Below are 111,291 nucleotides of genomic sequence, written 5' to 3'. Positions count from 1 at the left end.
CACGCTGACGCCGACGCCGTGCAGGCCGCCGGAGAAGGTGTAGTTGTTGTTGCTGAACTTGCCGCCCGCATGCAGGCGGGTGAGGATCAGCTCGACGCCCGGAATCTTCTCCTCCGGATGGATGTCCACCGGCATGCCGCGGCCGTCATCGCTGACCTCCACGCTGCCGTCCTTGTACAGGGTGATCTCGATCGAACGGGCGTGGCCGGCGAGGGCCTCGTCCACCGAGTTGTCGATCACTTCCTGCGCCAGGTGGTTCGGGCGCGCGGTGTCGGTATACATGCCGGGACGGCGCTTGACCGGGTCAAGGCCGGACAGGACTTCAATATCGGCGGCGTTATAGCGGGCGTTCATCTATCTTCTAAAGCGCGGAGCGACGCGCAAGTGTGCGGTCTGTGCGGCGAATTTGCACGCCTGCGGTTCAGCCTCGGCGGCGGGGAGGGGGTAAAATGGCAGCTGCTGGAATCTGAACGCCGGCGACCCCCATCGGGTCGAAACGTCCAAGCCATACCGCGAGGAGGACCTCATGAAGAAGTTGCTGACCATTGCGATCCTGGCCGCTGCCGCCGTTGCAGTGCCGCTGGTTCTGGCGCAGAACGCCGGCCAGCCGGCGCCGCAGCAGGGTGCCCAGGCCGACAAGGCGCAGGCCGAGGCGGACGCCAAGGCCAAGCGCCGTGCCCAGGCCAATGCCGAAATGAAGGCGCAGGGCCAGCCGGCCCCGCAGCAGGAAGAGGAAGAAGAGGCAAGGAAGAAGAAGTAACGCTTCCGCCCTCTGAAGCCCTTGCCACAAGGGATTCGCCCCCCGACGCCCCGCCCAGCGGGGCGTTTCTTTTGGCCGATGACCGCAACTGCCCCTTGGGTTGGCGGCCATCAATCTGTAAACTACGGCTTTCCGGGAGTAAGTGCGTGTCCACCCTTTGCGAATGGGCTGGCACGGCCAAGCGTGGCCGCCAGCAATGCGGGTCGCAGGTGACGGTCGATGTGACCGGCACGGCCACCCCGACCTCGTACGGTGGTCCCCGTCCGGCGCCTGCCGCCGCACGGCCCCGCATCTCCCTCGCTGCCCCAGCGAACCGGAAAACCCCCTTCAAGCCCCATGCCCGCCCACCGGGTGCGCGTGGTGCTGCCGTTTTCCATTTCCAGACAGGATGCTTGCAGCCATGACTCCCTTGATTTTCGTAACCGGCGGCGTGGTGTCCTCGCTCGGCAAAGGCATTGCCGCCGCGTCACTGGCCGCTATTCTCGAAGCCCGTGGCCTGAAGGTCACGATGATGAAGCTCGACCCGTACATCAACGTCGACCCGGGCACCATGAGCCCGTTCCAGCACGGTGAGGTCTACGTCACCGACGACGGCGCCGAGACCGACCTCGACCTGGGCCACTACGAGCGCTTCGTGCGCACCCGCCTGAGCCGCAAGAACTCGGTCACCACCGGTCGCATCTACGAGAACGTGATCCGCAAGGAGCGCCGCGGCGACTACCTGGGCGCGACCGTGCAGGTCATTCCGCACATCACCGACGAAATCCGCCGCTGCATCGACGAAGCCACCGAGGGATACGACGTGGCGCTGGTCGAGATCGGCGGAACGGTGGGTGACATCGAGTCGCTGCCGTTCCTGGAGGCGATCCGCCAGGTACGCACCGAGCGCGGCCCGGAAAAGGCGCTGTTCATGCACCTTACCCTGGTGCCGTACATCGGCGCGGCCGGTGAGCTGAAGACCAAGCCGACCCAGCATTCGGTGAAGGAACTGCGCTCGATCGGCATCCAGCCCGACGTGCTGCTGTGCCGCTCGGAGCAGGCCGTGCCGGATTCGGAGCGCCGCAAGATCGCCCAGTTCACCAACGTCTCCGAGCGCGCCGTCATCAGCGTGCCGGACGTGGACGTGCTGTACCGCATCCCGTCGGGCCTGCACGCGCAGGGCCTGGACGAGATCGTGGTCAACCAGCTGAAGCTGGCCGACAAGGCCGGCCCGGTCGACCTGTCGATGTGGGAGGACGCGGTGGACGCGACCCTGCATCCGCTGGACGAAGTGACCATTGCCGTGGTCGGCAAGTACGTCGACCACCAGGATGCCTACAAGTCGGTGGGCGAGGCGCTCAAGCACGGCGGCCTGCGCCAGCGCACCAAGGTCAACCTGAAGTGGCTGGAAGCACAGGACCTGGAAGGCACCGACATGGCCGCGCTGGCCGATGTCGACGGCATCCTGGTGCCGGGCGGCTTCGGTGACCGTGGTTTCGAAGGCAAGGTGCTGACCTCGAAGTTCGCCCGCGAGCAGCAGGTGCCGTACTTCGGCATCTGCTACGGCATGCAGGCGGCGGTGGTCGATTACGCACGCAACGTGGTCGGCCTGGAAGGCGCCAACAGCACGGAGAACGACCGCCAGTCGCCGAACCCGGTGATCGGTCTGATCACCGAATGGCGCACCGCCAGCGGCGATGTCGAGAAGCGCGACGACAAGAGCGACCTCGGCGGCACCATGCGCCTGGGCCTGCAGGAACAGCGTCTGAAGCCGGGCACGCTGGCCCGCGAGCTGTACGGCAAGGACGTGGTTGCCGAGCGTCATCGCCACCGCTACGAGTTCAACAACCGCTACCGTACCCAGCTGGAAGACGCTGGCCTGGTGATCGCCGGCAAGTCGATGGACGACACCCTGGTGGAAGTGGTGGAACTGCCGCGTGATGCGCACCCGTGGTTCCTGGCCTGCCAGGCGCATCCGGAATTCCTGTCCACGCCGCGTGACGGCCACCCGCTGTTCATCGGTTTCATCCGTGCCGCGCGTGAGCGCAAGGCGGGCGGCAAGCTGCTTTCCGAAGTGCGCGCATGATGTCGGTAAGGGCTTTGCGTGAGTCGTGACCCCTGGCAGGCGCTGGAAAACCAGCGTCGACGCCGGCACTGGAGCCAGTGGCCCTGGGGTGTGATTGCGCTGGGCCTGGCGGTGCTGTTCACCGTGGGCATGTTCGGTCTGGTGCTGATCGGCGCCGCGTCCGTGCGGCCCCCGGGTGATGGGGGCAGCGCTTTCAACCTGCGGGCCTGCTTCATTGCGCTGCTGGCCGGGGAGTTGGTGACGGCGGTGGGGTGTATCGCTGCCGCCGGACTGGCCTGGCGCCTGAACCGTGGCAAGGTGGCTGCCGGTCTGGCGATCATCCTGCTTTCGCTGTGGCTCGGCGCCCTGTTCTACGGGGTGCTCTGATGAATGCGACTCTGGCAACGCGTGATCGGCCCTGGGGCCTGATCGCGCTGGCGCTGGCTGCTGTTTCCTGGGCCGGGCTGACGGCAGCCGTGCTGGCCTTCGCCGCCAGTTTCGGCTCGCCCGGTGATGGCAACCATGGCATGCAGGCCATGCAGTATTGGATTCTGGCTGCCCTGGCCATGCTGGTGCTGTCCTTCGTTGGCAGCCTGGTGGCGATGGTGATGGCCTGGCGTCGCCACCGCGGCGGCGTGTTGGCCGCCATCGCCGGTGGCCTGCTGGTGCTGATGCTGTCGTTGATCCTGATGGTGATCGGGGCCAGTCTGGCCTGACGGCGCGCGCGCCATTTGGCAAGTGGCGGGCAGCCGGGGATAATCACGCGGCATTCGTTTTGTCGCCCCCTCTCCATACAGGTAACCGGCCCGACCATGAGTACGATCCGCAGCATCCACGCCCGTGAAATCCTCGACAGCCGTGGCAACCCCACGCTGGAAGCCGAAGTCATCCTGGAGGACGGTTCGTTCGGTCGCGCCGCGGTTCCCTCCGGCGCCTCGACCGGCACCAAGGAAGCGGTCGAGCTGCGTGACGGCGACAAGACCCGTTACCTGGGCAAGGGCGTGCGCAAGGCCGTCGACAACGTCAACACCACCATCGCCGCCGCGCTGAAGGGCTTCGAGGCCACCGACCAGGCCGGCCTCGACCGTCGCCTGATCGACCTGGACGGCACCGAGAACAAGGGCCGCCTGGGCGCCAACGCGCTGCTGGGTGTTTCGATGGCCGCTGCGCACGCCGCCGCTGCTTCGAACAAACAGGCGCTGTGGCAGTACTTGGCCGCCAAGACCGGCGTGACCCCGTCGCTGCCGGTGCCGATGATGAACATCATCAACGGTGGCGCGCACGCCGACAACAACGTCGACTTCCAGGAGTTCATGGTGCTGCCGGTCGGCTTCACCTCGTTCTCCGAAGCGCTGCGTGCCGGCACCGAGATCTTCCATTCGCTGAAGTCGGTGCTGAAGGGCCACGGCCTGAGCACCGCCGTGGGCGACGAAGGCGGCTTCGCACCGGACTTCCGCAGCAACGTTGAAGCGCTGGACACCATCCTCGAAGCGATCGGCAAGGCTGGCTACACCGCCGGTGAAGACGTGCTGCTGGGCCTGGACGTGGCCTCCAGCGAGTTCTTCGAGAACGGCAAGTACAACCTGGTCGGCGAGAACAAGCGCCTGACCTCCGAGCAGTTCGTCGACTTCCTGGCCGACTGGGCCGCGCAGTACCCGATCATCACGATCGAAGACGGCCTGGCCGAGAACGACTGGGCCGGCTGGAAGCTGCTGACCGACCGCATCGGCAAGAAGGTGCAGCTGGTGGGCGACGATCTGTTCGTCACCAACCCGAAGATCTTCCAGGAAGGCATCGACTCGGGCACCGCCAACGCGATCCTGATCAAGGTCAACCAGATCGGTACCCTCAGCGAAACCCTCGAAGCGATCGCCATGGCCGACCGTGCCGGCTATGCCGCCGTGGTCTCGCACCGTTCGGGCGAAACCGAAGACACCACCATCGCCGACATCGCGGTGGCCACCACCGCCACCCAGATCAAGACCGGCTCGCTGTGCCGCAGCGATCGCGTGGCCAAGTACAACCAGCTGCTGCGCATCGAGGAAGCCCTCGGCGCCGGCGCGCGTTACGCCGGTCGTGACGCGTTCGTTTCGCTGAAGCGCTGAGCCGATGCGCGACTGGCGCTGGATGCTGCTGGTGCTGGCCCTGCTGCTGGGCTGGCTGCAGTATCGTTTCTGGTTCGGCCCGGGCAATTCGGGCGAAGTGATGATGCTCGAAGCCCAGGTTGCCAACCAGGAGCGCGACAATGAGGGCCTGCAGCAGCGCAACGATGCGCTGGCTGCGGAAGTGAAGGACCTCAAGGAAGGCCAGTCCGCCATCGAGGAGCGCGCACGCAGTGAGCTGGGCATGATCAGGCCCGGCGAGAAGTTCTACCGCGTGGTTGAGGATGCGCCGGTCCCTCCGGCGCAGCCCGCTGCGGGCGTCAGTGCCCAGGCCGGCGAACATCCGGCGGACGTGCCATGAGCGCGGCGATCTGGGTGGTGGTTCCGGCTGCTGGTCGCGGCGCGCGGTTTGGTGCGCCGTTGCCCAAACAGTACCTGCAGGCGGGTGGACAGATCCTGCTTGCCCACACCCTGGACGCGCTGCTCGCGCATCCGGCCGTGGCCGGGGCGATGGTGGTGATCGGCCAGGACGACGCCGACTGGCCGGGCTGGAATGAATGGGCCGGCAAGCCTGTGTTGACCTGCACCGGCGGCGCGACCCGTGCCGCCTCGGTGCTGGCCGGGTTGCAGGCGCTGCCGGACTCGGTGCGCGCCGATGAGTTCGTGCTGGTCCACGATGCGGCACGGCCGAACCTGTCGCCGGCCGATCTGGGTCGTCTGCTCGAAGTAGGGCGTGCCGATCCGGTCGGCGCGATCCTGGCTGTACCGGTGCGCGACACGCTCAAGCGGGCGGGCGATGACGGTGGCATCGATGCCACCGAGCCGCGTGAACGCCTGTGGCGTGCACTGACGCCGCAGCTGTTCCGCCGCCACCAGCTCAGTCGCGCGCTGGCCGAGGCGGCTGCCGCCGGCGTCGAAGTGACCGACGAGGCGATGGCGATGGAGCGCCAGGGCCAGCGCCCGCTGCTGGTGGAAGGCAGCGAGGACAACTTCAAGGTCACCACCCCGGCCGATCTGGACCGGTTTGAATTCGTACTTTCCCGCCGCGCCAGCTGATTGCCCGCGCGGCCCTGCTGCAAGGGTTGCATCCATGAGCACCGCACCGTTCCCGCCCGTCCGCATCGGCCAGGGTTATGACGTCCATGCCTTCGGTGAAGGCGACCACATCATGCTTGGCGGGGTGAACGTTCCGCACAGCTGCGGCGTGCTCGCACACAGCGACGGCGACGTGATCCTGCATGCGCTGTGTGATGCGATGCTTGGCGCGCTGGCGCTGGGCGACATCGGCCAGCATTTCCCGCCGAGCGACGACCGCTGGAAGGGCGCCGACAGCAGCGACTTCGTGCGTCACTGCGACAGCCTGCTGCGCGAGCGCGGCTGGCGTGTCGGCAATACCGACATCACCGTGATCTGCGAGCGTCCCAAGGTCGGTCCGCATGCTCTGGCCATGCGCGAGCGCATCGGCGGTCTGCTGCAGCTGCCGCTGGATGCGGTCAGCGTCAAGGCCACCACCTCGGAGAAGCTGGGTTTCACCGGCCGTGGGGAAGGCATCGCCGCGCAGGCAGTGGTGCTGCTGGTGGCGGCATGATCCCGGTACCGCTCGCGTTCGGTACGCCGTTGCTGACGGCACGCATCCGCACTACGCCCGACGATTTCCAGGTGGACGAACTGCCGGCCTTCGAGGCCAGCGGCGAAGGCGAACACCTGCTGTTGCACATCCGCAAGCGCGGTGCCAACACCGTGCACGTGGCCAAGCTGTTGGCCAAGTGGGCCGGCCTGCCGGAGATGGCGGTCAGCTACGCCGGCATGAAAGACCGCCACGCAGTCACCACCCAGCGTTTCAGCGTGCACCTGCCCAAGCGCGTCGCGCCGGATCTGGCCGAACTCGCCAGTGACGAGATCGAGGTGATCGAGTCCAGCTGGCACAACCGCAAGCTGCAGCGCGGCGCATTGGCCGGCAACCGTTTCAAGCTGGTGCTGCGCGAGGTGCGGGGCGATGCCGCTGCGATCAGTGAGCGCCTGCAGCAGATTGCCGAGCGTGGCCTGCCGAACTGGTTCGGTGAGCAGCGCTTCGGCCGCGACGGCGGCAACGTACCGGCGGCACTGGCGATGTTCGGTGGCCGCCGCATGCGCAAGGATCAGCGTTCGCTGCTGTTGTCGGCGGCGCGCTCGGCGCTGTTCAACCGCGTGCTGGCCGCGCGCGTGGAGCAGGGCAACTGGGATCAGCCGCTGGACGGGGAGGTGTGGATGCTTGACGGCAGTCGCAGCGTGTTCGGCCCCGAGCCGTATACCGATGTACTGGCCGAGCGCCTGGCACGGTTCGACATCCATCCCAGCGCGCCGCTGTGGGGCGAGGGCGAGCTGCGCAGCACCGATGCTGCGCGCGAACTGGAGCTGGCCGCACTGGATGACGAAGAGTCCAAGGCACTGCGTGCCGGGCTGGAAGATGCGCGCCTGAAGCAGGAGCGCCGCGCGTTGCGCCTGCGTCCGGCGCTGCTGCAGCACCAGTGGCTGGCCGACGACGTGCTGGAGCTGTCATTCGCACTGCCGCCGGGTTGCTACGCCACCGCCGTACTGCACGAGCTCGGCCCGGTCGAAGACGCCTCACAGGCCTGACAGAAAAAGGGGACGGGGGGAATTAAGCCGTTTGTGGCACAAGCGACTTGATTCCCTCCGTCCCCTTTTCTCAACGCCGTGCCAGCAGCACCAGCACCGCGCCGGTGCCGCCTTGCCCGGTCGGCGCTGAATGGAACGCCAGCACGTCGTTGCGCAGCCGCAGCAGGCGGTCGACCAGGTTCTTCAGCACCGGCGCGCCACCATCGGACTGCAAACCCTTGCCGTGGATGATGCGCACGCAGCCGTACTCATGTGCATGCGCTTCCTGCAGGAACTGGCGCAACAGAACCTCCGCCTGCGCGGCGGTGGCGCCATGCAGGTCCAGTTCGTCCTGCACCGAGTACTGGCCACGTTTGAGGCGCTGGAACAGGCGGGGCGGCAGAGTGTCGCGGCGATAGCTGGCCACGTCGCCCGCCTCCAGCGGCGAACTGTCGCGCAGCAGCCGCGCGAACTCGCCGGCCGCTTCGGCCTCATCACGTTCGGCCATGCGCGCGCGCGGCTTCGGCCGGGGCGCCGCCGGTGCCGGCTCGGCATCCTTGCGCAGCGGCGTCACTGCGCCGATGGCCGCACGGAACAGGGCGGCCGGGTCTTCGTCTTCAGGGGGCGACATGCGCACAGGGTAAACCGCCGGCGCGGGTCTGCCTATGACGGTTCGATGTCGGTCGTGACCGCCGGCAGGGTAGGACCGGCGGCTCGCATGCGGCACAATAGACGATGCCCTTGCAGGGTCGACGGCTTCCGCAGGAAGCACGACGGTCCCGCCCACACTGCACGGTGATGGAATCGAATTCTTGGAAAATCAAGCGGTTAAATCGAAGATGCGAATCCTGGTCAGTAATGACGATGGTGTCGACGCCGCAGGCATCCGGATGCTTGCCTCGGTGCTGCGCGAGACCGGCCATGAAGTGACGGTGGTCGCACCCGACCGTGATCGCTCCGGCGCCAGCAATTCACTGACCCTGGACCTGCCGATCCGCCTCAAGCGCATCGACCACTACACCGTCTCGGTGGCCGGCACGCCGACCGACTGCGTGCACCTGGCGCTGACCGGCCTGCTTGAATTCGAGCCTGATATTGTCGTGTCCGGCATCAACAACGCCGCCAACCTCGGCGATGACGTGATCTATTCCGGCACCGTTTCGGCGGCGATGGAAGGCCGCTTCCTCGGCCTGCCGGCGGTGGCGGTCTCGCTGGTCAGCCGCAATCACGACCCGAAGCATTTCGAGACCGCCGCGCGTGCCGCGGTGGAGATCGTCGCCCGGCTCAAGGCCGACCCGTTGCCCGCTGACACCATCCTCAACGTCAACGTGCCGGACCTGCCTTGGAATGAGGTCAAGGGCTTCGAAGTCACCCGCCTGGGCAACCGCCATCGCGCCGAAGGCTGCATCGCGCAGAAGGATCCGCGTGGCAACGAGGTGTACTGGATCGGCCCGGCCGGGCGCGAGCAGGACTCCGGCCCCGGTACCGATTTCCACGCCGTGCGCACCGGGCACATCTCGATCACACCAATCCAGGTCGACCTGACCCGCTACCAGGCACTGGAGAAGGTGGCCAGCTGGGTCGGCGGCCTCAGCGCCGCGCTGGACCCGCAGGCATGAGCCCACGCCTGCGCCTGCAGCCGGAAGCTGTCGGTATCGGCATGACCTCGCAGCGCGTGCGTGACCGCCTGGTCGATCGTCTGCGCGAGGCCGGCATCGTCGACGAAGCCACCTTGAATGCGATCCGGGTGGTGCCGCGGCATCTGTTCATCGATGAAGCGCTGGCCTCGCGGGCCTATGAAGACACCGCGCTGCCGATCGGTCACGGCCAGACCATTTCGCAGCCCTGGGTGGTGGCGCGGATGACCGAGGCCGTGCTGCAGGTGGCGCCGAAGCGCGTGCTGGAAGTCGGCACCGGCTCCGGCTACCAGGCGGCCATCCTCGGCGCGCTGGGGCTGGAGGTCTATACGGTCGAGCGCATCGGCGACCTGCTGCGACAGGCGCGCAAGCGCTTCCGCGCGCTGGGCATGAACATCCGCACCAAGCATGACGATGGCCGCGTTGGCTGGGCCGAGCACGGTCCGTTCGATGCCATCGTGGTCACCGCGGCGGCACCGGCGCTGGTCGATGCACTGGTGGAACAGCTGGCCGGAGGCGGGCGCCTGGTGGCCCCGGTCGGCGGGCCGGGCGGGCAGTCGCTGGTGCAGCTGGACCGCAGCGCTGACGGCAGCATCGAACAACGTGTGCTGGCGCCGGTCACTTTCGTGCCGCTGCTGTCTGGCATGCTGGACTAATCCACGGAGCGGGGTTGCATGAAGATTTTCGGGCCGCTGTACGAGCGGGCGATGAAGTGGGCGGCGCACGAGCGCGCACCGACCTACCTGACGGTATTGAGCTTCTTCGAGGCGATCATCTTTCCGGTGATGCCGGAGGTGATGCTGGCACCGATGTGCGTGGCCCAGCCGAAGCGTGGCTGGTGGTTCGCCACCCTCAGCCTGGCCGGGTCGATGGTCGGCGCGGTAGTCGGCTATGCGCTGGGCCACTTCGCCTTCGAGGCGATCAAGCCGCTGTTCGAGGCGCTGGGCATGCTGCCGGCGATCGAGCAGGGCATCACCACCGTGCAGGCGAAGATGGCCGAGTCGCCGTGGGCGGTGTTCACCTTCCTGGTGCTGGGCGGTTTCATGCCCATCCCGATGAAGGTCTTCACGTGGGCATCGGGTATCGTCGGCGTACCCATGCCGCAGTACCTGTTGAGCATGCTGATCGGTCGTGGCAAGCGCGTGTACGTGCTGGCCGCGGTCATCCGTATCGGCGGTGCGCGTGCCGAAGCGGCGCTGCGCCGCTGGATTGAACCGCTGGGCTGGATCGCCACCGCGTTGGTGGTGGTGCTGATTGCCTGGCTTGTATGGAGGTCGAAGTTCGCATGAGTCCTGATCGTCTGAGCAAGGGAGTGCGCATCGGCGCGCTGGCTGTGCTGGTTTCCACCCTGGCTGCCTGCGGCACCGCCACCGTGGTCCGACCGGGTGGCGGCAGCAGCAGTGGTGGCGTGACCACGCCGAAGACCTCGGTGCCCAAGCCGGGGCAGACCGTGGTCGTGCGTAAAGGCGACACCATCTATGCACTGGCCCGCATCCACGACATCACGCCGGCCGACCTGATTGCCTGGAACAGCCTGGACAATCCCTCGACCATCCATCCCGGACAGGTGATCCGCCTGTATCCGCCGGGTGCCAGCGGTGGCCGCGCGCCCACGACCGTGGTGACTGCGCCGCGTCCGGGCGGCAGTGCCGGCAGCACTGCGCCGGTCACCGCACCGGCGGGGCCGGTGAAGAGCAACATCGCCTGGCGCTGGCCAGCCGATGGTGCGATCGTTGGCCGCTATGTCGCCGGTGATGCGACCAAGCAGGGCGTGGACATTGCCGGCACCAGCGGCCAGGCGGTGAAGGCCACCGCCAACGGCGTGGTGGTGTATTCCGGCGCCGGACTGGTCGGTTACGGCGAGCTGATCATCATCAAGCACAGCGACCAGTGGCTGTCGGCCTATGGCCACAACCGCAAGCGCCTGGTGAACGAAGGCCAGAGCGTGAAGGCCGGTGAGCAGATTGCCGAGATGGGCCGTACCGGTGCAAACCGCGACATGGTCCACTTCGAGATCCGTTACAACGGCAAGCCGGTTGACCCGCAGCAGTATCTGCCGGCGCGCTGACGCGGGCAGATACGGGTAGCGCCGGGCCATGCCCGGCGTTCCTGACCTGTAGAGTCGAGCCACGCTCGACTCAGGTATCGCAGAGATGCGGACATCTGCGATCTGGCGTGTCGCAGAATGATCTTCACGGCGAATGGAATGCACGGCATTCTTGGGCGGACCCTGCCGACCCGGTGTCCCATGTCCCGCCTTGCCTCCGCTCTCGTGCTGCTCATCGTCGCCCCGCTGGCAACCGCAGCCAGCAATCCCCATGACGTCGCCACCCGCTTCTACGCGGCCCTGCAGAACAGCGGGCCGGATCAAGCGCTGATCGCGCCGCTGCTGGGCGATGCCCTGCGCGCTGCCATCGATGCGCAGCGCGGCTATGAACAGGCCTGCACCGCACTGGCTGCGCCCGACGAAAAGCCGCACATGCTGGACCAGAGCCCCTATCTCATGGCACCGGATCGGCCGGAAACGGTAAAGGTGGGGCTGCCCGCGACGAGCGGCGATGCCGCCTGGATGCCTGTCGAGATGGCGATAGGCGACTATCGCTGGACCGACCGGGTCCTGCTGCAGAGGCAGGGCCAGGACTGGAAGGTCATGGATATCCGCTGGGGCCAGGGCGGCAGCCTGATCGGGCGGCTGAAGGACTTCTCGGCTTTTCGTTGTACCACCACGCACGGGTAGCGCCGGGCCACGCCCGGCGGCGCAACCTCAGCCTTCCAGAATGAAGGCGGCCGCGACCTTGCGGCCTTCGCCGGCGAGAATGTTGAACGTGCGTGCGGCGGCGGGGTTGTTCATCACTTCCAGGCCGATGCCGCGGGACAGGCAGGCCGCCATCACTGCAGCCGGCGGAAACACCTGGCGATCACCGGTGCCGAGCACGATCAACGCCGGGTTCAGCGCCAGGATCGGTTCCAGGTCGACCAGTTGCAGCTCGGCCGAACGCACCACCGGCCAGTGCTCGACCAGCTGGTCAGGGGTCAGGAAGAAACTGCTGGCCAGCACCTGTTCGTTGACCCGCGCCGAACGGCCGTCGGCGGCGCGCAGGCTGTAGGCGTAATCAGGCGGCTCGTGGTTCAGCTGCATGGCGGTAGGGCGATCAGCCGCGCGGCAGCACGATCTGGCGCTGTTCCTTGCTCGGGCGGTACAGCACGGCGACGTGGCCGATGCGCTGCACCAGCGCGCTCTCGGTGGCGTCGACGATCTCGCCGATCATCACATCACGCGCTTCGCGGTCCTCGGCAGCGACCTTCACCTTCACCAGTTCGTGGCGCTCCAGCACTTCGTTCAGCTCAGCGAGGAAGGCCGGGGTCACGCCCTTGCCGCCGGTCTGCAGCAGGGCCTTCAGGTCGTGGGCTTGGCCGCGCAGGAAACGGGTCTGGGAGGCGGTCAGGGCGATGGACATGCAGGAAAAGACGGTTGAATGGGGCGATCAGGGTATCATGAGGACCCCATCCGCCCCTATTTTCAATGGCTACCCGCAGCAAAAGCAGCCAGCGCTGGCTCAAGGAACACTTCTCCGACCCCTTCGTGAAGAAGGCGCAGGCCGAAGGTATGCGCTCGCGCGCCGCCTACAAGCTCGAAGAGCTGCTCGAACGTGACCGGTTGCTGAAGCCGCACATGGTGGTGGTCGACCTCGGCGCGGCCCCTGGCGGATGGTCTCAGCAGGTGCGGAGACAGATTGGCGATACCGGCCGCGTGCTGGCCCTGGACATCCTGGACATGCCGCCGCTGGCCGGCGTGGAGTTCCTTCACGGTGACTTCAGGGAAGAAGCCGTCCTATCGCAGTTTGAAGCCATGCTCGGGGATCAGCCGGTAGACCTTGTGCTGTCGGACATGGCCCCCAATAAGAGTGGTGTGGGCGCGGTCGACCAGCCGCGGATGATGCACCTGGCGGAGCTGGCCCTGGATTTTGCCGACAACCACCTCAAGACCGGTGGGGCATTCCTGATCAAGCTGTTCCAGGGCGAAGGCTTTGACGACTACGTGCGCGACATGCGCCGCCGGTACGACAAGGTTTCCATCCGCAAGCCGGAAGCGTCGCGCAAGCGCTCTCCCGAGGTGTATGCCTTGGGTCAGGGAAAACGCGCCCACATGAAGTAAGCTCGCAACGTTCGCAAGTTCGACCCCAACGCAACGCCAGCACTAAGAGGAACACCGGAGCCAATGAGGATGAACGACTTGACCAAGAACCTCCTGCTATGGGTGGTCGTCGCCGTCGTGCTGATGGTGGTCTTCCAGAGCTTCTCGCCCAAGACCTCCGGGGCTGGGGCGCAGGGCGCGTCGTATTCGCAGTTCCTGGACCAGGTGGACAGCGGCAACGTGCAGAAGGTCGCCTTCGGCGGCGACATGCGCGGCGGCACCAGCCAGCTGACCTACACCACCCGCGGTGGGCAGTCGTCCACCATCACCGCGCCGTTCGATCGTGACCTGATCAACGTGCTGCGCACCAAGAACGTGGAAATCGTGCAGGAGGAGCCGTCCAGCGGCATTTCCCTCGGCGCGATCCTGATGAATTTCCTGCCGGTCATCCTGATCATCGGCTTCTGGCTGTTCATCATGCGCCAGATGCAGGGCGGTGGCGGCGGTGCCAAGGGTGCGATGTCCTTCGGCAAGTCGCGCGCCAAGCTGCAGGGCGAAGACCAGATCAAGGTGACCTTCGCCGACGTCGCCGGCTGCGACGAGGCCAAGGAAGAAGTGGGCGAACTGGTCGACTTCCTGCGTGACCCGTCCAAGTTCACCAAGCTGGGCGGCAAGATCCCGCGCGGCGTGCTGATGGTCGGCCCGCCGGGTACCGGCAAGACGCTGCTGGCCAAGGCCATCGCCGGCGAAGCCAAGGTGCCGTTCTTCTCGATCTCCGGTTCGGACTTCGTGGAAATGTTCGTCGGCGTCGGCGCCAGCCGCGTGCGCGACATGTTCGAGCAGGCCAAGAAGCACGCCCCGTGCATCATTTTCATCGACGAAATCGATGCCGTCGGTCGCCACCGTGGTGCCGGCCTGGGCGGCGGTCATGACGAGCGCGAGCAGACCCTGAACCAGCTGCTGGTCGAAATGGACGGTTTCGAGGGTGGCGAAGGCGTGATCGTGATCGCCGCGACCAACCGTCCGGACGTGCTGGACCCGGCGCTGCTGCGTCCGGGCCGCTTCGACCGCCAGGTCGTGGTCGGCCTGCCGGACGTGAAGGGCCGCGAGCACATCCTGAAGGTGCACATGCGCAAGCTGCCGCTGGCCGACGACGTCGAACCGATGGTGATCGCGCGCGGTACCCCGGGCTTCTCTGGTGCCGATCTGGCCAACCTCTGCAACGAGGCGGCCCTGTTCGCCGCGCGCGGCAACGAGAAGGAAGTCCGCATGGACCACTTCGACCGTGCCCGCGACAAGATCCTGATGGGTGCCGAGCGCCGCTCGATGGCCATGAGCGAGGACGAGAAGACGCTGACCGCGTACCACGAGGCCGGCCACGCCATCGTCGGCCGCCTGGTGCCCGAGCACGACCCGGTCTACAAGGTCACCATCATTCCGCGCGGCCGTGCGCTGGGTGTGACCATGTACCTGCCGGAGGGCGACAAGTATTCGATGAACCGCGTGGCGATCCAGTCGCAGCTGTGCTCGCTGTACGGCGGCCGTGTCGCTGAAGAACTGATCTTCGGTGAGGACAAGGTCACCACCGGTGCCTCCAACGACATCGAGCGCGCCACCAAGATGGCCCGCAACATGGTCACCAAGTGGGGCCTGTCCGAGCAGCTCGGCCCGATCGCCTATGGCGAAGAGGACGACGAGGTGTTCCTGGGCCGCTCGGTCACCCAGCACAAGAGCGTGTCCAACGACACCGCGCGCCGCATCGACGAGGAAGTACGCAACATCCTCGACAAGGCCTACGCCCGCACCACGCAGCTGCTGACCGACAACATCGACAAGCTGCACGCGATGTCGCAGCTGCTGCTGCAGTACGAGACCATCGACGCGCCGCAGATCGACGCCATCATGGAAGGCCGCGACCCGCCGCCGCCGGCCGGCTGGAACAAGTCGAACAAGGACGGTGGCAACGACAAGGGCGGCGACGCCCGTCCGCTGCCGCCGATCGCAGGCCCGGCCGAGTCGCACTGACGGCCGGCTGCAGGTGACACCAGACGAGGCCGGGGCAACCCGGCTTCGTCGTTTCCGGGCCCCCGGCCCCTCCCGATGTACCGATCTGACGCTGGAGTCTGCATGTCCGCCCCGAAGCCCGAACCCATTTCCCACACTGTCGAAATGATCATCGCCACGGTGGTCGGTGTGGGCGTAGGCCTGGGCGCCGACAACCTGCTGCTGGGCTGTGTGGTGGGCATCGCGGTCGGCATCGTGCTGAGCATCGCCAAGACCCTGTACGTGGACCGCAAGCGCCGCCGCCGTTGAGCGGGGCAGCAGGGCTGCGCCCTGCACCCGTGGTAGTGCCGGCCGCTGGCCGGCAACCTCAGCAGCAACAGCAACAGCAACAGCTACATTCCGTGGGATGGCGGGGCGGTGTCGGAGTGCGGGGACGCCGCAAGTACGTCCGTGTAGGCTTGGCAGCCGCATCCATGCGGCTGACACCCCGCACTCCGACACCACCCCACCTCTGACAGATTCCGGTCGCTGTTGGTAGGTGTCGACCTTGGTCGACACGGCAGATCCTCGCCATGCGTGGATGCATTTCGATTCCAATTCGAAATATTCGATTCCGATGGAGATTCATCCACGCATGGCGTGGATCTACGACAGATCGCGGAGATCTGTCGAAGGCGGGGTGGGTCCGGTTGCGGGGGCGTGAGCGCCATGGATGGCGCGACCGAGCCTACATGGACGTATTTACGGCGCCCCCCGCAACCGGACCCACCGCGCCATCCCACAGGAAACCCGCTGTTGCTGTTGCTCCGGCCTCTACGGGTGCAGGGCGCCGCCCTGCCGAACTAAACTACCCGCCGTTGTCCCAGCAGGATCACCCATGTTCGATACCTCGCCCCAGCTCGATTGCGCCGGCCGCATCCTGCGCCTGGACCGTGCCCGGGTCATGGGCATCGTCAACGTCACCCCGGACTCGTTCTCCGATGGCGGCGCGCACGACACCACCGAGGCCGCGGTCGCCCACGGCCTGAAGCTGGTCGAGGAGGGCGCCGACCTGCTCGACATCGGCGGCGAATCGACCCGTCCGGGCGCTGCGCCGGTATCAGTCGAGGAGGAGCTGCGTCGGGTGATCCCGGTGATCGAGCAGTTGGCCGCGCGCAGCGCCGTGCCGATCAGCATCGACACCTTCAAGCCGGAGGTGATGCGCGCAGCGGTGGCCGCCGGCGCCGGCATGATCAATGACATTTTCGGCCTGCGCCAGGAAGGCGCACTGGAAGCGGCTGCCGACGCCGGCGTGCCGGTGGTGCTGATGCACATGCAGGGCGAGCCGGGGCATATGCAGGCCGACCCCCACTACGACGATGTGGTTGCCGAGGTGCATGGCTTCCTGGTGCAGCGCCTGTTCGCTGCCGAGATGGCTGGCATCGCCAGGAAGAACCTGCTGATCGATCCCGGTTTCGGTTTCGGCAAGACCACCGCCCACAACCTGACCCTGCTGGCGCGCTCGGAGCGCTTCCTGGAGCTGGGCGTTCCGATGCTGGCCGGGCTGTCGCGCAAGCGCAGCCTCGGCGAACTGACCGGCCGCGACACGCCCTCCGAACGCGTGGCTGCCTCGGTGGCGGCGCATCTGATCGCGGTCCAAAGGGGTGCCCGTATCGTGCGCGTGCACGATGTGGCCGCCACCGTCGATGCGTTGAAGATCTGGCAGGCCGTCGATGCGGTGCCGACGCCGCGCGCCGACGCCACGCCGGCGATCCGCTGGCCGGACGAAGACTGATGGGCGCCGACCGGCGGCCACTGGCGATCGCCGTGATGGGGCCGACCGCCAGCGGCAAGACCGCCACCGCGATCGCGCTGGCCCGGCAGCTGGATGGCGAAATCGTCAGTGTCGATTCGGCGCTGGTCTACCGCCATCTGGATATCGGCTCAGCCAAGCCTGATGCGGCCGAGCGTGCACAGGCGCCGCACCATCTGCTGGACCTGCGTGATCCGTGGCAGACCTATTCGGCGGCCGAATTCGCGGCCGATGCCGGCCGCGTGGTGGCCGATATCGTGGCGCGCGGCAGGACGCCGATCCTGGCCGGCGGCACCGGCCTGTATTTCCGGGCCCTGCTGCAGGGCCTGTCGCCGATGCCGGAGGCCGATCCGGAGCTGCGTGCGGTGCTGGCCGCCGAGGCCGCCGAACGGGGCTGGGCGGCATTGCATGCCGAGCTGGCCGGGGTCGATCCGGCTGCCGCCGCGCGTATCCACGCCACCGACCCGCAGCGCATCCAGCGGGCGCTGGAGGTCTACCGCCTCACCGGCACGCCGATCAGTGAATGGCAGCGCCGCCCGGGCGTGGCGCCGTTGCCGGTGCGCACCCTGAAGCTGATCCTGGCGCCGCGTGAGCGTGCGGTGCTGCACCAGCGCATCGAGGCCCGCTTCGACGCCATGCTGGAGCAGGGCTTTCTCGACGAGGTCCGCGCGTTGCGCGCGATGCCGCAAATGGCCGCGGTGGAGGCGCCCTTGGACCTGCCTGCGGTGCGCGCGGTCGGCTATCGCCAGGCCTGGGAGCATCTGGACGGGGAGGGCGACCTGGCCCGCTTCCGGGACAAGGCGATCTTCGCCACCCGCCAGCTGGCCAAGCGCCAGCTGACCTGGCTCCGCGGCGAGCTTGATGGACGCTGGTTCGACCCCCACATCGACCAGGAGCGACTGGCCGAGGCGGTGTCGACCTTCGTCGCACGCTGAACCCCCGCCAGCCGTGTAACATCATCGGTCGGCGGGCGGCTCGGGGGCCGTGGCAAACCGTCGGCAACCCAATAAGAACAATAATCAGGAGTGTGCAATGTCCAAGGGGCAATCGCTGCAGGATCCTTTCTTGAACGCACTGCGGCGCGAGCGCGTGCCGGTTTCGGTGTACCTGGTCAACGGCATCAAGCTGCAGGGCACGATCGAGTCTTTCGACCAGTTCGTGGTCCTGCTTCGCAATACGGTGAGCCAGATGGTCTACAAGCACGCCATTTCCACGGTGGTGCCTGCACGCAACGTGAAGGTGGGCCCGGGTGGCGGCTATGTGCAGTCCAGTGAAGGTGGTCAGGCAGGTGATGAAGCAGACGAGTAAGACCGGAGCGGTGAATGTTTGACCGCTCGAAAAAGGGCGAACACGCCCTGTTGATCCAGCCGCATTTCGGCAAGCTGGAAGACGATGTGCTGGAAGAGTTCGGTGATCTGGCCCGCTCGGCCGGGGCCAGCATCGCCGCGACGATCACCGCGCGCCTGGACCGTCCCAACCCATCGACCCTGATCGGCAGCGGCAAGCTGGACGAGATCAAGGCGGCGGCCGATGCCAGCGGGGCCGACCTGATCCTGGTCAACCATGCGTTGAGCCCGGGCCAGGAGCGCAACCTGGAACGGTTCCTGGAACGCCGGGTGATCGACCGTACCGGCCTGATCCTGGACATCTTCGCCCAGCGTGCGCACAGCCACGAGGGCAAGCTGCAGGTCGAACTGGCCCAGCTGCGCCATCTGGCAACCCGGCTGGTGCGTGGCTGGACCCACCTGGAGCGCCAGCGCGGCGGCTCGATCGGCCTGCGTGGCCCCGGTGAAACCCAGCTGGAAACCGACCGCCGCCTGCTGCAGAAGCGCGTCGAGCAGCTGCAGAAGCGGCTTGAGAAGGTCGAGGTGCAGCGCACCCAGATGCGCCGTGCCCGCGTGCGCAGCGAACTGCCGCGTGTGGCCCTGGTGGGCTATACCAATGCCGGCAAGTCGACGCTGTTCAACGCCATGACCGGCGCTGAGGCCTACGCCGCCGATCAGTTGTTCGCCACGCTGGACCCGACCGTGCGCCGTATCGCGGTGCCGGGTGGCAACGTGGTGCTGGCCGATACCGTGGGCTTCGTCCGCGACCTGCCGCACGATCTGGTCGCCGCGTTCCGCTCGACCCTGTCCGAGGCGCGCGAGGCCGATTTCCTGCTGCACGTGGTCGATGCCGCCGACCCGCATCGCGAGGAACGCATCGCGCAGGTGGACGAGGTGCTGACTGCGGTTGGCGCCGGCGATCTGCCGCAGCTGCTGGTGTTCAACAAGATCGACCGTATCGACGGCGCCGATGTCCGCCACGACGGTCAGGACGGCGTGCCCGACGAATCGCGGCGTGAACGGGTGTGGATTTCCGCACGCGACGGGCAGGGCCTGGAGCTGTTGCAGGCGGTGCTGGGCAAGCGCCTGGGCCTGCAGCACGTCACCGGCGAGCTGCGCCTGCCGCCGGATGCCGGACGCCTGCGCGCGCGCCTGCACCAGCTGGAAGTGATCCGCAGCGAGCAGGCCGACGAGGAAGGCTGGCTGCTGCAGGTCGACCTGCCGATCGCCGAGGCCGAGAAGCTGGCCGCCAGCGCCGACGGTGCACCGATCCGCGCCCTGCTGCCGGAGAAACTGCCGGAGTGGTGAGGTAGCGCCGGGCCATGCCCGGCGACTGCCAATGCAGCGGCGCGCGACATCAACCGGTCATCTGCGGTACAACGTGCAGGTTCTTCACCCGACCGTCATGCCGATGTCCATCCCCACCGACGCCGATCTCAACGCCCAGTCCGCCGCACTTGGGCAGCGCCTGCAGCAGGCCTCGCTGCAGCTGGTGACCGCCGAAAGCTGTAGTGGCGGCTGGATCGCCAAATGCATGACCGATGTCGCCGGCTCCTCGGCGTTCTTCGACTGCGGCATGGTGGTCTACAGCTACGAGGCCAAGCAGCGCCTGCTTGGAGTGCGCGCGCAGACCCTGGAGCAGTTCGGTGCGGTCAGCCGTGAGACCGTGCTGGAGATGGTGTCCGGCGCCCTGGTCAACTCCGGTGCCGGCATCGCGGTGGCGGTCACAGGCATCGCCGGCCCCGGCGGTGGCAGCCCGGACAAGCCGGTCGGCAGTGTCTGGATCGGCTGGAAGCGCCGTGGCGGCTATGCCCGCGCCGAGTTGTTCCAGTTCGATGGCGACCGCGAAGCCATCCGCCGGCAAACCGTTGCGGCGGCGTTGCGCGGCATCGACGCCCAGCTGTGACATGCTGCTCCGGTAATCGTCCGGAGCACGCATGATGTGGGAAACGCTGGGCACGGTCCGTGACCTGGGCCGACTGCAGGAAATCGCGGTCGTCCTGATCCGCTACGGCTTCGGCGACGTGGTGCGGCGCATCGGCCTGGCCACCACGCTGGAGCGGGCAGGGCGCCTGCTGCACTGGAACGAGGACCGCCAGGAACTGCTGCGGATGACCGCGCCGGTGCGGGTGCGCAGCGCGATGCAGGATCTGGGCCCCACCTTCGTCAAGCTTGGCCAGGTGCTGGCCACGCGCGTGGACCTGCTGCCGCCGGAGTGGATCGCCGAGTTGTCCGAGCTGCAGAACGCAGTTCCGGCGCTGCCGTATGCCGAGATCCGTGCGCAGCTGGAGGCCGACCTCGGCGCTGCGCCGGCCGAGGTGTTCGCCTTTCTTGATGAAACGCCGATGGCCGCCGCCTCGCTGGCACAGGCCCATCGTGCGCGCCTGCACGACGGCAGTGAAGTGGTCCTGAAGGTGCGCCGCCCGGGCATCCGTGACGTGGTCGAAGCCGACCTGCGCCTGCTGGCGCGGCTGGCCGAGATCGTTGAAGCCCGCCTGCCGGACCTGCGCCGCTACCGCCCGGCCGAGGTCGTGCAGCAGTTCACCGTTTCCCTGCGCCGCGAACTGGATTTCGCTGCCGAATGCCGCAATGCCGAGCGCATCGCGCGCAATTTCAACGGCCGTGACGACATCCTGATCCCAGGCGTGCACTGGCAGTGGACCTGCGAGAGCCTGAACGTGCAGGACTTCGTCGACGGCATTCCCGGCCGTGATCTGGCTGGCGTCGATGCGGCGGGGCTGGACCGCCGCGAACTGGCCCGGCGCGGCGCCGACATCGTGTTGAAGATGGTGCTCGAGGACGGCAGCTTCCACGCCGATCCGCACCCTGGCAACATCATCTACCTGCGTGACGGCCGCATCGGCGTGATCGATTTCGGCATGGTCGGCGCGTTGTCCGAGGTGCGCCGTTTCCAGGTGGCGCAGTTGCTGCACGGCCTGGTCGAACAGGACCCGCAGGGGGTGGCCGACGTGCTGCTGGACTGGGCCGGTGGCGTGGAGGTGGACGAGAACCGGCTGCAGCACGACATCAGCCAGTTCGTCGACCAGTACCGCGGCGTGCCGCTGAAGGACTTGCGCATCGGCCTGATGCTGGGCGACATCACCCAGCTGCTGCGCAGCTACAGCCTGACCCTGCCGGCCGATCTGGCCTTGATGATCAAGGCCTTCCTGACCCTGGAAGGCATGGGCCGGCAGCTTGATCCGGATTTCGACATGGCCAGCGCTGCGCGCCCGTTCCTTGAACGCGTGGTGTTGCAACGCTACGCACCCAGGGCGCTGCTCAAGCGCGGCCGGCGCAGCCTGCTGGGCCTGGTCGATTTTGCCGGTGAACTGCCGCGCGACCTGCGCAAACTGGTACAGGCAGCGCGTCGTGGCCGGCTGCAGCTGAAAGTGGAAACCAGCGCGCTGCAGGGCTTCGGCGAGCAGGTCAACCGCGCCGCGAACCGGCTGGTGATGGGCATCGTCACGGCCGCGCTGATCATCGGCTCGTCGATCGTGATGCACAGCGTCGGCGGTGTTTCCAGCCGCTGGCTGCTGGCGCTGGGGGTGTGCGGCTTCATCGGCGCCGGCTTCTGCGGCGTGTGGATCCTGTTTTCGATCTGGAGAAGCGGCAAGCACACGTAGTGTGCTTGCCGCAGCGGTTCCCGTAGAGCCGACCGCTGGTCGGCTGCTCTTGCTTATGCCTTCGCCAATCGCCCGTTCACCCGCCTGCCGAGCATGGCTCGGCACGACAGATCACTCCATCGGCTGTCTGTCGCCCCCGGCACTTGCAGTCCCGGATATTAGTAGTAATACTACTAACCATGGACCTGACCGACACCCAGCAGGCGATCCTGCAGTTGATCGCCGAGCGTATCGAGAGCGAAGGCGCACCGCCGTCGCAGACTGAAATCGCACGTGCGTTCGGCTTCAAGGGCGTGCGCGCGGCCCAGTACCACCTGGAAGCCCTTGAGCAGGCCGGTGCGATCCGTCGCATTCCGGGCCAGGCCCGCGGCATCCGTCTGGTGCAGGCCCCCGCGGTCGAGAAGCTGGCCGAGCCGGGGCTGCCCGACAGCGTCCTGCGCCTGCCGGTACTGGGTCGGGTCGCGGCGGGTCTGCCGATCGGCGCAGACATCGGCTCGGACGATTTCGTGGTACTGGACCGGGTGTTCTTCTCGCCGGCACCGGATTACCTGCTGAAGGTGCAGGGCGATTCGATGATCGACGAAGGCATCTTCGACGGTGACCTGATCGGCGTGCACCGCACCCGCGATGCCCATTCCGGGCAGATCGTCGTGGCGCGCATCGATGACGAGATCACGGTCAAGCTGCTGAAGATCGCCAAGGACCGTATCCGCCTGCTGCCGCGCAATCCCGATTACAAGCCGATCGAGGTGCTGCCGGACCAGGACTTCGCTATCGAAGGTCTCTATTGCGGCCTGCTGCGGCCCAACCGTTGACTTCTCTCACAGTGCATTACCCCGCGGTCTTTTGTGGCGATTCTCTGGTTCCACTGAGGTTGGTACGGATGTCCGATAATTCTTTTCAGAGCGCCGGGCAGAATCTCAGCCTGTGCGATACGTCCGACTTAAAGTGAGCCCATGGCAAAGAAGACCCCCAAAGACAGCACCTCCAACGATTCCACCTCTGCAAGGACCCCTCCGATGGACGAGAACAAGAAGCGCGCCCTCGCTGCAGCTCTGGGCCAGATCGAGAAGCAGTTCGGCAAGGGCTCGGTGATGCGCATGGGCGACCGCGTGGTCGAGCCCGTTGAAGCCATCCCGACCGGCTCGCTGATGCTTGACATCGCACTGGGCATTGGCGGCCTGCCGAAGGGCCGTGTCGTTGAGATCTACGGGCCGGAATCCTCGGGCAAGACCACGCTCACCCTGCAGGCCATCGCCGAATGCCAGAAGATGGGCGGCACTGCAGCGTTCATCGACGCCGAGCACGCGCTGGATCCGATCTACGCCGGCAAGCTGGGCGTGAACGTGGACGATCTGCTGCTGTCGCAGCCGGATACCGGTGAGCAGGCGCTGGAAATCGCCGACATGCTGGTCCGTTCGGGCTCGGTGGACATCCTGGTGATCGACTCGGTCGCCGCGCTGACTCCGAAGGCCGAAATCGAAGGCGAGATGGGCGACCAGCTGCCGGGCCTGCAGGCCCGCCTGATGAGCCAGGCGCTGCGCAAGCTGACCGGCAACATCAAGCGCTCCAACACCCTGGTGATCTTCATCAACCAGCTGCGCATGAAGATCGGCGTGATGATGCCGGGTCAGAGCCCGGAAACCACCACCGGCGGCAACGCGCTGAAGTTCTACGCCTCGGTCCGCCTGGACATCCGCCGCATCGGCGCGATCAAGAAGGGCGACGAGATCATCGGCAACCAGACCAAGATCAAGGTCGTCAAGAACAAGCTGGCGCCGCCGTTCAAGCAGGTCATCACCGAGATCCTGTACGGCGAGGGCATCAGCCGCGAAGGCGAACTGATCGACATGGGCGTGGAGGCCAAGCTGGTCGAGAAGGCCGGCGCCTGGTACAGCTACGGTGAAGAGCGTATTGGCCAGGGCAAGGACAACGCCCGCGGCTACCTGCGCGACAACCCGACCGTCGCCGCCAAGCTCGAAGCCGAGCTGCGCGAGAAGTTCCAGCCGGCCGAAGCGGCCCGCGAGGAAGGCGACGACGACGGCGACGACGAGTAAGGCTTGCTGTGGGGCAGGGTGGCGCCGTCAGTGACGTTGCCCTGTCCCGCAGGTTCGAATCGCCCAGGGATGGGCAGGGCGCCACGGACGGCGCCACCCTTGGAGTACCGATGTCCGACGCCGAAGACATTCCAACTGGCCGCAAGCGCCGGCCACGCGAGCAGACTCCCGTACAACGGGCACTGGGCCTGCTGGTCCGCCGTGAGCACTCGCGCAAGGAACTCACCCGCAAGTTGACTGCGCGGGGTATCGAAGACGAAGCCGCACAGGCCGCTGTCGCCAAGCTGACCGAGGCCGGCTGGCAGGATGACACCCGCTTTGCCGAGAACCTGGTGCGGATGCGCGCCAACACCGGCTATGGCCCGATCCATGTCCGCGCCGAACTGGGTACCCACGGCCTGGACAGCGCGGCAATCGCCGCCGCGATGGACAGCTACGAGGGCGATTGGCAGGAAAACGCCCGTGATCTGGTCCGCCGCCGCTTCGGTGAGGCCGGCCCGCAGGACCTGACGCAGCGGCGCAAGGCCGCCGATCTACTGGCCCGGCGGGGTTTCGACGGCGACAGCATCCGCCGGGCGACCCGCTACGACCCGGATGACTGAGACTGGCGGCGCCGGGCCTGATACCCTTTAGGTTTTCGGCGGTCCCTCGCGACCCTGGCCAATGCGGCCGGTGGTCCGGGTCCGCCGGCCCGCAGACTGCCAGCCCCCAATGAACGAATCCGCCAAATTCACGACTTCCCAGATCCGCAGCGATTTCCTTGAATTCTTCAAGGGCAAAGGCCACACCATCGTGCCGTCGGCGCCGCTGGTGCCGGGTAATGATCCGACCCTGCTGTTCACCAACTCCGGCATGGTGCAGTTCAAGGACGTGTTCCTTGGCGCGGAGAAGCGCAGCTACGTGCGTGCGGCCGACGTCCAGCGCTGCCTGCGCGCGGGCGGCAAGCACAACGATCTTGACCAGGTCGGTTACACCGCACGCCACCACACCTTCTTCGAAATGCTGGGCAACTGGTCCTTCGGCGACTACTTCAAGAAGGACGCGATCGCCTGGGCTTGGGAGCTGCTGACCCAGGTCTGGAAACTGCCGGCCGAGCGCCTGCTGGTCACCGTGTACCAGACCGATGACGAAGCCTACGCGCTGTGGCGCGACATGGTCGGCATTCCGGAAGCGCGCATCGTACGCATCGGCGACAACAAGGGCGCGCCGTTCGCTTCGGACAACTTCTGGCAGATGGCCGACACCGGCCCGTGCGGCCCGTGCACCGAGATCTTCTACGACCACGGCGACCACATCGCCGGTGGCCCGCCGGGCTCCCCGGATGAGGACGGTGACCGCTTCATCGAGATCTGGAACCTGGTGTTCATGCAGTTCGACCGCCAGCCCGACGGTACCCTGGTGCCGCTGCCGGCGCCGTGCGTGGATACCGGCATGGGCCTGGAGCGCCTGGCGGCGATCCTGCAGCACGTGCATACCAACTACGAGATTGACCTGTTCCAGGCGCTGATCCGCAAGGCCTCCGAGCTGACCGGCACCGCCGACCTGGAGAACAAGTCGCTGCGGGTGATCGCCGATCACATCCGCGCCTGTTCGTTCCTGATCGTCGACGGCGTGCTGCCGTCCAACGAAGGCCGCGGCTACGTGCTGCGCCGTATCATCCGCCGCGCCCTGCGCCACGGCTGGATGCTGGGCGTTCGCCAGCCGTTCTTCAGCAAGCTGGTGCCGACCCTGGTCGAGGAGATGGGCGAGGCCTACCCGGAACTGCCGGCGGCGGTGGATACCGTCACCCGTGCGCTGCAGGCCGAAGAAGAGCGTTTCGCCGAGACCCTCGATGCTGGCATGAAGATCTTCGAGGATGTCGCGGGCAAGGCCAGCACTGGCGTGATCCCGGGCATTGACGCTTTCCGCCTGTACGACACCTATGGCTTCCCGCTCGACCTGACCCAGGACATCGCCCGTGAGCGTGACCTGACCGTCGACATCGCCGGCTTCGATGCGGCGATGGAGCAGCAGCGCGAGACCGCGCGTGCGGCCGGCAAGTTCGGCGGCGGCGTGACCCTGCCGGCCGAGCTGGTGGCCACCCTCAGCCCGACCGTGTTCCTTGGCTATGACCGTCTGCAGGCCGATGGCCTGACCGTGCTGGCCCTGCTCAAGGACGGTCGTCCGGTGCAGTCGGCCGATGCCGGTGATGCAGTGATCGTGATTACCGACAGGACCCCGTTCTACGCCGAGTCGGGCGGCCAGGTCGGTGATACCGGCGTGCTGACCGGCAACGGCGTCCGCCTGGCGGTGGCCGACACCCAGAAGTTCGCGGGTCAGTTCCATGGCCATGTCGGCACCCTGTCCGACGGTGGCCTGAAGGTCGGCGACGTGCTGGCTGGCCAGGTCGATGGCGAGCGCCGTGGCGCCACCATCCTCAACCACTCGGCCACCCATCTGCTGCACGCGGCCCTGCGCGAAGTGCTGGGCACCCATGTGCAGCAGAAGGGCTCGCTGGTGGCGCCGGACCGCCTGCGCTTCGACTTCTCGCACTTCCAGCCGATCAGCGCCGAAGAACTGGCGGTGATCGAGCGCAAGGTCAACCAGCAGGTGCGTGCCAACAACGCTGCCGAAGTGCACACCATGGCCATGCAGGAGGCCCTGGACTTCGGTGCCATGGCCCTGTTCGGCGAAAAGTATGGTGAGCACGTGCGCGTGCTGAAGATGGGCGACTACTCCACCGAGCTGTGCGGTGGCACCCACGTCAACCGTACCGGCGACATCGGCCTGTTCAAGATCACCTCCGAGGGCGGTGTGTCCGCCGGCGTGCGCCGCATCGAGGCGGTCACCGGCCAGGGCGCCCTGGATTACGTGGACGCTGAAGAAGCCCGACTGGCCGAGGCCGCTGACCTGCTCGGCGGCAGCGCCGCCGACGTGGTCGAGAAGATCCGAGCCCTCGGCCAGCGCCAGAAGCAGCTGGAACGCGAACTGGAAGCCGTGAAGGCCAAGGTTGCCGCCGGCGCCACGGCCGACCTGTCCGGCCAGGCCGTCGAGGTCGCCGGTGTGAAGGTGCTGGCGGCGCGCCTGGAGGGCTTCGACGCCAAGGCCCTGCGCGACGCCGTGGACCGCCTCAAGCAGCAGCTGGGCAACGCGGTGATCGTGCTGGCCGGCGCGCAGGACGGCAAGGCCGCCCTGGTCGCGGGTGTGAACGGCAGCGCAATGGGCAAGGTCAAGGCCGGGGAACTGTTGTCCCATATCGCCGGTCAGATCGGGGGCAAGGGCGGCGGACGCCCGGACCTCGCCCAGGGTGGTGGCGAGGACGGGCCCGCCCTTGCCACTGCGCTGGCTGCAGTCGTCGAATGGGTCAGCCCCCGCCTGTGATGAACCCTGCCGTCCCCCTCCTTGTAGGAGCGGGACGGCTGACGGTACCATTGCGAATCTTTTCCCTTTGTCGTGGTAGCGCTTCTTGACGGAGCGTCAAGCCGGTGGGGGATACCCTTCCACACGGTTCCATGGAGACTTACAAAAATGTTGATCCTGACTCGCCGCGTCGGCGAAACCCTGATGATCGGTGACTCGGTGAGCGTCACCGTGCTTGGCGTCAAGGGTAACCAGGTGCGTATCGGCATCACCGCGCCGAAGGACGTCGCTGTGCATCGCGAAGAGATCTACCAGCGCATCCAGCGCGGTGACGAAGCCGGTGGTACCGGTAGCGAAAATTCTGCCGAATAACGCTTTACCTTCGCACTCGATTAACGTTATGATTCACGCCCCGCTGAGGTGCAACGCACCAGATGCGGAGAACACCCCGGAGTGATGCCCGAGTGGCCGAAGGGGCTCCCCTGCTAAGGGAGTATAGGGTCAAAAGCTCTATCGAGGGTTCGAATCCCTCTCACTCCGCCAGATACAAAGAAGCGCCTGCAGATCCTCGATCTGCAGGCGTTTTTCTTTGCGCGGATGCAGGAACCCGGCGTGCCATCCAGCGGTCATTGATCGCTGGATGGCGGCCGGATCAGGCTCTCCTCAGAGCTTCACCGTCACACCCACCTGGAACCCGCGCCCCGGCAGCGGCGCGATGTACTTCAACGGCGAGTTGTGCGGGCGCGCCTCCTCGTTGAGCAGGTTGCTGCCGTTGACGAACACTTCCATGCCGGCGATGTAGGCGTTGCGCACCGGCAGTTCGCGGCTGACCTGCAGGTCGACCAGGTTGAACGCGTCCAGCGGGATTTCCTCGCTGACGTTGCGGCCGAGGTACTTCTGGGTGTCGTAGTAGGTGTTGGACAGCTGCGCCTTCCAGCCCTGCCGCTGCCATTGCAGGTTGGCGCCGTAGCGGTTGGTCGGCATGTTCGGCAGGTACTGGCCATCGTTGTGGGCGCGCAGTGAATCGGGCCGGTCGGCCTTGTTCTTCACCAGGTCGGCGAAGGCCGAGATATTCAAGCTGCCGTAGCGACCCAGCTCCAGCGCCTGCGAGGCATCGATCTCGAAGCCCTTCACCGTGGTGTCGGTCTGCTTCCAGTACTTCAGCGGCAGGCGGTTGGCCATCTGCGCGCCGGAATGGCCGAGATAGAGGTAGTTCTCGTACTGCATCCGGTAAGCCGTGGCCGACAGCTCGAAACCGCCGAGGTGGAACAGGCCCGTCAGCTCAAGATTCTTCGCGCGCTCCGGTTCGAGATTCTGGTTGCCTTCTTCCTGGGTCATCACCGAGTAGTGCGCGTTGCTGGCGTACAGCTCGTTGATATCCGGTGCGCGCTGCGATGATGAGTAGCGCAGCTTGGCCGCGAACAACGGACCCAGCTCCACGTACGAACCCAAGCTGTAGCTGTTGAGCCGGTAGGAACGGTCCTGCAGTGTCGTGTTGGCGGCATTGCGCGAGGTCTTGAAACGGCTGGGCTGCAGTTCATGGTCGACGCGCTCGTGGCGCACGCCGGCATCGAAGGTGGCCCAGCCGAAATCCAGCGTTTCCTTCAGGAATACCGCGTTGCTGCGGCTGTCGACGTCGGGCAGGTAGCGCAGCGCGCCACTGCCGGTGACGTCGCGTGCCTGGCGGCCCACACCCAGCAGGCCAATGAGCGGCCCGATCCGCTGATGGCTGAGCAGCAGTTCGGCTTGGGTACTCTGGAAGTCGTAGTCGTTGGCCCTGGAAGCACCAAGCCGTTCGCCGGAGGTGTTGTCCAGTCTTGAAACGCGCAGTTCGGCGCGTTCGAAGCCCGGCAGAGGATCGCGCAGCAGCGCCTCCAGTGCGTAGCGCTGCTGCTTGATCACCACGCCCACCGGCAGGCCGTCGGCGTAGTTGGAACCAAACGAGAGATTCTGCATCGAGAAGCCGGGCACGCCGTACTCGCTGTCCTTGGCATCGATGCTGACACCGACGTAGCCACGGTCGAAGAACAGGGTCGATCCGAGCGCCACCTGAGAGTTGCGCGCGTAGCTGTTGCCCAGCCGGTGGTGATAGTTGGGCGTCACGTCATTGTTGATCTGCTTCTGCACGTAGGACGGCGTGCCGGCGACGTAGGCAGGATTGATCGGATTGATATAGGTGCGGCGCTGCCAGACCGAGGTCGGATTGTTGGTGTAGAACGAGAAATCGCCGTCGGCCCAGTCCGGGTTCTCGGTCATGAACTGGTCGATATACGGCTGCGAGGCCTTGTTGTAGATCTGCTGCACACGCGCCTCTTTCTGGCAGCTGTCAGCCAGCGCCGAGTTGACGCCGCCGGTGGCCGGGAACAGGCGGGTGTTGCAGACGCCGGCCTTGCTGTTGCCGGGGATGTCGTAGTGCGAGATGCGTTGGCGCGAGACCTGCAGGTTGGTGGAGAGATTGCGCTGGTTGTTGAAGTTCATGCGGAAGCCCTGCGCATCGGCCGCGTTGAAGCCTTTGCGCAGGACCAGCTCCATCGACTGGTCCTTGTCTTCCATCGTGCGCGAGATCAGGCCGGAGTCGATCTCGACGCTGCCGCCGATCGCGTTGCCGCCATGGCGCACCGTATCGGAGGACTTGTTGACGGTGACGCTGCGCACGAACAGCGGATCGAAGGGGATGTTGATGTCACCACTTATCGCATTCATGCCCAGGATGGACTGGCCGTCCTGCAGGATCTGCACGCGGTTGCCGCTGAGGCTGCGGATGACCGGTGCACCTGCATTGGGCCCGAAGGCGCTGCTCTGCACCCCGGAGACATGTTCGAGCAGGTTGCCCAGGGTACGGTTCTGCGCCTGTGGGTTGTCGACGGTGACCCGGTTGTCGATGCGCGAAGGCTGGGTGGCCTCGACCCGCAGGGTAGGTAGGGTAGGTTCGTCCGCAGCACGGGCGCTGTGGACGGCGAACAGGATGGCTGCAGCAAGCAGGTGGCGACGCATGACACGCTCCGTGAAAATTACGTGAAATGTTATAACGTAACTCTTTGCAGCGACAAGTGACAAAGTGACCGCCGCAAGCCCCCCCGGGTCGGGCGCCCCTGTTCATCTGTACGGCTTGCCTGGCGCCCCGGCAGCGCGCACGATCCGGGGCACTGCGCGGCGCCACGCACGCGCAGGCCCTTCTTCACTCGAACGGAGCATCGTATGAAGCTGTTGTCCGTGCTGTTGCTGTCCGCGCTTTCGCTGCCGGCCGCGTCGCTGCAGGCGGTGGAGGCTGCGCCTTCGCCGCTGTTGGGTCGCTGGTCGCTGGATGTCTCCACCTCGGCGCTGCCCGTCGCGCAGCGCCCGAAGCAGGTGCTGCTGGAGTTCCGGGACGCCGGCGCCGGCCGCTGGAGTTCGCACGTGGATATCGTGCTGCACGACGGCAAGACGATGAAGTCCGATGGCACGCTGGCGCTGGATGGCACGCCGGGGGCCTTGTCCGGCACTTATGGCGCAGACAAGGCGAACCTGAAACTGCCGGCACCGAACACGCTGGTGATGCAGCTGGTGGACCATGGCACGCCGGCCTCCACCCGCATCTATACGGTGGCGGCCGACCACGCGACGATGACCGAGACCAAGGCGTTCTACGGCCACGACGGCACGCCGATCCTGCAGACCAATCTGTTCAAGCGCATGCCGTAGGGCCGTAGCCACCTCGCCTGTGCAGCGCCGATGCGCAGGCGTGATGCGCCGAGTCAGGGCGCCCCAGGATCGGGCTTGCCGACATCGATGCCGTAGCGGTCGATCGCTTCCTGCATGCGCGCGCGTTCGATGCGGCCTTCGTCGGCCAACGCCTTCAGCGCGGCCAGCACGATGAAATGCCGGTCCACTTCGAAGAAGGTACGCAGCGATTCACGTGTATCGGAGCGACCGAAGCCATCGGTACCGAGCGCGATGAAACGGCGATCGTTGATGAAGGGACGGATCTGGTCGCCGACGATCTTCATGTAGTCGGTGGCCACCACTACGGGACCGTCATGGTTCTGCAGGCACCTTTGCACGTAGGGCACGCGAGGGTCTTCAGCCGGATGCAGCAGGTTCCAGCGCTCGGTGGCCAGCCCATCGCGGCGCAGTTCGGTCAGGCTGGTCGCGCTCCACACCTCGCTGGCAATGCCGAAATCCTGCCGTAGCAGCTCGGCCGCCGCTTCCACTTCGCGCAGGATCGCGCCGCTGCCCATCAGCTGCACGCGAGGCTGCGAGGCGGTCCCGGCCGCGGCGGCGTGCAGCAGGTACAGGCCCTTGAGGATGCCGGCCTCGGCGCCCTCGGGCAATGCCGGTTGCGGGTAATTCTCGTTGAGCACGGTGATGTAGTAGTAGATGTCTTCCTGCTCGACATACATCCGGCGCAGGCCGTCGTGGATGATCACCGCCAGCTCGTAGTTGTAGGCCGGGTCGTAGGACACACAGCTGGGAATCACCGAGGACAGTACGTGGCTGTGGCCATCGTCGTGCTGCAGGCCTTCGCCCATCAGCGTGGTGCGACCGGAGGTGGCACCGAGCAGGAAACCGCGGGTGCGCGCATCGGCGGCGGCCCAGGCCAGGTCCCCGACCCGCTGCAGGCCGAACATCGAATAGAAGATGTAGAACGGAATCGTGGCCAGACCGTGGTTGCTGTATGCGGTGCCGGCAGCGATCCACGAACAGATCGCGCCGGATTCGTTGATGCCTTCCTGCAGGATCTGGCCATCCTTGGCTTCCTTGTAGTAGCTCAACTGGCCCGCATCCTGCGGGGTGTAAAGCTGGCCCAGGCAGGAATGGATGCCGATCTGGCGGAACAGGCCTTCCATGCCGAAGGTGCGTGATTCATCGGGCACGATCGGAATCACCCACTTGCCCAGATCCGGGTCCTTCAGCAGGCGGGTGAGGATGTGCACGAAGCCCATGGTGGTGGACTGGCCGCGCTCACCACTGCCCTGCAGCTGGCTGTTGAAGATCGACAGCGGGGGCAGCGGCAGCGGATCGACCTTCATCAGCCGCGCCGGCAGCTGGCCGCCCTGGGTGCGGCGGCGCTCGGCGAAGTAGGTCGCTTCGGCACTGCCGGGTTCGGGCCGCAGGTAGGGCATTTCTTCCAGCTGGTCATCGCTGACCGGCAGGTTGAAACGATCGCGGAAGGCACGTACCGCATCAGCGCTCATCTTCTTCAGCTGATGGTTGATGTTCTGGCCTTCGCCGGCTTCGCCCATGCCGAAGCCCTTGACCGTCTTGGCCAGGATCACGCTCGGCCGGCCGCAGGTATTCACCGCCTGCTGGTAAGCGGCGAACACCTTCTGCGGATCATGGCCGCCGCGTGTGAGCGCCCAGATCTGGTCGTCGCTCATGTGCGCGACCAGCTCCAGCAGTTGCGGGTAGCGGCCGAAGAAGTGCTCGCGCACATAGGCACCGCTCTGCGACTTGAAGGTCTGGTAGTCGCCGTCCACGCATTCCATCATCCGCTGGCGCAGCAGGCCGCTGTGATCGCGTGCCAGAAGTTCGTCCCAGCCACTGCCCCAGATCACCTTGATCACGTTCCAGCCAGCGGCACGGAACGTGCCCTCCAGTTCCTGGATCACCTTGGCATTGCCCCGTACCGGACCATCCAGGCGCTGCAGATTGCAGTTGACCACGAACACCAGGTTGTCCAGCCGCTCGCGACCGGCCAGCGAGATCGCCGCCAGTGATTCGGGCTGGTCCATTTCGCCATCGCCAAGGAAGGCCCAGACCTTGCGGCCCTGGTGCTCTTTCAGGCTACGGTACTCGAGGTAGCGCATGTAGCGCGCCTGGTAAGCGGCGGTCAGCGGGCCAAGGCCCATCGACACGGTGGGAAACTGCCAGAACCCGGGCATCAAGCGCGGGTGTGGGTAGGAGGACAGGCCCTCGCGACCGGCTTCGCGGCGGAAGTTGTCCATCCGTGCCGCATCGATGCGGCCTTCCACGTAGGCGCGGCCATAGATGCCGGGCGCGGAATGGCCCTGGATGTAGACCATGTCGCCGTCGAAGGTGTCGGTACGACCGCGGAAGAAATGGTCGAAGCCCACGTCGTACAGCACCGCCGCCGACTGGTAGGTGGCGATGTGGCCGCCGACATTGGAATGCTTGCCGGCACGCAGCACCATCACCATCGCGTTCCAGCGGATCATCGCGTTCAGGCGGCGCTCGATGGCCAGGTCACCGGGGTAGGCCGGCTGCCGTTCGGGCGGAATGGTATTGGTGTAGGCCGTCCAGGCGCGGGTGTGCAGGTCGCCATGCTGTTGTGCGTCGAGCTCGCTCAGCTGGTCGATCAGGTAGTGGGCGCGTGTCCGCCCACCGGACTGCAGCACCGCCTCCAGCGATTCACGCCACTCGCGCGTTTCCAGCGGATCGGTATCGAAGGGAGTGTGGGTTTGGTTCATGACGGTCTCCAGAGGGCGCCGGTTCTCTGCCTGGGCGACAACACCGGCAGGGCGCACAGCACTGGAGCGGGGTCGCAACGGCGGGGCCGTGACGCGGGAGGTGGCCTGGGTGGCCACCGAGGAGACAAGCGTAGGTGCGTGCCTGGACTGCGGGTAGACGGGTGCGGCTTGGGTCTGCGCCAATCCTGTGTTGCTGCGCTTGTGTAGAGTCGAGCATGGCTCGACGCTACAACGGCCGGGTTGCCTAATCGTGCTCGAAGCGTAGCGGCTCGCTGCCCATCGCCGGGTCGCTGGTTCCCGGGCGTCCATCTTCGGCGCGCCCGGCCAGGCGCAGCTGGCTCTCGCCCGCGCCGATGTTCAGGTCATACCATCCCGCCGTGGGCGCTGCATCCCATGCCAGCGTGGTTTCCGCACGGGCCGGCAATGTCAGCGTCTGCTCGGGCATATGCCCGGTGTAGGCGCCGGCCTGTACGCGCAGCGGCTGCGCAGCGTCCCCCAGGTTGTGCAGGTGCAGGCGCAACTGGCCATCGGCGCGGTCGAGCACTGCCTGTACGGTCGGGCCCTTGGCCGCACCCTGGAAATGCCGGTGGAATCCGTTCGGGCCCAGCAGCCACAGATCGTAGCGACCCTGCGCATCAAGCGGCCAACGCTCCCGCAGCGGGGTGCCCGGCACGAGTGTGTAGCGGCGGGGTATCGCATCAGGACGCAGCCGGTCGTAGACATGCAGCACCGCCGCTGCGCCTTCGCAGGACAAGGACAGTTCCAGGCCTGAGGCGTCGAGCGACGCAATCGATGCCTGTGGCCGGTAGGGTAGTGCCCGCGCCGGCCGCACGCCGCTTTCCTGTTTCGCCGGTTTCAGTCCTTCCGGCAACGCTGGCACGGTACGCCCGGGCAGGGCGGCGGCACGGGCAGCCACCGCGCTCACGTCGGGCAGGCCGCGCACGAACGGGCGGGTGTCGCGCTGGGCGAAGTCGAAGGCGCCGGTCAGATCACCACAGACCGCGCGGCGCCACGGCGAAATGTCCGGGGCAGCCACACCGAAGCGGCGTTCGATCAGTCGTATCACCGAGGTGTGGTCGTACACCTGGGAATCGACCCAGCCACCCCGGCTCCATGGCGAGATCACATACAGCGGCACGCGCGGGCCCAGTCCGTAGGGGCGTCCGCGCAGTTCGGCGGCATCGTATTTTTCGTCGCCCGGTGCCGGGTGGCGGTGGTACTCGCCCTCGGTGCTCACCGACGAGGCACCCGCCCAGCCACCGTCCACCGCTGAGGGCGGGGCCGGTGGTGGCATATGGTCGAAGAAGCCGTCGTTCTCGTCGAACATCAGCAGCAGGGCGGTGCGGCTCCACACCTCCGGATCGGCGGTCAGTGCATCCAGCACACGCGCGGTATAGGCCGCGCCCTGGGCCGGGCTGGACGGGCCAGGATGCTCGCTGCCGGCGGCATCGGCGATGATGAAACTGACCTGCGGCAGGCGCCCGTCGAGCACGTCCTGGCGCAGTTGCGTCAGCCCACGGGTGCTGACCCCGCGCGCGCGCAGCTGTGGGTCATGCCCGGGTGCAGCGCTGTAGGCCCGACGGAACGCCTCGAAGCCGGCCAGCGGGTTGTCGGTGAAGTTGTCGGCCATGTCCTGGTAGATCTGCCAGGACACGCCGGCCTTCTGCAGGCGCTCGACATGGCTCGTCCAGCGGTACGACGCCGGGTGCCCACCGTGTTCGGGGAAGTTGTCATGCGAGTTGGCGATCACCGGGCCACCGGCGCGGGCCTGTGCATCGTTGTGGCCGGTCCACAGGAACACCCGGTTCGGGTTGGTGCCGGCCTGCATCGCGCAGTGGTAGGCGTCGCAGATCGTGAACGCATCGGCCAGCGCGAACTGGAACGGCAGGTCGCTGCGCTGGAAGTAGCCCATCGAGTGGTTCTGCTTGGCCTTCGGCCATTGCCCCATGCGGCCGTGGTCCCAGGCGCGCTGCGCATCGGGCCAGGTATGCGGCGTGCCTTCCACGCGCATGTAGCCGAAGTGCGCGGCGGTATCCAGCGGGAAGGGCGCGATGGCCCGCTTGCCGCTGGCGTCGGGCTGCAGCCACAGGCTGCGCATGCGCCCACCGGCTTCCAGTGCAGCGGCCGGGGCGACGAAACGGTCGCCGAAACCGCGCACCCCCGGCAGCGTGCCGAAGTAGTGGTCGAACGAACGGTTCTCCTGCATGAACACCACAATGTGCTGCAGGTCGTCCAGGCTGCGCGTCTGCGCGGCGGGGGCGATCGCTGCGGCCCGAGCGATGCTGGGCAGCAGCGGGGAAAGGCCGGCGGCAACGCCGGCCTGCAACAACCGGCGTCGGCCGATATCGGTCACGGGCTCACTCACAGGTCCACGCGGAAGGAGATGCCGACGGTGCGCGGAGCGCCGATGAAGGCGTTGTCGCGACCGTCCACCCCTGCAAGATACCGCTTATCGGTGAGGTTGCTCACCACCAGGTTGGCCCCCATGCCCTTCAGGCGCGGCGACAGGCCCTGCAGGTCGAAGCCGATGTTGGCGTTGAACACCGTGGCCGACGGCAGTTTGTTGACGTTGGCGGCGTCGAGGTAGCGCGTGCCCAGATAGCGGCCGGACAGGCCGAAGTTCCAGTTGGCGCCCTGCCAGTCGGCCGACAGCACCAGGGTGTTCTCCGGCTGGCCGATCACCTTGGCACCGTCGACGATGCCCAGCTGGGTATCGCGGGCGGCATTGCCGCTGCCCAGGTACTTGGAGCGGTTGTAGGTGTAGGCCGCGTTGATCCGCCAGCCATTGTCCCAACCATAGCCGAACGCTGCTTCCAGGCCGTTGCTTTCCACGCCGCCGAAGTTCTCGTAGACGCCGTCGGTCTCGCCCAGGTAATCGATACCGCTGACGAAACCGGCCGGCAGGTACACGATGCGGTTGTCGAACTTGATGTTGTACAGCGTGACCGAGGCGGTCAGCGGCCAGCGGCTGATGCGCATGCCCACTTCGATGTTGTCGGCGGTTTCCGGCTCGACGTTGCGGAAGCGCTGCGGGTCGGTTTCGCCAAGCACGCCGGACGGAATCGCGGCGAAGTTCTGCGAGAAGCCGGCGAACAGCTCCATGCCTTCCACGCCGGGTGCCCAGGTGAAGCCGGTGGACAGCAGTGGATCGGACTTGGAATCGGAGGTGACGTGCTCGCTGGCGCCGATCACGCGGCGGCGCGACTGGTCGACGAAGAACTGCTTCACGCCCAGTCGCGCACTGAACGGACCAAAGCGGGCCACGTCCTCGACGTAGTACATCTGCTCGTCGACCTTGTACTTGTCTTCGAACTGCACCCAGTACGGCTGGCGGTCGAAGTCGATGCTCTGGCCGACAGCGAGCAGGCGGTGCCAGTCGCGGCGCGCCGAGCGGTCCAGCTTCTCCGCCCACAGGCCGCCACGGATCGTATTGTCGACCGCGCCGAAGGTCTGTCGCCACTCGACGTCGGCGGTCACGCCCATGCGGTCGTTGTCGTAGTGGGTATGGCGGTAGGACTGCGCGCCCAGCACATTGCCGGCGTAGCAGTTCGGGTCGTACTCGGCAGTGAAGCCCAGCCGCGGCGTGCAGCTGGCCAGGCGCTGTGCGGCGCTGCCGTCGGGATTGACGAAGAAGATCTGGCCGCGGTTGCTGCCGCCGTATACCGTCTTGCCACCGATGTACTCCGCTTCGGGACGGCCCGCGCCATCGTCGCTGACCTGCGCCAGGTACGGCGGCAGCCAGTCGCCCCGGCCCTGCATGCGATGCCCATAGGCGGCCATCGAGGCTTTGAAACCACTGCCGCCGTCAAAGGCTGCGCGCAGGTAGCCGAAGGTATTCTCGCGCAGGGCGCGCGAACCGGAGCGATAGTTCTGGTCCAGGTACGGGATGCCGGTCAGGGTGCCAACCAGGTTGTCGCGCTCCGGGTTGGTGGCAAACCCCTTCGGCGAAACGCTGGTGTATTCCGGCTCGTCGGCATCGTTGTAGGAGAGGTAGCCGGTCAGTGTCCAGCGGTCGAGTTCGGTGATGAACTTGCCGGCGATGTGATCGTTGCTGGCGTGGCCGGTGCCATCGATCCAGTCGTGCACCTTCGACGAAGACGCGCTGACCCATGCGCGGGTATGGCCGCCGAGCAGGCCCGTGTCGTAGCGCACGTAGTACTTGCGCGCATCATTGTCACCGGCGCCGACCACGAAACGCAGGCGGCTGTCCTGCAGTGGATCACTGGTGAGGAAGTTCAGCGTGCCGCCCAGCGCTTCGTTCGAACGCGAGGAGATATCGGCCGTACCCTGGCTGACTTCCACCGTTTCCAGGTCCAGGGTGTCGATGTAGCGGTTGGCCAGCGAGCCACCGCCATAGCCCGAGCCGCCGTTGGGCAGGCCATCGATGGTGGTGCCGATCTGCTGCGTATCGCGGTTGGTGACGAAGCCGCGCATGCTGATCTGGGTGCCCCATACCGACGAACCGGTGGCATCGGCCTCGCTGACCACTACGCCCGGTACTTCATTGAGCGCGTCGTTGACACTGCTCATCACCGTCTGCCGGTTCAGCGTTTCCGCGCGCACCGAGGTCTTGGCGTAGCTGGTGGCCTGGCCGATCACCTGCACCTGGTCCAGGGTGCGGGCATCGCCATTGCGCGCTTCGGCCGTCTCGCCCTGCGGTGCCTCGGCCAGGGCGTCCAGTGCGGGGGCGATCAGCAGGGCAAGCAGCGAGACACGGGGAAAGCGCGCAATCGTTCGCATCGAAACCGGACCTTCAGCAGAGGGAAGCCCCGGAGTGTCGGCAGCGCAAATGACATCGGCATGACGTGAAGATGCAGGAATCGTGTTGTGTGACGGCGGCGACGGCCGGTGGCGTTCTTCAGTACCGCGCGTCCCTGGGTTTCGGATCGCGCGGCCAGTCCTTGTCCTTGTTGGCGAAGTCCGGGCGCGGCTGGTTGATGAAGTAGCTGGCGATGTCCACCGCGTCCTGGTCGGGCATCACTTGCTGGCCCAGCGGCGGATCGCGGGTCACTGCCGGCGGCATGTTGTGCTTGATGAAGCCGGCGGCCTTGTACAGGCGCGCCATGCCAGCACCGATGTTGAAGCTATGGTCGCCCCACAGGGGTGGAAAGGCGACGTCGCCGCTGGCGTCGCGGCGGCCTTCGCCGTTGTCGCCATGGCAGGCCGCGCACTGAACCGCGTACAGCGCCTGGCCACGGATCGGATCCGGGGTCAGCGTGTTGTCGATCGGTCCTTCGCTGGGTGCTGCCACCTTCGCACCGTCTGGCACAGGGCTGCTCAACCACGCCATGTAGTCGAGCATCGCGCGCATCTGCGGCGAATCCTTCGGCAGCGGCTTGCCGTTCATCGAACGCTGCAGGCAGCCGTTGATGCGCTCGGCCAGCCCGATCACCTTGCCCGGACGCGGCATGTAGCGCGGATAGGCACCGCCACCGGTGTTGAAGTAGTGGTTGCCGAAGGGTCGTTTGCCCTCGGCCATGTGGCACGAGTTGCAGTTCAGATCATTGCCGACGTTGTCCGGCAGCAGGCGTGCGGTTTCATTGAGCAGGCGGCGGCCGAGCATCACCGATTCGGCGTTGCCCAGCGCGCTGATTTCCTCGGCGCTGGGCGGCTGGTAGTGCCCGATCACCTTGCCGCGTGCATCGAGGATGTCCAGCGTACTGGCCGCAGCGGCATCCAGATCCGGGTACAGATGGCGATGGGCGAGGGTGCCGGCGATGGCCAACAGCGCGGCGGCGATTGCAGCGCCGAGCAGTCTGCGGGTACGTCTGCGCGAACGCTTCATCGTGCGGCCTCCTGCGGAACGTAGTGCACCGGTTTGTCGTGCACCACCCGGCGCATCCGCGCCACGTCGACCTCGCTTACCGCGCTGGCCTGGTTGCCCCAACTGCTGCGGATGAAGGTCAGGATCTGCGCCAGCTGCGCGTTCGGCAGCTGCTCGAAGCCAGGCATGCTGAAGGCCATGCGGTCGTGTGCGGTGTGCGGCGTACGGCCGCCGATCAGGGTCACTTGCACCAGCGAACTGGGATCATCGGCGAACACGATCGAGTTGCCGGCCAATGCCGGATAGACGCGCGGCATGCCGCGGCCATCGGCACGATGGCAGGCCTGGCAGTGCTCGGCATAGGCCAGCGCACCGGCCACGCGGTAGTCGCCGCTGCGCAGTGCGGCGGTGGTCGTATCGCTGCCGGGCGACCACTGCGTGCTGCGTCCTTCGCGCGCGGGCAGCTGTTTCAGATAACGTGCCATCGCCAGCAGGTCGGCGTCGGACAGAAACTGCGTGCTGTGCTCGACCACATCGGCCATGCCGCCAAAGGCCGCCGAGCGATCGGTGCGACCGGTGCGCAGGAAGTCGACGATCTCGCCTTCGCTCCAGCTGGCCAGCCCAGTCGATTCATTGCGCAGGTTCTTCGCATACCAGCCTTCCAGCACCGAGCCGGACAGGAACTGGCGGCTGCCATCGTCGGCCATCGCCTTTTCCTGGAAGGCCAGGCCGCGCGGTGTGTGGCAGGCACCGCAGTGGGCCAGGCCTTCCACCAGTTCGGCACCGCGCTGCTGGCCGGCGTCCAGCGAGGGATCCGGGCTGAAGCTGCGCGGGCGTGCGAACAGCAGCTGCCACCATGCCAGCGGCCAGCGCATGTTGGCGGGCCAGGGAATCGTGCTGTCGGCGTTGCTCTGTTTCACCGGCTGCACCGAACCCATGAAGTAGGCGTACAGCGCTCTGATCTCGGCATCGCTGGCGATCACGTAGGAGGCATACGGCATCGCCGGGTACAGCGGTTGGCCGTCATGGCGGACGCCGCGGCGCACGGCGCGCTCGAAGTCGGCGTAGTCGTAACCGCCGATGCCGGTTTCGGGATCAGGCGTGATGTTGGTCGAGTAGAGCGTGCCCATCGGCGTCTGCATGCCGAGGCCACCGGCGAATGGCTTGCCGCCCGGTGCGGTATGGCAGGCCGCGCAGTCGGCGGCGCGCGACAGGTACTGGCCCTGCGCGATCAGCGCCGGGTCGTGGATGTCGACGTGCGCCGCCTGCCGTGGCGCGAACCAGTAAGGCGCAGTGCGGGCGATGCCGTAGGCGGCGGCCACGGTGGCGGCCAGGGCAAGGGCGAGCTTGAGCGAGGTGCGCATGGCGGCACTGTGGGCATTCCTGCGCGCACGTTCATTGATCGGGATCATTGCCTGAACGGAGACAGCCTGTGCACCAAGCTGAATCGTTCCTGCGCTGTCATCAAGCCGTCATCCGGCTGCGATAGATGCCCGGTCGTGCGGGACGTTAATGTCCCCGTCTGTCGGATTCGCCCCCATGACGTGATATGAAGCGCTTGCTGCTGTTGCTGCTGGCGTGCGCCGGCCTGTGGCTGGCCGCATGCTCCTCTTCGATCAATGCCTCGTCCACCTCGCTCGCCGATCGGTTGATCGCGCCGGGTGGCGTGTCGACGCTGCTTGATCGCCCGCGCATCGCCGCGGCCATCGCTGAACTGCCCAACCGCCACGGCTTCGCACCGGGCCGCGACGGCGTGCCGATCTTCTGGCGCGTGTTCGATCCGGGCGACTACGGTGCGCGCTATCGCTATCTGCCGCAGCGTCACGAGAACGGCCTGCCGCTGGATACCGGGCTGAGCCTGGCCGTGCCGCAGCCGTTCCGGGCGCAGGCGCCGCGCGGTACCGTGGTGCTGCTGCACGGCTGGATGATGAACGGTGATTCGATGCTGCCGTGGTCGCTGCAGCTGGCCGAATCCGGCTACCGCGTGGTGACTCTGGACCTGCGCAACCATGGCCAGTCTGGCGCTGGCCCGTCCGGTTATGGCACCTATGAATCGGATGACGTGGTCGATGTGATCGGCGAGCTGCGCGCGCGTGGTGAAGTGACGGGTCCGCTGTATCTGTTCGGTGTGTCCTATGGCGCCGCCACGGCGGTGTTCACCGCCGACAAGCTGGGCGACCAGGTGGCCGGCGTGGTGGCGATGGAATCGTTTGCCAATGCCGGCGTGGCCATCCGCACGATGATCCCGCACCTGATGGGCTTGCAGCCGGAAGGATTGAAGGCGCAGGCGGTGGCCTCCTACGCGCGCTGGCGCTACGGCGGCCAGGACATCAACCAGGTGATCGCCGCCGCCAGCCGGCGTATCGACGTCGATCTGGACCGCGTGGACGTGGCGCGCGCGCTGGCCGATACCCGCGCCTGCGTGCTGCTGCTGCACGGGCAGGGCGACCAGCACATCCCGGTCAGCCAGGGCCGCGAGCTGGCGCAGGCCAATCCGCGCGCGCACTACATCGAGATGCGCGGCGAGGACCACATCACCCTGCCGCTGCGGCTGGATCTGCTGGCCGGCGTGGTCGACGACTGGATGGCGCGCGACGAACACCACCCGAAGAGCGCCTGCCCGGCACCACAGCTGCCGGCCCAGGCCGAATGGCTGGCCCACCGCTGAAAAAAAAGGGGACGGAGGGGATTAAGTCGTTTCTGCCGCGTGTGTGCGGGAAACGACTTAATCCCCTCCGTCCCCTTTTTCTGTCAGGGCAGGCGGCGTGCCAGTGAGCGGGCGGACGCAGCCACGCCGAGCAGCAGCGCGGCCACGCACAGGAAGGCGAAGCCGAGGCTGGTGGCATGTGCCAGCGCGCCAATCGCGGCCGGGCCGGCGAGGATGCCGGCGTAGCCCAAGGTGGTAACCGCGGTGATCGCGATGCTCTCTGGCATCACCCGCTGCTGGCCGGCCATCGAGAACAGCGCCGGTACGATATTGGCGCAGCCCAGCCCGACCAGCAGGTAGCCGGTCAGTGCCACCGGGAACGACGGCACCAGCGTGGCCAGGCCAAAACCGGCCGCTGCGGTGATGCCGCCGATGACGATCGTGCGGGTGCGGCCGAGGCGCTCGACGATGCCATCGCCGAACAGACGCATCGCGGTCATCGCCAGGGTAAACACCGCGAAGCCTGCGCCGGCCTGGTCGCGCGGCACCTGCCGTACCTCGGCCAGGAACACCGCGCTCCAGTCCAGCATCGAGCCTTCGCCGAGGAACACCACGAAGGCCAGCACGCCGATGAACAGCACCACGCCATGTGGCAGCGCCAGCAGCGGGCCTTCATGCAGGATCCGTTGCGGGCGCCAGTGTGGCGCCGCGAGCACCGCCACCAGCAGCAGTGCCGTCACCGAGGCCAAGGCGGCCATCCACAGCGGCGTTCCCACTATCAGCAGGCCGGTCATGCAGCCCGCACCGACGAAGCCGCCGATGCTGTAGAACGCATGGAAGCCGGACATCATCGGCCGCCCAGCATCGCGCTCGACCGCCACCGCCTGCATGTTCATCGCGCAGTCCAGTGCGCCCACGCCGGCGCCGAACACGAACAGGGCCGCACCCAGCGCCAGTGGTGACGGTGCCAGTACCAGCAAGGGCAGGGCGCACAGCATCATCGCGCAGGTGATCACCATCACCCGGCGGCATCCCAGCCGACCGGTCAACGCACCCGCCAGCGGCATCGCCAGCAGCGAGCCCAGGCCGAGGCACAGCAGCACCGCGCCAAGGCTGGCATCGGACAGCCCGGCCTTGGCCTTGGCGTAGGGCACCATCGGCGCCCAGGCGGCGGTGGCGAATCCGGGGATGAAGAAGGCGGCGCGGGTGGCGTGCTGCTGGGCGCGGGGGGATGAGGGCGTCATGCGCGGTGGAGATCTCCAGGGAATGCAGTCATGGAAACGTTTTCAATCGAGATCGGCAAGTGCCATGGATGACATCGGACGACGCATACGATTGCATCGCGTCACCAGTGGTTAACGCCACACGGGGACAGTGGGGGCACGGTCGGCACTCCGCCGCCCGCTGCCGGAGACCTGTAAATGAGCACGACACCGACCATCCTCCTCGTCCACGGATTCTGGGGCGGGGCCGCACACTGGGCCAAGGTGATCCTGGAATTGCATCGCAATGGCCATGATCGCGTGCAGGCGGTGGAATTGCCGCTTACCTCGCTGGCCGACGACGCCGGGCGCACCCAGAAAATGATCCGCCAGATTGAAGGGCCGGTGCTGCTGGTCGGCCATTCCTACGGGGGGGCGGTGATCAGCCAGGCCGGCAACGAGGCCAACGTGAAGGGGCTGGTCTATATTGCCGCCTTCGCACCGGATGCCGGCGAGAGCCCCGGTGGCATCACCCAGCAGCATCTGCCGGAAGCGGCGCCGAACCTGGCACCGGACAGTGATGGCTACCTGTGGCTGCGCGCGGACAAGTTCCACGAGAGTTTCTGCCAGGACCTGAGCGAGGACGAAGGCCGGGTCATGGCGGTCACGCAGAAGGCGCCGCTGGCCAGCACCTTCGGCGATGCCGTCAGCGACCCGGCGTGGAAGCACAGGCCGAGCTGGTATCAGCTGTCGCGCCACGACCGCATGATCGCGCCGGAAAACCAGCGGGCCATGGCCGCACGGATGCAGCCGAAGCGGTTGCTGGAACTGGATGCCAGCCATGCGTCGCTGGCGTCGAAGCCGACCGAGGTGACGGCGCTGATCCTGGAAGCCTGCGCCGCCATCGGCGGCTGATGACGGTTCTGCAGAGTGCCGAGCGTGGGCTCGGCTCTGCAACGGCGCCCGCGATGCGTGATGGCATCGCGGGCGTTTCCGTTACAGCGGCAGGTCGAACACCAGCACTTCGGCGTCGTTGCCGTTTTCCAGCGTCAGCTGCGCTTCGTCGCTGATCTGGAGCGCATCACCGGCTTCCAGGGTGATGCCGTTGACCTGCAGCTGGCCGCGCGCCACCTGCACATAGGCGCCGCGACCGGTGCCGAGTGCGTGGTGCAGCTTCTGGCCGCCATCGAGAATGGTGGCGAAGATGCGGGCATCCTGGTGGATGCGCAGCGAACCGTCGGCCCCGTCCGGCGAGGCGATCAGGCGCAGCTGGCCGCGCTTGCTGTCCGGCGTGAAGTGGGTCTCCTCGTAGGACGGCGCGATGTTCTCGGTGTCCGGGAAGATCCAGATCTGCAGGAAGTGCACGGTCTCGTCGGCCGAGTGGTTGAATTCGCTGTGGCTGACGCCGCTGCCGGCGCTCATGCGCTGCACGTCGCCATAGCGCAGCACCGAGCCGGTGCCCATCGAGTCCTTGTGTTCCAGCGCGCCGCCGAGCACGTAGGAGATGATCTCCATGTTGCTGTGGCTGTGCGTGCCGAAGCCTTGGCCGCCGATCACCTTGTCTTCGTTGATCACCCGCAGCGGGCCGAAGCTGACGTAGCGCGGGTCGTAGTAGTTGGCAAACGAGAAGGTATGGCGCGAGGACAGCCAGCCATGCTCGGCCAGGCCACGGGTAGCACTCTTGCGGATCTGCAGCATGATGGAATCTCCTTGTTCGATGGTTTCGATTGGGCGGGGTGGGCCGGTAGCCGCTGTGTTTCCCCGTTGGAGAGAAGTATCCGCTTGCGCCCGGGGTTTGAAAAACGGATAGTTTTGACAGCCATCATCGAAAAAATCGAATGCTCAAGCTCAGCCTCGATGCCCTGCAGATCCTCGATGCCATCGACCGCCGCGGCTCGTTCGCCGGCGCTGGCAAGGCCCTGCACAAGGTGCCCTCGACCATCTCCTACACCGTGGCCAAGCTGGAGGAGGACCTGGGCGTTCAGCTGTTCGATCGGGTCGGCCCACGTGCCGAGCCGACCGAGGCCGGACGCGCGCTGCTGGATGAAGGCCGGCATCTGCTGCGCGCGGCCCGCGAACTGGAGTTGCGCGTGCGCCGGGTGGCATCCGGCTGGGAGACCGAGCTGACCCTGGCGGTGGATTCAGTGTTCCCGACCTGGCTGCTGGGGCCGGACATCGCCGCATTCCGTGAGGCGCAAGCGCCGACCCGGCTGCGGCTGATCGGCGAAGCCCTGTCCGGTACCTGGGAAGCCTTGCTGGATCGGCGCGCGGACCTGCTCGTGGGTGCGCCGGGCGAGGGGCCCAGCGGCGGTGGCTACGTGGTGGAGCCGCTGGGCACGGTGGAGTTTGTGTTCGCGGTCGCGCCGAGCCATCCCCTGGCCGCAGTGGACGGTATGCTCGGGCGCGAGCAGCTGGTCGAGCATTGCGCGATCGCCGTTTCCGATTCGGCGCGCAGGCTGCTGCCGCGCACGGTGGGGCTGTTGATGGGGCAGGAGATGCTGACGGTGCCCGACATGGCCAGCAAATTGAAGTTGCAGTGCGAAGGCGTGGGCTTCGGCTTCCTGCCTGAACCGTGCGCGCGCGCGGCGGTGGCACGTGGCCAGCTGGTGATCCGCGAGGTGGAGGAACACAAGCCGGAAGAAACCTTCTGGCTGGCCTGGCGCACCGGTGAGGACGGTGCTGCATTGCGCTGGTGGCGCGAGCGCCTGCGCAGGCCGGAGCTGCTGTCGCAGTGGTGGCAGGCAATGGCCAGGGGGTAGGTGCACGGCAGGGCAGCGCCCTGCACCCGCTACGATCCAGAGCAACAGCAACACCAACAGCAGAAGCTGGTTTTCCGCGGGATGCCGGGGTGGGTCCGGTTGCGGGAGACGCCGTAAACCCGTCCATGGGGGCTTGGCGGCGGCATCCATGCCGCGGACACTCCCGCAACCGGACCCACCCCGCCTTCGACACATTCCTGCGGCTGTTGGTAGGTGTCGACCTTGGTCGACACGGTAGATCCACGCCATGCGTGGATGCTTTTCGATCTTGATTCGAAGTATTCGATTGCGATGGAGATTCATCCACGCATGGCGTGGATCCATCAGATCGCTGAAATCTGTCAGAGGTGGGGCGGTATGGGCAGGCAGGACCGTTGGCGGCATGGATGCCGCCATCGAGCCCCCATGGATGGGTTTACGGCGTGTCCTGCCTGCCCATGCCGCCCCGCCATCCCTCGGAATGCCAGCTGTTGCTGTTGCTCCGGCCGTGGCCTCTGCAGGTGCAGGGCGCAGCCCGGCCGAAAAACGCACATAAAAAAACAGCAGGCCGAGGCCTGCTGTTTCGGTGTAATGGTGCGCCCGGAGAGATTCGAACTCCCGACCGCCTGGTTCGTAGCCAGGTACTCTATCCAACTGAGCTACGGGCGCCAATTACATAAACTTGTTGTGCTGACTGTGTATGGTGCGCCCGGAGAGATTCGAACTCCCGACCGCCTGGTTCGTAGCCAGGTACTCTATCCAACTGAGCTACGGGCGCGCGGTACACAATCAAATTTTAAAACATTTCCAGCGGCGGATGCTGGAAACCTGTCGAGTGGTGCGCCCGGAGAGATTCGAACTCCCGACCGCCTGGTTCGTAGCCAGGTACTCTATCCAACTGAGCTACGGGCGCCCTGCGACAGGAGCGGAATTATGCGGATGTCGGCGCGCACCGTCAACAGTTTTGTGAAAATTTTCACCCAACTGAATGAAAAAGCTGTCAGCGACCGCCTCCGGGGCCTTCAGCCACGCGAAATGATCGGCGGGCGTGCCCAGTTCCTGTGCAGACAGCACGCGCAGCTGTGCGGCGACATTCGGCAGCTTCGCCAGTAGTATCTGCATCGATCCGGAAGGCGCCAGCCAGTCGTGCTCCATCAGCACCGCCTGTGCGCTGCCGTGCACGCGCGCCATCTGCGCATCCAGATCTTCGTCCATGCCGGCGGCGGCATAGTGATTGTTCAGGCCCACCCGCGCCCAGTCGGCAATCAGCCCGCGCGCCTCGGTGCCACCGAAGCCGAGGCGGCGGCCATTCAGTACGCCCTGGCGCTGCGCGATCCACGGCAGGAAGCGATAGACCAGCGGCAGCAGCCAGCCACGTGGTGGCGGGAAACCGCGCCAGAATGGTGAGCCGCTGGCGGCCAGCCACAGCCGGTTGAAGTGCTGCGGGTTGCGGCCGGCATGCACGCAGGCCAGCTGCCCGCCGAGACTGTGGCCGCCGATGATCCAGGGCAGGGCGCCGGCGGCATCGTCCGCGGCGGCCAGTACCGTCTGGCTGGTGGGTAGATCCTGCTCCAGCACCTCCCGGTAGCCCCAGTCCTGCGTGCGCGACGGCCGCAGCGAACTGCTGCCGTTGCCGCGCCACTCATGCAGATAGACCGCCACGCCCTTTGCGGCCAGCGCCTGTGCCAATGGCAGGTAATGGCGGGCGGCCACGCCCAGTGCCGGCAGCCAAAGCAGGCGTGCGATCGGCTGTGCAGGCACGCAGGCGATCACTTCATAGCGGTGGCCATCGTCGCACTGCACGGCAACGGTGTCTGGTGTCAGCGTCATGGGTGCGGTGCCGCGCCGAAATGGTCGAGCACCAGCACTTCGCTGCGGCCCGGCGCATAGCCCTGCTGCAGGCCGCGCGCCACGTAGTCGATGCCGGCTTCGCAGGCGTTGGCCAGGCTCAGGCCGTTGCACAGCTGCGCGGCGATGGCCGAGGCCAGCGTGCAGCCGGTGCCATGCGCATCCAGTGGCAGGCGGGTGTGGATGAATTCTTCGCTGCTGACGCCGTCGAAGTAGCGATCGATCACCCGGCTGCCTTCCTGCAGGTGGCCACCCTTGAGCAGCACGGCGCCGGCACCGAGGTCGAGCAGGGTAGCGGCGGCCCGTTCGGCGTCATCACCATTGCTGATCGTCCGGCCCACCAGCAGTTCTGCCTCCGGCGTGTTCGGGGTGATCAGTGTGGCCAGCGGAATCAGCCGTTCACGCAGGGCCTGCAATGCGGAGTCTTCCAGCAGGCGCGCGCCGCTGGTGGCAACCATCACCGGATCGAGCACCACGTGCGCCGGGCGATGGCGCTCGAGTACTTCGGCCACCGTGTTGATGACCTCGGCGTTGGCCAGCATGCCGAGCTTCACCGCGTGGATGTCGAAGTCGTCAAAGCACGCCTCCAGCTGTGCGCGCAGGAACTCGATCGGCGGCACATGTACGGCGATGACGCCGCGGGTGTTCTGCGCGGTCAGCGCGGCAATCGCCGACAGGCCATGCACGCGATGCGCGGCGAAGGCCTTCAGGTCGGCCTGGATGCCTGCGCCACCGCCGGAGTCGGAGCCGGCGATGGTGAGGGCGGAGGCGGGAGTGGTCGGGCTCATCCGTCGATTGTGCCGTGGTCCCGCATGCGCGGGTAGAGTCGAGCTTGCTCGACTGCGCGGCGGACGGGCCCGCAGCACGATCCTCAACGGCGCCAGCGCGCCCACTGCTGGTACAGCACGTAGCCCAGCCCGGTCAGGCCGGTCAGCAGGGCAGGCGCGAGCAGGGCGTCGTACTGCCAGCGCACGAACAGCCAGGCGCCGATGACACCGCCGGCGAGGAAGCCGCTGATGATCAGCCCGCTCAGGGTCAGCCGCCGCACCTGCAGCGGCAGTCCGCGCAGCAGGTGGCCCAGACCGATGCCGAGGTCGGTGAACATGCCGCTCAGATGCGTGGTGCGCACCACCGCGCCGCTGAAGGTGGTGGCCATGGCGTTCTGCAGGCCGCAGGCCATGGCGGCAGCCAGTGCGCCCCAGATCTGCTGATGTTCAAACAGGGGGATGGCCACCAGCAGCAGCGCAGATTCCAGCGCCAGTGCAACGCCATAGCGACGCCCCAGTTGCAGGGTGTTGTCCTGGATCAGCAGGCCGCTGAGCATCGCGCCAAGCGAAAACGCGATCAGCAGGCCCCACAGATGGCCGACGGCGCGCCAGTCACCCTGCGCCAGCGCCATGCCCAGCTGGCTGGTGCTGCCGGTCATGTGACTGACGGCCTGATGCTCGAAGCCGAGAAAACCGACCACGTTGACCATGCCGGCCACGCACGACAACGCGACCGCGCCGATCCAGACCCAGGTCGGCAGGCGTATTCCCATGGCGGGCCCTCAGGGCCCGCCGAGGCCGCCGTTGAACTGCAGCTCGCTGAAGGTGCCGGTGGACGGATCGAACACGGCGCCCCAGAACTGCGCGCCGCCATCGCAGACACGGATTGCTTCCCGCGCCGGATTGATGCCGCTGTCGTCGGGCAGGTGGAAGGCGTTGATGTAGATCAGCCGTCTGCCGGTGCTTTCAATGCCGACGTACTGGCGGTCGAAGTCCAGCACCTTCGGCACCTGCGTTTCCAGCGACGACAGCTTCGCCTCCAGCTGGTCGACCTGCTGCCGGCTGGGCGCCCAGTACCCCGACACCCGCCCGGCCTCGCGACCGGGGCTGGGGCGCGAGCAGGTGTCGAGCACCTGCGCGGCGATGATCGGGCGGGTGACCACCCACGACTGGCCGGTACGCTCGGTGGTCGGCACGCTGGCCGGGCCGCGCGTGGTGGTGCAGGCGCCCAGAGCGGCGGCGAGGGTGATCGCCGCCGTGGGCAGCAGCAGGCGGGTGCAGCGGTTCACAACACCTCCGAGGCGTAGTCGGCCAGGCGCGAACGCTCGCCACGGCGCAGGGTGATGTGCGCACTGTGCGGCCAGTTCTTGAAGCGGTCCACCGCGTAGGTCAGGCCCGAGGTGGTCTCGGTCAGGTACGGGGTGTCGATCTGCTCGACATTGCCCAGGCAGACGATCTTGGTGCCGGGGCCGGCACGGGTGATCAGCGTCTTCATCTGCTTGGGGGTGAGGTTCTGCGCCTCGTCCAGGATCAGGTAGCGCGACAGGAACGTGCGGCCGCGCATGAAGTTCATCGAACGGATCTTGATGCGGCTGGCCAGCAGGTCGTTGGTGGCCTGGCGGCCCCAGGTACCACCTTCCTGGTTGTGCGTGAGCACCTCCAGGTTGTCGGTCAGCGCGCCCATCCACGGCGTCATCTTCTCTTCCTCGGTGCCGGGCAGGAAGCCGATGTCCTCGCCGACGCTGACCGTGGCGCGGGTCATGATGATCTCGCGGTAGCGCTGCTGGTCCATCGTCTGCGCCAGGCCGGCGGCCAGTGCCAGCAGGGTCTTGCCGGTGCCGGCGGTGCCGAGCAGGGTGACGAAGTCGATCTCCGGGTCCATCAGCGCGTTGAGCGCGAAGTTCTGCTCGCGGTTGCGCGCGCTGATGCCCCACACGGCGTGGCTGCCGTGGCGGAAGTCATCGACCAGCGACAGCACTACCTTTCCGTCGCCGACCACGCGGCTGACCCGCAGCTCGACTTCGTCTTCGCCGGGCAGGTAGACGTACTGGTTCGGGTACCACTCCTCGCCGTCCAGCGCCTGGATTTCGTAATGGGTGCGGCCCTTGTCGCTCCAGCTGCGCAGGTCGTCGCCGTGGCGCTTCCAGAAGTCTTCCGGCAGCTCGGTGGCGCCGGTGTAGAGCAGGCTGAAATCGTCCAGCGCACGGTCGTTCTCGTAGTCCTCGGACACGATGCCGGCAATGGCGGCCTTGATGCGCAGGTTGATGTCCTTGGAAACGAACACCACCGGCAGGTCCGGCGTTTCCTCCTTCAGGGCCAGGATCGCGCCGAGAATGGCGTTGTCCGGGATGACCTTGCCGAAGCTCTTGCCGGCATCGAAATGGCTGGTCTGGAAGCGCAGCTTGCCCGCGCTCTGCTTGCCGCGCAGCTGCAGGCCATTGGGGCGCTGCAGCGGAATGCCGTCGGCCAGGTTGTCCAGGCCCGAAGCCTGCACCAGCTCGTTGAGGAAGCGGCTCACCTGGCGGGCGTTGCGGCTCGCTTCGGAGGTGCCCTTCTTGCCGTTGTCCAGCTCCTCGATCACCTGCATGGGCAGGTAGACGTCGTGCTCCTCGAATTTGAACAGCGCGGTGGGATCGTGCATCAGCACGTTGGTATCCAGCACGTAGATGCGCTTGCCTCGGGTCATCGTCGGTTCCTGGTTACGGACAGGGAAAAACCATCACGTCCTGCTGCAGGGCAGGGTGATGGCGGACACGGTGGGCAATGGGACTCACTTGGACTGGGAGGCCTTCAGTTCGTCGAGAACGGCATCGGCATGGCCGGCGACCTTGACCTTGCGCCAGGACTGCACGATGCGGCTGTCGGGGGAAATCAGGAAGGTGCTGCGCTCGATGCCACGTACCTGCTTGCCGTACATGTTCTTCATCTTGATCACGTCGAAGGCGGTGCACAGCGCTTCGTCGCCATCGCTGACCAGCGGGAAGCCGAACCCCTGCTTGGCACAGAAATTGTCGTGCGACTTCACCGAGTCGCGCGAGACGCCGAGCACAAGCGCGCCGGCCTTCTTGAACTTCGGCAGCAGCGCGTTGAAGTCAATGCCTTCGGTGGTGCAGCCCGGGGTGCTGTCCTTGGGGTAGAAGTACAGCACCAGCCACTGGCCGGCGTAGTCGCCGAGGGTGGCGTGGGCGCCGCCGGACAGGGCCAGCGGCAGGGAGAGGGTGGTGCTGTCCAGGGTGTCGCCGTTGTTCATGAGGTCCTTCTGTCGAGCCTGGGTTCTTTCTACGACAATTGCATGAAACGCCACGCGCCTGTGAGAGGCGCGCGAAAAAATCAGGAATTCATTCAGAACTTCATCGGGTCCATGATCGCGTCCAGATTCAGGTGGTCGCAGAACTCAAGGAAATCGTCACGCAGCGCGGCAATGTGCATGTTGGCCGGCACGCCGATGGTGACCTGCGCGCTGAACATCTCCGCACCGGTCTGCATGGCGCGGTAGCGCGTGCTCTGCAGGTTCTCGATGGTGATGCCCTGGCGGTCGAAGAAATCGGCCAGCTGGAACAGGATGCCCGGCTTGTCGGCGGCGATCACCTCGACGATGTACGGCAGCAGGTTGGACTGCGCCTGCTTGGCCGCTGTGCGGTACCAGACCAGCTTCAGGCCTTCCTCGCGCTCGAGCCGGGTCAGCATCGCTTCGAGCTTGGCGACCGAGTCCCACGAGCCGGTGGCCAGGGCGGTGACCGAGACATCGCGGCCGACCGTGGCCAGCCGCGCGTCCACCAGATTGCAGCCGCTGTCGGCAATGCGGCGGGTGACGGACAGCAGGGGGGACTCCGGATGCGTCGTATAGGCGTTGATCAGGAGGTGGTTTTCGCTCGGCGCGGGGCGCGGGGTGGTGTCGGTCAAGGCGATTCCGGGTAATGCATGCGTGAGTCTGAATGCCCGCCAGAGGCGGGGATCCACCGGTGTCCAGCATACTTGCCCGTGCTTTCGCGCCGCAAGTAACATTCAGGTCGCCCCCGGCCTTTCGTGGCGGGCGTTTCCCTTCCCAGCCAAGAGCAGCACGTCCTTGTCCCTTTCCGGCCTCATCACCGCGCTGGCGACCCCTTTCCGGGCCGACGGCGCCCTCGATCCCGACGGTTGGCAGCGCCTGCTGCATCTGCAGCTTGAAGGTGGCGTCCATGGCGTTGTCGTTGCCGGCTCGACCGGTGAAGCGGCAACCCTCACCGATGCCGAGTACGACCTGCTGCTGGCCAGCGCGGTCGAGCGCATCGGCGGCCGCATTCCGGTCATGGCCGGCACCGGCCTGTCCGGTACCGCCAAGACCATCGAACAGACCCGTCGCGCCGGCGCGCTCGGGGCCAGCCACGCGCTGGTGGTCACGCCGCCCTACGTGCGCCCCACCCAGGCCGGCCTGATCGCGCATTACCGTGCGGTGGCCGACCAGGGCGGGCTGCCGGTGGTGCTGTACAACGTGCCCGGCCGTACCGGCTGCGACATGCAGCCGGAGACCGTGGCCGAGCTGGCCAGCCATCCCAACATCGTCGGCATCAAGGAAGCGGTGGGCGACACCGGCCGCGTGCAGGCGCTGCTGGCCCTGCGCAGCCCGCAGTTCGCCGTGCTCAGTGGCGATGACGGCACCGCCGCGCGTTCGATCCAGGCCGGTGTCGATGGTTTGATCTCGGTCGGCTCCAACGTGCTGCCGGGCGCCTACCGACGGATGTGCGAGCTGGCCGCGGCCCACGACCACGAAGCCACCGCGTCGTGGGATGCGCGCCTGCAGCCGTTCCATGATTTCTGCGGCGTAGAGCCGAACCCGATCCCGGTCAAGGCGCTGCTGCGCCGCCTCGGCATCGGTCACGATCTGCGACTGCCGCTGCTGCCGCTGTCGGCACCGCACCATGCGGCGGCCGATCATCTTGCCGGCGACATCGCCGCCCTCGAAGCCCTTTCCAGCCACTGACTTCCCGTCTTGGTCTGATCCAGGAGATTCACATGCGTCAATCCGTTTCCACCGTCCGCGTCCTGTCCTATGCCCTGCTTGCCGTGGCCGTCGCCGCCAGCACCACCGGCTGCTTCAAGCGTGGCGTCAAGGGCGACTATGCCTTGGCCCCGGAAATGCGTCCGCTGGAAGTGCCGCCGGACCTGAACCTGCCGGCCACCACCGGTGACAACAAGGTGCCGACCCTGGCATCGGCGACCAAGCCGGCGGCCCCGGCTGCTGCGGCCCCGGCCGTGGGCAACACCGGCTTCACCATTGCCGGTGGCAAGGATGACGCCTTCGCCAAGGTCGGTACCGCGCTGGAAGGCGTGGAAGGCGTGACCATCGCCAGCCGCGCGCAGTTGCTGGGTTCGTACGATGTGGCCTATGAAGGCAGCAACTTCCTGGTCCGCGTGGTCGCCGTCGATGCCGGCGCCTACATCTCCGCGGTCGACCCGCGTGGCCTGCCGGCTACTGCAGAAGCGCCGGTGAAGCTGATCGCCGCGCTGAAGGCGAAGCTGGCGCAGTAAGGCCAGCCGGCTGGGTGTGGATCGCGGTCCGCGCCTGCCTTGGGTAGCGCCGGGCCATGCCCGGCGAGCGTGAAGCGCGGCCCAGGATCCGCCGGGCATGGCCCGGCGCTACCGAAAAAAAGGGCGCCATCGGCGCCCTTTTTCGTTGCCGTTGCCGTTGCTGGCGCCTCAGCGCTCCAGCAGCTTCAGCTTGTCCGGCTTGCCATCCCACTCGCCGGCATCGGCGGGCGGGTCCTTGCGCACAGTCAACACCGGCCACTCGCGAGACAGCTCGGCGTTGAGCGCCACGAAGCCTTCCTGGCCGGCGGGGACATCGTCCTCCGGGAAGATCGCATTGACCGGGCACTCCGGCTCGCACAGGGTGCAGTCGATGCACTCATCCGGATCGATCACCAGGAAGTTCGGGCCTTCGTGGAAGCAATCCACGGGGCACACTTCCACGCAATCGGTGTGTTTGCACTTGATGCAGTTTTCGGTGACGACAAAGGGCATGGGCTGGGGGTGGATCGATTCCTGAACCCGACAATTCTAGAACAGGTTGGGCCCCGGTGTCGGCGCGGGGCGGAAAACGGGCGTCTGGCAGGCTCGGCTGCGCCCCCGTTGGCGACAGGGCGGGGCCTGTGCGACGCTGCGGACGCCCGGTCGCCGCAGGTGGCCGCCTTCCCTTCCCAGCAGGATCGTCCATGTCCCAAGCCCAGCCCGGCACCGCCTCCCAGGGCGGCGAGAACACTGCGTTCATCGTCCTCATCAGCTGTGTGGCCACCCTCGGTGGATTCCTGTTCGGTTTCGATAGTGGTGTCATCAACGGCACGGTCGACGGCCTGCGCCAGGCGTTCAATTCCAGTGAGGCGGCGCTCGGCTTCGAAGTCGCCTCGATGCTGCTGGGCTGTGCGATCGGCGCATTCCTGGCCGGTTGGCTGGGTGACCGGCTGGGCCGCCGTGGCGTGCTGATCGTGTCGGCACTGCTGTTCCTGGTGTCGGCGCTGGGTGCCGGCGCCGCCCATGCCTCCTGGCTGTTCATCGCCGCGCGCGTGCTGGGTGGCTTTGCGGTGGGTGCGGCCAGCGTGATGTCGCCGGCCTACATTGCCGAAGTCGCCTCGGCACGCTATCGGGGACGGCTGGCCACGGTGCAGCAGATGGCCATCATCTGTGGCCTGTTCGCCGCCTTCCTCAGCAACTACCTGCTGGCACGTGCCGCCGGTGCGTCCACCGAGCCGTTGTGGCTGGGCCATGAAGCCTGGCGTTGGATGTTCTGGATGCAGGCGCTGCCCTCGGCACTGTTCCTGCTGTTGCTGCTGGTGATTCCGGAAAGCCCGCGTTTCCTGGTGCTGAAGGGCCGGCAGGCGCAGGCGAGGGCGGTGCTGTCGCGCCTGTATGGCGAGGTAGCAGCGGCGGCCAAGCAGGCCGAGATCGAGGCCAGCCTGGCCCAGGACCAGCACAAGCCACGCTTTGCCGACCTGCGCGACAAGGTCACCGGCAAGCTGCGTCCGATCCTGTGGGTGGGCATCGGCCTGGCGATGTTCCAGCAGCTGGTCGGCATCAACGTGGTGTTCTATTACGGCGCGGTGCTGTGGCAGGCGGTTGGATTCTCCGAAGGCGACGCGCTGCTGATCAACGTGCTGTCCGGCGCACTGAGCATTGGCGCCTGCCTGCTGACGGTGGTGCTGATCGACCGCATCGGCCGCAAGCCGCTGTTGTGGGTCGGCTCGGTCGGCATGTCGGTGGCGCTGGTGCTGATGGTGGTGGCATTTGCCAGCGGCAGCCTGGTGGATGGCCGCCTGCAGTTGTCCGATGGCATGGGGCGGTTGGCGCTGGTGGCGGCCAATGTCTACGTGGTGTTCTTCAACATGTCCTGGGGGCCGGTGATGTGGGTGATGCTGGGCGAGATGTTCCCCAACCAGATCCGCGGCCCGGCGCTGGCGGTGGCCGGCGCGGCGCAGTGGACCTCGAACTTCGCGATCACCGTGACCTTCCCGATGCTGCTGGCCGGCATCGGCCTGGCCGGCGCGTATGGCATCTACGCGGTTGCGGCCATCCTCTCGGTCTTCTTCGTGGTCCGCTACGTGCGCGAGACCAAGGGCAAGGAGCTGGAGCAGATGGAAGGCTGACGGCGCCTGGCTTCGGTTGCATTCCGTCGGCGCCTGCTTGTCCAGAGTGTGAGGGGGCAGGCCGCCCTCTCCAGGACGCGCAAAAGCCCATGGATGGGTTCACGGCGTGTCCTGCCCTGGGTGACCCCACCGGCTCAAGCCGATTGCAGGCAGGCGCCAAAGCAACCAAGCCGATCAATGCCATTGCAAACCCCGGAAAACAGAAAAGCCCGCACAAGGCGGGCTTTTTCGGTTCCTGCTGCGGCGACTGGCGCTCCCTAGGGGACTCGAACCCCTGTTTTAGCCTTGAGAGGGCCACGTCCTAACCACTAGACGAAGGGAGCGTAACTGGTGTCGCTGCCGAGGCAGGAGCGCTAGTATATGCACCTCGATGCCATTGGGCAATCCCGAAACTTCAACCGGAAGCGCCAACATCATTTCCCCTGCGACATCACCGTTCAGCCTGCGCGTCATCCCGCGCGACCAGCACACCATCTCCCGCAAGGAGATCAGCCCGAATGCCCTGCGCGTGCTCTACCGCCTGCGCGATGCCGGCTTCGGTGCCTACCTTGTCGGCGGCGCGGTGCGCGATCTGCTGGTCAATGGCCAACCCAAGGATTTCGACGTGGCCACCGACGCCACGCCCGAACAGGTCAAGCAGCTGTTCCGCAACTGCCGCCTGATCGGCCGACGCTTCCGCCTGGCCCATGTGGTGTTCGGCCGCGAAATCATCGAAGTCGCCACCTTCCGCGCCAACAGCGATGACGGCAGCGGCGACCGCGAGATGGAAAACGGCATGCTGGTGCGCGACAACGTGTACGGCACCATCGAAGACGACGCCGTACGCCGTGACTTCACCTGCAACGCCCTGTATTACGCCATCGAAGACTTCTCGGTGCGTGACTACACCGGCGGTTTCGAAGACGTGCAGGCACGCCTGATGAAGCTGATCGGCGACCCCGAGCAGCGTTACCGCGAAGATCCGGTGCGCATGCTGCGCGCGGTGCGTCTTGCGGCCAAGCTGGGCTTCCAGATCGAAGAGGGCACGGCTGCGCCGATCCCGCATCTGGCTGGCCTGCTCAACGAAGCGGCCCCGGCGCGGCTGTTCGAGGAAGTGCTCAAGCTGTTCCTGTCCGGGCACGGCGTGGCCAGCTTCGAGGGCCTGGAGCGCTATGGCCTGCTCGACGTGCTGTTCCCGGAAAGCGCCAAGGCACTGAAATCGAACCGCACCGGCGCTCTGCGGCGCATGCTGGTGGAAGGCCTGGCCAACACCGATGCGCGCGTGGCCAATGATGAGCCGGTGTCGCCGGCGTTCCTGTTCGCCCTGCTGTTGTGGCCGGCGTTCTGCCGTGCGCAGGCGACCCTGCTCAAGCAGGGCGTGGCACCGGAAGAGGCGCAGCGTCGTGCTGCCGACCGCGTCACCGTGCAGCAGCTGAGCACCATCGCACTGCCACGCCGCTTCTCGCTGCCGATGCAGGAAATCTGGCTGCTGCAGTCGCGCTTCGGCTCGCGCCAGCGCAAGCGCGTGTTCCGCACGCTGACCCATCCGCGTTTCCGTGCCGCGTTCGACTTCCTGGCCCTGCGCCAGGTGGCCTCGGCCGAGCACGAAGCGGATGTCGCGTTCTGGCGCGAGGCACAGGCGCAATCGGGCCATGAGCTGGAGTCGTCGCTCGATGCCATGCACAGCGAAGGCGGCGATGAGGACGGTGGGGCGCCGCGCAAGCGTCGCCGTCGCCGTCGCCGCCCGGGCGGTCCGGCGGGCAGCGCTGCCGAGTAAGCCATGACCCGTGCCTGGATCGGGCTGGGCGCCAATCTTGGCGACGCCGCCCACACCGTCCGCGCGGCCATCGCCGCGCTGGACGAGCTGCCTGAAACGCGGCTGCTGCAGGCGTCACGCCTGTATGCCACCCCGGCCTGGGGCAATGAGGACCAGCCGCCGTTCGTCAACGCCGTGGCGGCGGTGCTCACCGATCTGCCTGCACTCGAGTTGTTGCAGGCCATGCTCGGGCTGGAGCGGCAGTTCGGTCGCGTCCGCGATCCGGCGGTGCATTGGGGGCCGCGAGCGCTGGACCTGGACCTGCTGCTGTACGGCGAGCAGGTATTGGACCTGCCCGATCTGAAGGTGCCGCATCCGTACCTGCACGAGCGTGCTTTCGTGCTGGTGCCGTTGGCCGAAATCGGGCCGGAACTGAAAATTCCTGGCCATGGCCGCGTGCAGGATGCAGTGATGCGGGTCGATGCCTGCGGGATCGCGCCGATAGGGTGATAATGCCCGGGTTATCTCCCCCGGTTATCAACACATGAGCACCCACGCAGACAGCAAGCCCTGGACCGTTCCCGCCCTGGCCGAGGCCAAGCGCAATGGCCAGAAGCTGGTCATGTTGACCGCCTACGACGCCGGCTTCGCCCGCACTTTCGACGCCAATGGCGTTGATCTGATCCTGATCGGCGATTCGCTGGGCATGGTCGTGCAGGGTCATGACTCGACCCTTCCGGTGACCGTGGCCGACATGGTCTACCACACCCGCGCCGTGGCCCGCGTGCTGCAGCGTGCGCTGCTGGTGGCCGACCTGCCGTTCGGTGCCGATGCCACCCCGGAACGCGCGCTGGATGCTTCGCTGCAGCTGCTGCAGGCCGGCGCCGAGATGGTCAAGATCGAAGGTGCCGGTTTCAAGGTCGACATCATCCGCTACCTGGTCGAACGCGAGATTCCAGTCTGCGCGCACCTGGGCCTGACCCCGCAGTCGGTGCTGCGCCTGGGTGGCTTCAAGATCCAGGGCCGTGGCGATGCCGCGCGCCAGCTGGTGGAAGATGCCCGGGCCGTGGCCGCAGCGGGCGCCAGCATCATGGTGCTCGAATGCGTGCCGACGCCGGTGGCGGCTGAAGTCACTGCCGCGGTGGATGTGCCGACCATCGGCATCGGTGCCGGCCCGCACTGCGATGGCCAGGTGCTGGTGCTGCACGATTTCCTTGGCCTGGACAGCGGCCATCGCCGCCCGAAGTTCGTCAAGGACTTCCTGGCCGAAGGTGGTTCGGTGGCCGGTGCCACCCGCGCCTTTGCCGACGCCGTGCGCGACGGCAGCTTCCCCGACGAACAGCACGCCTACGCCCAATGATCCAGACCTTCAACGAGCTTGGCGCACTGCGCGAGCAGATTGCGCAGTGGAAGCAGCAGGGCCTGCGCGTGGCGCTGGTGCCGACCATGGGCAACCTGCATGGGGGGCACCATTCGCTGGTGACCCTGGCCCGCCAGTACGCCGACAGGGTGGTGGCGAGCATCTTCGTCAACCCGACCCAGTTCGGGCCGAACGAGGATTTCAGTCGCTACCCGCGCACGCCCGAGGCCGACGTGGCCGGGCTGGAGCAGGTCGGCTGCGATGCCGTGTGGCTGCCAAGCGTCGAGGCGATGTACCCGCTGGGCGTGGACAAGACCACGCAGATGCACGCGCCAGGTGTCAGCGAAGTGCTGGAGGGTGCCAGTCGCCCAGGCCATTTCGATGGCGTGTGCACGGTGGTGGCGCGTCTGTTCCTGCAGGTGCAGCCGGACGTAGCCGTGTTCGGGCGCAAGGATTACCAGCAGCTGGCCGTCATCAAGCAGATGGTGGCCGAGCTGTCGTTCCCGGTCCAGATCGTCGGCGCCGAGATCGTGCGCGACGAGGATGGCCTGGCCAAGAGCTCGCGCAACCAGTACCTGAGTGCCGAGCAGCGCCCGCACGCGACCGCCATTCACCGCACCCTGCTGGGCATGCGCGAAGGCTACGTGGCCGGGCACACGCGCGCGCAGATCGAAGCGGACGCCACGGCGGCACTGCAGGCCGCCGGTTTCCAGGTCGACTACGCGGTGCTGCGCACGCCGGATCTGGCCGAGCCGAGCTTTGACGGCGGTGGCCGCGTGGCCCTGATCGCCGCACGCCTGGGCACGACCCGGCTGATCGATAACCTGGAATTCTGAATTCCGTACGATGGGTAGCGCCGGGCCATGCCCGGCGGACCACGGCCGCTGCGCTCGCCGGGCACGGCCCGGCGCTACCTGAACAGGTTGCCGGCGGTGATGCCGATGGCCGGACGGGTGCTAGAATCCGCGCTTTCCTTTGCCGTTGCAGCGCCCCCATGCACCTGTCCCTGCTCAAGACCAAGATCCACCGCGCCACCGTCACCCATTCCGAGCTGAACTACGAAGGTTCCATCGCCATCGATGACAACCTGCTGGCTGCCACCGGCATCCGCGAGTTCGAGCAGGTGCACATCTGGGACGTGACCAACGGTGCGCGCTTCTCGACCTATGCCATCCGTGCCGAAGCTGGCAGCGGCGTGGTCTCGCTCAATGGCGGTGCCGCGCGCCACGTGCAGGTCGGTGACATCATCATCATCGCCGCGTTCGCCAGCATGACCGAGCAGGAAGCTGACAGCTTCAAGCCGAAGCTGGTGTACGTTGATGGCAGCAACCAGATCACCCACACCAACGACACGATCCCGACACAAGCCGCATGACAACGAACAACGGATTCGACTCGCTGCATTCCCACGCCCAGCGCCTGAAGGGCGCAAGCATTTCCAGCCTGCTCGCTGCCGAACCCGGTCGCGTCCAGGACCTGGCGCTGCGGGTCGGTCCGTTGTACGTCAACTTCGCGCGGCAGAAATACGATGCCGCAGCGCTGCAGGCGCTGTTGGCATTGGCGGCCGACCGTGATGTCGGCGGCGCCATCACCCGGCTGTTCCGTGGTGAGCAGGTCAACCTGACCGAAGGCCGCGCCGCGCTGCACACCGCGCTGCGTGGCGACGTGGTCGATGCGCCGGTGGCGGCCGAGGCCTATGCCACCGCCCGCGAAATCCGCCAGCGCATGGGCGTGCTGGTGCGCGCGCTGGAAGACAGCGGCGTGACCGATGTGGTCAGCGTCGGCATCGGTGGTTCCGATCTCGGTCCACGCCTGGTCGCCGATGCGCTGCGCCCGGTTACCGGTGCGCGCCTGCGCGTGCATTTCGTATCGAACGTGGATGGCGCCGCCATGCAGCGCACGCTGGCCACGCTGGATCCGGCCAGGACCGCCGGCATCCTGATCTCCAAGACCTTCGGCACCCAGGAAACCCTGCTCAACGGCCAGATCCTGCACGACTGGCTGGGCGGCAGCGAGCGCCTGTACGCAGTCAGCGCCAATCCGGAGCGCGCCGCCAAGGCCTTCGCGATTGCCGCCGAGCGCGTGCTGCCGATGTGGGACTGGGTGGGCGGCCGTTACTCGCTGTGGTCGGCGGTCGGTTTCCCGATCGCGCTGGCCATTGGTTTCGAGCGTTTCGAACAGCTGCTGGAAGGCGCCGCGCAGATGGATGCGCATGCGCTGGACGCACCGCTGGAGCGCAACCTGCCGGTGCTGCATGCGCTGACCGACATCTGGAACCGCAACCTGCTGGGCTGCGCCACCCATGCGGTGATGACCTACGACCAGCGCCTGGCGCTGCTGCCGGCCTACCTGCAGCAGTTGGTGATGGAGAGCCTGGGCAAGCGCGTGCGGCGCGATGGCCAGCCGGTCACCACTGATACCGTGCCGGTGTGGTGGGGCGGGGCAGGCACCGACGTGCAGCACAGCTTCTTCCAGGCACTGCACCAGGGCACCAGCATCGTTCCGGCCGATTTCATCGGCTGCGTGCACAACGACGATCCCTACACGATCAATCACCAGGCGCTGCTGGCCAATTTGCTGGCGCAGACCGAGGCGCTTGCCAACGGGCAGGGCAGTGACGATCCGCACCGCGATTATCCGGGTGGCCGCCCGAGCACGCTGATCCTGCTTGATGCGCTGACGCCGCAGGCGCTGGGTGCGCTGATCGCGATGTACGAGCACGCCGTGTACGTGCAGTCGGTGATCTGGAACATCAACGCCTTCGACCAGTTCGGTGTCGAACTGGGCAAGCAGCTGGCCAGCGGCCTGCTGCCGGCGCTGCAGGGCGAGGACGTGGCGGTTGCCGATCCGATGACCCGCGAGATCCTGGCGCAGCTGAAGCGCTGACGCTCTCTGTAGAGTCGAGCCAAGCTCGACTGTGTTGTCCGCGTAGTCGAGCATGGCTCGACTCTACGAGTCGGTAGCGCGGCGGACGCGCCCCCGCGTCAACGGCTGGGGTCGCGTTCCGGGCTCGGCCGCTTGGCCAGCTTGCGCTGCAGCGAACGCCGGTGCATGCCCAGCAGCCGCGCCGCCGCCGACACGTTGCCGCCGGTCTCGTGCATCGCTTGCTGGATGTGCTCCCACTGCAGCCGGCTGATCGGCGTCATCGCGTCGGGCACTTCCATTTCGCCATCGTCGGCTGGGCCGTCATCCTCTTCGCCGAGGGCACGCAGGATCATCGGTACCGTGGCCGGCTTGGGCAGGTAATCGTCGGCACCGAGCTTGATCGCTTCCACCGCCGTGGCGATGCTGGCATAGCCGGTCACCAGCAGGATCCGCATGTCGGCACGCAGGGCGCGCAACGGCTGGATCAGTGCAAGGCCCGAGTCGCTGCCCAGCTTCAGGTCGATCAGCGCGAACGCCGGTGGCTGCTGGCGCGCCAGTGCCAGCGCGCTGGCGGCATCCTGCGCCGTCTGGGTCTCCAGCCCCTTGCGGGCCAGGCTGCGCTGCAGGGTCCTCAGGTACAGCTCGTCGTCGTCGACCAGCAGGCCCAGGGTGGAGTGGTGAAGGCTCATGGGGTGTCCTCGCGTGGGGCCAGCGGCAGGCGGAAGCCGACGCGGCTGCCGGCCCCCTGGGCCGGGCGCATCCACATCTCGCCGTCGAGGCGTTCAATGGTGGCATGGGACAGGGCCAGGCCGACGCCCATGCCCTCGCTCTTGCTGCTGCCGAACAGGGTGCCCGGCAGCACGGCGGCGCGCGCATCGAAGCCGTGGCCGTAGTCGCGGACTTCGCCGATCAGGTCGTCGCCTTCAATGCGCAGGTCCAGGTCCACGCGCGGCCGGCCGGCCTGTTCCCCAGCATCGGCGGCGTTGTTGAGCAGGACCATCAGCAGGTGGCCCACGCCGGGGTCCAGTGGCAGCCGCAGCGGGGCGTCGTCGTTGCGGTGCAGGTCGATGGTCGGCCGTACCAGGCGCCATTGCTCCAGCACCTGCTGGGCATTGGAGTGGCGGCGGCCGGGGGCGTCGGCCGAAGCCGGTGCGGCCAGCGCCAGCACGCGTTCACGGCATTGCACCAGCAACTCGCGCAGGGTTTCCATGTCCTCGCGCACTTCCGGCTCTTCGCTGCGCTCGGCTACGTCGTCGGCCAGCAGGGTCATGGTCGCCAGCGGCGTGTTCAGTTCGTGCGCCACCGAGGCGGCATGGGTGGCCAGGGCGACGATGCCCTCGTTGCGGGCGAAGCGCTCGCGCAGCGCCGACAGCTCCAGTTCGCGCTGGCGCAGGGCCAGCGCCAGGCGGGTGGAGAAGGCCAGTACCACGGCCGCGGAGATCAGGAAGTTGGCGACCACGCCCCAGCGATTGAGATCCTGGGCGCGGAAATAGCCGTCCGGCAGGGGTTGGCCGAAGATGCCACTGCTGGCGTAGCCAAGCAGGCAGGCCAGCGCCACCGCCAGCGCCCAGCGCAGGGGCAGGGCGAACGCAGCCAGCGCGATCAGGATCAGGAACAGCGAGCTGAACGGGTTGGCCATGCCGCCACTCCAGCCGACCATCCAGGTCAGGATGATCACATCCACCAGAATGTGCCCGAACGCGGTCAGTGGTGCGGTATCGGCGGCTTCCGGGCGCAGCTGGGTGTAGATGTTGAACAGCGCCAGCACCGCCACGCCGGCCCACAATGGCAGCTGCGGGAGCGGCAGGCCCAGTACCCAGGTGGCCACCAGGATGGTGGCCGCCTGGCCGCCCACGGCAAGCCAGCGCAGGCTGCACAGGGTTCGCAGGAACGGGGCGTCGGGACCGGTCATTCGCGCTCATCGTATGCGTTCCTGGGCAACGGCGCCTGCGACAATCGGCCGCAGACGCACCATCGGCTGAATGCGACTCACCCGGAACGTGGGGCCGGGCGGTAGAATGCGCCCATGCACGACGCCGTTACCCGCCCGACGCCCCCCTCCGATGCCACTGCCTGGCCCCGTCGCCAGACCCATGCCGTCCAGATCGGCGGGGTCACCGTCGGTGGAGGCAAGCCGGTGGTGGTGCAGTCGATGACCAACACCGATACCTCCGATGTGGCCTCCAGCGTGAAGCAGGTGGCCGAATTGTGGCGCGCCGGCTCGGAAATGGTGCGCCTGACCGTCAACACCGTTGAGGCCGCCGCTGCGATTCCGCGCATCGTCGACAAGCTGGCGATGATGGGCATCGAGGTGCCGTTGATCGGCGACTTCCACTACAACGGCCACCAGCTGCTGAGCGCCGAGCCGGCCTGTGCCGAAGCGCTGGCCAAGTACCGCATCAACCCGGGCAACGTCGGCTTCGGCAAGAAGAAGGACCTGCAGTTCGCACAGCTGATCGAATTCGCCATCCGCTTCAACAAGCCGGTGCGCATCGGCGCCAACTGGGGCTCGCTGGACCAGGCCCTGGCCGCGAAGCTGATGGACGAGAACAACCACCGCGAACAGCCGTGGGACGCTGGCCGTGTGCTGCGCGAGGCGCTGATCCGCTCCGCGCTGGATTCGGCCGAACAGGCGGTGGAACTGGGCCTGCCGCGCGATCGCATCGTGCTGTCGGCCAAGGTCAGTGGCGTGCAGGAACTGATCGCGGTGTACCGCGACCTGGCCCAGCGCTCGGATTTCGCGTTGCATCTGGGCCTGACCGAAGCCGGCATCGGCAGCAAGGGCATCGTCGCCTCGGCGGCGGCGCTGAGCGTGCTGCTGCAGGAAGGCATCGGCGACACCATCCGCATCTCGCTGACCCCGGAACCGGGCCAGTCGCGCACGCAGGAAGTGATCGTCGCCCAGGAGCTGCTGCAGACCACCGGCCAGCGCGCTTTCACCCCGCTGGTCACCGCCTGCCCGGGCTGTGGGCGCACCACCTCCGAGTTCTTCCAGGAACTGGCCAAGGTGGTGCAGAACCACGTCCGTGAAAAGATGCCCTTGTGGAAGATCCAGCATCCCGGCGCGGAAAACATGACGCTGGCAGTCATGGGCTGCGTGGTCAACGGGCCCGGTGAATCGCGCCATGCCAACATCGGCATCTCGCTGCCGGGTACCGGTGAGGCGCCGTCGGCGCCGGTGTTCGTCGATGGCGAAAAGAAGGTGACCCTGCGTGGCGAGAACATCGCCCAGGACTTCGTCGCCCTGATCGACGACTACGTCGAACGTACCTATGTCCGAAGCGCCGGATAAGCCCGCGATTCTCGCTGCGCCGGAGTCCGCCTCCGGTTTCCGCCACTGGATGGCGCGCAATGCCTGGCGCCTGGTCCTGCTGTTCGGTGGCGTACTGCTGCCGCTGGCCGGCTTCGTCGCGCTGGCCGATGAAGTGCACGAATTTGAATCGTTCCATTTCGATGCGCCCCTGCTGTGGCAGATGCACGGCCTGCATTCGCCGCTGCTGGACCGCTTCTTCGTGCTCATCTCGAAACTGGGCTACGAGTGGTTCCTGATCCCGGCTGACGTGCTGATCATCGGCGCGCTGCTGGGCTACCGGCGTTGGCGTGAAGCCACCTTCGTGGCGGTCAGCTTCGTCGGCTCGGCGTTGCTGAACATGGGCAGCAAGCAGTTCTTCCAGCGCGAGCGGCCCAGCCTGTGGGAGTCGATCGCGCCGGAATCGACGTTCAGCTTCCCCAGCGGCCACGCGATGGGCTCGATGACCCTGGCGGTGACCCTGGTCCTGCTGGCCTGGAACACCCGCTGGCGCTGGCCGGTGCTGCTGTTGGCCCCGTCGTTCAGCCTGCTGGTCAGCCTGTCCCGGGTCTACCTGGGGGTGCATTACCCCTCCGATATCCTGGCCGGATGGTGTGCCGCGCTGGTTTGGGTGGTAGGGTGCTATCTGGTCATGTTCAGTCGCCGGCACCCATGGCGACGTCACGGCTCGCCGCCAGCGAAGGCCAGCGAAGCATCATCACAGGGGGAATGACGTGGATGGCCCCCGGTGGGCGTCTACGTGATAGATCAGTTGTTTCGAAACAGCAGGTTCTGCAAGACAGGGGGCAAGCTCAACGCGTGGTTATGTGATGCGCAAGGCAGAATGCCCGCGCCGCATTCCGAGCGCGCTTGCGGGGTATCGGCACCCTGCCTAGCTTGACCTGCAATGGCCGCATTCGAAGAGGTACGTGAATGACGATTCGAGTCTACCTGGTGGATGACCATGCGCTGGTCCGCACCGGTATGAAGATGATTCTGTCGGGGGAAGCCGACATCGAGGTGGTGGGCGAAGCCGAGACCGGCGAAGACGCGTTGCGCGATGTCCGCCAGTTGTTGCCGGATGTGGTGCTGTGCGATCTGCACCTGCCGGGTGTAAGCGGCATGGAAGTGACCGAGCGCATCGTCCGCAGCCACCGCAATACCCGCGTGGTGATCGTGTCGGTGCTGGAAGACGGCCCGCTGCCAAAGCGCCTGCTCGAAGCCGGCGCGGCCGGCTACATCGGCAAGGGCTGCGATGCGCAGGAACTGTTGCGCGCGGTGCGCGATGTGGCGGCCGGTCGCCGCTACCTGGGCACCAGCATCGCGCAGAACCTGGCGCTGTCGACCGTGGAAGGCAATGGTTCGCCATTCGACAGCCTGTCGCCGCGTGAACTGGAAGTGGCGCTGCTGCTGACCCAGGGCCTGCGCCAGGAAGACATTGCACGGCGCCTGAGCCTGAGCGCGAAGACGGTGAACACGCACAAGGCGCGGTTGTTCGAGAAGATGGGCATCCACGACAACATCGCGCTGGCACGCATGGCCAGCCAGTGCGGGCTGGTGGATCCGGCACGGCCGCTGTAACGGGCGGGTTTCGGCCAACGGCTGAGCCCGTCGCGGTGGTGGTGCGTTTGGATTCTGGAGGGTGGCCCTGCGGAGGGATCGCGCAGGGGACGCCGTGAATCCATCCCTGCAGGCTCGGTCGCGCCATCCATGGCGCTCACGTGGAGCCGAGCGTGGGCTCGGCTCTACAGCTGCGTCGGGCTCAGTGGCCGCGTACGCGCTTGATGATCTTCGCGGCGTCGGCGGCGCTGGCGCGCACCTTGTCCCATTCGCCGTCGGCGATCCAGTTGCCTGGCACCATCCACGAACCACCAATGCAGACCACGTTCTTCTGCTCCAGGTATTCGGCGGCGGTGTTCTCGGTGATGCCACCGGTCGGGCACAGCTTGAGGTCGGCGACCGGGCCGGCCAGACCCTTGATCATCGCCAGCCCGCCTACGGCCGTGGCCGGGAACAGCTTGCACACCCGGAAGCCGCGCGCGTAGAGCGACAGCAGCTCGGTCGGCGTGGCCGCGCCCGGCACCACCGGCAGTGGCGCAGCCGCCAGCGCATCGGCCAGCGCCGGCGGCGTACCCGGGGTTACCAGGAAGTCCGCACCTGCATCGATGGACTGTTGCATCTGCGCCACGGTCAGCACCGTGCCGGCACCCACCACCACATCCGGCAGCTCACGCTTGAGCATCGCCAGCGCTTCCATCGCCACCGGCGTACGCAGCGTCAGCTCGATGGCCGGCAAGCCGCCTTCCAGCAGCGCCGCACTGACCGCCCGCGCCTGGTCGAGCGTATGAATGGTCACCACCGGCAGGATGCCGGCCGCATGCAACAGCTCCGCCGCACGCACCTGATGTTGTTCGATACCCATAGCTCTGCTTCTGCCTTTGCTTCTGTTTTTGAATTTGATTTTCAGTGACCACTTCGCGGCGTATCGGCGCCGGAAACTGTGATGCGGTGGAGGGCAGGCCGTCGCCGGGACCGTTCGCGCCATGGATGGCGCGACCGAGCCTACAGGGAAGTATTCACGGCGTGTCCTGGCGACGACCTGCCCTCCGCCGCCCCAGCAACCTCACCGCCAACGCATACCCGCAACGCCCTTCAACCCTCAGGCGTCCTTCGCCTCATGCGGCGCTGCCGCTGCCGCTGCATCGTGCCCCAGCTCGTATTCCGCGTCGTAATCCCACGGCCCACCATCGGCCGCCGCTGGCCCGCACGAAATCGAAATCGCACCCTGGTCGGCCGGACCCACCACGCGACGGTTGATCGCGAACAGATTGCGGCCCAGATCCTGCGCCGCCGGCGCGGTGTTCGGCGCCAGCGAGCGTGCTGCCCATTCGGCCGCATCCACCAGCACTTCCAGCGTGCCGGCCTCGCCATCAAGCCGGATCATGTCGCCCTCGCGCACCTTGGCCAGCGGGCCGCCACGTGCCGCTTCCGGGGTCACGTGGATCGCTGCCGGAATCTTGCCGGAAGCGCCGGACAGGCGCCCGTCGGTGACCAGCGCCACGCGTCGGCCCTGGTTCTGCAGCAACCCCAGCAGCGGCGCCAGCGAATGCAGTTCCGGCATGCCGTTCGCGCGCGGGCCCTGGTAACGCACCACCGCCACGAAATCCTGCGGCAGCAGACCGCCGGCATGCAGCTTGTTCAGCACCTGCGGCGCATCGACCACCACGGCGGGGGCCTCGATGGTGCGGTACTGCGGCTTCACCGCCGACAGCTTGATCAGCGACTTGCCCAGGTTGCCGCGCAGCAGGCGCAGGCCGCCCTGGTGTTCGAACGGGTTGTCGACGCCGCGCACCACCTCTTCATCGGCACTGTGTTCCAGGCCGGGCAGATAGACCAGCTGGCCGTCACGCAGCTGCGGTTCGCGCGCATAGTCGGCCATGCCGCCGCGCGCCACGCTGACCAGATCGCCGTGCATCAGCCCGGCCTTGATCAGCTCGCCGAACACGAACGCCGGGCCGCCTGCCGCAGCGAAACGGTTCACGTCGGCCTCGCCGTTCGGATAGACGCGCGCCAGCAGCGGGATCAGCTGCGACAGCTCGTCGAAGTCGTCCCAGGTCAGCACGATGCCGGCGGCGCGCGCGACGGCGATCCAGTGGATGGTGTGGTTGGTAGAGCCACCGGTGGCCATCAGCGCGATGACCGCGTTGATGATCGCGCGCTCGTCGATGATCCGGCCCAGCGGGCGGAAGTCGTCGCCGAGTGCGGTGATGTCCAGCGCACGTTCGGTGGCTTCGCGGGTCAGTGCATCGCGCAGCGGCGTGCCCGGGTTGACGAACGAGGCCCCCGGCAGCTGCACGCCCATCGCTTCCAGCAGCACCTGGTTGGAATTGGCGGTGCCGTAGAAGGTGCAGGTGCCGGCGCCGTGGTACGAGCCGGACTCGGCTTCCAGCAGTTCTTCGCGGGTGGCTTCGCCGGCGGCGTAGCGCTCGCGCACTTCGGCCTTCTGCTTGTTGGGGATGCCCGGGGTCATCGGGCCGGCCGGCACGAACACCGCAGGCAGGTGGCCGAAGGCCAGTGCGCCGATCAGCAGGCCGGGCACGATCTTGTCGCACACACCGAGGTAGACGGTGGTGTCGAACATGTCGTGGCTGAGCCCGATGGCGGTGGCCTGCGCGATCACATCGCGCGAGAACAGCGACAGCTCCATGCCGCCACGGCCCTGGGTGACGCCGTCGCACATCGCCGGCACGGCGCCGGCGACCTGTGCGGTGGCGCCGAGTTCGCGCGCGATCTCGCGGATCTGCTCAGGATAGGTCTCGAACGGCTGGTGCGCCGACAGCATGTCGTTGTAGGCGGTGATGATGCCCAGGTTCGGCGTCACCCCGCCGCGCAGGCGGCTCTTGTCGGTGCCGCCGCAGGCAGCGAAGCCGTGGGCGAGGTTGCCGCAGCTCAGGCGGCTGCGGAATGGGCCGTCACGCAGGGAAGCGTCGATCGCGGCCAGGTAGGCGGCGCGCGAGGCGGCGCTGCGGAGGATGACGCGCTCGGTGATGGCGTGCAGTTGCGGATGGAGGCTCATTGGCTACCGGCGTTCGTGGTGGCGAGAGGCAAGCGGCGGCAAGGCGCCGCCGCCGACGTCAATCAGCCCAATGGACGCGCAGACGCGCGCCGTCCAGGTTGATCGCATTGAGGATCGGGTACTGCTGGGCGTCGTTGCTGTCCAGCGCCTGGCGCAGTACCTGCAGCTTCTGCTTGCCGCGCAGCAGCAGCAGGCGCTGGCGGCACTGGCGCAGGCCGTGCGGGGTCAGCGTGATGCGCAGGGGCCATTGGTTGGCACCCGGGCAGCCGGTGGCATCCAGCGCGGCGTAGGGCAGGGTGCTTTCCAGCGCGCGGGCCAGGTCCTTTGAGCCCGGGAACAGCGAGGCGGTGTGGCCATCGTTGCCCATGCCCAGCGCCACCAGGCTCGGCGGCTGGCTGTGCTGGGCCTGCAGATTGGCGGTGTAGACGCATTCCGGCAGCGGCTTGCCGATCCGCACCAGCGGATCGAAGTGGGCACCCTCGGCGCGCTTGAGCAGGTGCTCGCGCACCAGCCAGGCGTTGCTGTCGCGATCCTGTGGCGACAGCCAGCGCTCGTCGGCCAGGCTCACTTCAACCCGGTCCCAATGCACGTCCAGTTCGGCCAGGGCCTGGTAGACCGGCGCCGGCGTGGTGCCACCCGACAGCAGGATGCGGGCGCGGCCCACTTCATTGATGTCGTGGTTGAGGGTCTGCGCCATCTCGGCGGCTACCGCCTCGATCCAGCCATCGGCATCGCCATGGTGGATGAAGTCGATGCGGTCGTCGTGGAAAGCGGGGGTCATGCGGCAACTCCTGGTGCGTCACGTTCGGCGTCGGCTGCGTAGGCAGCGGCACCCAGCAGCCCGGCGTGGGGATGCATCACCGCCAGCGACGGTACCCGCGCCATGATCGAAGAGAACCGGCCCTTGTGTTCGAAGCGCTGGCGGAAGCCGGAGTGCTGCAGCGAGTCGAGCATCTTCGGGGTCAATCCACCGGTCAGGAACACGCCGTCCCAGGCGCCCTGGGTCAGTACCAGATCGCCGGCAATGGCGCCGAACACCGCGCAGAACACATCCACGGTGCGCATCGCCTGCGGGTCGCCGTGCAGGGCGCGCGCGGTCACGTCCACCGGTTGCAGCTGACCCGGGTCGATGCCGGCCATCTCGCACACGGCGCGATGGATGTTGACCAGGCCGGGGCCGCAGATCAGCCGCTCGTTTGAGACGCGGCCGAACTGTTCGGAGAGGATCTCCAGGATGCGGATCTCTTCCGGCGTTCCCGGCGGGAAGCTGACATGGCCACCTTCGGTTTCCAGCGGATAGCAGCGGCCGTGGCGCAGTATCAGGCCGCCGACGCCGAGCCCTGTGCCCGGCCCGATCACCGCATAGTTGCGCGGCTGACCCGGCTTGCCCGGCACCCAGGCCGCACCGCCGACCTGCACCACGTCATCGGGTTGCAGCAGCGAGATCGCCATGGCCTGCGCAGCGAAGTCATTGATCAGGTGCAGCTCGTCGAAGCCGAGCATCGCTGCGGTGCGGCTGCGCGAGATCACCCAGGGATGGTTGGTGATGCGTGCTTCGTCACCGTCGACGCGGCCAGCCACCGCGAACACGCCGCGGCTGGCCGTGGCACCGATCTGTTCCAGATGGTGGCGCGCGGCATCACCGAGCGAGGGGAACTCGGCCACCGCGTACTCGCGGATGCTGTCCTTCAGCAGTGGCGCGTCCAGCGAGGTGTCGGCCAGGGCGAAGCGGGCGTTGGTGCCGCCGATGTCGGCAACCAGCACGGGCTGCGAGCCGGCACTCATGCCGAGGCTCCGCTGTCGGGTGCGTCCACGCCCTGCGGCAGGAATTCCGTGGCGTTGCTCGGGCCCCACTGGCCGGCGGGGTAGGGTTCCAGCGGCAGCTTGGCCTCCTTCCAGGCGTCGGCCACGCTGTCGATCCAGGCCCACGCGGCGCGCACTTCGTCGTCACGCACGAACAGCGTGTGGTTGCCATTGAAGGCATCCAGGAACAGGCGTTCGTAGGCGATGCGGCGGTGCAGGCCGGTCGGCACCGACAGTTCCAGTTCCAGCGGGTGCAGTTCCAGCGCGCCCCATTCCGGGCCGGCCAGGCTGCTCATCAGGCCCAGTTCGATGTTTTCCTGCGGCTGCAGCTGGAACACCAGGCGGTTCGGCGCGGCCTGCGCGCGCTGCGGGCGCTCGAACAGCCAATGGGTGACCGGCTTCAGCGTGACCACCACGCGGGTGGTGCGCTCGGGCAGGCGCTTGCCGGTGACCAGGTGGAACGGCACGCCGCTCCAGCGCCAGTTGTCGATGTGCGCGGTGACGCCGGCGAATGTTTCCACGTCGCTGCCTTCCGGCGGCTGGTAGGCCTGGGCCGGCTGGCCGTTGATGGTGCCGGCGGTGTAGCGGCCACGGATGCTGTCACGAGCGGCGTGCCTGGCATCGAGCGGGCGCAGTGCGCGCAGCACCTTGACCTTCTCGTCGCGGATGCGGTCGGCTTCCAGCGAGGCCGGCGGCTCCATCGCCACCATGCACAGCAGCTGCAGGATATGGCTCTGCACCATGTCGCGCAGCGCGCCGGAACGGGCGTAGTAGGCGTCGCGGCCATCCACGCCTTCGCTCTCGGCGACCAGGATGTGCACCGATTCGATGTAGTTGCGGTTCCACACCGCTTCCAGCAGCGTGTTGCCGAAGCGCAGTGCGATCAGGTTCTGCACCGCCGCCTTGCCCAGGTAGTGGTCGAGGCGGAACACACGGTCTTCGTCGATCCACTGGCCGATGGTGGAGATGATCTCCTCGGCGCTTTCGCTGTCGCTGCCGATCGGCTTCTCCAGCATCAGGCGTGCCGGCGCAGCCAGGGCACCGCCCTTGGCCAGGCCTTCGCAGGTGGAGATGTACAGGCCCGGCGGAATGGCCAGGTAGCTGACGCACTTGCGGTGCACCAGGTCGGAGACCGCGGCGGCCACCGAGTCGACGTCGCGCAGGTCGACCGAGCGGTAGTCGATGCGACGCAGCAGCGCAGCGATGTCGTCCTGCGTGGCCATCGGCATGGCCTGCTGCAGGCGCGGGCGCAGGATGTCATGGAAGGCTTCGGTGTCATGCCCGGACAGGGCCAGCGCACGGATACGGAAGTCCTCCGGCAGCAGGCCGTCGCCGAGCAGGCGAAGCAGCGAAGGGAACAGGTAGCGCTGGGCCAGATCACCTGTGGCACCGAACAGGAAGAGGGTGTCGTGCATCGCTCGAGTTTCAGATCCGGGTGACATCGTTGTCAATCGCTTCATGGCTGGGTTCGGGGGACATCCGCGCAACTGCCTGTCCGAGGCTCGTCAGGGGCGTTTTCCGGGGCTCCGGAAGACCGTCCCATTCGAAACCACTACCTCGGCGGAAGCTTCGTTCTTCCGCCGACGCAGATCGGTGCGCACCGATCATCGGATAGTGCCACGTGAAAACGTTTACATGGCAGAATGGGCAACTGTATTCGATTGCAGTGCTCGCCGCCATGCGGCGACCGCGCAATCATCACTGCCATCGGGAGGGCCGAAGGCAGTCCCCAATGACAGCCCGGCACCGGGCGGACTGGATAGAGTGATATGGCAAAAGTGCAGTTGCAGGGTGTGCGCAAGGTCTACGACAACGGCCAGGTTGCAGTGAAGGACGCCACCTTCGAGGTCGCCGACGGCGAGCTGATGGTGCTGGTGGGGCCGTCGGGCTGCGGCAAGTCGACGCTGCTGCGGATGGTGGCCGGCCTGGAGGAGATCAGCGGCGGCACGCTGACCATCGGCGACCGCGTGGTCAACGACGTGGCGCCGAAGGACCGCGACATCGCCATGGTGTTCCAGAGCTACGCGCTGTACCCGCATATGACCGTGGCCGAGAACCTGGCCTTCGGCCTGAAGCTGCGCGGCCATGACAAGGCCACCATCGACAAGCGCATTGCCGAGGCGGCGCAGACGCTGGGCCTGACCGAGATGATGGACAAGCTGCCCAAGGCGATGTCCGGCGGCCAGCGCCAGCGCGTGGCACTGGGCCGTGCGCTGGTGCGCGAGCCGGCGGTGTTCCTGCTTGACGAGCCGCTGTCCAATCTCGATGCCAAGCTGCGGCACAGCGTGCGCACCGAGATCGCGCAGCTGCACCGCAAGCTGGGCACCACGATGATCTACGTAACCCACGACCAGGTGGAAGCGATGACCCTGGGCCAGCGCATCGTGGTGCTCAAGGACGGCGTCATCCAGCAGATCGACACACCGATGGCGCTGTACGACCGCCCGGCCAACCTGTTCGTGGCCGGCTTCCTCGGCAGCCCAGCGATGAACGTGCTGCGTGGCACGCTGCAGGGCGACGCCGGCGGCGTGACCGTGGTCGACGGCGACTGGCGTGCACCGCTGGGCCAGGCCACGATCGATCCGGCCTGGCTGCAGAAGCCGATCGCGGTGGGTGTGCGCCCGGAACACCTGCAGCCGGCCAGCGCCGATGATGCGCATGCGTTCACCGCACGCATCGAAGGCATCGAGCCGGTCGGCAACGAGATCTTCGTCAACCTCAGCAGCGGCCAGCATGCGCTGACCATGCGCGTGGCCCCGCAGGCGTTGCCGGCAGTGGGTGAGGACATCCGCGTGGCGATCCATCCGCAGGGCCTGCATTTCTTCAATGCGGAAAGCGGCGAGCGGCTGTAATCGGGCTTATCGATGTTGCCGGCCAGGGGCCGCCACTACCCATCCGGTGCGGACCAACGGTCCGCGCCGGGTCTGCGGGTTCAGTAGATCCACGCCATGCGTGGATGCGGTGCCGCCCGCTTCAGCGCGCCAACCCATCCAGCAGCGGTACGCGCTGTGCCACGGCGCCATCCACCTGCAACGCGGCATCGCCGGTTTCCAGCGGCAGCACCGCCAGCGCCAGCTCACCGGCCACGCTGGCGATCGTGCCCAGCGCCGCGCCGTCCTGCTGCACGCCATCACCGGCCTGCGCTGGTGCCGCGGTCTGCAGCAACTGCACCGCGCGCTTGGCTTTGCCGAGGAAGTGGGTACGGGCGACAATTTCCTGGCCCGGGTAGCAGCCCTTCTTCACGCTGTAGCCGTTCAGGCGGTCCAGGCCCAGCTGCTGCGGGGTCCACACTTCGCGCTGGCTGTCTTCCAGTCGCGGCAATCCGTAGCGCAGGTCGGCCTGGCGCCAGGCCAGGGCGAAAGCGGCCTCATCGGTTCCGCTACCGGCGGCAAAGGCATCAGGAGCGCCGATGCGCAGGGTGCGCGGGAGGGCATCACTGCCCAGGTCCAGCTCCCAGCCATCACCTGCGGTGTGCGCAATCGCCGCGCCGCTGGCGGCCTCTGGTGCAGTGAAGGCGCCGGCCACGGCCAGATCGTTGCGCACCTGCACCTTCACCTTGCGACGGAACACGAAGCGCTGCAGTTGCGAAGCAATCGCATCGGCATCGCCGTCAGCCAGCACCAGCATCACGTGGTCGTCGGCCAGCCGGAGCAGCTGGAACACCGCCAGGGTGCGGCCCTTGGCGCTCAGCCAGGCGCTCCAGTGCCAGTGCCACAGGGGCAGGGCGGTGACGTCGCTGCTGAACTGGGCGTGGGCGAACACGGCCGCATCCACGCCCTGCAGGCTCAGCAACTGGTGGCCGGGCAGGCGCGGATATCCGACGAAAGCAGGGGGCAGGTTGTCAGGCACGTGAACGAGGTCTAAAATTTGTGCGTTGCGAGACCGAACATGATAGGCCAAACAACCCCCACTCCCGACGACGAATCTGAAGCCCCGCTGGTCCCCGCGGCACCCGTGCCCGTGGAACAGGAAAAAGCAGAGGAATTCGGCGGCCGCGGCGGACTTGATCCGGTGCGGTATGGCGATTGGGAGAAAAACGGACGCTGCATCGATTTCTGATCAGCATTGAGCCAACGCGGCCGTGTGCCGCCCAGCCGAGACAACGAGCCCAGCGAATGGCGACCAGACAACGCCCACTTTCCCCGCACCTTCAGGTGTATCGCTGGCAGATTCAGATGGCCACCTCGATCCTGCATCGAGCCACTGGCGTCTTTCTGTCTGTTGGTGCCCTCATCATCGCCGCCGGCCTGCTGGCCCTGATGATGGGGCCCGAGTCCTGGAACTGCTTCACCGGCCATGCCGGGGCCTGGTATGGCCGCGTGTTCCTGTTCGCGTGGACATGGTCGTTCGCCTATCACCTGTGCAATGGCATCCGCCATGTGGTGCAGGACTTTGCCATCGGCTTCAGCATCCCCGCCTTCATCCGCAGCAGCTGGCTGTCGGTCACCGGCAGCCTGGTGATCACCCTGCTGGTGTGGGCCTATGTGATGTTCGGAGGTGCCGCGTGAGCAAGTTCCGTACCCCGTTGAAGAGCGTGCGCGGCCTGGGTTCGGCCAAGACCGGTACCGAGCACTTCGTGCACCAGCGCCTGACCGCCGCCGCCCTGGTGGTGCTGGGCATCTGGTTCCTGGTCTTCGTGCTGGGCCTGCTCGGCTCGGATTACGCGACCGCCGCAGCTGCCGTGGCCAAGCCGTGGAACGCGGTGCCGCTGATCGGCCTGCTGATTGCCATGTTCTGGCACGCGCAGCTCGGCATGCAGGTCGTGCTGGAAGACTACATCCACGAATCGCTGCTGGCCCTGGTGCTGCAGACCGCGGTGAAGTTCGTCGCCGTGCTCGGCATGATCGTCAGTGTGTTTGCGGTGGGCCGCATCGCCCTCGGCGTTGCCTGAGCCCAGGCGCCAAGACAGGAATCCAGACTAGATGTCCGCTTACAAGATTACCGAACACAAGTACGACATGGTCGTGGTCGGCGCCGGCGGCGCCGGCCTGCGCGCCACGTTCGGCCTGGCCGCCAAGGGCCTGCAGACCGTGTGCCTGACCAAGGTCTTCCCGACCCGTTCGCATACCGTTGCCGCCCAGGGCGGTATCTCGGCCGCACTCGCCAACATGGGCGAGGACGACTGGCGCTACCACTTCTTCGACACCATCAAGGGGTCGGACTGGCTGGGCGACCAGGACGCCATTGAATACATGTGCCGTGAGGCCATCCCGGCCATCATCGAGCTTGAACACTACGGTGTGCCGTTCTCGCGCACCGCCGAAGGCAAGATCTACCAGCGTCCGTTCGGTGGCATGACCACCAAGTACGGCGAGGGCCCGGCGGCGCAGCGTACCTGCGCGGCGGCCGACCGTACCGGCCACGCGATGCTGCACACCCTGTACCAGCAGTCGCTGAAGCACGATGCGCGCTTCATGATCGAGTACTTCGCCCTCGACCTTATCTTCGACGACGAAGGCGCCTGCCGCGGCGTGCTGGCCCTGGACATGTCCGATGGCACGCTGCACCTGTTCCGCGCCCAGGGCGTGGTGCTGGCCACCGGCGGCTACGGCCGTGCCTACTTCAGCGCCACCTCGGCGCACACCTGCACCGGCGACGGTGGCGGCCTGGCCATGCGTGCCGGCATCGCCATGCAGGACATGGAGTTCGTGCAGTTCCACCCGACCGGCATCTATGGTGCCGGCTGCCTGATCACCGAGGGTGTCCGCGGTGAAGGCGGCATCCTGCGCAACAGCAGCGGCGAGCGCTTCATGGAGCGCTACGCACCGCACTACAAGGACCTGGCCTCGCGCGACGTGGTCAGCCGTTCGATGACCATCGAGATCCGCGAAGGCCGCGGCGTCGGCGAGCACAAGGACCACATCCTGCTCGACCTGACCCACCTCGGCCCGGGCGTGATCGACGACAAGCTGCCGGGCATCGCCGAGAGCGCGCGCATCTTCGCCGGCGTCGACGTGCACAAGCAGCCGATCCCGGTCATTCCGACCGTGCACTACAACATGGGCGGCATCCCGACCAACTACCACGGTGAAGTGGTGCGCAAGGTCGGCGACAACCCCGATGCGGTCGTGCCGGGCCTGTACGCCATCGGCGAAGCGGCCTGCGTGTCCGTGCACGGCGCCAACCGCCTGGGCTCGAACTCGCTGCTGGACCTGGTGGTGTTCGGTCGTGCGGTGGCCAACCGCTGCGCCGAGACCATCAAGCCGGGCGCATCGCACAAGCCGCTGCCGGCCGATGCCTGCGACAAGGCGCTGGGCCTGCTGGACAAGCTGCGCCACGCCAACGGCGATACCCCGACCTCGGTCATCCGCGATCGCATGCAGCGCACCATGCAGGCCGACGCGGCGGTCTTCCGCACCAGCCAGACGCTGAAGGAAGGCTGCGAGAAGATGGACAAGATCTTCGACTCGTTCCAGGACGTGAAGGTCTCCGACCGTTCGCTGGTCTGGAACTCGGACCTGATCGAGACCTACGAGCTGAACAACCTGCTGCTCAACGCGGTGGCGACGATCAACTCGGCCGAACAGCGCAAGGAAAGCCGCGGCGCGCATGCGCACGAGGACTATCCGGACCGCGACGACGTCAACTGGCAGAAGCACACCCTGGTAAGCGTCGACGAGAAGGGCAAGTGCAGCTTCGACTACCGTCCGGTGCACATGTACACGTTGACCGACGACGTGTCCGTGGTGCCGCCGAAGCCGCGCGTGTACTGATCCGACCCCGCCTACCATGCAATCCGCGCCCAAGGGCGCGGGCCGCCTGAGCCAACGAGAGCAGCCATGGCCGAGTTTTCACTCCCCAAGAATTCCAAGATCACGAAGGGCAAGCACTTCCCCGTCAAGAACGGCGGCAAGAATGTGCGCACCTTCAAGATCTACCGCTGGAGTCCGGACGACGACAGCAACCCGCGCACCGATACCTATGAAGTCGATCTGGACGCCTGTGGCCCGATGGTCCTGGACGCCCTGATCAAGATCAAGAACGAGATCGACCCGACCCTGACCTTCCGCCGCTCCTGCCGCGAAGGCATCTGCGGTTCGTGCGCGATGAACATTGACGGCACCAACACCCTGGCCTGCACCCGAGCCATCTCGGACTGCGGCAAGAAGGAAGTGCCGATCTACCCGCTGCCGCACATGAACGTGGTCAAGGATCTGGTTCCGGACCTGACCCACTTCTACGCGCAGTACGCCTCGATCAAACCGTGGATCCGAACCCAGACCCCGGCGCCGCCGGACCGTGAGCGCCTGCAGTCGCCGGAAGACCGCAAGAAGCTGGACGGCCTGTACGAGTGCATCCTGTGCGCCTGCTGCTCGACCAGCTGCCCGAGCTACTGGTGGAACGGCGAGCGTTACCTGGGCCCGGCGATCCTGCTGCAGGCCTACCGCTGGATCATCGACTCGCGCGATGAGGACACCGGTGCGCGCCTGGATGATCTGGAAGATCCGTTCAAGCTGTACCGCTGCCACACCATCATGAACTGCGCCCGGACCTGCCCGAAGGGCCTGAACCCGGCGTTGGCGATCGCCGAGATCAAGAAGCTGATGATGGAACGCCGCGCCTGATAAGGCCCGGCTGTACCTGGTAGAGCCGCGCCATGCGTGGCTGCACCTCCCAGCAGAGCCACGCCATGCGTGGCTTTGCTGTATCTGGAGAAACACGATGGAAGAAGACGTTCTGCTGAAGAAGCTGCGCTGGCGCTGCCGCCGCGGCATGCGCGAACTGGACCAGCTGTTCGGGCGCTACCTGGATAAGGAATGGAGCACTGCGCCGACCGAAGAGCGCGAGGTTTTCCTGTTCCTGCTCGATTGCGAGGACGATAAGTTGTGGCGCTGGTTCATGGGCTATGAGGCCTGTCCGCATGCGCACGCCATCCCCCTCATGCAGAAGATCCTCGCCCTCAAGCCTTGAGTGGCGCCCTTCGCGGCTGCAGGCTGTGGCCCAGCTGTCGGTGTTGCTGGCCACACCTTGGCTGCTGCATGCGTCGGATCTACCGCCGCGGCTGCTGACGCCCGCCGTGCTGCTGGCCTGGGCAATCGGCCTGGCCGAACTGGCCTGGCGCCTGCGCCGACCGCGTGCACGGGTTCTTCTGCCGGCGCTGCCCGATCCGCTGCAGGTGGCGGGGCAGGACATCGATGCCCCCCGCCTGGTGGTGCGCGGCCCCTGGTTGCTGTTGCTGTGGCGTGAGGACCGGCGGCGGCGTCGCCTGTTGTTCTGGCCTGATGTGCTCGATTCCGGGCAGCGACGTGAACTGCGACTGGCCGTGGCCGCACGCAGCGTTTCCCGTCGGCCCCGGTCAATGGCACCATAAGCTGAATTGACCGGCGTGCCTGCATGTTCAAACCCATACCCGTGGCCATCGGCCTGCGCTACCTGCGCGCCAAGCGCCGCAACGGCTTCATCTCCTTCATCTCGATGGCATCGATCCTGGGCATCGCGCTCGGCGTCACGGTGCTGATCACCACCCTGGCAGTGATGAGCGGTTTCCAGAAGGAAATCCGCAGCCGTCTGCTGCAGATGACCGCCCACACCACCATCAGCCGTGACGGCGAGCCCATGCCGGACTGGATGCGCGTGGTCGACATTGCCGGCAAGGACCCGCGCGTGGCCGGTGCCGCGCCGTACATCGAGATCCAGTCGATGATCAGCGGCCCGCGCGTGCAGGGTGCGATCATCCAGGGCATCGATCCGGCGCTGGAGCCGAAGGTCTCGGTGATCGACCAGAAGGTCACCAAGGGCAGTTATGACAGCCTCAAGCCGGGCAGCTTCAACCTGCTGCTGGGCAAGGAACTGGCGATCTGGCTCGGCGTGGACGTCGGTGATCAGGTGCTGGTGACCTTCGCCGAAGTGCAGGGCACGCCTGCCGGAGCGGTGCCGCGAATGAAACGCTTCACCGTCAGCGGCATCTTCGAGGCCGGCTACAACGAGGTCGATCGTGGCGTCGGCTTTGCCAACATGCAGGACCTGGAGCGCGTGCTGCGCAGCGACGGTGCCACCGGCGTGCGCCTGAAGCTGCACGACATGGACCGCTCGCTGGAAGTGGGCGTGGACCTGGCGCAGAGCCTCGGCGGTGCTTACCGGGTCAGTGACTGGACCCAGCAGAACGCCAACCTCTACCACTCGCTGCGCATGGAAAAGGTGGTGATGGGTATCCTGCTGTCGCTGATCATCGCCATGGGCGCCTTCAACCTGGTGTCCTCGCAGGTGATGCTGGTGACTGACAAGCAGGCCGACATCGCCATCCTGCGCACCCTCGGCCTGACCCCGGGCGGGGTGATGCAGGTGTTCATGGTGCAGGGCTCGCTGATCGGCATCTTCGGCACGCTGGCCGGCCTGATCGGTGGCATCACCCTGACCCTCAACCTGGAGCGCATTCTCGGCGCCATCGAGAGCGTGTTCAACGTCAAGCTGATGCCGGAGGACGTGTACTACATCACCGGCCTGCCGACCGACATGCAGACCGGCGACGTGGTGGCGATCACCGTGGTCGCGCTGCTGATGAGCTTCCTGGCCACCCTGTATCCCGCCTGGCGGGCAGCACGCACCCAGCCGGCGGAGGCCCTGCGTTATGAATAAGGTCTTCAATCGCGGCGATGAAGTGATCCGCGCCGAAGCACTGGGCAAGACCTATGCCGAAGGGCGCATGCAGACCCCGGTGTTCGATGGCCTGGACCTGACCGTGACCGCGGGCGAAACCGTGGCGATCATTGGTGCCTCTGGTGCCGGCAAGAGCACGCTGCTGCACCTGCTGGGCGGGTTGGATATTCCGACCGCTGGCGAGGTCTACGTGACCGGCCAGCGCATGTCGGCGCTGTCGGACACCGCGCGCGGCCTGCTGCGCAACCAGGCCCTCGGCTTCGTCTACCAGTTCCATCACCTGCTGCCGGAGTTCACCGCGCTGGAAAACGTGATGATGCCGGTGCTGCTGGCCGGAACCGCCGTGGCCGAAGCGAGCAGCCGGGCCACGGCGCTGCTGGAAGCGGTCGGACTCGGCCATCGCCTGGATCACAAGCCGGGCGAGCTGTCCGGTGGCGAGCGCCAGCGTGCGGCCGTGGCCCGCGCGCTGGTCAACCATCCGGCCTGTGTGCTCGGCGACGAGCCGACCGGCAACCTGGATGACCGCACCGCCGGCACCGTGTTCGACCTGATGCTGGAACTCAATCGCGCCCGCCACACCAGCCTGGTGCTGGTGACCCACGACCGCAGCCTGGCACGTCGCCTGGACCGGGTGCTGGAACTGCGCGAAGGGCGCCTGCACGCACTGGCCCACGCCGACGTATAAGGGCAGGGCCCGCTCTGGTAGAGGCTGACCTTGGTCGGCTGATCTTGCAGGACAAGCGCCAACCAAGGTTGGCGTCTACCGTGGTCCGGCCAGGAGCCGCCGACCAGCGGCTGAATGGGGCCGCCGGCCGTCGCGCCGGCGTTGCCCGGTCGGGCGCATGATGGCGACAGTTCCCCGAGGAGATCGCCATGAAGACCCCGCTTCTGCTGGCAGGCCTCTGCCTGGCCCTGGCCGCCTGCGCGACCACCGGCCGCCTCAGCAGCGCCGAAAAGCTCGACCTGTACCGCGCCCATGCTGGCGCACCGCAGAACGACATGCAGTTCTTCGGCAGCCTCAATGGCTGGACCGAGCTGGGTGACAGTGCGCTGGCAGTGTGGACCCGCCCCAGCGAGGCCTACCTTCTGGAACTGAGTGGCCCGTGCCCGGACCTGTCCTACGCCACCGCCATCGGCCTGACCAGCAGCATGGGGCGGGTCTCGTCACGCTTCGACAAGGTGCTGGTGCGCGACCCGACCGGCGGCCCGCGCATGCCGTGCTTCATCAACAGCATCCGCAAGCTGGACGTGAAGGCACTGCGTACCTCCGAACAGGAGCTGCGCCAGGCGCAGGTGCAGGAGCGCGAGGCGGAGACCACCCCGGCCAATTGATCAAAAAGGGGACGGAGGGGATTAAGTCGTTTGTGCCACTAACGACTTAATCCCCTCCGTCCCCTTTTTGCCGTCAGGCTTCCGGGGTGAAGCCGGCGGGCTTTTCGGCGTCCTTTTCGAACAGGAACTTGACCAGTTCGCCTTCAAGGAACGCGCGGTGCTGGGGCGTGCGCGGCGACAGCCGATTCTCGTTGATCAGCATGGTCTGATGCGCCAGCCATGCCGCCCAGGCCTGCTTGCCGATGTTGTTGAAGATGCGCTGGCCCAGCTCGCCCGGATAGGGCACGAAATCCAGGCCCTCGACATCGCGTTGTTCGTACTGGCAGAAGACGGTTCGGGACATGGCGTTCACTCGTGGTTGCGGGATTTCTTGGACGTTCTTTTCGGCGCCTTGACGCTGGCGCCATCGAGCAGCTTTCGGATCGGCGCCGGCAGGCCCAGCGCCGGCAGCTCGTCGGCGGCGACCCAGCGCAGCGTGGGTTCTTCCACGCGCAGACCGTGCACCTGCCGCGACAATACCTGCAGGTGCAGCTTGTAGTGGCTGAAGGTGTGCTGCAGCACCGGCAGCTCTTCGGCGTCTTCCAGCGATCCGTCGACATGCGTGTCGAACCAGTCCTGCAGATCGCTGCCGGCCTCGGCCTGCGGCAGCGTCCACAGCTGCGCCCAGATGCCGGTGTCCGGACGCTTCTGCAGCAGCACGCGCTGCTGGGTGTCGCGCAGCAGCAGGGCCACCGCTTCGCGTTCGGGCAGGGTCTTGCCCGGCTTGGGTGTGGGCAGATCGGCGGTGCGGCCTTCGCGGCGTGCCACGCAGTCGTCCTGCAACGGGCAGATCACGCAGGCCGGCCTGGCGCGGCTGCACACCGTCGCGCCCAGGTCCATCTGCGCCTGGGTGTAATCGGCCATGCGCCCAGCCGGTACGTGCGTCGCGTGCGCCTCGGCGAGAGCCCACAGCTGCTTCTCGATGGTCGGCAGGCCGGGGAAGCCGTCGATGCCGTGGTAGCGGCTGAGCACGCGCTTGACGTTGCCGTCGAGGATCGCGAACGGGTCGTTCCAGGCCTGGCTGAGGATCGCCCCGGCAGTGCTGCGGCCGATGCCGGGCAGGGCATGCAGCGCGTCGAAATCACGCGGCAGATCGCCGGCATGCAGCTCCACGCAGCGCTGGGCCGCCGCGTGCAGATTGCGCGCTCGGGCGTAGTAGCCAAGCCCGGCCCACTGCGCCATCACCGCATCATTGCTGGCGGCGGCGAGGTCGGGCAGGGTCGGGAAGTGCTGCAGGAACCGCTGGAAATACGGGATGACCGTGGCCACCTGGGTCTGCTGCAGCATGATCTCCGACAGCCAGACCCGGTAGGGGCTGCGCGGGTGCTGCCAGGGCAGGTCGTGGCGGCCGTGGCCGTCGAACCAGTGCAGCAGGTGGGCGACGAAGCCGTCGGTCTGCGGGGTTCCGGCGCTGGCGTGCGGCTGGCGGGGCATCTCGTGTTCCAGAGAGGCAGCCACCGGTGGGTTCACCCTGGTAGAGCCACCCCATCGGTGGCTGCACCAGAGTGCGGTGGCTGCACGGTGTATCAGCCGCCCAGTGCTTCAGGCAGCAGGGCGTCGACGAAGGCTTCCGGATCGAACACGCGCAGGTCTTCCGGACGCTCGCCGATACCGGCGAAACGGATCGGAATGCCGAACTCGCGGGCCAGTGCAAACACCACGCCGCCCTTGGCGGTGCCGTCCAGCTTGGTCACCACCAGGCCGGTCACGTTCACCGCGGCATTGAACTGGCGCAGCTGCGACAGCGCGTTCTGGCCGGTGGTGCCGTCGATCACCATCAGCACCTCGTGCGGCGCGGTGGGGTCGATCTTGCCGAGTACACGGCGGATCTTGCCCAGCTCGTTCATCAGGCCGGACTGGGTGTGCAGGCGGCCGGCGGTGTCGGCAATCAGCACCGAGGTGCCACGGGCCTTGCCGGCCTGCAGCGCGTCGAATGCCACCGAGGCGGCATCGGCGTTCTGGCCCTGGGCGACCACGGCCACGCCGTTGCGCTCGCCCCAGGCCTGCAGCTGGGCTACGGCAGCGGCACGGAAGGTATCGCCGGCGGCCAGCATCAGGCTGTGGCCGTCATCCTTGAAGCGCTTGGCCAGCTTGCCGATGGTGGTGGTCTTGCCGACGCCGTTGACGCCGACGGTGAGCACCACGAACGGCTTGGCATTGCGGTCGATCAGCAGCGGCTTGGCCACCGGCTGCAGGATCGCGATCAATTCGGCGCGCAGTGCGGCCAGCAGCGCGTTGGCATCGGCGAACTCGCGCGACTTCATGCGCTTGCGCAGCCCTTCCACCAGATCGGTGGTGGCGCCAACGCCGACGTCGGCGGTGATCAATGCGGTTTCCAGCTCGTCCAGCAGATCGTCGTCGAGCTTGGGATTGCGCGAAAACAGGCCGCCGAAGCTGCGCGCGATGACGCTGTTGCGCAGGCGTTCGCGCCAGCCGGGCTTGCCGGCGGCGGCGGGCGGGGCGTCCACCAGGGCCGGCAGGTCGGTGGCCGGGGCGACCGGCTCCTCGGCCGGAACGACCGGGGCCAGCGGAGCCAGCACAGCGGCCGCGGCGAGCGCTTCGGCCTGCACGTCTTCGGCCGCGATGACCGGCGGCGCAGCCGGCACGGCGGGCGCTTCGGCGACGGGCACCTGTACGGGGGCCGGTGCAGGCGCAGGCGCAGGTGCTACGGCTTCGGCCACCGATGCGGCGGGCGCGTCCTTGGCGGGCACGGCCGACGGGAACGCCGCCGCCAGCTCTTCAGCCGAGTAGTGCTGGGTCTTGGCTGCCTCCGTGGCGGGGGCATCCTGGGGCTTCTTGCGGCGGAAAAAACTGAGCATTGGCAAAAGGCGCTGAAATCAGGGGGATATGCTACCACTCGGGGCTGTCTGGCCGATGTGGACTCAAGGTCGCGTCCCTTTGGCCGTTAACCGGTCCGGAGGGCTGCGTCGTGCAGCCCGGAGGCCGCCATGAACAACGTGATGGGAACTGCACTGAGCGGGATGCGCGCGGCCCAGCAGGGCGTGCAGGTGGCTGCACACAACGTTGCCAACCTGGCGACCCCCGAAGCCGAGCGCTTGCAGCTGCAGCGCAGTGCGGTGGCTCAGGGCGGGGTGGAGACGGCGGTGGCCACCACCGGCCCCGATCCGGGCGCGCCACTGGGTGATCTGCTGGCGGCCAAGGCCGAAGTCGTGACCTTCGCCGCCAATGCCACGGTGATCCGCCGCCAGGACCAGCTGCTGGGGTCGCTGCTGGATCGGGAAGCCTGAACTGACGGGTTCTGGTAGGTGTCAACCTTGGTTGACACGCCTCTATTGCGCCAACCAAGGTTGGCATCTACCAAGGTGGCGCCGGGCCATGCCCGGCGACCACCGTCTCGTTCAGGCCGACAGCTCCAGCAACAGCTTGTTCAGCCGCGCCACATAGGCACCCGGGTCCTTCAGGCTGTCACCGGCGGCCAGCGCGGCCTGGTCGAACAGCACCCGGCCCAGGTCATCAAAGCGCGCGCCATCGGCCTCGGCATCCAGTTTGGCGATCAGCGGATGGCCCGGGTTGATCTCCAGTACCGGCTTGCTGTCGGGCACCTTCTGCCCGCTGGCTTCCAGGATCTGGCGCATCTGCAGGCCCAGGTCCTGCTCGCCGATGGCCAGCACCGCCGGTGAATCGGTCAGGCGGTGCGACACGCGCACTTCGGCCACGTCGTCGCCCAGCACCGTCTTCAGGCGCTCGACCAGGCCCTGCTTGTCCTTCGCCGCCGCTTCCTGCTCCTGCTTGTCGGCCTCGCTTTCCAGCGCACCCAGGTCGAGGTCGCCACGGGCGATGTCGACGAAGCCTTTGCCGTCGAAATCGGTCAGGTAGCCCATCAGCCACTCGTCGATGCGATCGGTCAGCAGCAGCACTTCCACGCCCTTCTTGCGGAACACTTCCAGGTGCGGGCTGTTGCGCACCTGGCTGTAGCTTTCGCCGGTCAGGTAATAGATCTTGTCCTGGCCTTCGGCCATGCGCGCGAGGTAATCGGCCAGCGACACGCTCTGCGCATCGCCGTCGCCGCGGGTGGAGGCGAAGCGCAGCAGGCCGGCCACCTTCTCGCGGTTGTTGTAGTCCTCGGCCGGGCCTTCCTTCAGCACCTGGCCGAATTCCTTCCAGAACGTGGCGTACTGCTCGGGCTTGTCGGCGGCCAGCTTGTCCAGCATGTCCAGCGAGCGCTTGGTCAGCGCCGCCTTCATCGAATCGATGACCGGGCCGGACTGCAGGATTTCGCGGGACACGTTCAGCGACAGGTCGTTGGAATCGACCACGCCCTTGATGAAACGCAGGTACAGCGGCAGGAACTGCTCGGCCTGGTCCATCACGAACACGCGCTGCACGTACAGCTTCAGGCCCTTGGGCGCGTCGCGGTGGTACAGGTCGAACGGCGCGCGGCCCGGCACGTACAGCAGCGAGGTGTATTCCAGCTTGCCTTCGACCTTGTTGTGGCTCCACGCCAGCGGATCGCTGTGATCGTGCGCCACGTGCTTGTAGAACTCGGTGTACTCGGCGTCGCTGATCTCGGTGCGCGGGCGGGTCCACAGCGCGCTGGCGCGATTGACGGTCTCCCACTCGACGGCAGCGCCTTCTTCGCCTTCCTTCGGCATCTGGATCGGCAGGCCGATGTGGTCGGAGTACTTCTTGAGGATGCTGCGCAGGCGCCAGCCATCGGCGAAATCATGCTCGCCGTCCTTCAGGTGCAGCACGATGCGGGTGCCGCGCTCGGCCTTGTCGACGGTGGCCACTTCGAAGTCACCTTCGCCGCGCGAGGTCCAGCGCACGCCTTCGCCCGCAGCCAGGCCGGCGCGGCGCGAGGTCACTTCCACTTCGTCGGCAACGATGAAGGCGCTGTAGAAGCCGACGCCGAACTGGCCGATCAGCTGCGAATCCTTCTTCTGGTCGCCGGACAACTGGCGCAGGAAATCGCCGGTGCCGGACTTGGCAATCGTGCCGAGGTGGGCGATGGCTTCGGCGCGGCTCATGCCGATGCCGTTGTCTTCGATGGTGATGGTGTGGGCGGCGGGATCGAAGCTGACGCGCACGCGCAGCTCGCTGTCGCCTTCCAGCAGGGCCGGCTGGGTCAGGGCCTCGAAGCGCAGCTTGTCAGCGGCGTCGGCGGCATTGGAGACCAGCTCGCGCAGGAAGATCTCCTTGTTGGAGTACAGCGAGTGGATCATCAGCTGCAGCAGCTGCTTGACTTCGGTCTGGAAGCCAAGGGTTTCGGTCTGGGTGGTCTCGGTCATCGATAAGGCTCCATGTGCAATGCCGCGCCAGCGCGTGCGGCCTCGCCAAGGGGTAGGGGTGATTGTCCCGAAATCAAGGGGTTGGTCGGGCAGGGCTGCGCCCTGCACCTGCAGAGGCCAGGGCAACGGCCAGAGCCACAGCCACAGCCACAGCCACAGCCACAGCCGGCTCTGGGTTATCTGAGGGGTTGGCGGGGCGGTGTGGGTTGGCAGGACACGCCGTAAACCCGTCCATGGGGGCTCGATGGCGCCATCCATGGCGCCAACGGTCCTGCCAACCCACACCGCCCCACCTCTGACAGGTTCCCGGTGACGGTGACAACGGCGGGTTCCTGATCTCATCAAATCCTTCGATATCTGACAGATGTTCATCCACGCATGGCGTGGATCTACTGCAGATCGCGGGAAACTGTCGAAGGCGGGGTGGGTCCGGTTGAGGGGGCGTGAGCCGCATGGATGCGGCGACCGAGCTTACATGGACGTACTTGCAGCGTCCCCCGCAACCGGACCCACCCCGCCAACCCACAGGGATCAAGCTTATGAAGTTGCTTCGGCTGTTGCTTCGGCTTCTGCGGGTTCCGGGCGCCGCCCGGACGACTACAATCCCCTCCATGCTGAAATTCTCGAATACCTTCCGCCGGAGGCGCCGATGAGTGGCCGTGGCGGCAATGAGGGCCAGGTCCGCATCATCGGCGGGCGCTGGCGCAACACCCGCCTGCCGGTGCCGACCCTGCCAGGCCTGCGGCCCAGCAGCGACCGCGTGCGCGAGACCCTGTTCAACTGGCTGATGCCCAAGCTGGGTGGGGCGCGCGTGCTGGATCTGTTCGCCGGCAGCGGCGCGCTGGGCCTGGAAGCGGTCTCGCGCGGCGCCGCCCATGCCACCCTGGTCGAGCGCGATGCGCAGTTGGGTCGCAATCTGTCTGCCGCCGTGGCCAAGCTGCAGGCGGCCGACCAGGTGGCCGTGGTCCAGGCCGATGCCCTGCGCTGGCTGCAAAGCGCGCCGGCGCAGCAGGCCGATCTGATGTTCATCGACCCCCCGTTCGCCGATGGCCTGTGGCAGGACGTGCTGGCCCAGCTGCCACGGCACCTGGCCGCCGACGCCTGGCTGTACCTGGAATCGCCGGCCGGCCACGTGCCGGTACTGCCGGCGGACTGGCTGCTGCACCGCGAGGGCGGCACCCGCGAGGTGCGCTTTGCCCTGTACCGCCGCGCCACTGCTACACTTTGACCTCATCTGAACATCTGCAACCGCCCATGACCGTGGCCAACCGCCGCATCGCCGTCTACCCCGGCACGTTCGATCCGATCACCAATGGTCATATCGACCTGGTCAGCCGGGCCGCACCGCTGTTTGAAAAGGTCGTGGTCGGCGTGGCGCAGAGCCCGTCCAAGGGGCCGGCCCTGCCGCTGGAGCAGCGCGTGCAGCTGGCTCGCGGTGCGCTGGGGCACCACAGCAACGTCGAGGTCATCGGCTTCGATACGCTGCTGGCTCATTTCGTACGTTCGGTCCAGGGCGGGGTGCTGCTGCGCGGCCTGCGCGCGGTGTCCGACTTCGAGTACGAGTTCCAGATGGCGAGCATGAACCGCCACCTGATCCCCGAGGTCGAGACCCTGTTCCTGACCCCGGCCGAACAGCACAGCTTCATTTCGTCCTCGCTGGTCCGCGAGATCGCGCGCCTGGGCGGCGACGTGTCCGGTTTCGTGCCGGCCGCGGTGCTCGAAGCCCTGCGCAAGGTCCGCGAAGCGAAGGCGGCACAGCAGTAAGTCCGCAGTACCTGCACCCCATTACGTACAACACCACGCACCATTCCGGGAGGAAACCCATGAACACCACCATGCGCGCGATGCTGATCGCTTCGTTGGCCCTGGCCTTCACCGCCTGCAAGAAGGAAGAGGCCGCTCCGGTCGACGAAGCCAAGCAGGCCCTGGTCGCTCCGTCCAAGGACGACGATGCAGGCTGGAAGAAGTACCTGCAGGAAGTGGCGATCCAGAACATGGGCAACATCACCAACAGCCCGTTCCTGTACTACCTCTCGCCGGAATCGGACCCGGACTTCCAGGCCAAGTACGAGCGCCAGACCGAGAGCGCGACCCAGGCCGTGGCCCGTGGCGTGCAGCCGGGCAACATGCTGGCCTTCGGTTCGTCGGCCTCGGGCAAGATGGCTGACATGATCCAGGCCGTGTTCAAGGACGTGTCGCCGGATTCGATGAAGGGCGTGCGCGTCGTCTTCATCGGCCAGTCGGCCGACAACGCCCGCGTGCAGGCTGCCGTGCAGCCGACCGGTGCCGAGTACATTTTCGTCGAAGCCAAGTAAGACCGAGCCATGGCGGCCATGCTCCGGCATGGCCCGGGCGGCGCTCCGCAAGGGCGCCGCTGATGACCTGACCGGCCCGCGCGCCCGCGCTGGCCGGTCCTTGTCCCAAGGCGCGGGCGAGGAGTATCGCCATGTCGCTGAAAATCAACGAGCTCTGCGTCAACTGCGACGTATGCGAGCCGGCCTGCCCGAACCAGGCCATTGCGATGGGTGAAACCATCTACGTGATCGACCCTGCGCGCTGCACCGAATGCGTGGGCCATTTCGACGAACCGCAGTGCGTGGTCGTCTGCCCGGTCGAGTGCATCGATCCGGACCCGGAGATCGTGGAAACCGAAGACCAGCTGCTGGCCAAGCTGCGCCAGCTGCAGCACGATCACCCCGAACTCTACGCGGAGCCCCCATCCGAATGAAGACGCTGATCGTCCGTCCCCTGTTGCTGCTCGGCCTGCTGTTGAGCCCGATGGCCTGGGCCGACAGCCCGGCCCGTGCCGAGCGCCCCGATGGCGCGGCCATTGCCAGCGGCCACGCGCTGGCCACCCAGGCCGGCATCGACATCCTGGCGCAGGGCGGAAACGCCTTCGATGCTGCGGTGGCGGTGTCGTCCACGCTGGCGGTGGTCGAGCCGATCAGCTCCGGCCTGGGCGGCGGCGGCTTCTTCCTGCTGCACGACGCGGCCACCGGCAAGGACGTGATGCTGGATGCGCGCGAGACCGCACCGGCGGCGGCCACGCCGCAGGCCTTCCTCGACAAGCAGGGCAACCTGGACCGCGACCGCTCGGTCAACGGTGCCTGGTCGGCCGGCATTCCGGGCCTTCCCGCAGCGCTGGTCGAACTGTCGGCCAAGCACGGCAAGTTGCCGCTGTCGGCGTCGCTGCAACCGGCGATCCGCATCGCCCGCGAAGGCTTCCCGGTCTACGACCGCATGGCCAAGGGCTATGCCTCGCGCCGCGAAGTGATGGAGCGTTATCCCGGCACGCGTGAGGTCTACCTGCGCAACGGCAAGCCGGTCGCTACCGGTGACCTGTTCAAGCAGCCGGAACTGGCACAGACGCTGGAGCGCCTGGCGGCCGGTGGCTTCGATGGTTTCTACAAGGGCCAGACCGGCAAGCTGCTGCTGGCCGGCGTGAAGCAGGCCGGTGGCAAATGGACGGCCGAGGAACTGGCCGGCTACCGGGTGAAGCAGCGCGAGCCGATCGTCTTCAACTACAACGGCTGGAAGATCACCACCGCGCCGCCGCCGTCGTCCGGTGGCATCGCGCTGGCCAGCATGCTGCAGATCCTGGAAGGCTGGGACATCAGGCAGATGGATCCGGCGCACCGTACCCATCTGGTGGTGGAGTCGATGCGTCGCGCCTACCGTGACCGCACCTTCTTCCTCGGCGATCCGGATTTCGTGCAGATCCCGCAGAAGGTACTGACCAGCAAGGACTACGCACAGGGCCTGCGCGCCACCATCCACCCGGAGAAGGCCACGCCCAGCGACCTGCTGTCGGGCAACCCGACGCCGCTGGAAGACGACGAGACTACGCACTTCTCGATCATCGACCGCGACGGCAACCGCGTCGGCGCCACCCAGACCGTCAATCTGCTGTACGGCTCGGGTCTGATTCCCAGGGGCACCGGCGTGCTGCTGAACAACGAAATGGACGACTTCGCATTGAAGCCGGGCACGCCCAATGCGTTCGGCGTAATGGGCTACGCGGCCAATGCACCGAAGCCGGGCAAGCGCATGCTCAGCTCGATGACGCCGACCTTCATGGAGAACGACGACAAGGTGATCGTGCTGGGCACCCCGGGTGGCAGTCGCATCATCACCATGGTGCTGCTGGGCATCCTCGGCTACGACGCCGGCCTGGATGCGCAGCAGGTGGCTGCGTTGCCGCGTTACCACCACCAGTGGTTGCCGGACCTGATCGAAGCCGAGGACGATGCGTTCGACGCGGCCACGGTGAAGCAGCTGCAGGCGATGGGCCACAGGATCGACCTGCCGGGCGACACTGCTGCCGGTGGCCGCGGTTCCAGCCACGTCTGGGGTAACCTGCAGACCGTGGAATGGGACCGCAAGGTGAACCGACTGTTCGGTGGCAGCGACCCGCGCAACCCGGTGGGCAGTGCCCAGGTCGTGCCGGCCCGCTGATGCGGCGATAGCGCCGGGCCACGCCCGGCGGACGCAAACCTGAGAACCCCGCCACGGCGGGGTTTTCTGTTTCCTTTCTAGCGATTATTTAACGGGGTGCCGCCGATAATTGCCCTATGAAACTATGGTCGATTCGTGGAAACTCGCAGCGCCTGGACGGCGGTGCGATGTTCGGCAACGCACCGCGTGCGCTGTGGGAAAAATGGGCGGCACCGGACGAGCTCAATCGTATCGAGCTGGCCTGTCGTGCGTTGCTTGCCAGCCCGCTGGAAGGCAAGACGGTGCTGTTCGAAACCGGCATCGGTGCATTCTTCGATCCGCGCATGCGCGAGCGCTACGGCGTGCAGGAAAGCCAGCATGTGCTGATCGATTCGCTGCGCGAGGCGGGTTTCGAACATGAGGATATCGATGTGGTGGTGCTCAGCCACCTGCACTTCGACCACGCCGGCGGCCTGCTGGCGGCATGGAGCGAAGGGCGTGAACCGGAACTGCTGTTCCCCAACGCGACTTTCATGGTCGGCGCGCAGCACTGGCAGCGTGCGCTGCAACCGCACCCGCGCGACCGCGCCAGTTTCATCCCCGAGCTGCCCGGCCTGTTGCAGGCCAGTGGTCGCCTGGAAGTGGTGGAAGGCGAGTATTCAAAGGCACTCGGCCGCAGCGTGCGCTTCAGTTACAGCGACGGCCACACGCCGGGCCTGATGCTGGCTGAGATCGTCGGCCATGCGCATGCGGGCGAGGGCGCGCATGGCGGCGTGGTGTTCTGCGCCGACCTGATCCCGGGCCGCTCATGGGTGCATGTACCGATCACCATGGGCTACGACCGCAACGCCGAACTGCTGATCGACGAGAAGCGGCAGTTCCTTGAGGACAAGCTGGCGCGCAACGTGCATCTGTTCTTCACCCACGACCCGCAGGTGGCGCTTGCGCAGCTGGGGCGCGATGACAAGGGTCGATTCGTGACCCTGCATGAGCAGGGTGAACTGAAGGCGCGCGCGCTGGGGTGAGGGGTGTTGTCGGCAGGGCTTGCAGCCCTGCACCTGCTCGACGGCAACGTCAACGTCATAAGCGGGCTATCCGTGGGGTGGCGGGGCGGTGTCGGATTGCGGGGACGCCGCAGGTACGTCCCTGTAGGCTTGGCAGCCGCATCCATGCCGCTGACACCCCGCAATCCGACACCGCCCGCCTCTGACAGATGGCTGCGATCTGTCGGGGTCGGATCCCGTTGCTGCGCAACGGGCTCTGCCCCCATTCGATTGAATTGGGCGAGCGATCGCTACGACGCCTTCAGGCAGCTGCTCATGAAGGTCTTGCGCGCATCACCTGCCAGCTTCTTGGCGCCGGCGTCGGCATTGCACTTGCGCATGCGTTCCTGCGGGGTGGTCGCTGCCTTGCTTTCGGCGGCATGGCCACTGAGGCAGGCGCTCTGCGCGGTCTTGTAGGCGTCACCCTTCAAGCCCTTGTTCTTGGCCGAGCAGTCGGCCATGCGCTGCTGCTGCGGGGTGGTGGCATTGGCGGCCAGCGGCAGGCCGACCAGCAGGACGGCGGCCAGCAGGAAAGAGGCTTTCATCGGGAGCTCCAGGGGTGGCGGGTGCGCGGAGCATTCGCTTCCGGCCTGCAAGGCCATGTGAAGAATGCGCCCCGGGCCAAGAGCGCTTGCACCGGTGTTCAGATCGGCGTATTACTTAGCCAAATGGGTAAGTATGATCCTGACATCCAGGCGGTCTTCCAGGCGCTGGCCGACCCGACGCGCTGCGCGATCGTCGCCACGCTGGGGCAGGGGCCGCGCACCGTGTCGATGCTGGCCGAGCCGTTCGAGATGGCCTTGCCCTCGCTGATGAAGCATCTGGCCGTGCTGGAACGCAGTGGCGTGGTGCGCAGCCACAAGCAGGGGCGCATACGCACCTGCGAACTGGTGCCGGAACGGTTGGGCCAGGCTGAGCAATGGCTGGCCGCGCAGCGCGCCATGTGGGAAGCACGCGCCGAGCGCATGGTCGAATTTGTCGAAACCCTTCACCGACAGGAGCAGGCCCATGGCCGCAGACGCAGGTAACAACCCCGAGACCGATCTGGTCATCAGCCGCGTACTGAATGCACCGCGTGCCGCGCTGTGGCGGGCGTGGACCGACCCGGAGCTGCTGCGCCAGTGGTGGTGCCCGCAGCCGTGGACCACCGAAGTACGCGCGTTCGACCTGCGCCCGGGCGGGGCCTTCCACACCTTCATGCAGGGCCCCGACGGCGGCAGCAGTGACAACCCGGGCAGCTTCCTGGAGATCGTTCCGAAGCAGCGGCTGGTGTTCACCTCGATGCTGGGCGCGGGCTGGCGGCCGCAGTCACCGTGGCTGGGCTTCACCGCCATCATCACGATGGATGACGAGGACGCGGGCTGTCGATACACGGCGCGGGTAATGCACCCGGACAAGGCGCTGCGTGACCAGCATGAGCAGTTGGGGTTCTTCGACGGTTGGAACACCGCCATCGACCAGCTCGAAGCATTCGCGGCCGGTCTGTAGTGCGGCGTCTGGGGTCAGAGCCCTCTCCTGTGGAGACGGATCCGACCCCGCATCTAGTGGGGTCAGATCCCTTTCGGCACGAAAGGGCTCTGCCCCCTGATTCACCGGATCAACCAACGCGGGTACCGAAGATTCGGTCGCCGGCATCGCCCAGACCCGGCAGGATGTAGCCCTTCTCGTTGAGCTGGGCGTCGATGGCCGCGGTGTAGATCTCCACGTCCGGGTGCACGGCCTTGACCGCCTCGATGCCCTCCGGCGCGGCCACCAGGAAGATGCCCTTGATGCGGCGGGCGCCGGCGCGCTTGAGCATGTCGATGGTGGCGATCAGGGTGCCGCCGGTGGCCAGCATCGGATCCAGGATCAGCGCGTCGCGCTCTTCCAGGCGGCCGGTCAGGCGCTCGAAGTAGGGCACCGGCTGCAGGGTTTCCTCATCGCGCTGCAGGCCGACCACACTGACGCGCGCGGCCGGGATCAGCGACAGCACGCCGCTGAGCATGCCCAGGCCAGCACGCAGGATCGGCACCACGGTGATCTTGGCACCGGCGATGCGCTGCACGGTGACCGGGCCGGCCCAGCCGGGCAGGGTGTGCGGCTCGGTGTCCAGGTCGGCGGTGGCCTCGTAGGCCAGCAGGGTGCCCAGCTCGTTGGCCAGTTCGCGGAAATCCTTGGTGCTGAGCGCGGCGTTGCGCATCAGGCCGATCTTGTGCTGCACCAGCGGGTGGCGCACTTCGACGATCTTCATGGTCGGGAAGGGGAATCAGGAGAGAGACCACCATTTTGCCGGATTGCCGGGCCCAACCCCAAACCGGGCGCGCCAGCGTCGTACATGAAATGTGCAGACGCATGTCATGGCCATGCAACCTTGCGGACATACCGTGCAGACCCATTCTTAACAGGAATGGGGATTCCCAGTGCATATCAAGACTCCGTTGGCCGTTGCCATCACCCTGACACTGGCGATGGGGGCCGCGGCACCGCTGCAGGCTGCCGGGCAGCAGGCGGTCGCCGCCACCGGTGCCGTGGCCGCTGATGCGGTGGATCTGGACCGCATCGAAGTGCGCGCCCAGCTCGAATCGCAGATCCGCGCGGTCGACCTCAAGCGCAGCAGTGACGCGATCGAAGACGCGGTGTCCTCCGATGCGCTGGGCCAGTACCCGGACAAGAACGTTGCCGAGTCGCTGCAGCGGCTGCCCGGCATCAGCGTGACCCGCGACCAGGGCGAAGGCCGCTTCGTGGTCATCCGTGGCCTGGATGCCAATCTCAACAGCGTCAGCGTGGACGGCATCGCGGTGGGTACGCCGGAGGACTCCAGCCGCGCCGCACCGCTGGACGTCATCCCGTCCGATTCCACCGAACGCCTGCGCGTGGTGAAGTCGCCGACCCCGGACATGGCCGGCGACGCCATCGGCGGCGCGGTGCTGGTCGAGTCGGCCTCGGCGTTCGACCGCGACGGGCGCAGCCTGCGTGGCAAGATCGAAGGCAGCCACCAGCAGCTGTCCGGCGAGACCAGCCCGAAGGCGGCCTTCAACTACAGCGAAGTGTTCAACGACACCTTCGGCGTGGCGCTGGGCGTGAACTACCAGAAGCGGAAGTTCGAGTCGGACAACACCGAAGTGGAGTACGACGGCGAGGATGACGCCGCACCCGGTGACGTCACCGCGATCAACCTGCAGCACCGCAAGTACGAGATCGAGCGCAAGCGCATCGGCGCCAACCTCAACCTCGACTGGCGCCCGGACGAAGACAGCAGGTACTACCTGCGCACGCTGTACAGCCAGTTCGACGATGCCGAAACCCGCCAGCGCGTGATCTTCAACTTCGACGACGCCAAGATGGTCAACACCGGCACCGACCAGTACCGCCTGGACGGCATGCCGAAGGATTCGATCGACAAGCGCATGCGCTACCGCACCAAGAAGGAGAACACCTTCGCGGCCAGCCTGGGCGGCGAGAACAAGCTGAGCAACGCCGTGGTCGATTACCGGGTCGGCTACACCCGTACCGAAGAGCGCGTCAACGACGAGATGGAGGCGCGCTTCAAGCTCAACGGCAAGGCCTTCAATGGCACGCTGGACCAGCGCAGCCGCCTGCCCAGCTACAGTTTCGACAACCCGCAGTGGCTGGACAACGGCAACTACGCCTTCGACCGTTTCGTGCTTTCGCCCAAGCAGGTCAATGACAAGGAGCACAGCGCGCAGGTCAACGTGCGCTTCGACGGTGACAGCGGCAGCATCAAGATGGGCCTGCTGGGCCGCTGGCGCGACCGCGACGTCAATGTCGACGAGAGCGAGCTGCGCGTCGGCCCGAAGGTTGCGCTGTCGAGCTGGAGCACCTCGTCGCCGGAGTACCGCCACGGCACCCTGGGTGACGGCATGGATTCGGCGGCGATGCGCGCGTTCTGGGCGGCCAATGGCAGCCAGTACAGTGCGCGGCCGCAGGACGTTGGTGGCAATGCGATGACCTCTCTGGAAGAAGACTACACGGCCAGCGAGGACATCTTCGCCAGCTATGTGATGGGCACCTGGGACATCGGCGCGCTGCGCATCATCGGCGGCGTGCGGGTGGAGAACACCCAGTTCAAGGCGACGGGCAACCAGGTCGACGTGGCGGCCAACGGCCGCAGCTTCACCGTCACCCCGCGCGTGGCCAACAGCAGCTACACCAACGTGCTGCCGGGCCTGCACCTGCGCTATGACGCCGCGGACGACTGGGTGCTGCGTGCCTCGGCCAACAAGACCGTGGCGCGCCCCTCGTTCGGCGATATCTCGCCGCGCGTGGGCTACAGCCGCGGTGACGAGGAAGTGCGCCTGGGCAATCCGGAGCTGGATCCGTACGAATCGAAGAACATCGACCTGTCGGTGGAGAAGTACATCGGCAGCAGCGGCATCGTCTCGCTGGGCCTGTTCCACAAGTCGATCGACGGCTACATCGTGCAGACCGTGCGTACCAACGACCCGGCCTACGGTGGTTACGACGTGACCCAGCCGATCAACGGCCGCAAGGCCACCGTGCGCGGTGCGGAATTCAACTGGCAGCAGCAGCTGGCGTTCCTGCCGGCCGGCCTGGACGGGCTGCTGGTCGGTGCCAGTGGCACCTGGCTGGACACCGAGTTCGACGCGGGGATCGAGGATCGTGCCGGTGAGGACTTCACCCTGCCGCGCGCGTCCAAGCACGTCTACAGTGCGCACATCGGCTACGAGAAGTATGGTCTGAGCACGCGGTTGGCGGCGGTGTACCGCAGTGAGTACCTCGATAGTATCGGCAAGGGCCGCGCCTTCGACATCTATGTCGCACCCAATACCCAGCTCGACTTCTCGCTGGACTACAAGTTCACCCCGCGCGTGAGCATGTACTTCGAAGCGCAGAACCTGCTGGACAAGCCGCTTGAGCTGTACCAGGGCACGCGCTCGCGCACCCTGCAGATGGAAGAGTATGGCCGCACCTACGCGCTGGGCCTGAAGGTGGCACTGTGATGGCGCGTCGCATCACCCTGCTGGCTTCCGCACTGGCCGCGACCCTGGTGGCTGGCTGCACGCCGGCCACCGGCAACGATCCGTCCGTGGCCACGCCCGAGGCAAAGGCCGCAGCCGAGCGTGCGGTGACCACCATCGCCGAGGCGTTCCTTTCGCCGATGACGCCGGCCGACAACATCGATTCCCCTGCTGCCTGGCGCGCACCTGACGGAACGCTGTGGTTGATTGCCACTGCCAAGGCCACCGACAAGCTGGTGGTCTACGACGGCAGCACCGGCCAGCACCTGCGCGACGTCGGCAGCAGCGGCGCCGCGCCCGGGCAGTTCGACCGCCCAAACGGGATTGCGGTGACCGACGACCTGCTGTGGATCGTGGAGCGCGACAATCACCGCGTACAGGTGCTGGGCCTGCCGGACTTCACCCCGCTGGCGACGTTCGCTGCCGAGGACCTGCGCAAGCCGTACGGGCTGTGGGTCGACCGCCGTGCCGATGGCTACAGCGTCTACGTCACCGACTCCTGGGACAACGGCGAGGATGCACAGGGGCGTGACATCCTGCCGCCGCTGGCGGAGCTGGACAAGCGCGTGCGCCAGTACCACGTGACCCGCGACGGTGCGAAGGTCGAGGCAACGCTCGTCGCCAGCATCGGTGACACCAGCGAAGCCGGTGCGCTGCGCGTGGTCGAATCGATCTGGGGCGACCCGGACAACGGTCGCCTGTTGATCGCCGAAGAGGACGAGCGCTACGCCAGCGAATTCAAGGTCTACACCCTGGCCGGGCGTTTCACCGGCACCACCTTCGGCCGCGATGTGTTCAAGGCGCAGGCCGAAGGCGTGACCCTGCGCACCTGCGGCAAGGATGGGTGGTGGATCACCACCGAACAGGGCAAGCAGCGCAGCGTGTTCCACCTGTTTGATCGCCACACGTTGAAGCCAGTGGGCGCCTTCCAGGGCAATACCGTGGCCAACACCGATGGCATCTGGCTGATGCAGCAGCCCAGCGCGCGCTTCCCGCATGGTGCGCTGTACGCAGTGCATGATGACCAGGGCGTGGTGGCGTTCGATTGGGAGAGCATTGCCAAGCAGCTGGCGCTGCCGTTGGAGTGTGGCGCATGAGCCGGCCCTGGGTGATGCGCGCGCGGGTGTTGGGCCTGCTGTTGGCCGTGCCGTCGCTGTCGTTCGCGGCGGCCGAACCGAATACGCAGGTGCCGGTGGGCAGTCGCCATTACGCAGCGACAGCGCTGCCGGACCGTATCGTAGCCTCGCCCGCAGCCGATCCCGGTCACGGTTTCGCCGTGGCCTGGCGCACCGATGGCAGTGTGCAGGCGCCGTTGCTGGAAATCGCCCTGGCCGCTGATTCACCGGCCATCGAGGGCATCCGCCAGATCCGCGCGACGACCCGTGCGCTGCAGACCGAGAACGGCTCGTCACACCATCATCGTGCCGACGTCGATGGGCTGCAGCCGGACACCCTGTACGTCTACCGCGTGCAGGGCAACGGCAGCTGGAGTGCCTGGAACCAGCTGCGCACGCTGGCCAGCGCCGAGCAGCCGCTGACCCTGCTGTACTTCGGCGACACCCAGAACAAGAACCTCAGCCATGTCAGCCGCGTGGTGCGCGCCGCGCAGAAGGCGGCGCCGGACGCGCGCGTGAGCTTGTTCGCAGGCGATCTGGTCAGTGGCGGCGACAACATGGACGACAGCGAGTGGGGCGAGTGGTTCGCCGCCACCGGCTGGTTGGCGCAGGAAACGCTGGTGGCGCCGGCGATCGGCAACCACGAATACTTCGAGGAGTTCGAGGACACCCCGCAGGAGCGTCGGGTGCTGGGCCGGCACTGGCCGGTGACGTTCGCGCTGCCGGGCAATGGTGCCGCCGCCGCCCAGCAGACCAGCTACTGGTTCGACGCGCAGGCGGCGCGCGTGGTGGTGCTTGACGGTACTTCGGCACTGGATCTGGGCACGGCCAAGGCGCAGGCGCAGTGGCTGGACAAGGTGCTGACGGCAAACCCGCAGCCGTGGACCCTCGTGCTGCTGCACCAGCCGTTCTATTCGCCCCGCGAGGGGCGCGAGAATGCCGCGCTGCGAGATGTGCTGCTGCCGGTGGTGCGTCGCCACAAGGTGGATCTGGTGCTGCAGGGCCACGATCACACCTACGGACGCCGTGGCGAAGGGCAGGCAGCGACGCCGCAGTACGTGGTGACCGTGGCCGGCCCGAAGCAGTACCGCCTTTCCGATGAAGCGCGCAGGACGATGGATCCGGTGGCCGAGGATACCCAGCTGTTCCAGGTGCTGCGCATCGACCCACAGCGCCTGCGCTACGAAGCGCGTACGGTGACAGGACGCCTGTACGACAGCTTTGAACTGCGTCGCGATGCCCAGGGCAGCAAGCAGCGTACCGAGCTGACCGAAGGGCGCATCGCACCACGCGACTGCCCGCGTGCGCGGACCGCCAAGGGTCGCGCTGACCGTTGCTGGGAATGAGGAGATCCGGATGAACGCTGCACGCCGTCTTGTCCCCATGGCTGCCATCGGCGGCGCCCTGCTGCTGCTCGCGACAGCGGTGACCGCCGCGGATGCTGTGCTGCACCCGTTGCTGGTGGCGCAGCCGAAGCAGGCGCCGCAGGAGGTGAATCTGGCCGTGGAGATTCCTGCGGGCAGCTTCACCAAGTACGAGATCAAGGAAGACGGCCTGGTGCATGTGGACCGCTTCCAGTCGATGCCGGTCGCCTATCCGGCCAACTACGGCTCGATGCCGCGGACGTTGGCAGGCGACAACGATCCGCTGGACGCGCTGGTGCTGACCCGCGAGCCGCTGCATCCGGGCGTGATCGTGCGCTTCCGCCCGATCGGCTACCTGAAGATGATCGACGGCGGCGAGCACGATGAGAAGATCATCGGCCTGCCCACCGACAAGGTGGATCCGAGCTACGCCGGCATTCGCGATCTGGACGATCTGCCGGAGATCGAGCGGCAACGCATCGAGGCGTTCTTCCGGGTCTACAAGGACCTGCCGGCCGGGCGCAATCCGGTGCAGCTCAACGGCTGGGGCAACGCCGCCGAGGCGCGCGCGCTGATCAGCGAGGCGATGCAGCGCTTCAACCAGTAGATCCACGCGATGCGTGGATGTTGCGCCCACGCATCGCCTTCACCGCCGCCGGCTATCATGTGCGCCTTCCAGAACGAAGGCGGTGTCTGTGTCGGTAGCGTTGCTATGGTTCCGCCGTGATCTGCGGCTGCAGGATAATCCGGCCCTGCAGGCCGCGTTGGATGCCGGTCACGACGTGGTACCGGTCTACCTGCACGCACCGCATGAGGAAGGCGAGTGGGCACCGGGTGCGGCCTCCGATGCGTGGCGCCACCGTTCGCTGGCGGCGCTGGATGCCGACCTGCGCACGCGTGGCTCTTCGCTGGTGCTGCGCAGCGGTGACAGCCTGCCAACGCTGCAGGCGCTGATCGGGCAGACCGGCGCTGAAGCGGTGTACTGGAACCGCAAGTACGAACCTGCCACGCAGCCACGCGATGCCACCATCAAGCGCACGCTGCGCGAGCAGGGTGTCGATGCGCAGAGCTGCAATGGCAGCCTGCTGTTCGAGCCCTGGGACATTGCCACCCAGCAGGGCCAGCCGTACAAGGTGTTCACCCCGTACTGGCGCAATGTGCTCAGCCATTGGCGCCTGCCCGCGCTGCAGGCCGCGCCGGAGACGCTGCCGGTACATTCGGTCGACAGCCTCGCGCTGGACGAGTTGCAGCTTGCGCCGACGCTGGACTGGGACACCGGTTTCTGGGAGCACTGGCAGCCGGGCGAGACCGGGGCGCTGGAAGCGCTGTCCGTGTTCGAGGACGGCGCCCTGCGCGGCTACCGGGAGCAGCGTGACCTGCCGGACCGGGTCGGGACCTCGCGAATGTCGCCGCACCTGCATTTCGGCGAGATTGCGCCGTGGCGCATCGCCCACGCGCTGGAGGGGCTGCGCAGCGCCGGTACCGACGCCGACATCGATGGTTACCTGCGCCAGCTGGGCTGGCGCGACTTCGCCTATCACCTGCTGCACCACTTCCCGAAGACGCCCACCGACAATCTCAATCCGCGCTTCGATCGCTTTCCCTGGGCGGACCCCAGCGCCGCGCAGCTGCGCGACTGGCAGCGCGGCCACACCGGCGTGCCGATCGTCGATGCCGGTCTGCGCGAGCTGTGGCACACCGGCTACATGCACAACCGGGTGCGGATGATCGTCGCCAGCTACCTGTGCAAGCACCTGCGCGCGCACTGGCTGCACGGCGCGCGCTGGTTCTGGGACACCCTGGTCGATGCCGACCTGGCCAACAACACGATGGGCTGGCAGTGGGTGGCGGGAACCGGTGCCGATGCCGCGCCGTACTTCCGTGTGTTCAACCCCGTGACCCAGGCCGAGAAGTTCGATCCACAGGCGCGCTACATCAGCCACTGGGTACCCGAACTGGCCGCGCTGCCGGTGAAGGCGCGGTTTGCGCCCTGGCAGCATCCGCAATTGCTGGCCGCGCATGCGCCGGGCTATCCGCGCACGCCGCTGGTGGACCTGGCCGCCGGACGCGATGCCGCGTTGGCGGCCTACCGCCAGTCGGGGGCAGGGTAAAGTGCTGGCTGAGCGAGCCAGTCAGTTAGCTGAACGCGCCCCTGTCGAGGGCATGGATCATCATTCCGGCATCGCATCGGGCTGTTTATTCTCTTTGCGCCCGCAGGCCGCCGGCCGACCGGAAACCAAGGAGAACCTCATGATCCGTAACACCACCCGCAACGTCGCACTGGCCCTGATGAGTGCGGCCGTCCTGTCGGCCTGCGCCACCGGCGGCTCCTACGTACAGAGTGACCAGTACGGCAACCCGACCGAGCAGCAGAACCGCACCGGCCGCAACGCCCTGATCGGTACCGCCATTGGTGTGGCCGCTGGTCTGCTGACCGGCGACAGCGCCACCGAGCGTCGTCAGCATGCGCTGATCGGTGCCGGTATCGGCGCACTCAGCGGCGCCGCCGTTGGCCAGTACCAGGATCGCCAGGAACGCGCGCTGCGTGAGCGCACTGCCAACACCGGCATCGATGTGCAGCGCCAGGGCGACAACATCATGCTGAACCTGCCCGACGGCATCACCTTCGACTTCGGCAAGTCGACCCTGAAGCCGCAGTTCTACGGTTCGCTCAATGGCGTTGCCGGTACCCTGCGCGACTACAACCAGACCATGATCGAAGTGGTCGGCCATACCGACAGCATCGGCAGCGACGCGGTCAACAACCGCCTGTCGAAGGAACGTGCCGACTCGGTGGCGCAGTACCTGATCGGCCAGGGCGTGCAGAGCGTGCGCATTGAAACCCTGGGCGCCGGCAAGTCCTACCCGATTGCCGACAACAGCACCGATGCCGGCCGCGCCAAGAACCGCCGCGTCGAGATCCGTGTGATTCCGCTCAAGCAATAACGCATGGCGTTATTGCGGTTCCGGCGCAGCCGGAACGAAAATGCCGCCCTTGCAGGCGGCATTTTTGTAGGTGCCGAGCTTGCTCGGCACGCCGATGGCGTTGCCGGTCGCGGCTTCTCCCAACGGTGCCTACCAAGGTCGGCATCTACCGGAAGCCGGGCGCACGCGGAACGAAAATGCCGCCCTTGCAAGCGGCATTTTTGTAGGTGCCGAGCTTGCTCGGCACGCCGATAGCGCTCCCGTTCGCGGCTTCTCCCAACGGTGCCGACCAAGGTCGGCATCTACCGGAAGCCGGGCGCACGCGGAACGAAAATGCCGCCCTTGCAAGCGGCATTTTTGTAGGTGCCGAGCTTGCTCGGCACGCCGATAGCGCTCCCGTTCGCGGCTTCTCCCAACGGCGCCGACCAAGGTCGGCATCTACCGGAAGCCGGGCGCACGCGGAACGAAAATGCCGCCCTTGCAGGCGGCATTTTTGTAGGTGCCGAGCTTGCTCGGCACGCCGATGGCGTTGCCGGTCGCGGCTTCTCCCAACGGTGCCGACCAAGGTCGGCATCTACCGGAAGCCGGGCGCACGCGGAACGAAAATGCCGCCCTTGCAAGCGGCATTTTTGTAGGTGCCGAGCTTGCTCGGCACGCCGATAGCGCTCCCGTTCGCGGCTTCTCCCAACGGCGCCGACCAAGGTCGGCATCTACCGGAAGCCGGGCGCACGCGGAACGAAAATGCCGCCCTTGCAGGCGGCATTTTTGTAGGTGCCGAGCGTTGCTCGGAACACCGATAGCGCCCGTAGAGTCGAGCTCGACCCTACGGAATGCCGGCAGATCCACGCCATGCGTGGATGCTTCCGGTCATGCCGCCGAAGCGGCCACCTTCTCCAGGATGCGCTTGCCGCTGCTTTCCAGCGCGGCATCTTCCTGCGCCTTCTGCTGCTGTGCCAGCTTCGCGCCGGGGCACTGCGCCAGCATGTAGTTGGCATCGAAGTTGAGCTTCTCGACCAGGAAGTCGACAAACGCACGCACCTTCGGCGAGACCAGGCGGCCACCGGCGAACACCGCGTTGAAATCCACTTCCGGCCCGGTCCAGCCGGCCAGCACGCGGCGCACCATGCCCGACTCGACGAACGGCTTGGCCATCACGTCACCGGTCAACAGCAGGCCTTCGCCACACACCAGCGCACCGTTCAGCGCAGACATGTCGTTGGCGGTCATCAGCGGGGTGACCGGGAAGTCGCGCAGCTCGCCGCCGTTCTCGCCGAGCTGCCAGGTGAAGCGCGGCGAGTTGCCGGTGTGGTAGGGCTTGCGCATCGCCAGGATGCGGTGGAACTGCAGCTCCTCCGGATGCAGCGGCTCGCCGTAGCGTTCGATGTAGGCCGGGCTGGCGAACACCTGCGTGCGCAGGCTGCCCAGCTTGCGCGCCACCAGGTTGGAATCGGGCAGGGCACCCACACGCAGCGCAAGGTCGGCTTCACCTGCAATCAGGTCCAGCTTCTCGTTGCCCATATGCATGTCCAGCCGGATCTCCGGGTACTGCGCGTGGAACTGGCCCAGCAGCGGGGCGATCCAGGTGATGCCGATCGAATAGGGCACGGTGAAGCGCAGCCAGCCACGCGGACCGGACTGCAGCTGGCTCACCGCGCTCTCGGCTTCTTCCAGCTCGCGGGCGATGCGCTGGCAATGTTCGTGGTAGATCGAACCGGCTTCGGTCAGGCCGAGGCGGCGCGTGGTCCGGTGCAGCAGGCGCGCGCCCAGGCGTGTTTCCAGTTCCTGCACTTTGCGGCTGACCGTAGTCTTGGGCAGGCCGAGCGATTTGGCAGCGGCAATGAAGCTGCCTTGCTCAACCACTTTGACGAAGATCAGCGTCTCGTTGAGATCGTGGGACATGGTCGGGGGATCCTGGACGTCGGGGATGGGACAATCGTGACAGAACGATTGGACCGGGAGCGGGATGATTATTCCCCTTAATCAGGACTAATCAAGTAAAGGTTTGAGGTCTATCGTGGCGCCATTCGTTAATTGGAGCCCGTCCGCCATGAGCCTGCGCAACATTCTTGCCCGACTCCGGAACGCCGGCCAGAACACCCTGGACCTGGCGATGACCGTCGAAGCCCGTCCGAGTTCCTTGGTACACAAGGACTTTCGTGAGTTTACCGCGCCCATGCGTCAGCAGCGTGGCGGTGTCATCCGGCTGATCCCCCATGGGGGTGACCGGCTGCGTCGAATTGGGACTATCCCGGATTTGGGAGGAAATGTCCCGTGAATGGGATGCTGACGCCCGAAGTCCTGGTCCTGGGCGGTACCGGCGCCGTCGGCCAGGGCGTGGTCGGTGCGCTGCTGGAAGCGGGCAGCCCAGTGCTGGTGGTGGGCCGCGATCCGGGCCGGCTGGCCGCGCTGCACGAGCAGTTCGCCGATGAGCCGGGGCTGGAGACGGTGTTGGGTTCGCTCAGCGACGACGGCTCGGCGCGCGCGCTGGCCGAGCGCATCGCGCAGCGCCCGCGCCCGCTGGCAGCGGTGATCGCGGCCATGGGTGGCCCGTATCGCCGCGGCCGCGTGATTGATCGCAATGGCGATGAACTGCTCGGCGCGATGCAGGCCGATCTGATGCCGCACGTGCATGCGGTGCGTCACCTGCTGCCGCTGCTGCAGGACAACGTGCACGCGCGCCGCTACGTGATGATCGGCAGCCCGGCGGCGGTCAAGCCGTGGGCGGGCTACGGCGAAAGCTCGATCACCGCGGCGGCGATGCGCATGTACGCGCAGGTGGTGCACCAGGAGGCACAGGCACTGGGCGTACGCGCGCAGATGCTGGAAGTCTGCAGCCCGGTCTGTACCCCGGCCAATGCCGCCAATGCCTGCATCGAGTGGCCCAGCTCGCTGCTGGTCGGCCGTCGCGTGGTTTCGCTGCTGGATGGTTGCCGTGACAACCGCGCGATCGTGCGCTGTGACAGCAGCGACGCCGAACTGCCACGCGGCCTGCTGCACCTGGAGATTCCTCCCTTGTGGCGCGATACCGCCGGCGTCGCTTGACCTCGACCAAGGTTGAGGTCGCAGTATTCGCCGCCGCTTTTTGCAACACGTTTTCCCATTGCTGTACCACCCCTCCGTACGGATGCATGCCATGACTTCCCCCAATACCACCCCACATCGTTTCGGCCATCGCATCGCGATGGTTGGCGTGTCGATCCTCGCCGCAGCCGTGCTGGCAGCGTGCAGCGGCGGCCATGCCGAAGAAGCCGGTGCGCCGCCGCCGCCGCAGGTCAGCGCCGCGCCGGTGCTGGTCAAGCAGGTCAGCCAGTGGGACGAGTTCAGCGGCCGCGTCGAAGCGGTACAGAGCGTTGAACTGCGTCCGCGCGTGTCCGGCTACATCGACAAGGTCAACTATGTCGAAGGCCAGGAAGTGAAGAAGGGCGAAGTGCTCTTCACCATCGACGCGCGCAGCTACCAGGCCGAGTACGATCGCGCCGCCGCCGAACTGGCCCGCGCCCGCACCCAGGCCACGCTGGCCCGCAGCGAATCCGAGCGTGCCAAGCGGCTGTCCGAGCAGCAGGCGATCTCCACCGAGACCGCCGAGCAGCGTCGCGCCGCCGCCGACCAGTCCGGTGCCGCCGTGCAGGCGGCGCAGGCCGCGCTGGATGCGGCGCGCCTCAACCTGGAGTTCACCAAGGTGCGTGCACCGATCGACGGCCGTGCCGGCCGCGCGATGGTCACCGCCGGCAACCTGGTCACCGCCGGCGACAGCGCCAGCGTGCTGACCACGCTGGTCTCGCTGGATACCGTGTTCGTCTACTTCGATGCCGACGAAAGCACCTTCCTGCGCTATGCCCAGATGGCACGCAAGGGCGAGCGCCCGAGCGAGCGTGACAGCCAGCTGCCGGTGAAGGTCGGCCTGTCCGGTGAAGAAGGCTACCCGCATGCGGGCAAGGTCGACTTCCTCGACAACCAGGTCGCGCGCAGCACAGGCACCATCCGCGTCCGCGCGCTGCTGGACAACGCCGACCGCCAGTTCACGCCGGGCCTGTTCGCCCGCGTGCAGCTGCTCGGCAGCGGCCAGTTCCAGGCTCTGCTGATCGACGACAAGGCGGTGCTGACCGACCAGGACCGCAAGTACGTCTACGTGGTCGACAAGGATGGCAAAGCGCAGCGCCGTGACATCCAGCTCGGCCGCACCGCCGACGGACTGCGCATTGTCGAGCACGGCCTGGCAGCCGGTGACAAGGTGATCATCGACGGCGTGCAGAAGGTCTTCATGCCGGGCATGCCGGTGCAGGCCAAGGCGGTGGCGATGCAGCCACAGCCGGCGCCGGCACCGGGCCGCGATGCCACCGCTGCCCTGAAGCACTGATCCACGTCTCCGCTTAGCTGCCGGCGCCAGCGGCAGCCTTCCCTGCCTTCGTCATCTCGGCGAGGGGCGGGGCGGCTGTTGCCCGCCGAACGCCTTTCCCAGGAATTCCTCCATGGACTTTTCCCGTTTCTTCATCGACAGGCCGATCTTCGCGGCGGTGCTGTCGATCGTGATCTTCGCCGCAGGCCTGATCACGATTCCGATCCTGCCGATCAGCGAGTACCCGGAAGTGGTGCCGCCGTCGGTGGTCGTGCGCACGGTGTATCCGGGCGCCAACCCCAAGGTCATCGCCGAGACCGTTGCCACGCCGCTTGAAGAGGCCATCAACGGCGTCGAAGGCATGATGTACCTGAAGTCGGTGGCCGGTTCCGATGGCGTGCTGCAGATGACCGTGACCTTCCGCCCGGGCACCGACCCGGACGCGGCGGCGGTGAAGGTGCAGAACCGCGTGGCGCAGGCGCAGGCGCGCCTGCCCGAGGACGTGCGCCGGCAGGGCGTGACCACGCAGAAGCAGTCGCCGACCTTCCTGATGGTGGTGCACCTGACCTCGCCGCAAGGCAAGTACGACACCCTGTACCTGCGCAACTACGCGCGACTGCACGTCAAGGATGCGCTGGCGCGTATCCCCGGCGTCGGTGACGCGCAGATCTTCGGTGGTGGCGACTACGCCATGCGCGCCTGGCTGGACCCGGACAAGGTGGCCTCGCGTGGCTTGACCGCCAGCGACGTGGTGCGCGCCATGCGCGAGCAGAACGTGCAGGTGTCGGCCGGCCAGCTCGGCGCCGAACCGTTGCCGAACAGCCAGTTCCTGACCCTGATCAATGCCCAGGGCCGCCTGAAGACCGAAAAGGAATTCGGCGACATCGTGCTCAAGAGCGGCACCGATGGCGAGATCGTGCGCCTGGCCGACGTGGCCCGCCTGGAACTGGGTGCCGGCGACTACACCCTGCGCTCGCAGCTGGACGGCAAGAACGCGGTGGGTATCGGTGTCTTCCAGTCGCCCGGTGCCAACGCGCTGGAAATCCGCGACCAGGTCATCTCGACGATGGACGAGATGCAGAAGACCATGCCGGCCGATGTGAAGTACGAAGCGGTGTATGACACCACCATCTTCGTGCGCGATTCGATCAAGGCCGTGGTCTCCACGCTGCTGGAAGCCATCGCGCTGGTGGTGCTGGTGGTGATCCTGTTCCTGCAGACCTGGCGTGCTTCGATCATCCCGCTCATCGCGGTGCCGGTGTCGGTGGTGGGTACCTTCGCTGCGCTGTACCTGCTGGGCTTCTCGATCAACACGCTGAGCCTGTTCGGACTGGTGCTGGCGATCGGTATCGTGGTCGATGACGCGATCGTGGTGGTGGAGAACGTCGAGCGCAACATCGAAGAAGGCCTGTCGCCCACCGCGGCGGCACACCAGGCCATGCGTGAAGTGTCCGGCCCGATCGTGGCGATCGCACTGGTGCTGTGTGCTGTGTTCGTGCCGATGGCCTTCCTGTCCGGTGTCACCGGCCAGTTCTACAAGCAGTTCGCGGTCACCATCGCCATCTCTACGGTGATCTCGGCGATCAACTCGCTGACCCTGTCGCCGGCCCTGGCCGCGCGTCTGCTGAAGGCCCATGGCGCCCCGAAGGACGGCCCGAGCCGCCTGATCGACCGCCTGTTCGGCTGGGTGTTCCGTCCGTTCAACCGCTTCTTCAAGTCCAGTTCGGAGAAGTACGAGCTTGGCGTGGCTCGCATCCTTGGCCGTCGCGGCGCGGTGTTCGTGGTCTACGCGATCCTGCTGGTCGGTACCGGTGTGATCTTCAAGCTGGTGCCGCCGGGCTTCATCCCGACCCAGGACAAGCTGTACCTGATTGCCGGTGTGAAGCTGCCGGAAGGCTCGTCGATCGCGCGCACCGATGAAATGCTGCGCAAGGTCGCCAAGATCGCCCAGGAAACCGACGGCGTGGCCCACACCATTTCGTTCCCGGGCCTGAACGCGCTGCAGTTCACCAATACGCCGAACACCGGTGTGGCGTTCATTCCGCTCAAGCCGTTCGCCGAGCGTCATGGCCGTACCGCTGCGCAGATCAATGCCGAGATCAACCAGAAGATCGCCGGGCTGCAGGAAGGCTTCGCCTTCGCGATGATGCCGCCGCCGATCCTCGGCCTGGGCAACGGCAACGGCTACCAGATGTTCATCGAGGACCGTGGCAACCTGGGCTACGGCGCGCTCCAGAACGCCGTGCAGGCGATGCAGGGCACCGTCGCGCAGACCCCGGGCATGGCCTTCCCGATTTCCAGCTACCAGGCCAACGTGCCGCAGCTGGATGCCGAGGTGGACCGCGTGAAGGCGAAGGCACAGGGCGTGCAGCTCACCGAGCTGTTCGACACGCTGCAGACCTACCTGGGTTCGGCCTACGTCAACGACTTCAACCAGTTCGGCCGTACCTGGCAGGTGATCGCGCAGGCCGACGGTCCGTTCCGCGAGACGGTCGAGGACATCGGCAAGCTGCGTACCCGCAACGACCGCGGCGAAATGGTGCCGATCGGTTCGATGGTCACCATCAAGCAGACCTTCGGCCCGGACCCGGTGCTGCGCTTCAACGGTTACCCGGCTGCGGATCTGGCCGGTGAAGCCGACCCGCGCCTGCTGTCCTCGGCCGAAGCGATGAACAAGCTGACCGAGATCGCCGGCAAGGTGCTGCCGGTGGGCATGACCACCGAATGGACCGACCTGAGCTACCAGCAGGCCACCCAGGGCAAGGCCGCCTTCATCGTGTTCCCGGTGGCGATCATGCTGGCCTTCCTGGTGCTGGCTGCGCTGTACGAGAGCTGGTCGCTGCCGCTG

109 protein-coding genes and 5 tRNA genes (2 of these 114 cut by a window edge) are annotated in these 111,291 nt (G+C 66.8%); 75 read left to right on the top strand and 39 right to left on the bottom strand.

Annotation, left to right across the window (positions count from 1 at the left end):
• Positions 1-354, bottom strand: partial view of a DNA topoisomerase IV subunit B gene (gene parE / locus LZ605_RS07960; RefSeq protein WP_249844383.1) — the 5' end (the start) only. Its footprint begins 1,536 nt before the window's first position; the window shows 354 of its 1,890 coding nt (coding positions 1-354); it begins with the start codon at positions 352-354; its stop codon lies off the left edge, out of view.
• A gap of 172 nt (positions 355-526) precedes the next feature.
• Between parE and LZ605_RS07955 the strand changes: the two genes are divergently transcribed.
• The 9 genes from LZ605_RS07955 to truD all read left to right on the top strand — a co-directional run bounded on the left by LZ605_RS07955 (position 527) and on the right by truD (position 7,522).
• Entirely contained in the window at positions 527-760 is a 234-nt protein-coding gene (locus LZ605_RS07955) for a hypothetical protein (protein ID WP_107233100.1), read from the top strand.
• Between the two features lie 400 nt (positions 761-1,160).
• A complete protein-coding gene (locus LZ605_RS07950) occupies positions 1,161-2,825 on the top strand; it encodes a CTP synthase (RefSeq protein ID WP_057495881.1) in 1,665 nt (554 codons plus the stop codon).
• 18 nt (positions 2,826-2,843) lie between these two features.
• On the top strand, positions 2,844-3,191 hold the full coding sequence (locus LZ605_RS07945) for a hypothetical protein (RefSeq protein WP_249844382.1): 348 nt from the start codon (positions 2,844-2,846) through the stop codon (positions 3,189-3,191).
• Positions 3,191-3,520 (top strand): hypothetical protein, encoded by a 330-nt coding sequence (locus LZ605_RS07940; protein ID WP_249844381.1) that lies wholly within the window; start codon positions 3,191-3,193, stop codon positions 3,518-3,520. The genes LZ605_RS07945 and LZ605_RS07940 overlap by 1 nt, the downstream gene beginning before the upstream one ends.
• 96 nt (positions 3,521-3,616) lie before the next feature.
• Positions 3,617-4,909: a phosphopyruvate hydratase gene (gene eno / locus LZ605_RS07935; protein WP_053442798.1), complete on the top strand. Its 1,293-nt coding sequence runs from the start codon at positions 3,617-3,619 to the stop codon at positions 4,907-4,909.
• A 4-nt stretch (positions 4,910-4,913) separates the two neighbouring features.
• On the top strand, positions 4,914-5,267 hold the full coding sequence (gene ftsB / locus LZ605_RS07930) for a cell division protein FtsB (protein ID WP_249844380.1): 354 nt from the start codon (positions 4,914-4,916) through the stop codon (positions 5,265-5,267).
• Positions 5,264-5,962, top strand: a complete 699-nt coding sequence (ispD, locus tag LZ605_RS07925; protein WP_249844379.1) for a 2-C-methyl-D-erythritol 4-phosphate cytidylyltransferase — start codon at positions 5,264-5,266, stop codon at positions 5,960-5,962. Before ftsB ends, ispD begins: the two co-directional genes overlap by 4 nt.
• A gap of 34 nt (positions 5,963-5,996) precedes the next feature.
• Complete coding sequence (ispF, locus tag LZ605_RS07920) at positions 5,997-6,494, top strand: 2-C-methyl-D-erythritol 2,4-cyclodiphosphate synthase (RefSeq protein ID WP_005409005.1); 498 nt, start codon at positions 5,997-5,999, stop codon at positions 6,492-6,494.
• Positions 6,491-7,522, top strand: coding sequence for a tRNA pseudouridine(13) synthase TruD (gene truD / locus LZ605_RS07915; RefSeq protein ID WP_249844378.1), 1,032 nt, complete (start codon positions 6,491-6,493; stop codon positions 7,520-7,522). Before ispF ends, truD begins: the two co-directional genes overlap by 4 nt.
• A 70-nt stretch (positions 7,523-7,592) precedes the next feature.
• On the opposite strand, the gene LZ605_RS07910 is transcribed toward truD, so the two are convergent.
• Positions 7,593-8,132, bottom strand: a complete 540-nt coding sequence (locus LZ605_RS07910) for a Smr/MutS family protein (RefSeq protein WP_249844377.1) — start codon at positions 8,130-8,132, stop codon at positions 7,593-7,595.
• 208 nt (positions 8,133-8,340) lie between these two features.
• On the opposite strand from LZ605_RS07910, the gene surE reads away from it, so the two are divergent.
• The 5 genes from surE to LZ605_RS07885 all read left to right on the top strand — a co-directional run bounded on the left by surE (position 8,341) and on the right by LZ605_RS07885 (position 11,875).
• Entirely contained in the window at positions 8,341-9,120 is a 780-nt protein-coding gene (surE, locus tag LZ605_RS07905) for a 5'/3'-nucleotidase SurE (protein WP_249844376.1), read from the top strand.
• Complete coding sequence (locus LZ605_RS07900) at positions 9,117-9,794, top strand: protein-L-isoaspartate(D-aspartate) O-methyltransferase (RefSeq protein ID WP_249844375.1); 678 nt, start codon at positions 9,117-9,119, stop codon at positions 9,792-9,794. The genes surE and LZ605_RS07900 overlap by 4 nt, the downstream gene beginning before the upstream one ends.
• Positions 9,795-9,812: 18 nt before the next feature.
• Positions 9,813-10,427 carry a YqaA family protein gene (locus LZ605_RS07895; protein ID WP_006431543.1) on the top strand — a complete coding sequence of 205 codons (615 nt, stop codon included), beginning with the start codon at positions 9,813-9,815 and terminating at the stop codon, positions 10,425-10,427.
• Positions 10,424-11,206: a peptidoglycan DD-metalloendopeptidase family protein gene (locus LZ605_RS07890; protein WP_107233110.1), complete on the top strand. Its 783-nt coding sequence runs from the start codon at positions 10,424-10,426 to the stop codon at positions 11,204-11,206. Before LZ605_RS07895 ends, LZ605_RS07890 begins: the two co-directional genes overlap by 4 nt.
• Before the next feature lie 180 nt (positions 11,207-11,386).
• The gene (locus tag LZ605_RS07885) at positions 11,387-11,875 is read left to right on the top strand and encodes a hypothetical protein (protein WP_249844374.1); all 489 of its coding nucleotides are present in this window, start codon (positions 11,387-11,389) and stop codon (positions 11,873-11,875) included.
• A gap of 27 nt (positions 11,876-11,902) precedes the next feature.
• Here LZ605_RS07885 and LZ605_RS07880 read toward each other — a convergent pair whose 3' ends face one another.
• Entirely contained in the window at positions 11,903-12,277 is a 375-nt protein-coding gene (locus LZ605_RS07880) for an Mth938-like domain-containing protein (RefSeq protein WP_249844373.1), read from the bottom strand.
• Between the two features lie 13 nt (positions 12,278-12,290).
• Complete coding sequence (yhbY, locus tag LZ605_RS07875) at positions 12,291-12,596, bottom strand: ribosome assembly RNA-binding protein YhbY (protein WP_107233113.1); 306 nt, start codon at positions 12,594-12,596, stop codon at positions 12,291-12,293.
• A 65-nt stretch (positions 12,597-12,661) separates the two neighbouring features.
• Between yhbY and rlmE the strand changes: the two genes are divergently transcribed.
• From rlmE to LZ605_RS07800, 15 genes are all read left to right on the top strand, one after another.
• Positions 12,662-13,294 (top strand): 23S rRNA (uridine(2552)-2'-O)-methyltransferase RlmE, encoded by a 633-nt coding sequence (rlmE, locus tag LZ605_RS07870; protein WP_005409014.1) that lies wholly within the window; start codon positions 12,662-12,664, stop codon positions 13,292-13,294.
• A gap of 69 nt (positions 13,295-13,363) precedes the next feature.
• Positions 13,364-15,298 carry an ATP-dependent zinc metalloprotease FtsH gene (gene ftsH, locus LZ605_RS07865; RefSeq protein ID WP_162292081.1) on the top strand — a complete coding sequence of 645 codons (1,935 nt, stop codon included), beginning with the start codon at positions 13,364-13,366 and terminating at the stop codon, positions 15,296-15,298.
• A gap of 102 nt (positions 15,299-15,400) precedes the next feature.
• On the top strand, positions 15,401-15,586 hold the full coding sequence (locus tag LZ605_RS07860) for a hypothetical protein (RefSeq protein WP_014036752.1): 186 nt from the start codon (positions 15,401-15,403) through the stop codon (positions 15,584-15,586).
• Positions 15,587-16,154: 568 nt separating this feature from the next.
• Positions 16,155-17,051 (top strand): dihydropteroate synthase, encoded by an 897-nt coding sequence (gene folP, locus LZ605_RS07855; protein ID WP_249844372.1) that lies wholly within the window; start codon positions 16,155-16,157, stop codon positions 17,049-17,051.
• Positions 17,051-18,004 carry a tRNA (adenosine(37)-N6)-dimethylallyltransferase MiaA gene (miaA, locus tag LZ605_RS07850; RefSeq protein WP_249844371.1) on the top strand — a complete coding sequence of 318 codons (954 nt, stop codon included), beginning with the start codon at positions 17,051-17,053 and terminating at the stop codon, positions 18,002-18,004. Before folP ends, miaA begins: the two co-directional genes overlap by 1 nt.
• 97 nt (positions 18,005-18,101) lie before the next feature.
• Entirely contained in the window at positions 18,102-18,377 is a 276-nt protein-coding gene (gene hfq / locus LZ605_RS07845; protein WP_057498314.1) for an RNA chaperone Hfq, read from the top strand.
• A gap of 14 nt (positions 18,378-18,391) precedes the next feature.
• Positions 18,392-19,702, top strand: coding sequence for a ribosome rescue GTPase HflX (gene hflX, locus LZ605_RS07840; RefSeq protein ID WP_049445660.1), 1,311 nt, complete (start codon positions 18,392-18,394; stop codon positions 19,700-19,702).
• Between the two features lie 103 nt (positions 19,703-19,805).
• Positions 19,806-20,300, top strand: a complete 495-nt coding sequence (locus tag LZ605_RS07835) for a CinA family protein (RefSeq protein ID WP_107232824.1) — start codon at positions 19,806-19,808, stop codon at positions 20,298-20,300.
• Between the two features lie 34 nt (positions 20,301-20,334).
• A complete protein-coding gene (ubiB, locus tag LZ605_RS07830; RefSeq protein ID WP_249844882.1) occupies positions 20,335-22,017 on the top strand; it encodes a 2-polyprenylphenol 6-hydroxylase in 1,683 nt (560 codons plus the stop codon).
• A 179-nt stretch (positions 22,018-22,196) separates the two neighbouring features.
• Positions 22,197-22,832, top strand: coding sequence for a transcriptional repressor LexA (lexA, locus tag LZ605_RS07825; protein ID WP_057498317.1), 636 nt, complete (start codon positions 22,197-22,199; stop codon positions 22,830-22,832).
• Between the two features lie 204 nt (positions 22,833-23,036).
• Positions 23,037-24,074, top strand: a complete 1,038-nt coding sequence (recA, locus tag LZ605_RS07820) for a recombinase RecA (protein WP_057498318.1) — start codon at positions 23,037-23,039, stop codon at positions 24,072-24,074.
• Between the two features lie 110 nt (positions 24,075-24,184).
• Positions 24,185-24,676, top strand: a complete 492-nt coding sequence (recX, locus tag LZ605_RS07815) for a recombination regulator RecX (protein ID WP_005409024.1) — start codon at positions 24,185-24,187, stop codon at positions 24,674-24,676.
• A 109-nt stretch (positions 24,677-24,785) separates the two neighbouring features.
• Complete coding sequence (alaS, locus tag LZ605_RS07810) at positions 24,786-27,434, top strand: alanine--tRNA ligase (RefSeq protein WP_249844370.1); 2,649 nt, start codon at positions 24,786-24,788, stop codon at positions 27,432-27,434.
• A gap of 147 nt (positions 27,435-27,581) precedes the next feature.
• A complete protein-coding gene (gene csrA / locus LZ605_RS07805; protein WP_004152909.1) occupies positions 27,582-27,785 on the top strand; it encodes a carbon storage regulator CsrA in 204 nt (67 codons plus the stop codon).
• A 78-nt stretch (positions 27,786-27,863) separates the two neighbouring features.
• A tRNA-Ser gene (locus LZ605_RS07800) sits at positions 27,864-27,956 on the top strand.
• A 120-nt stretch (positions 27,957-28,076) separates the two neighbouring features.
• On the opposite strand, the gene LZ605_RS07795 is transcribed toward LZ605_RS07800, so the two are convergent.
• Entirely contained in the window at positions 28,077-30,407 is a 2,331-nt protein-coding gene (locus LZ605_RS07795) for a TonB-dependent receptor domain-containing protein (protein ID WP_249844369.1), read from the bottom strand.
• A 204-nt stretch (positions 30,408-30,611) separates the two neighbouring features.
• Here LZ605_RS07795 and LZ605_RS07790 point away from each other — a divergent pair, with 204 nt between their 5' ends.
• On the top strand, positions 30,612-31,094 hold the full coding sequence (locus LZ605_RS07790; RefSeq protein WP_107232812.1) for a LuxR family transcriptional regulator: 483 nt from the start codon (positions 30,612-30,614) through the stop codon (positions 31,092-31,094).
• 53 nt (positions 31,095-31,147) lie between these two features.
• Here LZ605_RS07790 and aceE read toward each other — a convergent pair whose 3' ends face one another.
• The 5 genes from aceE to LZ605_RS07765 form a co-directional block, all read right to left on the bottom strand.
• Positions 31,148-33,820, bottom strand: coding sequence for a pyruvate dehydrogenase (acetyl-transferring), homodimeric type (gene aceE, locus LZ605_RS07785; protein ID WP_249844368.1), 2,673 nt, complete (start codon positions 33,818-33,820; stop codon positions 31,148-31,150).
• A 244-nt stretch (positions 33,821-34,064) separates the two neighbouring features.
• Positions 34,065-36,173 (bottom strand): phosphocholine-specific phospholipase C, encoded by a 2,109-nt coding sequence (locus tag LZ605_RS07780; RefSeq protein ID WP_249844367.1) that lies wholly within the window; start codon positions 36,171-36,173, stop codon positions 34,065-34,067.
• Positions 36,174-36,181: 8 nt separating this feature from the next.
• On the bottom strand, positions 36,182-38,560 hold the full coding sequence (locus tag LZ605_RS07775; protein WP_249844366.1) for a TonB-dependent receptor: 2,379 nt from the start codon (positions 38,558-38,560) through the stop codon (positions 36,182-36,184).
• A gap of 118 nt (positions 38,561-38,678) precedes the next feature.
• Positions 38,679-39,605 carry a c-type cytochrome gene (locus LZ605_RS07770; RefSeq protein WP_249844365.1) on the bottom strand — a complete coding sequence of 309 codons (927 nt, stop codon included), beginning with the start codon at positions 39,603-39,605 and terminating at the stop codon, positions 38,679-38,681.
• Positions 39,602-40,948 (bottom strand): c-type cytochrome, encoded by a 1,347-nt coding sequence (locus LZ605_RS07765; RefSeq protein ID WP_249844881.1) that lies wholly within the window; start codon positions 40,946-40,948, stop codon positions 39,602-39,604. Before LZ605_RS07765 ends, LZ605_RS07770 begins: the two co-directional genes overlap by 4 nt.
• A gap of 185 nt (positions 40,949-41,133) precedes the next feature.
• On the opposite strand from LZ605_RS07765, the gene LZ605_RS07760 reads away from it, so the two are divergent.
• Entirely contained in the window at positions 41,134-42,252 is a 1,119-nt protein-coding gene (locus tag LZ605_RS07760; protein ID WP_107232807.1) for an alpha/beta hydrolase, read from the top strand.
• A gap of 83 nt (positions 42,253-42,335) precedes the next feature.
• On the opposite strand, the gene LZ605_RS07755 is transcribed toward LZ605_RS07760, so the two are convergent.
• Positions 42,336-43,475: an MFS transporter gene (locus tag LZ605_RS07755; protein ID WP_249844364.1), complete on the bottom strand. Its 1,140-nt coding sequence runs from the start codon at positions 43,473-43,475 to the stop codon at positions 42,336-42,338.
• A 177-nt stretch (positions 43,476-43,652) separates the two neighbouring features.
• Here LZ605_RS07755 and LZ605_RS07750 point away from each other — a divergent pair, with 177 nt between their 5' ends.
• Positions 43,653-44,348 (top strand): alpha/beta hydrolase, encoded by a 696-nt coding sequence (locus LZ605_RS07750; protein WP_249844363.1) that lies wholly within the window; start codon positions 43,653-43,655, stop codon positions 44,346-44,348.
• Positions 44,349-44,429: 81 nt separating this feature from the next.
• Here LZ605_RS07750 and LZ605_RS07745 read toward each other — a convergent pair whose 3' ends face one another.
• Entirely contained in the window at positions 44,430-45,131 is a 702-nt protein-coding gene (locus LZ605_RS07745; protein WP_107232803.1) for a pirin family protein, read from the bottom strand.
• 140 nt (positions 45,132-45,271) lie between these two features.
• Here LZ605_RS07745 and LZ605_RS07740 point away from each other — a divergent pair, with 140 nt between their 5' ends.
• Positions 45,272-46,192, top strand: a complete 921-nt coding sequence (locus tag LZ605_RS07740; protein WP_249844362.1) for a LysR family transcriptional regulator — start codon at positions 45,272-45,274, stop codon at positions 46,190-46,192.
• A 571-nt stretch (positions 46,193-46,763) separates the two neighbouring features.
• On the opposite strand, the gene LZ605_RS07735 is transcribed toward LZ605_RS07740, so the two are convergent.
• The 10 genes from LZ605_RS07735 to LZ605_RS07690 form a co-directional block, all read right to left on the bottom strand.
• Positions 46,764-46,840, bottom strand: a tRNA-Arg gene (locus LZ605_RS07735).
• A gap of 32 nt (positions 46,841-46,872) precedes the next feature.
• Positions 46,873-46,949, bottom strand: a tRNA-Arg gene (locus LZ605_RS07730).
• Positions 46,950-47,007: 58 nt separating this feature from the next.
• Positions 47,008-47,084, bottom strand: a tRNA-Arg gene (locus LZ605_RS07725).
• Positions 47,075-48,001, bottom strand: coding sequence for an alpha/beta hydrolase family protein (locus LZ605_RS07720; RefSeq protein ID WP_249844361.1), 927 nt, complete (start codon positions 47,999-48,001; stop codon positions 47,075-47,077). Before LZ605_RS07720 ends, LZ605_RS07725 begins: the two co-directional genes overlap by 10 nt.
• On the bottom strand, positions 47,998-48,807 hold the full coding sequence (gene thiD, locus LZ605_RS07715) for a bifunctional hydroxymethylpyrimidine kinase/phosphomethylpyrimidine kinase (protein WP_249844360.1): 810 nt from the start codon (positions 48,805-48,807) through the stop codon (positions 47,998-48,000). Before thiD ends, LZ605_RS07720 begins: the two co-directional genes overlap by 4 nt.
• Before the next feature lie 83 nt (positions 48,808-48,890).
• Complete coding sequence (locus tag LZ605_RS07710; RefSeq protein ID WP_249844359.1) at positions 48,891-49,559, bottom strand: YoaK family protein; 669 nt, start codon at positions 49,557-49,559, stop codon at positions 48,891-48,893.
• Positions 49,560-49,568: 9 nt separating this feature from the next.
• Positions 49,569-50,075: a hypothetical protein gene (locus LZ605_RS07705; protein ID WP_249844358.1), complete on the bottom strand. Its 507-nt coding sequence runs from the start codon at positions 50,073-50,075 to the stop codon at positions 49,569-49,571.
• Positions 50,072-51,472: a PhoH family protein gene (locus LZ605_RS07700; protein ID WP_107232796.1), complete on the bottom strand. Its 1,401-nt coding sequence runs from the start codon at positions 51,470-51,472 to the stop codon at positions 50,072-50,074. Before LZ605_RS07700 ends, LZ605_RS07705 begins: the two co-directional genes overlap by 4 nt.
• A gap of 84 nt (positions 51,473-51,556) precedes the next feature.
• A complete protein-coding gene (locus LZ605_RS07695; protein WP_249844357.1) occupies positions 51,557-52,036 on the bottom strand; it encodes a peroxiredoxin in 480 nt (159 codons plus the stop codon).
• Positions 52,037-52,128: 92 nt separating this feature from the next.
• Positions 52,129-52,689 (bottom strand): glycine cleavage system protein R, encoded by a 561-nt coding sequence (locus LZ605_RS07690; RefSeq protein ID WP_005409051.1) that lies wholly within the window; start codon positions 52,687-52,689, stop codon positions 52,129-52,131.
• Positions 52,690-52,852: 163 nt separating this feature from the next.
• Between LZ605_RS07690 and dapA the strand changes: the two genes are divergently transcribed.
• Complete coding sequence (gene dapA / locus LZ605_RS07685) at positions 52,853-53,746, top strand: 4-hydroxy-tetrahydrodipicolinate synthase (RefSeq protein ID WP_249844356.1); 894 nt, start codon at positions 52,853-52,855, stop codon at positions 53,744-53,746.
• 32 nt (positions 53,747-53,778) lie between these two features.
• Positions 53,779-54,294, top strand: a complete 516-nt coding sequence (locus LZ605_RS07680; protein WP_249844355.1) for a hypothetical protein — start codon at positions 53,779-53,781, stop codon at positions 54,292-54,294.
• Between the two features lie 168 nt (positions 54,295-54,462).
• Here the strand turns inward: LZ605_RS07680 and fdxA are convergent, their stop codons facing one another.
• Positions 54,463-54,786 carry a ferredoxin FdxA gene (gene fdxA, locus LZ605_RS07675; protein WP_057496885.1) on the bottom strand — a complete coding sequence of 108 codons (324 nt, stop codon included), beginning with the start codon at positions 54,784-54,786 and terminating at the stop codon, positions 54,463-54,465.
• A 191-nt stretch (positions 54,787-54,977) separates the two neighbouring features.
• On the opposite strand from fdxA, the gene LZ605_RS07670 reads away from it, so the two are divergent.
• Positions 54,978-56,402, top strand: a complete 1,425-nt coding sequence (locus LZ605_RS07670) for a sugar porter family MFS transporter (RefSeq protein WP_107232792.1) — start codon at positions 54,978-54,980, stop codon at positions 56,400-56,402.
• Between the two features lie 248 nt (positions 56,403-56,650).
• On the opposite strand, the gene LZ605_RS07665 is transcribed toward LZ605_RS07670, so the two are convergent.
• Positions 56,651-56,725, bottom strand: a tRNA-Glu gene (locus LZ605_RS07665).
• A gap of 53 nt (positions 56,726-56,778) precedes the next feature.
• Between LZ605_RS07665 and pcnB the strand changes: the two genes are divergently transcribed.
• The 6 genes from pcnB to pgi all read left to right on the top strand — a co-directional run bounded on the left by pcnB (position 56,779) and on the right by pgi (position 62,383).
• Complete coding sequence (pcnB, locus tag LZ605_RS07660) at positions 56,779-58,158, top strand: polynucleotide adenylyltransferase PcnB (protein WP_409461215.1); 1,380 nt, start codon at positions 56,779-56,781, stop codon at positions 58,156-58,158.
• 3 nt (positions 58,159-58,161) lie between these two features.
• Entirely contained in the window at positions 58,162-58,647 is a 486-nt protein-coding gene (folK, locus tag LZ605_RS07655) for a 2-amino-4-hydroxy-6-hydroxymethyldihydropteridine diphosphokinase (RefSeq protein WP_249844353.1), read from the top strand.
• Between the two features lie 34 nt (positions 58,648-58,681).
• Positions 58,682-59,497, top strand: a complete 816-nt coding sequence (panB, locus tag LZ605_RS07650) for a 3-methyl-2-oxobutanoate hydroxymethyltransferase (protein WP_107232789.1) — start codon at positions 58,682-58,684, stop codon at positions 59,495-59,497.
• Positions 59,494-60,333, top strand: coding sequence for a pantoate--beta-alanine ligase (gene panC, locus LZ605_RS07645; RefSeq protein WP_249844352.1), 840 nt, complete (start codon positions 59,494-59,496; stop codon positions 60,331-60,333). The genes panB and panC overlap by 4 nt, the downstream gene beginning before the upstream one ends.
• Positions 60,334-60,491: 158 nt before the next feature.
• Complete coding sequence (panD, locus tag LZ605_RS07640) at positions 60,492-60,872, top strand: aspartate 1-decarboxylase (RefSeq protein ID WP_008268179.1); 381 nt, start codon at positions 60,492-60,494, stop codon at positions 60,870-60,872.
• On the top strand, positions 60,869-62,383 hold the full coding sequence (gene pgi / locus LZ605_RS07635) for a glucose-6-phosphate isomerase (protein WP_249844351.1): 1,515 nt from the start codon (positions 60,869-60,871) through the stop codon (positions 62,381-62,383). The genes panD and pgi overlap by 4 nt, the downstream gene beginning before the upstream one ends.
• Positions 62,384-62,481: 98 nt before the next feature.
• Here pgi and LZ605_RS07630 read toward each other — a convergent pair whose 3' ends face one another.
• Together LZ605_RS07630 and LZ605_RS07625 are read right to left on the bottom strand one after the other, a co-directional pair.
• Positions 62,482-63,051: a response regulator transcription factor gene (locus tag LZ605_RS07630; protein WP_057496879.1), complete on the bottom strand. Its 570-nt coding sequence runs from the start codon at positions 63,049-63,051 to the stop codon at positions 62,482-62,484.
• Positions 63,048-64,274, bottom strand: coding sequence for an ATP-binding protein (locus tag LZ605_RS07625; RefSeq protein ID WP_107232786.1), 1,227 nt, complete (start codon positions 64,272-64,274; stop codon positions 63,048-63,050). The genes LZ605_RS07630 and LZ605_RS07625 overlap by 4 nt, the downstream gene beginning before the upstream one ends.
• Before the next feature lie 114 nt (positions 64,275-64,388).
• Here LZ605_RS07625 and ispG point away from each other — a divergent pair, with 114 nt between their 5' ends.
• From ispG to LZ605_RS07610, 3 genes are all read left to right on the top strand, one after another.
• Positions 64,389-65,654 (top strand): flavodoxin-dependent (E)-4-hydroxy-3-methylbut-2-enyl-diphosphate synthase, encoded by a 1,266-nt coding sequence (gene ispG, locus LZ605_RS07620; protein WP_107232785.1) that lies wholly within the window; start codon positions 64,389-64,391, stop codon positions 65,652-65,654.
• Complete coding sequence (locus LZ605_RS07615; RefSeq protein WP_249844350.1) at positions 65,635-66,384, top strand: phosphatase PAP2 family protein; 750 nt, start codon at positions 65,635-65,637, stop codon at positions 66,382-66,384. The genes ispG and LZ605_RS07615 overlap by 20 nt, the downstream gene beginning before the upstream one ends.
• Before the next feature lie 200 nt (positions 66,385-66,584).
• Positions 66,585-67,232 (top strand): response regulator, encoded by a 648-nt coding sequence (locus LZ605_RS07610; RefSeq protein WP_249844349.1) that lies wholly within the window; start codon positions 66,585-66,587, stop codon positions 67,230-67,232.
• 181 nt (positions 67,233-67,413) lie between these two features.
• On the opposite strand, the gene eda is transcribed toward LZ605_RS07610, so the two are convergent.
• The 5 genes from eda to zwf form a co-directional block, all read right to left on the bottom strand.
• Positions 67,414-68,073, bottom strand: a complete 660-nt coding sequence (eda, locus tag LZ605_RS07605; protein ID WP_249844348.1) for a bifunctional 4-hydroxy-2-oxoglutarate aldolase/2-dehydro-3-deoxy-phosphogluconate aldolase — start codon at positions 68,071-68,073, stop codon at positions 67,414-67,416.
• Between the two features lie 237 nt (positions 68,074-68,310).
• The gene (gene edd / locus LZ605_RS07600; protein WP_249844347.1) at positions 68,311-70,227 is read right to left on the bottom strand and encodes a phosphogluconate dehydratase; all 1,917 of its coding nucleotides are present in this window, start codon (positions 70,225-70,227) and stop codon (positions 68,311-68,313) included.
• A 58-nt stretch (positions 70,228-70,285) separates the two neighbouring features.
• Positions 70,286-71,008, bottom strand: coding sequence for a 6-phosphogluconolactonase (gene pgl / locus LZ605_RS07595; RefSeq protein WP_249844346.1), 723 nt, complete (start codon positions 71,006-71,008; stop codon positions 70,286-70,288).
• Positions 71,005-72,012, bottom strand: a complete 1,008-nt coding sequence (gene glk, locus LZ605_RS07590) for a glucokinase (protein WP_249844345.1) — start codon at positions 72,010-72,012, stop codon at positions 71,005-71,007. The genes pgl and glk overlap by 4 nt, the downstream gene beginning before the upstream one ends.
• Positions 72,009-73,445 carry a glucose-6-phosphate dehydrogenase gene (zwf, locus tag LZ605_RS07585; protein WP_306803888.1) on the bottom strand — a complete coding sequence of 479 codons (1,437 nt, stop codon included), beginning with the start codon at positions 73,443-73,445 and terminating at the stop codon, positions 72,009-72,011. The genes glk and zwf overlap by 4 nt, the downstream gene beginning before the upstream one ends.
• A gap of 354 nt (positions 73,446-73,799) precedes the next feature.
• Here zwf and LZ605_RS07580 point away from each other — a divergent pair, with 354 nt between their 5' ends.
• A complete protein-coding gene (locus LZ605_RS07580; RefSeq protein ID WP_249844343.1) occupies positions 73,800-74,882 on the top strand; it encodes an ABC transporter ATP-binding protein in 1,083 nt (360 codons plus the stop codon).
• 121 nt (positions 74,883-75,003) lie between these two features.
• On the opposite strand, the gene LZ605_RS07575 is transcribed toward LZ605_RS07580, so the two are convergent.
• The gene (locus tag LZ605_RS07575) at positions 75,004-75,879 is read right to left on the bottom strand and encodes a YgfZ/GcvT domain-containing protein (RefSeq protein WP_249844342.1); all 876 of its coding nucleotides are present in this window, start codon (positions 75,877-75,879) and stop codon (positions 75,004-75,006) included.
• Between the two features lie 39 nt (positions 75,880-75,918).
• Here LZ605_RS07575 and LZ605_RS23195 point away from each other — a divergent pair, with 39 nt between their 5' ends.
• From LZ605_RS23195 to LZ605_RS07530, 10 genes are all read left to right on the top strand, one after another.
• Positions 75,919-76,089, top strand: a complete 171-nt coding sequence (locus tag LZ605_RS23195; RefSeq protein WP_005409075.1) for a DUF1674 domain-containing protein — start codon at positions 75,919-75,921, stop codon at positions 76,087-76,089.
• A 56-nt stretch (positions 76,090-76,145) separates the two neighbouring features.
• The gene (gene sdhC / locus LZ605_RS07570; RefSeq protein WP_005409076.1) at positions 76,146-76,538 is read left to right on the top strand and encodes a succinate dehydrogenase, cytochrome b556 subunit; all 393 of its coding nucleotides are present in this window, start codon (positions 76,146-76,148) and stop codon (positions 76,536-76,538) included.
• Positions 76,535-76,921: a succinate dehydrogenase, hydrophobic membrane anchor protein gene (sdhD, locus tag LZ605_RS07565; protein ID WP_049434183.1), complete on the top strand. Its 387-nt coding sequence runs from the start codon at positions 76,535-76,537 to the stop codon at positions 76,919-76,921. Before sdhC ends, sdhD begins: the two co-directional genes overlap by 4 nt.
• 31 nt (positions 76,922-76,952) lie before the next feature.
• Positions 76,953-78,743, top strand: a complete 1,791-nt coding sequence (gene sdhA / locus LZ605_RS07560; protein WP_249844341.1) for a succinate dehydrogenase flavoprotein subunit — start codon at positions 76,953-76,955, stop codon at positions 78,741-78,743.
• 66 nt (positions 78,744-78,809) lie between these two features.
• Positions 78,810-79,595 (top strand): succinate dehydrogenase iron-sulfur subunit, encoded by a 786-nt coding sequence (locus LZ605_RS07555; RefSeq protein WP_005409079.1) that lies wholly within the window; start codon positions 78,810-78,812, stop codon positions 79,593-79,595.
• Between the two features lie 97 nt (positions 79,596-79,692).
• On the top strand, positions 79,693-79,941 hold the full coding sequence (locus LZ605_RS07550; RefSeq protein WP_249844340.1) for a succinate dehydrogenase assembly factor 2: 249 nt from the start codon (positions 79,693-79,695) through the stop codon (positions 79,939-79,941).
• Positions 79,892-80,341, top strand: a complete 450-nt coding sequence (locus tag LZ605_RS07545; protein WP_306803886.1) for a hypothetical protein — start codon at positions 79,892-79,894, stop codon at positions 80,339-80,341. Before LZ605_RS07550 ends, LZ605_RS07545 begins: the two co-directional genes overlap by 50 nt.
• A 23-nt stretch (positions 80,342-80,364) precedes the next feature.
• Positions 80,365-81,606 (top strand): lipoprotein-releasing ABC transporter permease subunit, encoded by a 1,242-nt coding sequence (locus LZ605_RS07540; RefSeq protein WP_249844338.1) that lies wholly within the window; start codon positions 80,365-80,367, stop codon positions 81,604-81,606.
• Positions 81,599-82,312: a lipoprotein-releasing ABC transporter ATP-binding protein LolD gene (lolD, locus tag LZ605_RS07535; RefSeq protein ID WP_249844337.1), complete on the top strand. Its 714-nt coding sequence runs from the start codon at positions 81,599-81,601 to the stop codon at positions 82,310-82,312. The genes LZ605_RS07540 and lolD overlap by 8 nt, the downstream gene beginning before the upstream one ends.
• A 188-nt stretch (positions 82,313-82,500) precedes the next feature.
• Entirely contained in the window at positions 82,501-82,959 is a 459-nt protein-coding gene (locus LZ605_RS07530) for a DUF6491 family protein (protein ID WP_249844336.1), read from the top strand.
• Between the two features lie 73 nt (positions 82,960-83,032).
• Here LZ605_RS07530 and LZ605_RS07525 read toward each other — a convergent pair whose 3' ends face one another.
• The 3 genes from LZ605_RS07525 to ftsY all read right to left on the bottom strand — a co-directional run bounded on the left by LZ605_RS07525 (position 83,033) and on the right by ftsY (position 85,817).
• Positions 83,033-83,302, bottom strand: a complete 270-nt coding sequence (locus tag LZ605_RS07525) for an oxidative damage protection protein (RefSeq protein WP_249844335.1) — start codon at positions 83,300-83,302, stop codon at positions 83,033-83,035.
• Positions 83,303-83,307: 5 nt separating this feature from the next.
• Positions 83,308-84,432 (bottom strand): A/G-specific adenine glycosylase, encoded by a 1,125-nt coding sequence (mutY, locus tag LZ605_RS07520; protein WP_249844334.1) that lies wholly within the window; start codon positions 84,430-84,432, stop codon positions 83,308-83,310.
• Positions 84,433-84,524: 92 nt separating this feature from the next.
• Entirely contained in the window at positions 84,525-85,817 is a 1,293-nt protein-coding gene (gene ftsY / locus LZ605_RS07515) for a signal recognition particle-docking protein FtsY (protein WP_249844333.1), read from the bottom strand.
• A gap of 129 nt (positions 85,818-85,946) precedes the next feature.
• Between ftsY and LZ605_RS07510 the strand changes: the two genes are divergently transcribed.
• On the top strand, positions 85,947-86,246 hold the full coding sequence (locus LZ605_RS07510; RefSeq protein ID WP_249844332.1) for a hypothetical protein: 300 nt from the start codon (positions 85,947-85,949) through the stop codon (positions 86,244-86,246).
• Positions 86,247-86,357: 111 nt separating this feature from the next.
• Here LZ605_RS07510 and htpG read toward each other — a convergent pair whose 3' ends face one another.
• Positions 86,358-88,247 carry a molecular chaperone HtpG gene (gene htpG / locus LZ605_RS07505; RefSeq protein WP_249844331.1) on the bottom strand — a complete coding sequence of 630 codons (1,890 nt, stop codon included), beginning with the start codon at positions 88,245-88,247 and terminating at the stop codon, positions 86,358-86,360.
• Positions 88,248-88,896: 649 nt separating this feature from the next.
• Between htpG and rsmD the strand changes: the two genes are divergently transcribed.
• From rsmD to LZ605_RS07475, 6 genes are all read left to right on the top strand, one after another.
• The gene (gene rsmD / locus LZ605_RS07500; RefSeq protein WP_249844330.1) at positions 88,897-89,475 is read left to right on the top strand and encodes a 16S rRNA (guanine(966)-N(2))-methyltransferase RsmD; all 579 of its coding nucleotides are present in this window, start codon (positions 88,897-88,899) and stop codon (positions 89,473-89,475) included.
• 26 nt (positions 89,476-89,501) lie between these two features.
• Complete coding sequence (gene coaD / locus LZ605_RS07495) at positions 89,502-90,011, top strand: pantetheine-phosphate adenylyltransferase (protein ID WP_107232765.1); 510 nt, start codon at positions 89,502-89,504, stop codon at positions 90,009-90,011.
• Positions 90,012-90,070: 59 nt separating this feature from the next.
• Positions 90,071-90,562 (top strand): hypothetical protein, encoded by a 492-nt coding sequence (locus LZ605_RS07490; protein WP_107232764.1) that lies wholly within the window; start codon positions 90,071-90,073, stop codon positions 90,560-90,562.
• Positions 90,563-90,693: 131 nt separating this feature from the next.
• Entirely contained in the window at positions 90,694-90,975 is a 282-nt protein-coding gene (locus LZ605_RS07485; RefSeq protein WP_004153175.1) for a YfhL family 4Fe-4S dicluster ferredoxin, read from the top strand.
• Positions 90,972-92,702, top strand: a complete 1,731-nt coding sequence (ggt, locus tag LZ605_RS07480) for a gamma-glutamyltransferase (RefSeq protein WP_249844329.1) — start codon at positions 90,972-90,974, stop codon at positions 92,700-92,702. Before LZ605_RS07485 ends, ggt begins: the two co-directional genes overlap by 4 nt.
• Positions 92,703-92,818: 116 nt before the next feature.
• Positions 92,819-93,706 carry an MBL fold metallo-hydrolase gene (locus LZ605_RS07475; protein WP_249844328.1) on the top strand — a complete coding sequence of 296 codons (888 nt, stop codon included), beginning with the start codon at positions 92,819-92,821 and terminating at the stop codon, positions 93,704-93,706.
• A 269-nt stretch (positions 93,707-93,975) separates the two neighbouring features.
• Here LZ605_RS07475 and LZ605_RS07470 read toward each other — a convergent pair whose 3' ends face one another.
• Complete coding sequence (locus LZ605_RS07470) at positions 93,976-94,269, bottom strand: PsiF family protein (protein ID WP_249844327.1); 294 nt, start codon at positions 94,267-94,269, stop codon at positions 93,976-93,978.
• Positions 94,270-94,290: 21 nt separating this feature from the next.
• Between LZ605_RS07470 and LZ605_RS07465 the strand changes: the two genes are divergently transcribed.
• A complete protein-coding gene (locus tag LZ605_RS07465) occupies positions 94,291-94,752 on the top strand; it encodes an ArsR/SmtB family transcription factor (protein ID WP_249844326.1) in 462 nt (153 codons plus the stop codon).
• Positions 94,733-95,212, top strand: a complete 480-nt coding sequence (locus tag LZ605_RS07460; protein WP_249844325.1) for an SRPBCC family protein — start codon at positions 94,733-94,735, stop codon at positions 95,210-95,212. The genes LZ605_RS07465 and LZ605_RS07460 overlap by 20 nt, the downstream gene beginning before the upstream one ends.
• Positions 95,213-95,321: 109 nt before the next feature.
• Here the strand turns inward: LZ605_RS07460 and upp are convergent, their stop codons facing one another.
• Positions 95,322-95,954, bottom strand: coding sequence for a uracil phosphoribosyltransferase (upp, locus tag LZ605_RS07455; RefSeq protein WP_107232758.1), 633 nt, complete (start codon positions 95,952-95,954; stop codon positions 95,322-95,324).
• Positions 95,955-96,171: 217 nt separating this feature from the next.
• Here upp and LZ605_RS07450 point away from each other — a divergent pair, with 217 nt between their 5' ends.
• The 6 genes from LZ605_RS07450 to LZ605_RS07425 all read left to right on the top strand — a co-directional run bounded on the left by LZ605_RS07450 (position 96,172) and on the right by LZ605_RS07425 (position 104,128).
• Positions 96,172-98,685 carry a TonB-dependent receptor gene (locus LZ605_RS07450; RefSeq protein WP_423172525.1) on the top strand — a complete coding sequence of 838 codons (2,514 nt, stop codon included), beginning with the start codon at positions 96,172-96,174 and terminating at the stop codon, positions 98,683-98,685.
• Complete coding sequence (locus LZ605_RS07445; RefSeq protein ID WP_249844323.1) at positions 98,685-99,800, top strand: phytase; 1,116 nt, start codon at positions 98,685-98,687, stop codon at positions 99,798-99,800. The genes LZ605_RS07450 and LZ605_RS07445 overlap by 1 nt, the downstream gene beginning before the upstream one ends.
• Positions 99,797-101,164 (top strand): purple acid phosphatase family protein, encoded by a 1,368-nt coding sequence (locus tag LZ605_RS07440; protein WP_249844322.1) that lies wholly within the window; start codon positions 99,797-99,799, stop codon positions 101,162-101,164. Before LZ605_RS07445 ends, LZ605_RS07440 begins: the two co-directional genes overlap by 4 nt.
• A gap of 10 nt (positions 101,165-101,174) precedes the next feature.
• Complete coding sequence (locus LZ605_RS07435; protein WP_249844321.1) at positions 101,175-101,789, top strand: inorganic diphosphatase; 615 nt, start codon at positions 101,175-101,177, stop codon at positions 101,787-101,789.
• An 88-nt stretch (positions 101,790-101,877) separates the two neighbouring features.
• Positions 101,878-103,293 carry a cryptochrome/photolyase family protein gene (locus tag LZ605_RS07430; protein ID WP_249844880.1) on the top strand — a complete coding sequence of 472 codons (1,416 nt, stop codon included), beginning with the start codon at positions 101,878-101,880 and terminating at the stop codon, positions 103,291-103,293.
• A 139-nt stretch (positions 103,294-103,432) separates the two neighbouring features.
• On the top strand, positions 103,433-104,128 hold the full coding sequence (locus LZ605_RS07425) for an OmpA family lipoprotein (RefSeq protein ID WP_010484399.1): 696 nt from the start codon (positions 103,433-103,435) through the stop codon (positions 104,126-104,128).
• An 846-nt stretch (positions 104,129-104,974) separates the two neighbouring features.
• Here LZ605_RS07425 and LZ605_RS07420 read toward each other — a convergent pair.
• A complete protein-coding gene (locus LZ605_RS07420; RefSeq protein WP_005416157.1) occupies positions 104,975-106,006 on the bottom strand; it encodes a LysR family transcriptional regulator in 1,032 nt (343 codons plus the stop codon).
• Between the two features lie 148 nt (positions 106,007-106,154).
• Between LZ605_RS07420 and LZ605_RS07415 the strand changes: the two genes are divergently transcribed.
• The 4 genes from LZ605_RS07415 to LZ605_RS07400 all read left to right on the top strand — a co-directional run.
• Complete coding sequence (locus LZ605_RS07415) at positions 106,155-106,382, top strand: hypothetical protein (protein WP_107232752.1); 228 nt, start codon at positions 106,155-106,157, stop codon at positions 106,380-106,382.
• Complete coding sequence (locus LZ605_RS07410; RefSeq protein ID WP_249844320.1) at positions 106,379-107,149, top strand: SDR family NAD(P)-dependent oxidoreductase; 771 nt, start codon at positions 106,379-106,381, stop codon at positions 107,147-107,149. Before LZ605_RS07415 ends, LZ605_RS07410 begins: the two co-directional genes overlap by 4 nt.
• 91 nt (positions 107,150-107,240) lie before the next feature.
• Positions 107,241-108,464, top strand: a complete 1,224-nt coding sequence (locus LZ605_RS07405) for an efflux RND transporter periplasmic adaptor subunit (protein WP_249844319.1) — start codon at positions 107,241-107,243, stop codon at positions 108,462-108,464.
• A gap of 112 nt (positions 108,465-108,576) precedes the next feature.
• Positions 108,577-111,291, top strand: the 5' portion of a protein-coding gene (locus LZ605_RS07400) for an efflux RND transporter permease subunit (RefSeq protein ID WP_249844318.1). The gene runs 456 nt beyond the window's last position; the window shows 2,715 of its 3,171 coding nt (coding positions 1-2,715); it begins with the start codon at positions 108,577-108,579; its stop codon lies beyond the right edge, outside the window.

Origin of the sequence: Stenotrophomonas maltophilia (assembly GCF_023518235.1) — a bacterium.
Taxonomy (GTDB): Bacteria; Pseudomonadota; Gammaproteobacteria; order Xanthomonadales; family Xanthomonadaceae; genus Stenotrophomonas.
The sequence above is the reverse complement of the archived record's forward strand: the minus strand, read 5'-3'. Positions and strand labels throughout refer to the sequence as shown.

Excerpts from the sequence above, each read along its gene's own strand:
- LZ605_RS07490 (WP_107232764.1), top strand. The coding sequence starts at position 90,071 with ATGAACACCACCATGCGCGCGATGCTGATCGCTTCGTTGGCCCTGGCC.
- lolD (WP_249844337.1), top strand. The coding sequence starts at position 81,599 with ATGAATAAGGTCTTCAATCGCGGCGATGAAGTGATCCGCGCCGAAGCA.
- sdhA (WP_249844341.1), top strand. The coding sequence starts at position 76,953 with ATGTCCGCTTACAAGATTACCGAACACAAGTACGACATGGTCGTGGTC.
- LZ605_RS07835 (WP_107232824.1), top strand. The coding sequence starts at position 19,806 with ATGTCCATCCCCACCGACGCCGATCTCAACGCCCAGTCCGCCGCACTT.
- LZ605_RS07615 (WP_249844350.1), top strand. The coding sequence starts at position 65,635 with ATGTCCGAAGCGCCGGATAAGCCCGCGATTCTCGCTGCGCCGGAGTCC.
- LZ605_RS07460 (WP_249844325.1), top strand. The coding sequence starts at position 94,733 with ATGGCCGCAGACGCAGGTAACAACCCCGAGACCGATCTGGTCATCAGC.
- LZ605_RS07940 (WP_249844381.1), top strand. The coding sequence starts at position 3,191 with ATGAATGCGACTCTGGCAACGCGTGATCGGCCCTGGGGCCTGATCGCG.
- LZ605_RS07695 (WP_249844357.1), bottom strand. The coding sequence starts at position 52,036 with ATGAACAACGGCGACACCCTGGACAGCACCACCCTCTCCCTGCCGCTG.
- LZ605_RS07860 (WP_014036752.1), top strand. The coding sequence starts at position 15,401 with ATGTCCGCCCCGAAGCCCGAACCCATTTCCCACACTGTCGAAATGATC.
- LZ605_RS07680 (WP_249844355.1), top strand. The coding sequence starts at position 53,779 with ATGCGTCAATCCGTTTCCACCGTCCGCGTCCTGTCCTATGCCCTGCTT.
- truD (WP_249844378.1), top strand. The coding sequence starts at position 6,491 with ATGATCCCGGTACCGCTCGCGTTCGGTACGCCGTTGCTGACGGCACGC.
- edd (WP_249844347.1), bottom strand. The coding sequence starts at position 70,227 with ATGAGCCTCCATCCGCAACTGCACGCCATCACCGAGCGCGTCATCCTC.
- LZ605_RS07540 (WP_249844338.1), top strand. The coding sequence starts at position 80,365 with ATGTTCAAACCCATACCCGTGGCCATCGGCCTGCGCTACCTGCGCGCC.
- eda (WP_249844348.1), bottom strand. The coding sequence starts at position 68,073 with ATGGGTATCGAACAACATCAGGTGCGTGCGGCGGAGCTGTTGCATGCG.
- LZ605_RS07955 (WP_107233100.1), top strand. The coding sequence starts at position 527 with ATGAAGAAGTTGCTGACCATTGCGATCCTGGCCGCTGCCGCCGTTGCA.
- LZ605_RS07770 (WP_249844365.1), bottom strand. The coding sequence starts at position 39,605 with ATGAAGCGTTCGCGCAGACGTACCCGCAGACTGCTCGGCGCTGCAATC.
- pgl (WP_249844346.1), bottom strand. The coding sequence starts at position 71,008 with ATGACCCCCGCTTTCCACGACGACCGCATCGACTTCATCCACCATGGC.
- LZ605_RS07750 (WP_249844363.1), top strand. The coding sequence starts at position 43,653 with ATGAGCACGACACCGACCATCCTCCTCGTCCACGGATTCTGGGGCGGG.
- recX (WP_005409024.1), top strand. The coding sequence starts at position 24,185 with ATGTCCGACGCCGAAGACATTCCAACTGGCCGCAAGCGCCGGCCACGC.
- alaS (WP_249844370.1), top strand. The coding sequence starts at position 24,786 with ATGAACGAATCCGCCAAATTCACGACTTCCCAGATCCGCAGCGATTTC.
- folK (WP_249844353.1), top strand. The coding sequence starts at position 58,162 with ATGACCCGTGCCTGGATCGGGCTGGGCGCCAATCTTGGCGACGCCGCC.
- LZ605_RS07775 (WP_249844366.1), bottom strand. The coding sequence starts at position 38,560 with ATGCGAACGATTGCGCGCTTTCCCCGTGTCTCGCTGCTTGCCCTGCTG.
- ispD (WP_249844379.1), top strand. The coding sequence starts at position 5,264 with ATGAGCGCGGCGATCTGGGTGGTGGTTCCGGCTGCTGGTCGCGGCGCG.
- rsmD (WP_249844330.1), top strand. The coding sequence starts at position 88,897 with ATGAGTGGCCGTGGCGGCAATGAGGGCCAGGTCCGCATCATCGGCGGG.
- eno (WP_053442798.1), top strand. The coding sequence starts at position 3,617 with ATGAGTACGATCCGCAGCATCCACGCCCGTGAAATCCTCGACAGCCGT.
- LZ605_RS07440 (WP_249844322.1), top strand. The coding sequence starts at position 99,797 with ATGAGCCGGCCCTGGGTGATGCGCGCGCGGGTGTTGGGCCTGCTGTTG.
- LZ605_RS07610 (WP_249844349.1), top strand. The coding sequence starts at position 66,585 with ATGACGATTCGAGTCTACCTGGTGGATGACCATGCGCTGGTCCGCACC.
- LZ605_RS07485 (WP_004153175.1), top strand. The coding sequence starts at position 90,694 with ATGTCGCTGAAAATCAACGAGCTCTGCGTCAACTGCGACGTATGCGAG.
- rlmE (WP_005409014.1), top strand. The coding sequence starts at position 12,662 with ATGGCTACCCGCAGCAAAAGCAGCCAGCGCTGGCTCAAGGAACACTTC.
- LZ605_RS07580 (WP_249844343.1), top strand. The coding sequence starts at position 73,800 with ATGGCAAAAGTGCAGTTGCAGGGTGTGCGCAAGGTCTACGACAACGGC.
- miaA (WP_249844371.1), top strand. The coding sequence starts at position 17,051 with ATGGGCGCCGACCGGCGGCCACTGGCGATCGCCGTGATGGGGCCGACC.
- glk (WP_249844345.1), bottom strand. The coding sequence starts at position 72,012 with ATGAGTGCCGGCTCGCAGCCCGTGCTGGTTGCCGACATCGGCGGCACC.
- lexA (WP_057498317.1), top strand. The coding sequence starts at position 22,197 with ATGGACCTGACCGACACCCAGCAGGCGATCCTGCAGTTGATCGCCGAG.
- ubiB (WP_249844882.1), top strand. The coding sequence starts at position 20,335 with ATGTGGGAAACGCTGGGCACGGTCCGTGACCTGGGCCGACTGCAGGAA.
- aceE (WP_249844368.1), bottom strand. The coding sequence starts at position 33,820 with ATGAACCAAACCCACACTCCCTTCGATACCGATCCGCTGGAAACGCGC.
- folP (WP_249844372.1), top strand. The coding sequence starts at position 16,155 with ATGTTCGATACCTCGCCCCAGCTCGATTGCGCCGGCCGCATCCTGCGC.
- ggt (WP_249844329.1), top strand. The coding sequence starts at position 90,972 with ATGAAGACGCTGATCGTCCGTCCCCTGTTGCTGCTCGGCCTGCTGTTG.
- yhbY (WP_107233113.1), bottom strand. The coding sequence starts at position 12,596 with ATGTCCATCGCCCTGACCGCCTCCCAGACCCGTTTCCTGCGCGGCCAA.
- LZ605_RS07525 (WP_249844335.1), bottom strand. The coding sequence starts at position 83,302 with ATGTCCCGAACCGTCTTCTGCCAGTACGAACAACGCGATGTCGAGGGC.
- LZ605_RS07435 (WP_249844321.1), top strand. The coding sequence starts at position 101,175 with ATGAACGCTGCACGCCGTCTTGTCCCCATGGCTGCCATCGGCGGCGCC.
- panD (WP_008268179.1), top strand. The coding sequence starts at position 60,492 with ATGCACCTGTCCCTGCTCAAGACCAAGATCCACCGCGCCACCGTCACC.
- LZ605_RS07900 (WP_249844375.1), top strand. The coding sequence starts at position 9,117 with ATGAGCCCACGCCTGCGCCTGCAGCCGGAAGCTGTCGGTATCGGCATG.
- fdxA (WP_057496885.1), bottom strand. The coding sequence starts at position 54,786 with ATGCCCTTTGTCGTCACCGAAAACTGCATCAAGTGCAAACACACCGAT.
- LZ605_RS07795 (WP_249844369.1), bottom strand. The coding sequence starts at position 30,407 with ATGCGTCGCCACCTGCTTGCTGCAGCCATCCTGTTCGCCGTCCACAGC.
- LZ605_RS07450 (WP_423172525.1), top strand. The coding sequence starts at position 96,172 with ATGGGGGCCGCGGCACCGCTGCAGGCTGCCGGGCAGCAGGCGGTCGCC.
- LZ605_RS07420 (WP_005416157.1), bottom strand. The coding sequence starts at position 106,006 with ATGTCCCACGATCTCAACGAGACGCTGATCTTCGTCAAAGTGGTTGAG.
- LZ605_RS07950 (WP_057495881.1), top strand. The coding sequence starts at position 1,161 with ATGACTCCCTTGATTTTCGTAACCGGCGGCGTGGTGTCCTCGCTCGGC.
- sdhC (WP_005409076.1), top strand. The coding sequence starts at position 76,146 with ATGGCGACCAGACAACGCCCACTTTCCCCGCACCTTCAGGTGTATCGC.
- pgi (WP_249844351.1), top strand. The coding sequence starts at position 60,869 with ATGACAACGAACAACGGATTCGACTCGCTGCATTCCCACGCCCAGCGC.
- surE (WP_249844376.1), top strand. The coding sequence starts at position 8,341 with ATGCGAATCCTGGTCAGTAATGACGATGGTGTCGACGCCGCAGGCATC.
- LZ605_RS07625 (WP_107232786.1), bottom strand. The coding sequence starts at position 64,274 with ATGACCGGTCCCGACGCCCCGTTCCTGCGAACCCTGTGCAGCCTGCGC.
- LZ605_RS07425 (WP_010484399.1), top strand. The coding sequence starts at position 103,433 with ATGATCCGTAACACCACCCGCAACGTCGCACTGGCCCTGATGAGTGCG.
- LZ605_RS07755 (WP_249844364.1), bottom strand. The coding sequence starts at position 43,475 with ATGACGCCCTCATCCCCCCGCGCCCAGCAGCACGCCACCCGCGCCGCC.
- ispF (WP_005409005.1), top strand. The coding sequence starts at position 5,997 with ATGAGCACCGCACCGTTCCCGCCCGTCCGCATCGGCCAGGGTTATGAC.
- hfq (WP_057498314.1), top strand. The coding sequence starts at position 18,102 with ATGTCCAAGGGGCAATCGCTGCAGGATCCTTTCTTGAACGCACTGCGG.
- htpG (WP_249844331.1), bottom strand. The coding sequence starts at position 88,247 with ATGACCGAGACCACCCAGACCGAAACCCTTGGCTTCCAGACCGAAGTC.
- LZ605_RS07670 (WP_107232792.1), top strand. The coding sequence starts at position 54,978 with ATGTCCCAAGCCCAGCCCGGCACCGCCTCCCAGGGCGGCGAGAACACT.
- recA (WP_057498318.1), top strand. The coding sequence starts at position 23,037 with ATGGACGAGAACAAGAAGCGCGCCCTCGCTGCAGCTCTGGGCCAGATC.
- LZ605_RS07550 (WP_249844340.1), top strand. The coding sequence starts at position 79,693 with ATGGAAGAAGACGTTCTGCTGAAGAAGCTGCGCTGGCGCTGCCGCCGC.
- LZ605_RS07740 (WP_249844362.1), top strand. The coding sequence starts at position 45,272 with ATGCTCAAGCTCAGCCTCGATGCCCTGCAGATCCTCGATGCCATCGAC.
- LZ605_RS07790 (WP_107232812.1), top strand. The coding sequence starts at position 30,612 with ATGAAGCTGTTGTCCGTGCTGTTGCTGTCCGCGCTTTCGCTGCCGGCC.
- LZ605_RS23195 (WP_005409075.1), top strand. The coding sequence starts at position 75,919 with ATGATAGGCCAAACAACCCCCACTCCCGACGACGAATCTGAAGCCCCG.
- LZ605_RS07910 (WP_249844377.1), bottom strand. The coding sequence starts at position 8,132 with ATGTCGCCCCCTGAAGACGAAGACCCGGCCGCCCTGTTCCGTGCGGCC.
- ftsB (WP_249844380.1), top strand. The coding sequence starts at position 4,914 with ATGCGCGACTGGCGCTGGATGCTGCTGGTGCTGGCCCTGCTGCTGGGC.
- ftsY (WP_249844333.1), bottom strand. The coding sequence starts at position 85,817 with ATGCTCAGTTTTTTCCGCCGCAAGAAGCCCCAGGATGCCCCCGCCACG.
- LZ605_RS07470 (WP_249844327.1), bottom strand. The coding sequence starts at position 94,269 with ATGAAAGCCTCTTTCCTGCTGGCCGCCGTCCTGCTGGTCGGCCTGCCG.
- LZ605_RS07745 (WP_107232803.1), bottom strand. The coding sequence starts at position 45,131 with ATGCTGCAGATCCGCAAGAGTGCTACCCGTGGCCTGGCCGAGCATGGC.
- csrA (WP_004152909.1), top strand. The coding sequence starts at position 27,582 with ATGTTGATCCTGACTCGCCGCGTCGGCGAAACCCTGATGATCGGTGAC.
- LZ605_RS07545 (WP_306803886.1), top strand. The coding sequence starts at position 79,892 with ATGCGCACGCCATCCCCCTCATGCAGAAGATCCTCGCCCTCAAGCCTT.
- LZ605_RS07555 (WP_005409079.1), top strand. The coding sequence starts at position 78,810 with ATGGCCGAGTTTTCACTCCCCAAGAATTCCAAGATCACGAAGGGCAAG.
- ispG (WP_107232785.1), top strand. The coding sequence starts at position 64,389 with ATGCACGACGCCGTTACCCGCCCGACGCCCCCCTCCGATGCCACTGCC.
- LZ605_RS07895 (WP_006431543.1), top strand. The coding sequence starts at position 9,813 with ATGAAGATTTTCGGGCCGCTGTACGAGCGGGCGATGAAGTGGGCGGCG.
- LZ605_RS07510 (WP_249844332.1), top strand. The coding sequence starts at position 85,947 with ATGAACAACGTGATGGGAACTGCACTGAGCGGGATGCGCGCGGCCCAG.
- zwf (WP_306803888.1), bottom strand. The coding sequence starts at position 73,445 with ATGCACGACACCCTCTTCCTGTTCGGTGCCACAGGTGATCTGGCCCAG.
- ftsH (WP_162292081.1), top strand. The coding sequence starts at position 13,364 with ATGAACGACTTGACCAAGAACCTCCTGCTATGGGTGGTCGTCGCCGTC.
- mutY (WP_249844334.1), bottom strand. The coding sequence starts at position 84,432 with ATGCCCCGCCAGCCGCACGCCAGCGCCGGAACCCCGCAGACCGACGGC.
- LZ605_RS07765 (WP_249844881.1), bottom strand. The coding sequence starts at position 40,948 with ATGCGCACCTCGCTCAAGCTCGCCCTTGCCCTGGCCGCCACCGTGGCC.
- LZ605_RS07885 (WP_249844374.1), top strand. The coding sequence starts at position 11,387 with ATGTCCCGCCTTGCCTCCGCTCTCGTGCTGCTCATCGTCGCCCCGCTG.
- LZ605_RS07720 (WP_249844361.1), bottom strand. The coding sequence starts at position 48,001 with ATGACGCTGACACCAGACACCGTTGCCGTGCAGTGCGACGATGGCCAC.
- hflX (WP_049445660.1), top strand. The coding sequence starts at position 18,392 with ATGTTTGACCGCTCGAAAAAGGGCGAACACGCCCTGTTGATCCAGCCG.
- LZ605_RS07445 (WP_249844323.1), top strand. The coding sequence starts at position 98,685 with ATGGCGCGTCGCATCACCCTGCTGGCTTCCGCACTGGCCGCGACCCTG.
- thiD (WP_249844360.1), bottom strand. The coding sequence starts at position 48,807 with ATGAGCCCGACCACTCCCGCCTCCGCCCTCACCATCGCCGGCTCCGAC.
- LZ605_RS07760 (WP_107232807.1), top strand. The coding sequence starts at position 41,134 with ATGAAGCGCTTGCTGCTGTTGCTGCTGGCGTGCGCCGGCCTGTGGCTG.
- LZ605_RS07475 (WP_249844328.1), top strand. The coding sequence starts at position 92,819 with ATGAAACTATGGTCGATTCGTGGAAACTCGCAGCGCCTGGACGGCGGT.
- panC (WP_249844352.1), top strand. The coding sequence starts at position 59,494 with ATGATCCAGACCTTCAACGAGCTTGGCGCACTGCGCGAGCAGATTGCG.
- LZ605_RS07710 (WP_249844359.1), bottom strand. The coding sequence starts at position 49,559 with ATGGGAATACGCCTGCCGACCTGGGTCTGGATCGGCGCGGTCGCGTTG.
- coaD (WP_107232765.1), top strand. The coding sequence starts at position 89,502 with ATGACCGTGGCCAACCGCCGCATCGCCGTCTACCCCGGCACGTTCGAT.
- LZ605_RS07530 (WP_249844336.1), top strand. The coding sequence starts at position 82,501 with ATGAAGACCCCGCTTCTGCTGGCAGGCCTCTGCCTGGCCCTGGCCGCC.
- LZ605_RS07700 (WP_107232796.1), bottom strand. The coding sequence starts at position 51,472 with ATGACCCGAGGCAAGCGCATCTACGTGCTGGATACCAACGTGCTGATG.
- LZ605_RS07630 (WP_057496879.1), bottom strand. The coding sequence starts at position 63,051 with ATGAGCCTTCACCACTCCACCCTGGGCCTGCTGGTCGACGACGACGAG.
- LZ605_RS07890 (WP_107233110.1), top strand. The coding sequence starts at position 10,424 with ATGAGTCCTGATCGTCTGAGCAAGGGAGTGCGCATCGGCGCGCTGGCT.
- LZ605_RS07405 (WP_249844319.1), top strand. The coding sequence starts at position 107,241 with ATGACTTCCCCCAATACCACCCCACATCGTTTCGGCCATCGCATCGCG.
- panB (WP_107232789.1), top strand. The coding sequence starts at position 58,682 with ATGAGCACCCACGCAGACAGCAAGCCCTGGACCGTTCCCGCCCTGGCC.
- upp (WP_107232758.1), bottom strand. The coding sequence starts at position 95,954 with ATGAAGATCGTCGAAGTGCGCCACCCGCTGGTGCAGCACAAGATCGGC.
- LZ605_RS07415 (WP_107232752.1), top strand. The coding sequence starts at position 106,155 with ATGAGCCTGCGCAACATTCTTGCCCGACTCCGGAACGCCGGCCAGAAC.
- LZ605_RS07880 (WP_249844373.1), bottom strand. The coding sequence starts at position 12,277 with ATGCAGCTGAACCACGAGCCGCCTGATTACGCCTACAGCCTGCGCGCC.